The 109,702-nt window shown below is 68.6% G+C and carries 111 protein-coding genes, 4 tRNA genes and 7 pseudogenes (1 of these 122 cut by a window edge); 53 read left to right on the top strand and 69 right to left on the bottom strand.

The features are described from left to right. Positions 1-542 (top strand): annotated as a pseudogene (locus MQH10_RS12405) (substrate-binding domain-containing protein); it begins 537 nt to the left of the window's first position. Positions 543-590: 48 nt separating this feature from the next. Here MQH10_RS12405 and MQH10_RS12400 read toward each other — a convergent pair. Then, positions 591-1,724, bottom strand: a complete 1,134-nt coding sequence (locus tag MQH10_RS12400; protein ID WP_242564358.1) for a CaiB/BaiF CoA transferase family protein — start codon at positions 1,722-1,724, stop codon at positions 591-593. A 59-nt stretch (positions 1,725-1,783) separates the two neighbouring features. After that, complete coding sequence (locus tag MQH10_RS12395) at positions 1,784-2,560, bottom strand: SDR family NAD(P)-dependent oxidoreductase (RefSeq protein ID WP_242564357.1); 777 nt, start codon at positions 2,558-2,560, stop codon at positions 1,784-1,786. Between the two features lie 128 nt (positions 2,561-2,688). Here MQH10_RS12395 and MQH10_RS12390 point away from each other — a divergent pair, with 128 nt between their 5' ends. Both MQH10_RS12390 and MQH10_RS12385 read left to right on the top strand, forming a co-directional pair. Next, positions 2,689-4,020, top strand: a complete 1,332-nt coding sequence (locus tag MQH10_RS12390; RefSeq protein WP_242564356.1) for a diguanylate cyclase domain-containing protein — start codon at positions 2,689-2,691, stop codon at positions 4,018-4,020. A 25-nt stretch (positions 4,021-4,045) separates the two neighbouring features. Next, positions 4,046-4,561, top strand: coding sequence for a CcdC protein domain-containing protein (locus MQH10_RS12385; protein ID WP_242564355.1), 516 nt, complete (start codon positions 4,046-4,048; stop codon positions 4,559-4,561). 10 nt (positions 4,562-4,571) lie between these two features. Here MQH10_RS12385 and MQH10_RS12380 read toward each other — a convergent pair whose 3' ends face one another. The 4 genes from MQH10_RS12380 to MQH10_RS12365 all read right to left on the bottom strand — a co-directional run bounded on the left by MQH10_RS12380 (position 4,572) and on the right by MQH10_RS12365 (position 9,426). Beyond that, complete coding sequence (locus tag MQH10_RS12380) at positions 4,572-4,928, bottom strand: hypothetical protein (RefSeq protein ID WP_242564354.1); 357 nt, start codon at positions 4,926-4,928, stop codon at positions 4,572-4,574. A gap of 71 nt (positions 4,929-4,999) precedes the next feature. Further along, positions 5,000-8,494 (bottom strand): transcription-repair coupling factor, encoded by a 3,495-nt coding sequence (gene mfd, locus MQH10_RS12375; RefSeq protein WP_242564353.1) that lies wholly within the window; start codon positions 8,492-8,494, stop codon positions 5,000-5,002. Then, positions 8,484-8,774: an FAD assembly factor SdhE gene (locus MQH10_RS12370; RefSeq protein ID WP_242564352.1), complete on the bottom strand. Its 291-nt coding sequence runs from the start codon at positions 8,772-8,774 to the stop codon at positions 8,484-8,486. Before MQH10_RS12370 ends, mfd begins: the two co-directional genes overlap by 11 nt. Before the next feature lie 52 nt (positions 8,775-8,826). After that, positions 8,827-9,426 carry a hypothetical protein gene (locus MQH10_RS12365; protein WP_242564351.1) on the bottom strand — a complete coding sequence of 200 codons (600 nt, stop codon included), beginning with the start codon at positions 9,424-9,426 and terminating at the stop codon, positions 8,827-8,829. A gap of 76 nt (positions 9,427-9,502) precedes the next feature. Here MQH10_RS12365 and recG point away from each other — a divergent pair, with 76 nt between their 5' ends. Beyond that, positions 9,503-11,575 carry an ATP-dependent DNA helicase RecG gene (recG, locus tag MQH10_RS12360; RefSeq protein WP_242564350.1) on the top strand — a complete coding sequence of 691 codons (2,073 nt, stop codon included), beginning with the start codon at positions 9,503-9,505 and terminating at the stop codon, positions 11,573-11,575. Here the strand turns inward: recG and MQH10_RS12355 are convergent. The 4 genes from MQH10_RS12355 to kdsA are packed head-to-tail and all read right to left on the bottom strand — an operon-like array spanning position 11,559 to position 16,147. Then, a complete protein-coding gene (locus MQH10_RS12355; protein ID WP_242564349.1) occupies positions 11,559-12,755 on the bottom strand; it encodes a DUF3089 domain-containing protein in 1,197 nt (398 codons plus the stop codon). The genes recG and MQH10_RS12355 overlap by 17 nt on opposite strands. A 43-nt stretch (positions 12,756-12,798) precedes the next feature. Then, positions 12,799-13,800, bottom strand: a complete 1,002-nt coding sequence (gene rfaD, locus MQH10_RS12350) for an ADP-glyceromanno-heptose 6-epimerase (RefSeq protein WP_242564348.1) — start codon at positions 13,798-13,800, stop codon at positions 12,799-12,801. Next, the gene (rfaE2, locus tag MQH10_RS12345) at positions 13,797-15,257 is read right to left on the bottom strand and encodes a D-glycero-beta-D-manno-heptose 1-phosphate adenylyltransferase (RefSeq protein WP_242564347.1); all 1,461 of its coding nucleotides are present in this window, start codon (positions 15,255-15,257) and stop codon (positions 13,797-13,799) included. Before rfaE2 ends, rfaD begins: the two co-directional genes overlap by 4 nt. Before the next feature lie 44 nt (positions 15,258-15,301). Next, positions 15,302-16,147 (bottom strand): 3-deoxy-8-phosphooctulonate synthase, encoded by an 846-nt coding sequence (gene kdsA, locus MQH10_RS12340; protein WP_242564346.1) that lies wholly within the window; start codon positions 16,145-16,147, stop codon positions 15,302-15,304. Between the two features lie 267 nt (positions 16,148-16,414). Here kdsA and MQH10_RS12335 point away from each other — a divergent pair. From MQH10_RS12335 to metC, 5 genes and pseudogenes are all read left to right on the top strand, one after another. After that, a pseudogene (locus MQH10_RS12335) lies at positions 16,415-17,583 on the top strand (class I SAM-dependent methyltransferase). Between the two features lie 59 nt (positions 17,584-17,642). Next, the gene (locus tag MQH10_RS12330; protein ID WP_242564345.1) at positions 17,643-18,644 is read left to right on the top strand and encodes a cysteine synthase A; all 1,002 of its coding nucleotides are present in this window, start codon (positions 17,643-17,645) and stop codon (positions 18,642-18,644) included. After that, positions 18,644-19,486 carry a 3-mercaptopyruvate sulfurtransferase gene (gene sseA, locus MQH10_RS12325; protein ID WP_242564344.1) on the top strand — a complete coding sequence of 281 codons (843 nt, stop codon included), beginning with the start codon at positions 18,644-18,646 and terminating at the stop codon, positions 19,484-19,486. The genes MQH10_RS12330 and sseA overlap by 1 nt, the downstream gene beginning before the upstream one ends. Next, positions 19,444-19,974, top strand: a complete 531-nt coding sequence (locus tag MQH10_RS12320; RefSeq protein ID WP_242564343.1) for a GNAT family N-acetyltransferase — start codon at positions 19,444-19,446, stop codon at positions 19,972-19,974. The genes sseA and MQH10_RS12320 overlap by 43 nt, the downstream gene beginning before the upstream one ends. Positions 19,975-20,038: 64 nt before the next feature. Then, positions 20,039-21,199: a cystathionine beta-lyase gene (gene metC / locus MQH10_RS12315; protein WP_242564342.1), complete on the top strand. Its 1,161-nt coding sequence runs from the start codon at positions 20,039-20,041 to the stop codon at positions 21,197-21,199. Here the strand turns inward: metC and MQH10_RS12310 are convergent. Continuing rightward, on the bottom strand, positions 21,196-22,503 hold the full coding sequence (locus MQH10_RS12310) for a M20/M25/M40 family metallo-hydrolase (protein WP_242564341.1): 1,308 nt from the start codon (positions 22,501-22,503) through the stop codon (positions 21,196-21,198). The genes metC and MQH10_RS12310 overlap by 4 nt on opposite strands. 159 nt (positions 22,504-22,662) lie before the next feature. Here MQH10_RS12310 and MQH10_RS12305 point away from each other — a divergent pair, with 159 nt between their 5' ends. From MQH10_RS12305 to MQH10_RS12285, 5 genes are all read left to right on the top strand, one after another. Further along, positions 22,663-23,076: a host attachment protein gene (locus tag MQH10_RS12305; RefSeq protein ID WP_242564340.1), complete on the top strand. Its 414-nt coding sequence runs from the start codon at positions 22,663-22,665 to the stop codon at positions 23,074-23,076. A 78-nt stretch (positions 23,077-23,154) separates the two neighbouring features. After that, positions 23,155-24,561: an aldehyde dehydrogenase family protein gene (locus MQH10_RS12300; protein ID WP_242564339.1), complete on the top strand. Its 1,407-nt coding sequence runs from the start codon at positions 23,155-23,157 to the stop codon at positions 24,559-24,561. A gap of 122 nt (positions 24,562-24,683) precedes the next feature. Further along, positions 24,684-26,042 (top strand): amidohydrolase, encoded by a 1,359-nt coding sequence (locus MQH10_RS12295; RefSeq protein ID WP_242564338.1) that lies wholly within the window; start codon positions 24,684-24,686, stop codon positions 26,040-26,042. 20 nt (positions 26,043-26,062) lie between these two features. Further along, complete coding sequence (locus tag MQH10_RS12290) at positions 26,063-26,530, top strand: amidohydrolase family protein (RefSeq protein ID WP_419720769.1); 468 nt, start codon at positions 26,063-26,065, stop codon at positions 26,528-26,530. A gap of 190 nt (positions 26,531-26,720) precedes the next feature. Then, positions 26,721-27,266 carry a DUF2087 domain-containing protein gene (locus MQH10_RS12285; RefSeq protein WP_242564336.1) on the top strand — a complete coding sequence of 182 codons (546 nt, stop codon included), beginning with the start codon at positions 26,721-26,723 and terminating at the stop codon, positions 27,264-27,266. A gap of 4 nt (positions 27,267-27,270) precedes the next feature. On the opposite strand, the gene MQH10_RS12280 is transcribed toward MQH10_RS12285, so the two are convergent. From MQH10_RS12280 to MQH10_RS12225, 12 genes are all read right to left on the bottom strand, one after another. Continuing rightward, positions 27,271-27,347, bottom strand: a tRNA-Arg gene (locus tag MQH10_RS12280). A 15-nt stretch (positions 27,348-27,362) separates the two neighbouring features. Beyond that, positions 27,363-27,668, bottom strand: a complete 306-nt coding sequence (locus MQH10_RS12275) for an ETC complex I subunit (RefSeq protein WP_242564335.1) — start codon at positions 27,666-27,668, stop codon at positions 27,363-27,365. A 59-nt stretch (positions 27,669-27,727) separates the two neighbouring features. After that, positions 27,728-27,804 (bottom strand) — tRNA-Pro (locus MQH10_RS12270). Between the two features lie 62 nt (positions 27,805-27,866). After that, a complete protein-coding gene (locus MQH10_RS26835) occupies positions 27,867-28,310 on the bottom strand; it encodes a PaaI family thioesterase (protein ID WP_242564334.1) in 444 nt (147 codons plus the stop codon). A 2-nt stretch (positions 28,311-28,312) separates the two neighbouring features. Beyond that, on the bottom strand, positions 28,313-29,119 hold the full coding sequence (locus tag MQH10_RS12260; RefSeq protein WP_242564333.1) for a glutaminyl-peptide cyclotransferase: 807 nt from the start codon (positions 29,117-29,119) through the stop codon (positions 28,313-28,315). 74 nt (positions 29,120-29,193) lie between these two features. After that, complete coding sequence (locus tag MQH10_RS12255) at positions 29,194-29,838, bottom strand: cold-shock protein (RefSeq protein WP_242564332.1); 645 nt, start codon at positions 29,836-29,838, stop codon at positions 29,194-29,196. Positions 29,839-30,089: 251 nt separating this feature from the next. Continuing rightward, positions 30,090-30,164 (bottom strand) — tRNA-Glu (locus tag MQH10_RS12250). 56 nt (positions 30,165-30,220) lie between these two features. Next, entirely contained in the window at positions 30,221-32,026 is a 1,806-nt protein-coding gene (gene recJ / locus MQH10_RS12245; RefSeq protein ID WP_242564331.1) for a single-stranded-DNA-specific exonuclease RecJ, read from the bottom strand. Positions 32,027-32,030: 4 nt separating this feature from the next. Then, on the bottom strand, positions 32,031-32,984 hold the full coding sequence (gene glpX, locus MQH10_RS12240) for a class II fructose-bisphosphatase (protein WP_242564330.1): 954 nt from the start codon (positions 32,982-32,984) through the stop codon (positions 32,031-32,033). 51 nt (positions 32,985-33,035) lie between these two features. Beyond that, positions 33,036-34,325, bottom strand: a complete 1,290-nt coding sequence (locus MQH10_RS12235) for a homoserine dehydrogenase (RefSeq protein WP_242564329.1) — start codon at positions 34,323-34,325, stop codon at positions 33,036-33,038. Next, positions 34,322-35,542 carry an LL-diaminopimelate aminotransferase gene (locus MQH10_RS12230; RefSeq protein WP_242564328.1) on the bottom strand — a complete coding sequence of 407 codons (1,221 nt, stop codon included), beginning with the start codon at positions 35,540-35,542 and terminating at the stop codon, positions 34,322-34,324. The genes MQH10_RS12235 and MQH10_RS12230 overlap by 4 nt, the downstream gene beginning before the upstream one ends. Positions 35,543-35,656: 114 nt before the next feature. Beyond that, positions 35,657-36,118 (bottom strand): hypothetical protein, encoded by a 462-nt coding sequence (locus MQH10_RS12225; protein ID WP_242564327.1) that lies wholly within the window; start codon positions 36,116-36,118, stop codon positions 35,657-35,659. Between the two features lie 394 nt (positions 36,119-36,512). Here MQH10_RS12225 and phaC point away from each other — a divergent pair, with 394 nt between their 5' ends. Further along, positions 36,513-38,267 (top strand): class I poly(R)-hydroxyalkanoic acid synthase, encoded by a 1,755-nt coding sequence (gene phaC / locus MQH10_RS12220; RefSeq protein WP_419720771.1) that lies wholly within the window; start codon positions 36,513-36,515, stop codon positions 38,265-38,267. Here the strand turns inward: phaC and MQH10_RS12215 are convergent. The 7 genes from MQH10_RS12215 to MQH10_RS12185 all read right to left on the bottom strand — a co-directional run bounded on the left by MQH10_RS12215 (position 38,264) and on the right by MQH10_RS12185 (position 43,386). Beyond that, positions 38,264-39,097: a hypothetical protein gene (locus MQH10_RS12215; RefSeq protein WP_242564325.1), complete on the bottom strand. Its 834-nt coding sequence runs from the start codon at positions 39,095-39,097 to the stop codon at positions 38,264-38,266. The genes phaC and MQH10_RS12215 overlap by 4 nt on opposite strands. Positions 39,098-39,176: 79 nt before the next feature. Further along, a complete protein-coding gene (msrB, locus tag MQH10_RS12210) occupies positions 39,177-39,674 on the bottom strand; it encodes a peptide-methionine (R)-S-oxide reductase MsrB (RefSeq protein ID WP_242564324.1) in 498 nt (165 codons plus the stop codon). Between the two features lie 52 nt (positions 39,675-39,726). Next, positions 39,727-40,164, bottom strand: coding sequence for a GNAT family N-acetyltransferase (locus tag MQH10_RS12205; protein ID WP_242564323.1), 438 nt, complete (start codon positions 40,162-40,164; stop codon positions 39,727-39,729). Further along, entirely contained in the window at positions 40,161-41,141 is a 981-nt protein-coding gene (gene argC / locus MQH10_RS12200) for an N-acetyl-gamma-glutamyl-phosphate reductase (RefSeq protein ID WP_242564322.1), read from the bottom strand. Before argC ends, MQH10_RS12205 begins: the two co-directional genes overlap by 4 nt. Positions 41,142-41,238: 97 nt before the next feature. Then, positions 41,239-41,715, bottom strand: a complete 477-nt coding sequence (gene rpsI / locus MQH10_RS12195; RefSeq protein ID WP_242564321.1) for a 30S ribosomal protein S9 — start codon at positions 41,713-41,715, stop codon at positions 41,239-41,241. A 5-nt stretch (positions 41,716-41,720) separates the two neighbouring features. Further along, the gene (gene rplM / locus MQH10_RS12190; RefSeq protein ID WP_242564320.1) at positions 41,721-42,194 is read right to left on the bottom strand and encodes a 50S ribosomal protein L13; all 474 of its coding nucleotides are present in this window, start codon (positions 42,192-42,194) and stop codon (positions 41,721-41,723) included. Positions 42,195-42,354: 160 nt separating this feature from the next. Continuing rightward, positions 42,355-43,386: a COX15/CtaA family protein gene (locus MQH10_RS12185; protein ID WP_242564319.1), complete on the bottom strand. Its 1,032-nt coding sequence runs from the start codon at positions 43,384-43,386 to the stop codon at positions 42,355-42,357. Between the two features lie 143 nt (positions 43,387-43,529). On the opposite strand from MQH10_RS12185, the gene MQH10_RS12180 reads away from it, so the two are divergent. From MQH10_RS12180 to MQH10_RS12170, 3 genes are all read left to right on the top strand, one after another. After that, positions 43,530-43,778 (top strand): GlsB/YeaQ/YmgE family stress response membrane protein, encoded by a 249-nt coding sequence (locus MQH10_RS12180; protein ID WP_242564318.1) that lies wholly within the window; start codon positions 43,530-43,532, stop codon positions 43,776-43,778. Between the two features lie 32 nt (positions 43,779-43,810). Then, on the top strand, positions 43,811-44,008 hold the full coding sequence (locus tag MQH10_RS12175) for a DUF2842 domain-containing protein (RefSeq protein WP_242564317.1): 198 nt from the start codon (positions 43,811-43,813) through the stop codon (positions 44,006-44,008). 61 nt (positions 44,009-44,069) lie between these two features. Then, positions 44,070-44,146 (top strand) — tRNA-Pro (locus MQH10_RS12170). Positions 44,147-44,223: 77 nt separating this feature from the next. On the opposite strand, the gene MQH10_RS12165 is transcribed toward MQH10_RS12170, so the two are convergent. The 6 genes from MQH10_RS12165 to MQH10_RS12140 all read right to left on the bottom strand — a co-directional run bounded on the left by MQH10_RS12165 (position 44,224) and on the right by MQH10_RS12140 (position 48,259). Beyond that, entirely contained in the window at positions 44,224-44,637 is a 414-nt protein-coding gene (locus MQH10_RS12165) for a MerR family transcriptional regulator (RefSeq protein ID WP_242564316.1), read from the bottom strand. Positions 44,638-44,651: 14 nt separating this feature from the next. Continuing rightward, entirely contained in the window at positions 44,652-44,954 is a 303-nt protein-coding gene (locus MQH10_RS12160) for an integration host factor subunit alpha (protein ID WP_242564315.1), read from the bottom strand. Positions 44,955-45,088: 134 nt separating this feature from the next. Beyond that, positions 45,089-46,069, bottom strand: a complete 981-nt coding sequence (locus tag MQH10_RS12155) for a beta-ketoacyl-ACP synthase III (RefSeq protein ID WP_242564314.1) — start codon at positions 46,067-46,069, stop codon at positions 45,089-45,091. Further along, the gene (plsX, locus tag MQH10_RS12150; RefSeq protein WP_336605089.1) at positions 46,070-47,122 is read right to left on the bottom strand and encodes a phosphate acyltransferase PlsX; all 1,053 of its coding nucleotides are present in this window, start codon (positions 47,120-47,122) and stop codon (positions 46,070-46,072) included. A gap of 76 nt (positions 47,123-47,198) precedes the next feature. Further along, positions 47,199-47,717 carry a YceD family protein gene (locus MQH10_RS12145; RefSeq protein WP_242564313.1) on the bottom strand — a complete coding sequence of 173 codons (519 nt, stop codon included), beginning with the start codon at positions 47,715-47,717 and terminating at the stop codon, positions 47,199-47,201. Further along, a complete protein-coding gene (locus tag MQH10_RS12140) occupies positions 47,714-48,259 on the bottom strand; it encodes a ubiquinol-cytochrome C chaperone family protein (RefSeq protein ID WP_242564312.1) in 546 nt (181 codons plus the stop codon). The genes MQH10_RS12145 and MQH10_RS12140 overlap by 4 nt, the downstream gene beginning before the upstream one ends. A gap of 99 nt (positions 48,260-48,358) precedes the next feature. On the opposite strand from MQH10_RS12140, the gene MQH10_RS12135 reads away from it, so the two are divergent. The 7 genes and pseudogenes from MQH10_RS12135 to MQH10_RS12110 all read left to right on the top strand — a co-directional run bounded on the left by MQH10_RS12135 (position 48,359) and on the right by MQH10_RS12110 (position 56,978). Continuing rightward, complete coding sequence (locus MQH10_RS12135; protein WP_242564311.1) at positions 48,359-48,847, top strand: outer membrane protein assembly factor BamE; 489 nt, start codon at positions 48,359-48,361, stop codon at positions 48,845-48,847. Positions 48,848-49,043: 196 nt separating this feature from the next. Next, on the top strand, positions 49,044-49,130 hold the full coding sequence (locus tag MQH10_RS27090; protein ID WP_419720770.1) for a potassium-transporting ATPase subunit F: 87 nt from the start codon (positions 49,044-49,046) through the stop codon (positions 49,128-49,130). A gap of 13 nt (positions 49,131-49,143) precedes the next feature. Further along, a complete protein-coding gene (kdpA, locus tag MQH10_RS12130) occupies positions 49,144-50,853 on the top strand; it encodes a potassium-transporting ATPase subunit KdpA (RefSeq protein ID WP_242564310.1) in 1,710 nt (569 codons plus the stop codon). An 11-nt stretch (positions 50,854-50,864) separates the two neighbouring features. Then, positions 50,865-52,933 (top strand): annotated as a pseudogene (gene kdpB / locus MQH10_RS12125) (potassium-transporting ATPase subunit KdpB). A 92-nt stretch (positions 52,934-53,025) separates the two neighbouring features. Further along, a pseudogene (kdpC, locus tag MQH10_RS12120) lies at positions 53,026-53,615 on the top strand (potassium-transporting ATPase subunit KdpC). Further along, positions 53,612-56,292: pseudogene (locus MQH10_RS12115) on the top strand (DUF4118 domain-containing protein). Before kdpC ends, MQH10_RS12115 begins: the two co-directional pseudogenes overlap by 4 nt. Further along, positions 56,289-56,978, top strand: coding sequence for a response regulator (locus MQH10_RS12110; protein ID WP_242564309.1), 690 nt, complete (start codon positions 56,289-56,291; stop codon positions 56,976-56,978). The pseudogene MQH10_RS12115 and the gene MQH10_RS12110 overlap by 4 nt, the downstream one beginning before the upstream one ends. Positions 56,979-57,041: 63 nt before the next feature. On the opposite strand, the gene MQH10_RS12105 is transcribed toward MQH10_RS12110, so the two are convergent. From MQH10_RS12105 to glyA, 11 genes are all read right to left on the bottom strand, one after another. Next, positions 57,042-59,201, bottom strand: coding sequence for a sodium-translocating pyrophosphatase (locus MQH10_RS12105; protein WP_242564308.1), 2,160 nt, complete (start codon positions 59,199-59,201; stop codon positions 57,042-57,044). Positions 59,202-59,423: 222 nt separating this feature from the next. Continuing rightward, positions 59,424-59,888 (bottom strand): hypothetical protein, encoded by a 465-nt coding sequence (locus MQH10_RS12100; RefSeq protein ID WP_242564307.1) that lies wholly within the window; start codon positions 59,886-59,888, stop codon positions 59,424-59,426. A gap of 5 nt (positions 59,889-59,893) precedes the next feature. Beyond that, positions 59,894-60,355 carry a chemotaxis protein CheW gene (locus MQH10_RS12095; RefSeq protein WP_242564306.1) on the bottom strand — a complete coding sequence of 154 codons (462 nt, stop codon included), beginning with the start codon at positions 60,353-60,355 and terminating at the stop codon, positions 59,894-59,896. Between the two features lie 134 nt (positions 60,356-60,489). Then, entirely contained in the window at positions 60,490-61,458 is a 969-nt protein-coding gene (gene thiL, locus MQH10_RS12090; RefSeq protein WP_272886888.1) for a thiamine-phosphate kinase, read from the bottom strand. Next, on the bottom strand, positions 61,445-61,900 hold the full coding sequence (nusB, locus tag MQH10_RS12085; RefSeq protein ID WP_242564305.1) for a transcription antitermination factor NusB: 456 nt from the start codon (positions 61,898-61,900) through the stop codon (positions 61,445-61,447). The genes thiL and nusB overlap by 14 nt, the downstream gene beginning before the upstream one ends. After that, positions 61,897-62,361 (bottom strand): 6,7-dimethyl-8-ribityllumazine synthase, encoded by a 465-nt coding sequence (ribH, locus tag MQH10_RS12080; protein WP_242564304.1) that lies wholly within the window; start codon positions 62,359-62,361, stop codon positions 61,897-61,899. Before ribH ends, nusB begins: the two co-directional genes overlap by 4 nt. A 27-nt stretch (positions 62,362-62,388) precedes the next feature. Beyond that, a complete protein-coding gene (locus MQH10_RS12075) occupies positions 62,389-62,979 on the bottom strand; it encodes a riboflavin synthase (RefSeq protein WP_242564303.1) in 591 nt (196 codons plus the stop codon). After that, a complete protein-coding gene (locus tag MQH10_RS12070; RefSeq protein WP_242564302.1) occupies positions 62,980-63,624 on the bottom strand; it encodes a RibD family protein in 645 nt (214 codons plus the stop codon). It lies immediately after the preceding gene. Then, entirely contained in the window at positions 63,624-64,016 is a 393-nt protein-coding gene (locus MQH10_RS12065) for a hypothetical protein (RefSeq protein ID WP_242564301.1), read from the bottom strand. The genes MQH10_RS12070 and MQH10_RS12065 overlap by 1 nt, the downstream gene beginning before the upstream one ends. Continuing rightward, the gene (gene nrdR / locus MQH10_RS12060; protein WP_242564300.1) at positions 64,006-64,479 is read right to left on the bottom strand and encodes a transcriptional regulator NrdR; all 474 of its coding nucleotides are present in this window, start codon (positions 64,477-64,479) and stop codon (positions 64,006-64,008) included. The genes MQH10_RS12065 and nrdR overlap by 11 nt, the downstream gene beginning before the upstream one ends. 42 nt (positions 64,480-64,521) lie before the next feature. Continuing rightward, a complete protein-coding gene (gene glyA / locus MQH10_RS12055) occupies positions 64,522-65,811 on the bottom strand; it encodes a serine hydroxymethyltransferase (protein WP_242564299.1) in 1,290 nt (429 codons plus the stop codon). A gap of 166 nt (positions 65,812-65,977) precedes the next feature. Between glyA and MQH10_RS12050 the strand changes: the two genes are divergently transcribed. Beyond that, on the top strand, positions 65,978-66,409 hold the full coding sequence (locus MQH10_RS12050) for a Ros/MucR family transcriptional regulator (RefSeq protein ID WP_272886887.1): 432 nt from the start codon (positions 65,978-65,980) through the stop codon (positions 66,407-66,409). Between the two features lie 195 nt (positions 66,410-66,604). Here the strand turns inward: MQH10_RS12050 and hemA are convergent. The 5 genes and pseudogenes from hemA to MQH10_RS12025 form a co-directional block, all read right to left on the bottom strand. Then, positions 66,605-67,830 (bottom strand): annotated as a pseudogene (gene hemA, locus MQH10_RS12045) (5-aminolevulinate synthase). A 154-nt stretch (positions 67,831-67,984) separates the two neighbouring features. Further along, complete coding sequence (gene mmsB / locus MQH10_RS12040; protein WP_336605092.1) at positions 67,985-68,941, bottom strand: 3-hydroxyisobutyrate dehydrogenase; 957 nt, start codon at positions 68,939-68,941, stop codon at positions 67,985-67,987. Beyond that, positions 68,901-69,653, bottom strand: a complete 753-nt coding sequence (locus tag MQH10_RS12035; protein ID WP_242564297.1) for a class I SAM-dependent methyltransferase — start codon at positions 69,651-69,653, stop codon at positions 68,901-68,903. The genes mmsB and MQH10_RS12035 overlap by 41 nt, the downstream gene beginning before the upstream one ends. A gap of 56 nt (positions 69,654-69,709) precedes the next feature. Further along, a complete protein-coding gene (locus MQH10_RS12030) occupies positions 69,710-70,762 on the bottom strand; it encodes an enoyl-CoA hydratase/isomerase family protein (protein WP_242564296.1) in 1,053 nt (350 codons plus the stop codon). Next, the gene (locus MQH10_RS12025; RefSeq protein WP_242564295.1) at positions 70,759-71,898 is read right to left on the bottom strand and encodes an isobutyryl-CoA dehydrogenase; all 1,140 of its coding nucleotides are present in this window, start codon (positions 71,896-71,898) and stop codon (positions 70,759-70,761) included. Before MQH10_RS12025 ends, MQH10_RS12030 begins: the two co-directional genes overlap by 4 nt. 96 nt (positions 71,899-71,994) lie before the next feature. Between MQH10_RS12025 and MQH10_RS12020 the strand changes: the two genes are divergently transcribed. The 3 genes from MQH10_RS12020 (at position 71,995) to MQH10_RS12010 (ending at position 73,899) form a co-directional block, all read left to right on the top strand. Next, the gene (locus MQH10_RS12020; protein ID WP_242564294.1) at positions 71,995-72,471 is read left to right on the top strand and encodes a hypothetical protein; all 477 of its coding nucleotides are present in this window, start codon (positions 71,995-71,997) and stop codon (positions 72,469-72,471) included. A gap of 20 nt (positions 72,472-72,491) precedes the next feature. Continuing rightward, positions 72,492-73,508, top strand: a complete 1,017-nt coding sequence (gene hemB, locus MQH10_RS12015) for a porphobilinogen synthase (protein WP_242564293.1) — start codon at positions 72,492-72,494, stop codon at positions 73,506-73,508. Positions 73,509-73,593: 85 nt separating this feature from the next. After that, a complete protein-coding gene (locus MQH10_RS12010; RefSeq protein ID WP_336605091.1) occupies positions 73,594-73,899 on the top strand; it encodes an NUDIX hydrolase in 306 nt (101 codons plus the stop codon). Here MQH10_RS12010 and MQH10_RS12005 read toward each other — a convergent pair. Continuing rightward, entirely contained in the window at positions 73,883-74,398 is a 516-nt protein-coding gene (locus MQH10_RS12005) for a GNAT family N-acetyltransferase (RefSeq protein WP_242564292.1), read from the bottom strand. The two genes, MQH10_RS12010 and MQH10_RS12005, sit on opposite strands and share 17 nt — an antisense overlap. A 104-nt stretch (positions 74,399-74,502) precedes the next feature. Between MQH10_RS12005 and MQH10_RS12000 the strand changes: the two genes are divergently transcribed. The 7 genes from MQH10_RS12000 (at position 74,503) to MQH10_RS11970 (ending at position 82,328) form a co-directional block, all read left to right on the top strand. Beyond that, positions 74,503-74,838, top strand: a complete 336-nt coding sequence (locus tag MQH10_RS12000; RefSeq protein ID WP_242564291.1) for a hypothetical protein — start codon at positions 74,503-74,505, stop codon at positions 74,836-74,838. Positions 74,839-74,909: 71 nt separating this feature from the next. Beyond that, positions 74,910-75,815 carry a flagellar motor protein MotB gene (locus tag MQH10_RS11995; RefSeq protein ID WP_242564290.1) on the top strand — a complete coding sequence of 302 codons (906 nt, stop codon included), beginning with the start codon at positions 74,910-74,912 and terminating at the stop codon, positions 75,813-75,815. A gap of 186 nt (positions 75,816-76,001) precedes the next feature. Further along, a complete protein-coding gene (locus MQH10_RS11990; RefSeq protein ID WP_242564289.1) occupies positions 76,002-76,763 on the top strand; it encodes an arginyltransferase in 762 nt (253 codons plus the stop codon). Positions 76,764-76,892: 129 nt separating this feature from the next. After that, positions 76,893-77,567: a P-loop NTPase family protein gene (locus tag MQH10_RS11985; RefSeq protein ID WP_242564288.1), complete on the top strand. Its 675-nt coding sequence runs from the start codon at positions 76,893-76,895 to the stop codon at positions 77,565-77,567. A gap of 79 nt (positions 77,568-77,646) precedes the next feature. After that, positions 77,647-79,851: an RNA degradosome polyphosphate kinase gene (locus MQH10_RS11980; RefSeq protein ID WP_242564287.1), complete on the top strand. Its 2,205-nt coding sequence runs from the start codon at positions 77,647-77,649 to the stop codon at positions 79,849-79,851. After that, positions 79,829-81,316 (top strand): Ppx/GppA phosphatase family protein, encoded by a 1,488-nt coding sequence (locus tag MQH10_RS11975; RefSeq protein WP_242564286.1) that lies wholly within the window; start codon positions 79,829-79,831, stop codon positions 81,314-81,316. The genes MQH10_RS11980 and MQH10_RS11975 overlap by 23 nt, the downstream gene beginning before the upstream one ends. Positions 81,317-81,341: 25 nt before the next feature. Then, positions 81,342-82,328, top strand: coding sequence for a D-2-hydroxyacid dehydrogenase (locus MQH10_RS11970; RefSeq protein WP_242564285.1), 987 nt, complete (start codon positions 81,342-81,344; stop codon positions 82,326-82,328). 78 nt (positions 82,329-82,406) lie between these two features. Here the strand turns inward: MQH10_RS11970 and MQH10_RS11965 are convergent, their stop codons facing one another. Beyond that, positions 82,407-82,802, bottom strand: coding sequence for a YccF domain-containing protein (locus MQH10_RS11965; RefSeq protein WP_242564284.1), 396 nt, complete (start codon positions 82,800-82,802; stop codon positions 82,407-82,409). A gap of 3 nt (positions 82,803-82,805) precedes the next feature. Then, positions 82,806-83,984, bottom strand: a complete 1,179-nt coding sequence (gene rnd, locus MQH10_RS11960; protein WP_242564283.1) for a ribonuclease D — start codon at positions 83,982-83,984, stop codon at positions 82,806-82,808. A gap of 71 nt (positions 83,985-84,055) precedes the next feature. Between rnd and purM the strand changes: the two genes are divergently transcribed. Next, positions 84,056-85,084 carry a phosphoribosylformylglycinamidine cyclo-ligase gene (gene purM / locus MQH10_RS11955; RefSeq protein WP_242564282.1) on the top strand — a complete coding sequence of 343 codons (1,029 nt, stop codon included), beginning with the start codon at positions 84,056-84,058 and terminating at the stop codon, positions 85,082-85,084. On the opposite strand, the gene MQH10_RS11950 is transcribed toward purM, so the two are convergent. The 4 genes and pseudogenes from MQH10_RS11950 to MQH10_RS11940 form a co-directional block, all read right to left on the bottom strand. Beyond that, on the bottom strand, positions 85,063-85,743 hold the full coding sequence (locus MQH10_RS11950) for a glutathione S-transferase family protein (protein ID WP_242564281.1): 681 nt from the start codon (positions 85,741-85,743) through the stop codon (positions 85,063-85,065). The two genes, purM and MQH10_RS11950, sit on opposite strands and share 22 nt — an antisense overlap. Before the next feature lie 61 nt (positions 85,744-85,804). After that, positions 85,805-86,854 carry a CoA transferase gene (locus MQH10_RS11945; protein ID WP_336605088.1) on the bottom strand — a complete coding sequence of 350 codons (1,050 nt, stop codon included), beginning with the start codon at positions 86,852-86,854 and terminating at the stop codon, positions 85,805-85,807. Positions 86,855-86,859: 5 nt separating this feature from the next. Beyond that, a pseudogene (locus MQH10_RS27085) lies at positions 86,860-87,027 on the bottom strand (CoA transferase); the annotation flags it as partial. 90 nt (positions 87,028-87,117) lie between these two features. Beyond that, positions 87,118-87,348 carry a DUF4287 domain-containing protein gene (locus MQH10_RS11940; RefSeq protein ID WP_242564280.1) on the bottom strand — a complete coding sequence of 77 codons (231 nt, stop codon included), beginning with the start codon at positions 87,346-87,348 and terminating at the stop codon, positions 87,118-87,120. A gap of 146 nt (positions 87,349-87,494) precedes the next feature. Here MQH10_RS11940 and MQH10_RS11935 point away from each other — a divergent pair, with 146 nt between their 5' ends. After that, positions 87,495-88,211, top strand: coding sequence for a dienelactone hydrolase family protein (locus tag MQH10_RS11935; protein ID WP_242564279.1), 717 nt, complete (start codon positions 87,495-87,497; stop codon positions 88,209-88,211). Positions 88,212-88,288: 77 nt separating this feature from the next. Here the strand turns inward: MQH10_RS11935 and ndk are convergent, their stop codons facing one another. Then, on the bottom strand, positions 88,289-88,708 hold the full coding sequence (ndk, locus tag MQH10_RS11930) for a nucleoside-diphosphate kinase (RefSeq protein ID WP_242564278.1): 420 nt from the start codon (positions 88,706-88,708) through the stop codon (positions 88,289-88,291). Between the two features lie 147 nt (positions 88,709-88,855). On the opposite strand from ndk, the gene MQH10_RS11925 reads away from it, so the two are divergent. The 4 genes from MQH10_RS11925 (at position 88,856) to MQH10_RS11910 (ending at position 93,351) form a co-directional block, all read left to right on the top strand. After that, entirely contained in the window at positions 88,856-90,739 is a 1,884-nt protein-coding gene (locus tag MQH10_RS11925; RefSeq protein ID WP_242564277.1) for an ABC-F family ATP-binding cassette domain-containing protein, read from the top strand. A gap of 47 nt (positions 90,740-90,786) precedes the next feature. After that, positions 90,787-92,136 (top strand): M28 family metallopeptidase, encoded by a 1,350-nt coding sequence (locus MQH10_RS11920; RefSeq protein ID WP_242564276.1) that lies wholly within the window; start codon positions 90,787-90,789, stop codon positions 92,134-92,136. A gap of 136 nt (positions 92,137-92,272) precedes the next feature. Continuing rightward, positions 92,273-92,677, top strand: a complete 405-nt coding sequence (locus MQH10_RS11915; protein ID WP_242564275.1) for a hypothetical protein — start codon at positions 92,273-92,275, stop codon at positions 92,675-92,677. Between the two features lie 365 nt (positions 92,678-93,042). Then, entirely contained in the window at positions 93,043-93,351 is a 309-nt protein-coding gene (locus MQH10_RS11910) for a glycine zipper 2TM domain-containing protein (protein ID WP_242564274.1), read from the top strand. Positions 93,352-93,557: 206 nt separating this feature from the next. Here MQH10_RS11910 and MQH10_RS11905 read toward each other — a convergent pair whose 3' ends face one another. Next, on the bottom strand, positions 93,558-93,956 hold the full coding sequence (locus tag MQH10_RS11905) for a hypothetical protein (RefSeq protein ID WP_242564273.1): 399 nt from the start codon (positions 93,954-93,956) through the stop codon (positions 93,558-93,560). A 101-nt stretch (positions 93,957-94,057) separates the two neighbouring features. Here MQH10_RS11905 and MQH10_RS11900 point away from each other — a divergent pair, with 101 nt between their 5' ends. Further along, entirely contained in the window at positions 94,058-94,222 is a 165-nt protein-coding gene (locus MQH10_RS11900) for a hypothetical protein (RefSeq protein ID WP_242564272.1), read from the top strand. Between the two features lie 38 nt (positions 94,223-94,260). Here MQH10_RS11900 and alkB read toward each other — a convergent pair whose 3' ends face one another. Then, the gene (alkB, locus tag MQH10_RS11895) at positions 94,261-94,845 is read right to left on the bottom strand and encodes a DNA oxidative demethylase AlkB (protein ID WP_242564271.1); all 585 of its coding nucleotides are present in this window, start codon (positions 94,843-94,845) and stop codon (positions 94,261-94,263) included. Positions 94,846-95,204: 359 nt separating this feature from the next. Here alkB and MQH10_RS11890 point away from each other — a divergent pair, with 359 nt between their 5' ends. Then, positions 95,205-96,290, top strand: a complete 1,086-nt coding sequence (locus MQH10_RS11890; RefSeq protein ID WP_242564270.1) for a response regulator — start codon at positions 95,205-95,207, stop codon at positions 96,288-96,290. On the opposite strand, the gene MQH10_RS11885 is transcribed toward MQH10_RS11890, so the two are convergent. The 4 genes from MQH10_RS11885 to MQH10_RS11870 are packed head-to-tail and all read right to left on the bottom strand — an operon-like array spanning position 96,287 to position 99,231. Further along, on the bottom strand, positions 96,287-96,628 hold the full coding sequence (locus MQH10_RS11885) for a peptidase inhibitor I78 (protein WP_242564269.1): 342 nt from the start codon (positions 96,626-96,628) through the stop codon (positions 96,287-96,289). The two genes, MQH10_RS11890 and MQH10_RS11885, sit on opposite strands and share 4 nt — an antisense overlap. Beyond that, positions 96,625-97,086 (bottom strand): DNA polymerase III subunit chi, encoded by a 462-nt coding sequence (locus MQH10_RS11880; RefSeq protein ID WP_242564268.1) that lies wholly within the window; start codon positions 97,084-97,086, stop codon positions 96,625-96,627. The genes MQH10_RS11885 and MQH10_RS11880 overlap by 4 nt, the downstream gene beginning before the upstream one ends. Continuing rightward, on the bottom strand, positions 97,083-97,763 hold the full coding sequence (locus MQH10_RS11875; RefSeq protein WP_242564267.1) for a hypothetical protein: 681 nt from the start codon (positions 97,761-97,763) through the stop codon (positions 97,083-97,085). The genes MQH10_RS11880 and MQH10_RS11875 overlap by 4 nt, the downstream gene beginning before the upstream one ends. Positions 97,764-97,770: 7 nt before the next feature. Beyond that, on the bottom strand, positions 97,771-99,231 hold the full coding sequence (locus MQH10_RS11870) for a leucyl aminopeptidase (RefSeq protein WP_242564266.1): 1,461 nt from the start codon (positions 99,229-99,231) through the stop codon (positions 97,771-97,773). Positions 99,232-99,392: 161 nt separating this feature from the next. On the opposite strand from MQH10_RS11870, the gene lptF reads away from it, so the two are divergent. The 8 genes from lptF to rsmA all read left to right on the top strand — a co-directional run bounded on the left by lptF (position 99,393) and on the right by rsmA (position 107,392). Next, entirely contained in the window at positions 99,393-100,367 is a 975-nt protein-coding gene (gene lptF, locus MQH10_RS11865; protein ID WP_336605087.1) for an LPS export ABC transporter permease LptF, read from the top strand. Next, a complete protein-coding gene (locus MQH10_RS26830) occupies positions 100,364-100,534 on the top strand; it encodes a hypothetical protein (protein ID WP_336605086.1) in 171 nt (56 codons plus the stop codon). Before lptF ends, MQH10_RS26830 begins: the two co-directional genes overlap by 4 nt. After that, positions 100,531-101,634, top strand: a complete 1,104-nt coding sequence (gene lptG / locus MQH10_RS11860) for an LPS export ABC transporter permease LptG (protein ID WP_242564265.1) — start codon at positions 100,531-100,533, stop codon at positions 101,632-101,634. The genes MQH10_RS26830 and lptG overlap by 4 nt, the downstream gene beginning before the upstream one ends. A gap of 61 nt (positions 101,635-101,695) precedes the next feature. Further along, the gene (locus tag MQH10_RS11855; RefSeq protein WP_336605085.1) at positions 101,696-103,474 is read left to right on the top strand and encodes an LPS-assembly protein LptD; all 1,779 of its coding nucleotides are present in this window, start codon (positions 101,696-101,698) and stop codon (positions 103,472-103,474) included. 50 nt (positions 103,475-103,524) lie between these two features. Further along, on the top strand, positions 103,525-104,034 hold the full coding sequence (lptD, locus tag MQH10_RS26825; RefSeq protein ID WP_336605084.1) for an LPS assembly protein LptD: 510 nt from the start codon (positions 103,525-103,527) through the stop codon (positions 104,032-104,034). A gap of 64 nt (positions 104,035-104,098) precedes the next feature. After that, complete coding sequence (locus tag MQH10_RS11850; protein ID WP_242564264.1) at positions 104,099-105,454, top strand: peptidylprolyl isomerase; 1,356 nt, start codon at positions 104,099-104,101, stop codon at positions 105,452-105,454. A gap of 97 nt (positions 105,455-105,551) precedes the next feature. Further along, entirely contained in the window at positions 105,552-106,559 is a 1,008-nt protein-coding gene (gene pdxA, locus MQH10_RS11845; protein WP_242564263.1) for a 4-hydroxythreonine-4-phosphate dehydrogenase PdxA, read from the top strand. Beyond that, positions 106,556-107,392 carry a 16S rRNA (adenine(1518)-N(6)/adenine(1519)-N(6))-dimethyltransferase RsmA gene (rsmA, locus tag MQH10_RS11840; protein ID WP_242564262.1) on the top strand — a complete coding sequence of 279 codons (837 nt, stop codon included), beginning with the start codon at positions 106,556-106,558 and terminating at the stop codon, positions 107,390-107,392. The genes pdxA and rsmA overlap by 4 nt, the downstream gene beginning before the upstream one ends. Here the strand turns inward: rsmA and MQH10_RS11835 are convergent. The 3 genes from MQH10_RS11835 to MQH10_RS11825 are packed head-to-tail and all read right to left on the bottom strand — an operon-like array spanning position 107,389 to position 109,300. Next, entirely contained in the window at positions 107,389-108,000 is a 612-nt protein-coding gene (locus tag MQH10_RS11835; RefSeq protein ID WP_242564261.1) for a hypothetical protein, read from the bottom strand. The two genes, rsmA and MQH10_RS11835, sit on opposite strands and share 4 nt — an antisense overlap. A gap of 57 nt (positions 108,001-108,057) precedes the next feature. Then, complete coding sequence (locus MQH10_RS11830) at positions 108,058-108,825, bottom strand: sulfite exporter TauE/SafE family protein (protein WP_242564260.1); 768 nt, start codon at positions 108,823-108,825, stop codon at positions 108,058-108,060. 40 nt (positions 108,826-108,865) lie between these two features. Further along, on the bottom strand, positions 108,866-109,300 hold the full coding sequence (locus tag MQH10_RS11825; protein WP_242564259.1) for an SRPBCC domain-containing protein: 435 nt from the start codon (positions 109,298-109,300) through the stop codon (positions 108,866-108,868). A gap of 220 nt (positions 109,301-109,520) precedes the next feature. Here MQH10_RS11825 and MQH10_RS11820 point away from each other — a divergent pair. Further along, positions 109,521-109,702: hypothetical protein (locus MQH10_RS11820; RefSeq protein ID WP_242564258.1), on the top strand; the 182-nt coding region annotated here is incomplete at its 3' end.

Genomic DNA, 109,702 nt, shown 5'->3' with positions numbered 1-109,702 from the left:
TCTACGGCCCGCCCCCGACCTCGGGCACCCGCGACGCCTTCGTGGAGCTCGCCCTGGAGAAGGGCGCCCGCAAGCTGCCGGTGATGGAGGCGCTGCACGCGGCCAAGGAAGACGAATTCAAGGCCAAGACCCATACGCTGCGCGGCGAAGGGGCCTGGGTCGACGCCGGCGAAAACGATAATGCCATCGTCCAGACACTCGAGAAGACGCCTCACGCCCTGGGCGTGTTCGGTTACTCGTTCCTCGAGAACAACATGGACAAGGTGAAAGCCGCCAAGATCGAAGGCGTGACCCCGACCTTCGCCACCATTTCCAGCGGCGCCTATCCGCTGTCGCGATCGCTCTACATCTACGTGAAGAAGGCGAATATCGGCGTGACGCCGGGCCTGCGGGAGTTCGTCGAGGCGTTCGTGTCCGACGGGGCCACCGGCAAGGGCGGCTATTTGCAGGAACGCGGCCTGATCCCGCTGCCGCCGGAAGATCACGCGGCTCAGAAGGCCATCGCCAAGACCCTGCCGACGATCTCGGCCCCGAAGTCCTGAGGATGAAGGCTCGTCCCGGGCGCGGGCCCGGGACGAGATCCGTTAGGTTCAGCCGTTCAGCGCGCCGGCGCTCTTGAGCGCCTCGATGGCGTCGGCGCTGAAGCCCCAGTCAGACAGGGCCTCCCGGTCATGGGCGCCGATCGCTGGCGGCGGGCCCTGGATCGCGCCGGGGGTCTCGGAGAAGCGCGGCGCGGGCGCCGGCTGGATGACCCCGCCCACCTCGACAAAGGTCTGACGCGCGACGTTGTGCTTGTGCTTGGGCGCCTCGTCGAGATCGAGGACCGGGGCGAAGCAGACATCTGTGGCGTCCATGATCTCGCACCACTCGGCCTGGGTCTTTTTACCGATCACCTCGGCGAGCTTGGCGCGCAGGTTATCCCACTCGCCCCGGTTCATCTGAGCTGCGAAGGCAGGATCAGTAATGCCCGTCTTTTCAAGCAGTAGCGCGTAGAACTGAGGTTCGATCGAACCGATCGAGATCCACTTGCCGTCGGCGCATTGATAGGTGTCGTAGAAGTGCGCGCCGCCGTCGAGCAGGTTGGTGCGACGGTCGTTGCTCCAGCCGCCGCCGGCCTTGAAGCCGTAGAACATGGCCATCAGCGAGGCCGCGCCGTCGCTCATGGCGCAGTCGATGACCTGACCCTTGCCGGTCTCGCGGGCCTGGATCACGCCCGCCAGGATGCCGAACGCCAGATAGAGCGCGCCGCCGCCGAAGTCGCCCACCAGGTTCAGGGGCGGGACCGGCTTGTCCTTGGTGCCGATGGCGTGCAGGGCGCCGGTGATCGCGATGTAGTTCATGTCGTGGCCGGCGGCGTTGGCGTAGGGCCCGAACTGGCCCCAGCCCGTCATGCGGCCATAGACCAGCTTCGGATTGCGCTTCAGGGCGACATCGGGGCCGAGGCCCAGCCGTTCCATCACGCCCGGACGGAAGCCCTCGAACACCACGTCGGCGGTCTCCAGCAGCTTCAGGCAGGTCTCGATGGCGGCCGGGTTCTTCAGGTCCAGGCCGATGGAGCGCCGGCCGCGGGCGGTGATGTCGGCTGGAGAGGCGCGGCCCTGGCCCTTGCGATCGATCCGGATCACATCGGCGCCGAGGTCGGACAGCAGCATGCCGCAGAACGGGCCAGGCCCGATCCCCGCGAACTCCACGATCTTCAGGCCTGTCAGCGGTCCCTGGCGCATGTCTCAACTCCCTTGGTTTGGTGACGATCTAGCCGCCCTGACGCGTGGTCAGCCAAGCCTCAGCCGCCGCCGGGCAGAGACTGGCCGTCGTCGATGGTGAACAGCGCGCCCGAGATCGCCCGGGCGGCGGGGCCGGCCAGCATCAGGAGCGGCGCGTCGAGATCGCTCGCCTCCATCAGGCGCCGGCGCGGGAAGCCCTTCATTTGCTTCTGTCCGCCCTCTTCCTTGAACCAGGCGGAATTGATGTCGGTCTCGATATAGCCGGGGCAGATGCCGTTGACCGCGATGCCCTTGCGCGACCATTCCCGCGCCAGGCTCTTGGTCAGCATGGCGGCCGCCGATTTCGAGGCGTTGTAGGCCGACAGGCCCGGCAGGACCGTGAAGCTGGCGATCGAGGCGATATTGATGATCCGCGCCTGGCCCGCCGCTGCGGTTCCATTGGCGAGCATCAGTCTGGCGGCCGCCTGGGCCGCGAAGAACACGCCCCGGACATTGACGTCGAAGGTGCGGTCCCAGTCCTCGATGCTGAGGTCGAGCGCCAGCCCCTCCCCGCCGACCCCGGCGTTGTTGACTAGGATCGAAATGGGGCCGAGTGCGGTCTCGATCTCGTCGAAGGCCGGAGCGATGGCGTGGGCGTCCGCGACATCCAGCCGCAGGGCCATGGCGCGGCCGCCCTCGGCGGCGATCTCGCCGGCCAGGGCCTCGACCATGTCCAGGCGGCGCGCGGTCACCGCGACCGCAGCGCCCGCGCCGGCCAGCACCCGTGCAAAGTGTGCGCCCAGGCCGCCCGAGGCGCCCGTGATCACCGCCGTCTGGCCGCTCAGAACCTTTTCCATCCCCAACTCCCTGTCTCGAGGGCAAGGCATCCCTCGCGCCCGCGTGCGCCACTGTATATTCTGGCCGGATCGCGATTCCGCCCCCAGGCTCGGGTCGCAGGGTCTAGTCGAGTCAAGGGTTGCAGGGAATGGCCACTGGCGTCCATGCGCGAGTTCTGATTGTGGCGCGTGACGACGCCCTGGCGGGGCCACTCGCCGAGGGGCTGGATCGTCTTGGCTGGCGCACGGTCACGGCGCGCGGACCCTATGCCGCGATCGCGGCCCTGGGCGACCTGGCCGTGGAAGCGGCGATCATCGACCTGAAGAGCAGCGGCCATGAGGCCCTGACCCTGGCGCGGCGCCTGCGCGCGGCCTGTGCGCCCCGCCGCCTGCCGGTCATCGCCATCGGCGATCCGGACCCCGAACTCGACGCCTATGGTTTCGACCTGACCCTCGCCCCGCCGGTTCACCCGGCCCAGCTGGTCCTGCGCCTGGAGACCCTGGTGCGGATGGCGGTCGCCGAGGAGGAGTTCGAACTCCGGCTCGAGACCTTCGCCGAGCGCGGTCGCCGCCTCGACATGCCCGAGCCCGACGGAAGCCCGTTCCACGTCCTGGCGATCGGCGAGCCCGCCCCGCAGTTCCTGGCCCTGTCCAACGCCCTGACCCGGTCGGGCGCGGAGGTCGTCGGCGCCTTCACCGCCTACACGGCCTTCGACTATCTGCACGAGCGGCCGTTCGACGCCGTGGTTCTGTGGGCCGGCGATAACAGCCAGGAGGCCTTGTCGATCGCCGCGGGCATGCGCCGCAATACCCGGCTCTATCACACGCCCGCCCTGCTCTACATGCGCCAGGAGAGCTATGTGACCATGTCGGAGGCCTATCATCGGGGCATCTCCGACGTGGCCTCACCCGAGACGCCCGAGGTCGAGACGGCCAAGCGGGTGATCGAGCTGGCGCGGTGTCATCGCCGCCAGACCTCCATCCGCCGCGCCCTGGAACGGGCCCGAAGCTCGGGCCTGATGGACGCCGCCACGGGCCTGTTCACCCGCGACCTGTTCGCCAGCCATCTGGGCCGCCTGGCCCAGGCGTCGCGCAAGCGGAACCGCCCCCTGTCGGTCTGTGTGCTCAAGGTCGCCGAGCGGCCGGAGGTCACCCTCGCCCGCAAGTCCGGCTGGCTGGATCGCGCCATTCCACAGATCGGCTCCATGATCAGCCGCCTGGTGCGGGTCGAGGACACCGCCGCCCGCCTGGGGCCGGAGGTCTTCGCCCTGGCCCTGCCCGCCACCCCTCAGGCCTCGGCCCGGGCGGCCGGGGAGCGGATCGCAGCGGTCATCGGCTGCACAGCTTTCGAGAACGGCGACGGCAAGCCGCCATTCGTGGTTGAATTCGACATCGGGGTGGCTGAGGTTGGCAGCGCCGAGGGCGTCGGCAAGGCGCTCGAACAGGCCGCCGCCCGCGCGGCCCAGCAGCACGCGAGCTGATCTCGCCTCCGTTCGGGGAGCCTGAATGTCGAATCCCACTGCGCCCGCCGGGCTTGGAGCGCTGCCCTACATCCTGCCGGTCGCGGTCCTGGCCCTGGTGCTGGTGCGGGGCGCTCGGCCGCGCACCCTGGTGATTGAGCGGCTTTGGATATCCCCGGCCCTGATCATGACCATGGCCTCGCTGCTGATCTTCGCCCAGGGCGCCATGTCGTTCTCCGGCATGGTTCTGCAGATCGTCGCCGTCCTGATCGGCGCAGGGCTCGGCTGGTGGCGCGGCAGCCTGACCCAGCTGTCGATCGATCCCCAGACCCACACCTTGACCTCCAAGGTTTCGCCCGTGGGACTGGCGCTGCTCGGTGTGATCTTTCTGGCGCGCTTCGGCCTGAGGTCGTTCGCCATGAGCCACCCCGGCGCCTTCCACGCCTCGGTTCCGGAACTGACCGACGCCATGCTGCTGCTGGCCGTCGGCCTGATCTGCGCCCAGCGGCTGGAGGTCTGGATCCGGGCGCGCCAGATGCTGGCTGACGCCCGGGGCTGCTAGGGCGGCCCGTCTAGTTCTGGCCCATCGCCTTGTCGACGAATTTGGTGGCGTCGGAGAGCGCGTGCATCTGGGGCCCCATCGCCTGAACGCACTGCTCGGCTGCGCGCCCTATCCCCTCTTCGGTGAAGGGCGGCGCCGCGGCCTGAAGGAGCGCGCCAAGGTCCTGGCCGGAGGTCTCGAGCGAGAGGCGGCCGGCGTAGTACATGGCGATGGCGCCGGCCTGGGCTTCCTCGGTCTTGTCCGTGGCCTTATCCGCCAGGGCCGAATAGGCGACCACGCAACGGGCGTCGTCGGACACGGCGGCGATGGCCGGCGCCGCTGCAAAGGCCAGGCGGGCCGCCGCCGTCGCAATGATTGAAAGTCTCATGGTCTCCCCCCGAAGATTTCCAACAGGGTGGAACTAATTAGACAATATGTCCAATGGGCTCGGGTGGAGGGTCAGGCCGCCGCGAGCTTCGACAGTTCGGCCAGCACCCGTTCCGCCGCGCCGAGACGCTGCTCCGGGGTCTCCCATTCGCCCTTCACCACCACCTTGTTGTCGGGGCGGATGCGCCAGGCGACCTGATTCTTCTGGACGAACTGGACCAGGGCGAGCGGGTTCTTGAACTGATCATTGCGGAAGCTGACGACCGCGCCCTTGGGCCCGACGTCGATCTTTGCGACATTGGCCTCGCGGCACAGGCCCTTGATCGCCACGACCTTGAGCAGCTGGCCGGCTTCGGGCGGCAGGGGCCCGAACCGGTCGATGAGCTCGGCGGCCAGGGCTTCGCGCTCCCCCGACTTCTCGGCGTCGGAAAGACGGCGATAGAGGGCCAGGCGGACATTGAGGTCCGGCACATATTCCTCGGGGATCAGCACGGCGGCGCCGGTGTTGATCTGCGGCGACCAGCCGCGATCGCTGGCGGCCGCGTCCTTGCCCGCCGACAGCTTCAGCTCGGCGACGGCGTCCTCCAGCATCTGCTGATAAAGCTCGACCCCGATCTCGCGGATGTGGCCCGACTGCTCGTCGCCCAGCAGATTGCCGCCGCCGCGCTGGTCGAGGTCGTGGCTAGCCAGTTGGAAGCCGGCGCCCAGGCTGTCGAGGGATTGCAGCACCTTCAGCCGCCGCTCGGCCGAGAGCGTGATCGGCTTCTCGGACGGCGTGGTCATATAGGCGTAGGCCCGCGCCTTGGCCCGGCCGACCCGGCCGCGCAGCTGATAGAGCTGGGCCAGGCCGAACATGTCGGCGCGGTGGATGACAAGCGTGTTGGCGGTCGGGATGTCCAGGCCGCTCTCCACGATCGTGGTGGACAGCAGCACGTCGTACTGACCGTCGTAGAAGGCGGTCATCACCTCCTCGATCTGGGTCGGCGCCATCTGGCCATGACCCACCACGAAGCGGACCTCCGGCACCTGCTCGCGCAGGAACCGCTCCAGTTCTGCGAGATCGGAGATGCGTGGCGCGACGTAATAGGCTTGGCCGCCGCGGTACTTCTCGCGCAGCAGGGCCTCGCGGATCACCACGGGATCGAAGGGCGTGATGTAGGTGCGCACCGCCAGGCGATCGACCGGCGGGGTGGCGATGATCGACATCTCGCGGATACCGGACAGCGCCATCTGCAGGGTGCGCGGAATCGGGGTCGCCGTCAGGGTCAGCATGTGCACGTCGGCGCGAAGCTCTTTGAGCTTCTCCTTGTGCTTGACCCCGAAGTGCTGCTCCTCGTCGACGATGACCAGGCCGAGGTCCTTGAACCCGACCTGCTTGGACAGCACCGCATGGGTGCCGACCACCACCTCGATCTCGCCGCGGTTCAGGCCCTCGCGGGTCTCGGCGGCTTCCTTGGCGGGGACGAGGCGCGACAGGCGCCGCACCTTGATCGGCCAGCCCTGGAAGCGTTCCGAGAAGGTCTTGTAGTGCTGCCGGGCGAGCAGGGTCGTGGGCGCGACGATCGCCACCTGCTGGCCGGTCATGGCCACCACGAAGGCGGCGCGCAGGGCGACCTCGGTCTTGCCGAAGCCGACGTCGCCGCAGATCAGGCGGTCCATCGGCCGTCCGGCCGAAAGGTCCTCGAGGATGTCGTGGATGGCGGCCAGCTGGTCGTCCGTCTCCTCATAGGGGAAGCGGGCGCAGAATTCGTCGAAGACGCCATGCGGCGGCTCGACGGGATCGGTGGATTTCAAGGCGCGCTCGGCGGCGATGCGGATCAGGCCCTCGGCCATCTCTCGCAGCCGCTCCTTGGCGCGGGCCTTGCGGGCCTGCCAGGCCGCGCCGCCCAGGCGGTCGAGCATGACCCCCTCGCCTTCCGCGCCGTAGCGGGTCAGGAGGTCGATGTTCTCGACGGGCAGATAGAGCTTGGCCTCACCGCCATATTGCAGCTCGAGGCAGTCGTGCGGCGCGCCCTGAACGTCCAGGGTCTTCAGACCGTCATAGCGACCGATGCCGTGATCGATATGCACGACCAGGTCGCCTGGCGTGAGCGACGAGGCCTCGGCCAGGAAGTTCGAGGCCCGCCGGCGGCGGCGCGGCCGGGCCAGACGGTCGCCGAGGATGTCGGTTTCCGAGATGACCGCCAGGGTCTCGGTCTCGAAGCCGGACTCCAGCGGCAGGACCACGCGCTGAGGCTTCTTGGGATCGGCGGCCTTGGCCGCGTCCCAATAGGGCGCGAAGGCGACATCCTTCAGCCCGTGGTCATTGAGCATGATCCCCAGGCGCTCGGATGAGCCCTCGGTCCAGGAGGCGAACAGCACCCGCTTGCCGGCCGAAGCCAGCCGCCGGGCGTGATCGGCTGTCGCCTCGAACAGATTGACCGAGTCCTGCTGGCGTTCGGCGACGAAGGCGCGGCCCTGCCGGGCGCCCATGTCGATGACCATCTCGCCCTCGGCCTCCTGGAAGGCGGAGAACCGGCGGCTGGCGCGTTCGGCCAGGCGGGCGCGCCATTCCTCAGGCGTGAGATAGAGCTTGTCGGGATCGAGCGGGTGATAGTGGACCTTGCGGTCCGCCTGGGCGCGGGCGTCGTGGGCGTCGGCGATCATCGCCATGCGCTCTTCGCGGGCCTGGTCGGCTAGGTGGTCGACGCCGATCAGGGCGCTGTCCGGCAGGTAGTCGAAGACAGTCGCCATGTTCGGATAGAACAGGGGCAGCCAGTGCTCCATGCCGGCCCGGCGGCCGCCTTCGCTGACGGTCTCATAGAGCGGGTCGCCGCCAGGGGCGCCGAAGGTCTCGACATAGCCGCGGCGGAACCGGGCTATGCCCTCCTTGTCCAGCAGCACCTCGCTGACCGGCAGCAGGGTGACGTCCTTCAGTTGGCGGGTGGAGCGCTGGGTTTCAGGGTCAAAGCCCCGGATCGATTCCAGGGTGTCGCCGAACAGGTCCAACCGGACCGGCTCCTCGGCGCTCGGCGGGAAGACGTCGATCACCCCGCCACGGATCGCGAATTCACCGCGCTCGGACACGGTGGAGGCGCGCTGATAGCCGTTGATCGCGAAATAGCGCTCCAGCACGGCGATCTCGACCACATGGCCGACCTTGGCCGAATAGGTCGCGCCATCGACCGCCTCGCGGGGCGGAACGCGCTGGATCATGGCCGGCATGGTCGTGACCAGCACAGCCGGCTTCTTGGCGTCCAGGCCCTGGGCCAGGCGGGCCAGGGTCGTCATCCGCTGCGCGGCTATGCCGGCCGAGGGACCGATGCGGTCGTAAGGCAGGCAGTCCCAGGACGGAAACTGCAGGATCTCCACGCCTGGCGCGAAGAATCGGAAGGCGTCGATGAAGGCCGAAAGCCGCGAGCCGTCGCGGGCGACGAACACCGTCAGGCCGCCGCGGGACTTGACGATATCGGCCATGACCAGGGCGTCGAACCCTTCGGGCGCGCCGATCAGGTCGAGACGGCCGGGATCCTGGGCGATGCGACGGGTCTCGGCCTGGGTCGGCGCCCGGAACCCGTCAGCCGCCATGATCGGGATCCCTGGCTTCGAAAGCTTCGAAGCGGAACTGCTTGATCATGTTCATGATATGGCCGTCGAATTCAGGCGGCGTGGGCGCCCGCTCGACGATCCACTCATAGATGTCGTGATCGGGCTGTTCCAGCAGGGCTTCGATCTCGTCGAGCTGTGCGGCGGTGAGGGTGTGGGCGTACTTGTCCGCGAACGGCCCCAGAATGAGGTCCGCTTCCCGAAAGCCCCGGTGCCAGGCCCGGAACTTCAGTCGTCGCAGTCGGGTGTCGTCTTGGGTCATGAGGAACCGGGCATATAGAGCGGCCGGGTCCCCGGCGCCAGCGGTTCCGGCGTCAGTCGCCCCCGAACCAGTCGAAGGTCAGGGCCTTGAAGGTCGCCGTCCCGATCTGCAGGGCGGCGCGCAGGATGATGTCGTCATCCTTCGCCGACTCAGTCTGGGCCCGCTTCAGCGCCGCCATGTCGATCTCACCGTCGAGCTGGATGGGCCCCAGGACCGGATCAACGCCGGTGAAGCTGAGGTGGCCCCCACCGACCTTATAGGCCGTCGGCAGGACCCGAATAGTGTGGGCGTAGACGGTCACGCCGTTCTCGTCCTGGCTCTTGGCGCTGGAGAGGTCCGAGAACTCGAGCATGACCGGCGCATAGGTCGCAATGCGCTCGCCGCGCTCCCACTTGTCGAACTCCTCCTCGGAGCCGATGTGAATCTGGTCGAGTTGCATCACCCCGACCTTCACGTCCTTGTCGGGCGAATAGTAGCCGAACAGGTCCTCACCCTTGGCGTGGCTGAAGCCCGAGAGAGCGGGCGTCGGCGCAGGTTTCGGCGCGACGGCCGGCGCAGCGGCTGGCGCCGTTGCGGGCGGCTTGGAAGCGGCTTGCGGATGACATCCGGCGAGCAGGGCGGCCAGGGCCGCGGCGGTCCACAGGTGACGCATGGTTTCCCCCAAAGCTTGACCGCGAAATGATCATGGAGGACGGCGGGCGTCCAGTTGTCGGGTTATGGTGACGGCCATGCGGCCCGAGATTCTATTCCCCCTGTTCGCGCCGGCCACGACCCTGAAGGGTGTCGGGCCGCGGGTTGCGCCGCTGCTTGAGAAGCTGGCCGGGCCGATCGTCCGCGATGTTCTGTTCCTGGCCCCGCACGCGGTGATCCGGCGTCGCCCGGCGACGGTGGCGACCGCCCTGGAGGGTGAGGTCCAGACCTTCGAGGTCGAGATCGAAGCCTATGTGAAGCCCCGCGGCGCCCAGCCCTGGAAGGTGCGGACCTTCGACGGGACGGGGTTCCTCACCCTCACCTTCTTCGGCAGCTTCGGCGCGCAGCTGGAGCCACGCCATCCGGTGGGGTCCAAGCGCATCGTCAGCGGCAAGGTGGAGCGCTACGGCTCCGAACTGCAGCTCGCCCATCCCGATTACATGGTCGCGCCGGACAAGGCCCATGAGATCCCGGAGCTCGAGGCGGTCTATCCGGCCACCGCCGGCCTGCCGCCCCGTACGGTCCGCAAGTTCGCCCATGAAGCCCTGGAGCGCGCGCCGGAGCTGCCGGAGTGGCAGGACCCCGCCTGGCTGGCGCGGGAAGGTTTCCCCGCCTGGAAGGCGTCGCTGATCCGGCTGCACAGCCCCGCCACCGAGGCCGATCTCTTGCCGACCGCGCCCCATGTGCGCCGGCTGGCCTATGACGAACTGCTGGCGCACCAGTTGGCCATGGCCCAGCGCAAGGCCGACCGAAGGCGCGAGCCGGCCGCGAAGATCCTGGCGGGTCCCATCTCTGACCGCATCGAGGCTGACCTGCCCTTTCGCCTGACCGGCGCCCAGATCCGCGCGCTCTCGGAAATCCGCGGCGACCTGATGGCGGGGGAGCGGATGAGCCGGCTGATCCAGGGCGATGTCGGCTCCGGCAAGACCGTGGTCGCCATGCTGGCCATGGCTGATGTCGCGGCCTCGGGCGGTCAGAGCGCCCTGATGGCCCCGACCGAGATCCTCGCGCGCCAGCACTTCGAGACCCTGTCAGGTCCCCTCGCCGCCCACGGGATCACCGCCGTTCTGCTGACCGGCCGCGACAAGGGCGCCGGGCGGGCCGAGAAGCTGCGCGCCCTGGCCAGCGGTGAGGCCCAGGTGGCGGTCGGCACCCACGCCCTGTTCCAGGACGAGGTCGCCTTTCACCGCCTGGAATTCGCGGTGATCGACGAACAGCACCGGTTCGGGGTGGCCGAGCGCCAGCGCCTGCAGGCCAAGGGCGCCGCCACCCACCTGCTGGCCATGTCGGCGACGCCCATCCCCCGGACCCTGGAGCTGACGCTCTATGGCGACCTGGATGTCAGCCGGATTGATGAGAAGCCGCCAGGCCGCACCCCGGTCGCCACCCGCGCCGTGCCCATGGGTCGAGTCGGCGAGGTCGAGGCCCGGCTGCGGGCCGTTGTGGCCGAAGGCGCCCAGGCCTTCTGGATCTGCCCCCTGGTCTCGGAATCCGAGCTGATCGACCTGAAGGCCGCCGAACAGCGGGCGGCGGAGCTGCGCGAACGGATCGGCCCGGGGGTCGGGCTGGTGCATGGCAAGATGACTGGGGCCGAGAAGGACGCCGTCATGGCCGACTTCGCCGACGGCAAGATCAGCGTGCTGGTCGCCACGACCGTGGTCGAGGTCGGGGTCAATGTGCCCAACGCCACCATCATGGTCATCGAGCAGGCGGAGCGCTTCGGCCTGGCCCAGCTGCACCAGCTGCGCGGTCGGGTCGGACGCGGGCGACGGGAGAGCTCCTGTGTCCTGCTCTATGACCCGCCGCTGTCGGAGAACGCCCAGAAGCGGCTCGACATCCTGCGGCGCACCGACGACGGCTTCCAGATCGCCGAGACGGACCTGGAGCTGCGTGGTGGCGGAGATGCGCTCGGGCTGAAGCAGTCCGGCTTCCCGGCCTATGTCTTCGCCGACCCCTTCGCGCACCGAGACCTGATCGCCGTCGCGGGCGATGACGCCCGCCTGATCCTGGCTCGCGACCCTGAGCTCACCAGTCCTAGGGGCCAGGCGCTGCGGGTCCTTCAGGAGCTGTTCGACTGGCGCGCGGCCTCGACGCTCAAGGACGCCGGATGATCCGCCCGTTCAGGGCGTGAACCGGCGACGGTTTCAGCGGAATGCTGGTGGTGATGGCCGGGGCCGGCTGGTGGAAGGTCGGATCGGCCAGCAGGGCGGCGACCCGCGCCTTCGCGTCGGTCTCCAGGTCGGCATAGAACAGGTTGTAGCCGGGCACCTTCTGCCGGTCCGCCCAGTCGCCCTGGGGCTTCAACATGCTGGCCTTGGGGCGCGAGATGCGCAGCACGCCGTTGCGGCACTGGGCGCTGACCTGGCGGGTCAGGAACGGCGGGCGCGCGCCCCACTCCAGCCCCGTCGCATTGGCCGCGCCCATTCCCAGCTTGGCTGGGGCGAAGGCCGTCGTCGTGGCCCCCAGGAGCGGATTGAAGCACAGGGGCAGACGGCCGTGCAGGTTCTCCAGCTGAGCGCCGTCGGCCCAGACCAGGGAGCGGTCGACCACGTCCTTGGCGGTCTGGGGATCATTGTCGAAAGCCGAGACCCAGGCGGCCAGACAACCGGCCTCGGCCCTCTGCCGGCAAGGGGTGATGGGCGGGGAGTCGGCGGGTGTGGCCGCCTCGATCATATAGGCGCCGGCCAGGCGGGCCTTGAGCGCGGGATCGGTCGCCACTTCCTCGGCCAGCAGGCGCTCGGCCAAGGTGCCCCCCTGCTCCACCCCGACAATCAGGAAGGGGCGGCCATTGTTATAGGCCTGGACATAGCGCCGGAAGGCGGCGGCGACGTCTGCATAGGCGAAGCGCCGGGCCTCGCGGGCGTCCTCGCGCAGGGTCATCAGGGTGTAGAGGCTGGCCTGGCGGTAGCGCGGGGCGAACAGGCGTCCGGCGCGCTGGAACGGCCCGGCATAGTTCGGGGCGATCATCCGGCGAAACAGGCGGTCGACCTTCACGTCGTCGATCGGGGCGTTCCAGTGCACCCCGCCATTGAAGGCGGTCGGGCTGATGAAGAAGACGTCGGCCGGCGGATCGGTCGGCGCCCAGATCTCGGGTTTGGCCGGCATCAGGGCCCATGCGGCGCGCTGCGAATAGTCCGGCGCCGGCGGCGGGCTGTAGATCTGGAACGGCTCCTTGGGATCGAGCGTGGTCCGCAGGATGTCGTCGCGCCAGATGAAGGCCGCGGTCGCCAACAGGGTGACGACGGCCGCCAGGGCCCACATGATCCACCGCCTGATGGGACGATCCGCCATGTCCCTTGCCTATATCAGCCCGCTGCGCGCCGCCAGGGTCCGCCTAGCGATAGGGATCTGGCTGGGAGAGGTAGCGCTGGACATAGTCGGTGATGCCGTCCTCCAGCGCGGTCATGGGCTGATTGTAGCCCGCGGCCTGCAGCCGGCCCATCCGGGCCTCGGTAAAGTACTGGTACTTGTCGCGGATGGCCGGCGGCATGGGGATGTAGTCGATGCGGGCGGGCTTGCCGGCCGCCTTGAACACCGCCTCAGCCATATCGGCGAAGCTGCGCGCCTTGCCTGAGCCGAGGTTGTAGACCCCGCTCACCTGGGGCGAGTTGACCAGCCAGGCGACGATGTCGGCCACGTCGCGGACGTAGACGAAGTCGCGCAGCTGGCCGCCGTCCTCATAGCCCTCGCGGTGGGACTTGAAGAGCTGGATCTCGTGACCGTCCCGCACCTTGGGCCAGATCTGCGAGGCCACGGACTTCATGGAGTCCTTGTGCTCCTCGTTGGGTCCATAGACGTTGAAGAACTTCAGACCGACCCATTGCGGCGGGGCGTAGTCGCGGGCCGCCTGGCGGGCGGCGAACAGGTCGAACAGGGCCTTGGACCAGCCATAGGTGTTCAGTGGCCGCAGAGCCCCGAGGGAGGTCAGGTCGTCCTTGTCCTCGAAGCCCAGGGCGCCGTCGCCATAGGTGGCCGCCGAGGAGGCGTAGATCAGCCGGCGCTGATGATCGGCGCACCAGCGGAACAGGTCGCGGCTCAAGGTGAAGTTGGCGTGGATGATCTTGTCGGCGTCCGGTTCGGTCGTCGAGGAGACCGCGCCCATGTGGACGACGCACTCGATGTCGCGCCAGCGCTTCTCCAGCCAGTCGAACATGGCCTCGGGCGCGACGAAGTCGCCGATCGGATGCTTGGCGATGTTGCGCCACTTGCCGAGATCGGCCTCGAACAGCCAGTCGCAGACCACCACGTCGAGGCTGGGGTCCTCGGCCAGCTTGGCGACGATATTGGAGCCGATGAAGCCGGCCCCGCCGGTGACGAAGATGATGCGTCGGGTCATTGGCTGTCCTTTGCCGTCATCCGGGCGATGGCCGCCGTGGTCGAATAGCCGTCGACGATCTCAGCCAGGCGAACCTCCCCGCCCCAGCTGCGGACCTCCTTGGCCCCGACCACCTGGTCTTCCGAATAGTCCGCGCCCTTGATCAGCACGTCGGGCCGCGCCGTCCGGATCAGATCCATCGGGGTGTCCTCGTCGAAGGGCGCCACGAGATCCACGCAGGCCAGGCCGGCCAGCACCAGGGCCCGGCTCTCCAGGTCATTGACCGGTCGGCCCTCCCCCTTCAGCGCCTTGACCGAGCGGTCGGAGTTGAGGCCGACGATCAGCCGGTCGCACCAGTTCCGCGCCTGGTTGAGATAGGCCACGTGGCCGCGATGCAGGATGTCGAAGCAGCCGTTGGTGAAGCCGACCCTCAGGCCCTTGGCCCGCCAGCGGGCGACCTCGTCGGCCATGCGCTGGGGCGTGACGATCTTGGCCTCGGCCGGCGCCAGGTGGGCGGAGATGGAGGCTTCCATCATCTCCTCGGGCGTCACGACCGCCGTGCCGGCCTTGGTCACGGCGACGCCGGAGGCCAGCATGGCGAAGGCGATGGTGTCTTCGATCGCGGCGCCGGCGGCCAGCGCCAGGCCCAGCGCCGCGATGGTGGTGTCCCCGGCGCCCGAGGCGTCGAAGACCTCGCGGGGCGCGGTGGCGAAATGGCGGACCGGCTCGCCGCGCACGCCCAGCGAAATGCCCTTGGACGCCCGGGTGACCAGGATGGCCTTGGCCTCGCAGAGCGACAGGGCGTGGTCGACGGCGGCGGCCACCTCGTCACTCGTCTGGGTCGGCATGCCGGTGGCGTAGGCCAGCTCCGCCGCATTGGGCTTGATGATGTCGACCGCGCCATAGCGGCGGAAGCTGCGGGCCTTGGAATCGACGATCACCGGAATGCCGGCGTCGCGCGCCGCGGCGATCACCGCGTCGGTGACGACGCCCTTGCCGTAGTCGGAGATCAGGATGACGCCGGCCCCCTTGGCCACGTCGCGCACCGTGCGCGCCAGGCGCTCATCCACCTCGCCCTCAGCGGGACGGCTTTCCTCGAGATCGACGCGCAGCAGCTGCTGGCCGCCCGAGACGAAGCGGGTCTTCAGCGTGGTGGGCCGCGACGAATCGCGGATCAGGAAGCCCTCCACGCCCACGTCGGCGCCGACAAGGCGCAGGGCCTCATGGCCCTCGGGATCGCCCCCGACCAGGCCGATCAGCGAGACCTCCCCGCCAAGCGCGGCGACATTGCGCGCCACATTCCCCGCCCCGCCCAGCATGACCAGCTCGCGGGTCCGGGCCAGCACCGGGATCGGCGCCTCCGGCGACACCCGCGTCACGTCCCCATACACAAACCGGTCGATCATCACGTCGCCGACGCAGACGACGCGGGAGCCACCGACGGCGGCGAGCACGGGCTGAAGGGTCGAAAGATCCATGGTTTCAGGCTCTGATCGCGCGCGGGGTCCGCGTCAAGCGCGGGTCAGCGCGCCGCATGGATCGCCTTGAGGGTCCGCAGCAGGCCTTCGGCGCTGTCGAGCGGCAGGCAGCTCGGCCCATCGCAGAGCGCCTTCTCCGGCTCCGGATGGAATTCCAGGAAGACCCCGTCCGCGCCAGCGGCCACGGCGGCCTTGGCCAGGATCGGAACCCCGCTGCGCCGGCCGCCGGTCGAGGCGCCGTTGGACTTGGGGTTCGCGCCGGGCAGCTGGGTGGCGTGGGTCGCGTCGATGGTCACCGGCGCGCCGAGATTCTTCATCTCCTCGATGCCCAGCATGTCCACGATCAGGTTGTTGTAGCCGAAGGACACGCCGCGCTCGCACAGGATCGTCATGTGCTCGCCGACCGCCTCGTAGATCTTGTCGAGGATGTTGCGGCAGTCCCAGGGGGCCAGGAACTGGCCCTTCTTCACATGCAGCAGGCCGCCGGCCTTCTGGGTGGCGAGCGCCGAGGCGGTGACCAGGTCGGTCTGGCGGCAGAGGAAGGCCGGGATCTGGACGATGTCGGCGACGGCGGCGACCGGCTCGGCCTGGTCGATCTCGTGCAGGTCGGTGGCGATCGGCACATTGAATTCGGCCTTGATGGTCCGGAGGATCTCAAGGCCCTTCTCCAGGCCCGGCCCACGGTAGCTATGGATCGAGGAGCGGTTGGCCTTGTCGAAGCTGGCCTTGAACACATAGGGCAGGCCCAGCTCGCTGGTGATCGCCTTCAGATGGCGGGCGGTCTCGCGGGCCAGATCGAGGTCTTCCAGGACGTTCAGGCCGGCGATGACGACGAGCGGATGACCGTCGCCGATCGACAGGTTCCATTTGTTGAGCGTCAGCACGGCCATAGGGGGTGATCCTCAGGTGTCGGGGCGCCGCCTAAGTGGCGTGGGCCGGTCGCCGCCACAAGTCCAAATCCACGACGAACGCATCCTACCGGCAGGCTCATGCGTAACCATGGGGCGGTTCGAAGCGAGTCGCCTCCTCGCACGTTTGAGTGTAGGTTGTTTGAGTAATCGAGGGTTGTGATCATGACTTCGCCCGATGACACGCTGCCGGCCCGCGCCGCAGATTTCCCCGACCCGCACAAGGCTTCGGACCTCGCCGGCGCGCCGATGATCTTCCGCGCGGCCTTCAAGACCATGGCGCGCAACTGGCGAGCCGGCGACCTGACCTTCATCACCCCGGCCGGCGGCCGCCTGCGTCTGAAGGGCGATGCGCCCGGCCCCCAGGCCATTATCCAGATCAAGGACTACCGGTTCATCCGCCGCGCCCTGGCGGCCGGCGACATCGGTTTCGCCGAGGGCTACATGGCCGGGGAATGGGACACCCCGGACCTGACCGCGGTGCTGAGCGTCTTCAGTCTGAACTTCGAGCAGCTCAAGCGGGTGACCGAGGGCAATCCTCTGGTGGGCCTGTTCAACCTGGTCTCTCACGCCTTCAACGCCAACAGCCGCGAGGGCTCGCGCCGGAACATCCATGCCCATTACGACCTGGGCAACGCGTTCTATTCGCGCTGGCTGGACCCGAGCATGACCTATTCGGCCGCCCGCTTCGAGCGACCGGACCAGCCCCTCAACGAGGCCCAGCGCAACAAGTACAAGACGCTGGCCGAACAGATGGAGCTCTCGCCTGACCACCATGTGCTGGAGATCGGCTGCGGCTGGGGCGGCTTCGCCGAGTTCGCGGCGGGCGAGATCGGCGCCAAGGTCACGGGCATCACCATCTCCCAGGAACAGTACGATTTCGCCGCCAAGCGGATGTTCGACCAGGGCCTGAACGAGAAGGTCGACATCCAGCTGATCGATTATCGCGACGTCGCCGGACGCTTTGACCGGGTCGCCTCCATCGAGATGTTCGAGGCGGTGGGCGAGCGCTACTGGCCCGCCTATTTCGGCAAGGTGCGCGAGGTGCTCAATCCCGGCGGCCGGGCCGGCCTACAGATCATCACCATCCAGGACCAGATCTTCGAGGGCTATCGGCGCGCGCCGACTTCATCCAGAAATACATCTTCCCGGGCGGCATGCTGCCCTCCGAGGCCCGGCTCAAGGCCGAGACCGAGCGGGCCGGCCTGGTCTGGACCGGCATCGGCCGCTTCGGCCAGAACTACGCTGACACCCTCGCGGCCTGGCGGCGCGCCTTTGACGGCGCCTGGGAGGAGATCCGCCATCTGGGCTTCGACGAGCGGTTCCGCCGGCTGTGGCGGTTCTATCTCAGCTATTGCGACGCGGGCTTCCGCACCGGCCGGACCGATGTCGTGCAGCTGGGGTTGGTGAAGGCCTGATGTGAAAGCGTGAGCGGCGCCCCTGGCCCGACGCGCTCGCGCCCCTTAAGTAGCGGGGCATGACAGTCGCACCCAGCGTCCTGGACGCCATCGGAAACACGCCGCTCATCCGCCTGCGCCGCGCCAGCGAGGCGACCGGATGCGAGATCCTGGGCAAGGCGGAATTCATGAACCCCGGCGCGTCGGTCAAGGACCGGGCGGCCCTGTTCATTGTCCGCGACGCGGAACGGCGCGGCCTGTTAAGGCCCGGCGGCCGGATCGTCGAGGGCACGGCCGGCAATACCGGCATCGGCCTGGCCATGGTCGGCGCGGCCTCGGGCTACAAGACCACGATCGTCATTCCGCGGACCCAGAGCCAGGAAAAGAAGGACGCGATCCGGCTGCTCGGCGCCGAGCTGGTCGAGGTGGATGCCGTCCCCTACTCCAACCCCGACAACTATGTCCGCTATTCCGGCCGTCTGGCCGAGGAGCTCGCGGCCAAGGAGCCGGCCGGCGCAGTCTGGGCCAACCAGTTCGACAATGTCGCCAACCGCCAGGCCCACGTCGAGACCACGGGCCCCGAGATCTGGGCTCAGACCGGCGGCAAGGTCGACGGCTTCATCTGCGCCGTCGGGTCGGGCGGGACCCTGGCCGGGGTCGCCGAGGCCCTGAGGGCCCGGAACCCCAAGGTTCGCATCGGCCTAGCTGACCCGCATGGGGCGGCGCTCTACAGCTGGTACAAGGACGGCGCGCTGAAGTCCGAGGGGACCTCGATCAGCGAGGGCATCGGCCAGGGCCGGATCACCGCAAATCTCGAAGGTCTGGTCGTTGATGATCCCTACCGGATCGGTGACGAGGAAATGCTGCTGGCCATCTATGACCTCGTCGAGCACGAGGGTCTGGTGATGGGCGGCTCGACGGGCGTCAATGTCGCCGGCGCGATCCGCATGGCGAAGGACCTAGGGCCCGGCCACACCCTCGTGACCATCCTTTGCGATCAGGGCTCGCGCTACCAGAGCAAGATCTTCAATCCCGCCTTCCTGGCCGAGCGCGGCCTTCCGACCCCACCCTGGTTGAGCTGATGACCGATCCCCTCGTCTCTACGGCCTGGCTGGCCGAGCACCTTGGCGACAAGGATCTGCGCCTGCTGGACGCCAGCTGGTTCCTGCCGGCCGAGGGCCGCAGCGGTCATGCGGAGTATCTGCAGCGGCACATCAAGGGCGCGGTGTTCTTCGACATCGACGCCATCTCCGACCATTCGACCGATCTGCCCCATATGCTGCCCACCCCGGAGGCCTTCGCGGAGGCCGCGGGCAAGCTCGGCCTGTCGCGCGAGGGGACGATCGTCATCTATGACAGCTGGGGCGTGCGCGCCGCCGCGCGGGTCTGGTGGACCCTGCGGGTCATGGGGTTCGACAATGTGCGGGTCCTGGACGGCGGTCTGAAAGCCTGGCTGGCCGAGGGTCGTCCGACCGAGGCGGGCGAGGTCACGCCGGCGCCGACGACCGTGACGCCGAAGTTCCGACCGGAGCTGGTGCGCGACGTCGAGGCCGTGAAGGGGCTGATCTCCTCCCGCGCCGCCCAGCTGGTCGACGCCCGCGGCGGCCCGCGGTTCCGCGGCGAGGCGCCGGAGCCACGCCCAGGCCTGCGGTCCGGCCATATGCCGGGGGCCCTGAACGTGCCCTTCGACAGCCTGATCAACAGCCAGGGTCGGATGAGGTCAGCCGCCGAACTGCAAGCGATTTTCGAGGTTTGCGACGTGGATCTCGGCAAGCCGATCGTGACCACCTGCGGGTCGGGGGTCACGGCCTCTGTCCTGGCGCTGGGCCTTGCCAGGCTCGGCCTGGACAAGACCCCTGTCTATGATGGGTCCTGGAGCGAATGGGGCGGCCGGTCCGACACGCCGGTGGAGACCGACCTCTGAACCTGCGGCTCGCGACGCCGGGGGATATCCCGGTTCTTCCGGATATCGAGCGGTCGGCCGGCCAAGCCTTCCGAGGCGGCGAGCAGGACTGGATCGCTGACGATCAGGTGACGCCCGCGGAGGCCTATCCCGCCCTGGTGGCGGCCGAACGGGTCTGGGTGGGCGAGGTCGACGGCGCCGTCCGCGGATTCGTTCAGATCGAGGTCCTCGATCACGACCTCCACATCTGGGAGTTGGCGGTCGCCCTCGACTGGCAAAAGCGCGGACTAGGGCGGACGCTCATGGCCCAGGCCCTTGATATCGGGCGAAGGCGGGGTTGCGCCGCGGCGACGCTGACCACCTTTCGCAATATCGCCTGGAACGCGCCGTTCTATCGGGGGCTCGGCTTTGAGATCCTTGAGGCGCCCTCTGCCCGGCTTGCCGCCATCCTGGCGTCCGAGGCGGGGCGCGGCCTGACCGACCGCTGCGCGATGGCCAGCAAGCTCTGACGGGCGGCTTGATCCGGTCGCGGCCTGGGCCCTAAGTGCCGTGAGCAGTCCAATCGAGTTCCCCATGGCCGAAGACACCCGCCTGATCCACGCCGGCGCCGGCGACCAGCCCCTGGTCAAGACTGTGAGCCCGCCGATCCAGAAGGGCTCCACCGTGCTGCTGCCCAATGCGGCTGCGCTCTATGACGACGACCACTTCATCACCTATGGCCGCCAGGGGCTGGCCGCCCACGACGCCCTGCGGGCCGGTCTGTGCGAGCTGGAGAACGCCAAGGGGGTCTGCCTCTATCCGTCGGGGGTCGCGGCGATCAGCGGGGCCTTGCTCGCGGTCCTGAAGGCCGGTGACGAGATCCTGGTCGTGGACAACACCTACAAGCCGACCCGCCGGTTCTGCGATCATGTGCTGAAGCGGTTCGGGGTGAGCACCCGCTATTATGACCCGCGCCTGTCGCCGGAAGAGCTGGTCGGCGGCGCCTCGGACGCCACCCGCCTGATCCTGCTGGAGAGCCCGGGTTCGCTGAGCTTCGAGATGCAAGATATGGCGGCGATCGCCCGCCTGGCCCGCGCGCGCGGCATCCTAACCATGGCCGACAACACCTGGGGGTCCGGGCTAATCTACAAGCCTCTGGACCACGGGATCGATCTGAGCGTCCAGGCCCTGACCAAATATGTCGGCGGCCATTCCGACGTGTTCATGGGCTCAGCCGCCGCCCGCGATCCCGCCCTGGTGAAAGCGTTGGAGGACGGTGTCCTGCACCTCGGCTGGGCGGTCGCGCCGGAGGACGCCTATCAGATGCTGCGCGGCCTTCGGACGCTGGCCGTCCGCATGGCCCGCCACGGCGAGAGCGGCCTGAAGGTCGCAGCCTGGCTGCGCGACCAGCCCCAGGTGCTGCAGGTGCTGCACCCCGCCCTGCCCGGCTGTCCAGATCATGAGCTCTGGGCCCGGGACTATACCGGCGCCTGCGGTCTGTTCGGCTTCCTGCTCAAGCCGGCCTCCGAGGCGGCGGTGGCAGCCTTCCTCGACGCCCTGGAGATCTTCGGCCTCGGCTTCTCCTGGGGCGGCTTCGAGAGCCTGGCCATCTCCTGCGACGAACAGCTGAAGACCCGCAAGTTCCTGCGGACCTATCCCGGCCCGCTCATGCGGCTGCATGTGGGGCTGGAGGATCCCGCCGACCTGACCGCCGACCTCGCCAAGGGCTTCGCGGCGCTCGACGCCGCGGCCTAGGGGCGCGAGAGCCGCGTCATCAGCAGGGCGGCGCGCTTGGTCTGGCGATCCAGGCTGTCGATCGCCATGGTCTCGCCCGGCGCATGCGCCCCCTCGCCCGCTGCGCCCAGGCCGATCAGTCCGTCGATCTTGTCGGCGACGAAGGCGATGTCGCCCGCGCCGCGCTTCAGGGGATCGAGTTCCGCCATGGGCGCGAGGCCAAGGTCGCGGTTCACCTCATTGAGCTTCCCCAGCAGCACCCGCGAGCCGGCGGTGGGCGCCATGGCGGGATAGCCCTCGGTGAAGGTCATCTCGGCATGGGCGCCGGTCAGGCTCTGGGCGACGATCGCCTTCATCTTGGCGACCATCCGCTGGGTCTGGTCGTTGGAGAGCGTGCGCAGGTCGCCCCGCGCCATGGCGGTTGCGGCGATGATGTTGGACTTGCCCGTCGCCGTCCCGCCGGTCTCGGCGGCGTTGAGGTCGGCCGAGGCGCCGCCCAGGATCAGGCCGACATTGTAGGTGGCGTTCGGCTCGCGCAGCTCGCGGCGGAACTGGTCGAGAATCCGGGCGAGTTCATAGATCGCGCCATAACCCGAGGCGTCGCTGAACACGCCCGAGGAATGGCCGGGCTTGGCCTTTACCGTCACCGTCCAGGTATTGGAGGAGCGCCGGGCGATCGAGCCCATGTCCTTGCCGCCCTCCTGGGCCAGGCCTTCGAACTCCAGCGCCAGGTCGCTCTGGCCGGCGGCGTCGATCAGATCCTTGCGGGCGATGGAGGTCGGCGCGCCCTGGCGCTCCTCGTCGCCGGTCAGCACGATGGTGATGTCGGCGCCCTTCAGGGTCCCGACCGATTGCATGGCCCGCAAGGCGCCGACCATGATCACCAGCCCGCCCTTCATATCGTTGACGCCCGGGCCTTCGACGATGTCGCCCCTGCGGACGAAGGTCTGGAAGGGGCTGTCCTTCTCGAACACGGTGTCGAGGTGGCCGATCAGTAGCATGCGCTTGCCGCGGCCCGTGCCCTTGTGTGTGGCGATGATGTGCCCCGCCCGGCCGGCCGCAGCCATGGGCGCCCAGCGCACGGTGAAGCCCAGAGGTTCCAGCTCCGCGCGCATCATCTGGCCGACCTGCTCGACGCCGGCGAAGTTCATGGTGCCGCTGTTCACATTGACCAGCTTCTCAAGCAGGGCGAGTTCGCGGGCGTCCTCCGCCCCTGCGGCGGCCACCAGCTTCTGCTCCTGAGCGCTCAATCCGGCGGCGGCGGCCGGGCTGGCGGCGGCCAGGGCGAGGACGGCGAAGGCGGCTGCGGCGAGCGGGCGGATCATGGGCGAACCTGAAGTCATGCGGTCGAGGGAGGCGGACTTTCATCGGCTGAACGGCGCAAGACAAGGGCCAGACGCCAGCCCGAGGTCTGGAGACTGATCTCGATCAAGGAACTGGCGCCCGCCCGGCGCGTAGGTGAGGCCTCGATACGGAGGATTCCCATGAACACCCAAGATCACACCTGGATCGTCGTCGCTGATGGCGGCAAGGCCCGCGTCTTCGAGGAGCGCGAACGGCACGGGGACCTGCACGAACTGGCCGACTGGCGCGAAAATCACGGCGGCGAGGATGTCTCGCACGCCCACCGCCACGCCCAGCACGCCACGACCGATTCCCCCAAGGCCGCGGCCGAAGCCGAATTCCTGCAGGACCTGGCCGGACACATCGACATCGCCGCCCGCAAGAAGGCCTTCGACAAGCTGGTGCTGATCGCCCCGGCCAAGGCCATTGGCGTCCTGCGCAGCGCGCTCAAGACGGAGGCCCACGACCGGATCGAACTGACCGATTCCCACGACCGCACCCACGAGGACGCCCGCACCCTGAAGGAGCACCTCCACAAGCTGCGGATGCCCTGATCCCACCGCCGCATCGCCCTTGATTCGCGCTACGTCAGCGTGAGCAGATGGACGCCAAGTTCATAAGGGAGATGCGGCATGGGTCCGTTCAAATTGCTCATCGACGGCCAGCTGGTCGACGGCGACGCCACGATGTCGGTGATCAATCCGGCCAATGAAGAGGTGCTGGCGGAATGCCCCCGCGCCTCCAAGGCCCAGCTGGACAAGGCGGTCGCCGCCGCCAAGGCCGCCTTCCCCGCCTGGGCCGCCCGCCCCATCGCCGAGCGCAAGGCCGCGCTCAACGCCATGGCCGACGCCATTCAGGCCGACCTGCCGAACCTGGCCCGCATCCTGACCCAGGAACAGGGCAAGCCGATCAATGACGCCATGGGCGAGGTGTTCGGCTGCGCCGCCTTCTTCCGCTACTTCGCCGCGCTCGATCTGCCGGTGAAGGTGATCCAGGACAATGAGGCCGGCAAGGTCGAGGCCCGTCGCCGCCCGCTGGGCGTGGTCGGCGCCATCGTGCCGTGGAACTTCCCCCTGATCCTGATGGCTTTCAAGGTCCCCGCCGCTCTGCTGGCCGGCAACACCGTGATCCTGAAGCCCGCGGCCACCACGCCGCTCTCGACCCTGCGCATCGCCGAGCTGGTCAAGGACCTGCTGCCGGCGGGCGTGCTCAACGTGATCTCCGACGCCAACGACCTGGGCGGCGCCATCACCGCCCATCCGGATATCCGCAAGGTCTCCTTCACCGGCTCCACCGAGACCGGCAAGAAGGTCATGGCCGGCGCGGCCGAGGCGCTGAAGCGCGTCACGCTGGAACTGGGCGGCAATGACGCCGCCATCGTGCTGGAGGGCTCCGACCCCAAGGAGACCGCGCCGAAAATCTTCCAGGGCGCCTTCCAGAACTCGGGCCAGGTCTGCATCGCCATCAAGCGCGCCTATGTGCACGAGAGCATCTACGACGCCATGTGCGACGAGCTGGTCAAGCTGGCCAATGCGGCCGTGGTCGGTGACGGCCTGCAGCAGGGCGTGACCCTCGGCCCGTTGCAGAACAAGACCCAGTTCGAAAAGGTCCTGGGCATCATCGAAAGCGCCAAGGCCGACGGCAAGGTGATCGCCGGCGGCGCCCGCGCCACCGAGAAGGGCTACTTCATCCAGCCGACCATCGTGCGCGACATCACCGACGGTACGCGCCTGGTCGATGAGGAGCAGTTCGGTCCGGTGCTGCCGGTTATCAAGTTCAAGGACGCCGTCGACGCCGTGGCCCGCGCCAATTCCAGCGACTACGGCCTGGGCGGCTCAATCTGGTCCAAGGACCTCGACAAGGCCTGGGACCTCGCCTCGACGATGGACACCGGCACGGTGTGGATCAACAAGCACGCCGACCTCGCCCCCAACATTCCCTTCGGCGGCGCCAAGCTGTCGGGCGTGGGCACGGAGCTGGGCGAAGAAGGCCTGAGCGAGTTCACCCAGCTGCATGTGATCAATATGGCGCGGGCCTGAGGCTCGCCCTGCCCTCGCCGGCGACGGCGAGGGCAGACCCGCCCCGCGCGGCGATCGCGGGCTTCCAAGCGCAATCCAATCACGCCATGGGATAGGCTCGTCGCCGCACCCAAGGATTGCGCATGCCAGGGCCAGACCTGCTCCTCGTCAATGGCAAGTTCACGACCCTGGACCGGTCGCGCCCCACGGCGACTGCGGTCCTGATCCGCGACGGACGGTTCGCCGTGGTGGGAGACGAGGCCGAGGCCCGCGCCGCCGCGGGGGCGGAAGTCCAGGTCATCGACCTCGAAGGGCGGCGGGTCATTCCCGGCCTGATCGACAGCCACATGCACGTCATCCGGGGCGGGCTGAACTACAATATGGAGCTGCGCTGGGATGGCGTCCCCAGCCTGTCCGACGCCATGGCCATGTTGAAGGCTCAGGCCCAGGTCACGCCGCCGCCGCAATGGTTGCGGGTGGTCGGCGGCTTCAGCGAGCACCAGTTCGCCGAGAAGCGTCTCCCGACCCTCGATGAGCTCAACGCCGTGGCGCCCGAGACGCCGGTCTTCATCCTGCACCTCTACGACCGCGCCCTTCTGAACCGGGCGGCCCTGCGCGCCGTCGGCTACACCCGCGACACCCCCGACCCGCCGGGCGGCCAGATCCAGCGCGACGCCGCCGGAGAGCCCACCGGCCTGCTGCTCGCCCAGCCCAACGCCACGATACTCTATGCGACCCTGTCTCGGGGCCCGAAGCTGCCGCGGGAGTATCAGCTCAACTCGACCCGCCACTTCATGCGCGAGCTCAACCGGCTGGGCGTGACCGGGGTGATCGACGCCGGCGGCGGGGCGCAGAACTATCCCGACGACTATGCGGTCATCGAGAAGCTCCATGCCGAGGGCGAGATGACCGTGCGGGTCAGCTATAATCTCTTCACCCAGAAGCCCAAGGAAGAGCTGGCCGACTTCGCCGGATGGGCCAGGCAGATCACGCCGGGCCAGGGCGATGATCTCTACCGGCACAACGGGGCCGGCGAGATGCTCGTCTACAGCGCCGCCGACTTCGAGGATTTCCGGGCGCCGCGCCCCGAGGCGCCAGCGGGCATGGAGAGCGAGCTCGAGCCGGTGATCCGCCTGCTGGTCGAGAACCGCTGGCCCTGGCGCCTGCACGCCACCTATGACGAGACGATCGACCGGGCGCTCGATGTGTTCGAACGCGTCAATCGCGACGTGCCCTTCGACGGGCTCCACTGGTTCTTCGATCACGCCGAGACCATCAGCCCGCGCAATATCGACCGCATCGCCGCCCTGGGCGGCGGGATCGCGATCCAGCATCGGATGGCCTATCAGGGCGAGGATTTCGCCGCCCGCTATGGCGAGACGGCCGCCGAGGTCACGCCGCCGATCGGTCGCATGATGGCCGCCGGCCTGCCGGTCGGCGCAGGCACCGATGCGACCCGGTCGCCAGCTACAACCCCTGGGTCTCGCTCAACTGGCTGGTGACGGGAAAGACCGTCGGTGGCATGCGGCTCTATCCGCCGGCCAACCGCCTGGATCGCGAGTCCGCTCTGCGGCTCTGGACCGAGGCCAACACCTGGTTCTCCAACGAGGCGGGCAAGAAGGGGCGCATCGCCGTCGGACAGCTGGCCGATCTCGCGGTGCTGTCGGGCGACTATTTCAGCGTGCCGGAGGACGAGATCCCGCACCTGTCCTCCGTGCTCACCCTGCTGGGCGGCAGGATCGTGCATGGCGAGGGCGGGTTCAGCGGCCTGGCCCCGGCCCTGCCCCCGCCCATGCCCGACTGGGCGCCGGTCCGAACCTTCGGCGGCTATCAGGGACGGCGCGCGCCCGGCAGCTTTATGACCTCAGCCTGCGCCTGCGCGAACGCCTGCCAGGTTCATGGCCACGACCATGCGGCCGGCGCATCCGCGCCGAGCGCGGATCCCCGTGGGTTCTGGGGCGCCCTGGGCTGCGGCTGCTGGGCGGTCTAGCGCCGCCGGCTTGCCCGCGCCCTGGCGAGGCCCTAGATTGTGCTTCAGGTCGGCAGTTCACCTAGGCGTCGCTGCCCCGCAAGGGGAGCTAAACCTGCCGGAGTTTCCATCGACAGACACTTGTCCCGTGCCGCGTCGTAAGCCAGCGACCATCGACAGTTCTCCCTCGGCACGCCCTTGAGGATGAGTGATGTCCAAGACCGCCTTCCCCTTCGTCGCGAAGGATGTATCCGCGCTCGCCCGCGCCCTGGGGCGCGAGCTGGAGGCCAGCGACAGCAAGCCGGGCCACGTTCAGCTGCTGAACATGCTGAGCCGCTCCGCGGGCTATCAGAACTTCCAGCACTTCCGGGCCCAGGCCGAGGCCCAGGCGCGGCTGGAGCGGGAGCCCCCGCCCGCCGACCCGGTCGATCACGTGCTGGTCGAACGGCTGGCGCGCAATTTCGACGGCGCGGGTCGCCTGATCCGCTGGCCCAGCAAGACCAGCCACCAGCATCTCTGCCTGTGGGCGCTGTGGGCCCGCATCCCCGCGGAACAGGTGTTCTCCGAGGCCGCGTTCAACGATCTGATCAAGGCCGCCCATCTGTTCGGGGACCACGCCCTGCTGCGCCGGGAGCTGATCAATTATCAGATGGTGTCACGGACCCAGGACTGCCGGGACTATCGGCGGATCGAGCAGCGCCCGCCGGCCGAGGCGATCGCCCTGATCCGGCATCTGGCGCCGCGCCCGGGTCCCTGAGGGGTGGCGCGCCCTGCAGGACTCGAACCTGCGACCGTCCGCTTAGAAGGCGGATGCTCTATCCAGCTGAGCTAAGGGCGCCCAGTCGGGCCGCGGTCAGTGCGTCCAGGGTTGCTTGCGGCCGTAGGCGAAATTGTCGGCGTAGGCCTTGATGATGCGCTTGGGGGCCTTGGGCTCGGTGATCTGGAAGGCGATGCCGTGCTTCTGGGCGTAGGCCACGGCCTCGTCGCGGGTCTCGAACGCCAGGCGGACCTGACCGTCGGTGTCCGTGGTCTGGGTCCAGCCCATCAACGGATCGGAGGCTCTGGCCGAGGCCGGCGCGAATTCCAGCAGCCAGTCCTTGGTCTTGGCCTTGCCCGATTGCATGGCGTTCTTGGCCGGACGGTAGATGCGCGCGAGCATGTTCGTTCCTTCAAGTCCGTAGGTGGCAAGTCCGTCTTCGGCCATCGCCGTCATCGTCGTGGTCGGGGCGAAAGGATTTGAACCTTCGACCCTCTGCTCCCAAAGCAGATGCGCTACCAGGCTGCGCTACGCCCCGAGGCACGCCGATTGGCCCTGCGATATAAGGCTTTGCATCTTATCGCAATCGCCTGGGCGTCTTCAGCCGGGTTTGTGCATCAGCTTGAAGACGCCCGAGGCGCGGACCACATCGTGGCCGCCGACATAGGCGCGACCTTCGACGAAGGCGATATCGCGGGTCGTCCGCGTCGCCTTGGCTTCGCCCATGACCCACTCCCCGACCCGCGCCATGTGCAGGAAGTCCACCGACAGGTGGATGGTGACCCCGGTCTTGCGCGCCGCGCGCCAGGAGGCGGCCGCCAGCAGCCCGTCCATGAAGGCGGTCAGCATGCCGCCATGTACCAGGCCCAGACCGTTGGCGTGCCGCGGCAGGGCGAAGAAGGCCTGCTCTGTGAACTCGCCCGGGGTCTCCCGGTGGAAGTAGGGCCCGTTGTGGGTCGAGAAGGCGCCGCGCCCGCTGGAGCGGATGAAGCCCGCAGGCGGAGGCGGTATGATCTCGCCCGGGGCGTCGGCGTCCGTGGTCACTGCTAAGGCTCCTGGGGCGATGTCAGCCCGATTTCGTAGAGGTGCGGCCAGTTCTTGCCGGTGACGAACAGCCGGTCGTGCTCGCGGTCATAGGCTATGCCGTTCAGGACCGAGTCGGCGTCGAGGCTCAACTTGGTTTCCGGCAGGCCGGTGAGATCGATCCAGCCCGTCACCTTGCCGCTTTTGGGATCAATCCGGGCGATCCGGTTGGTCAGCCAGATATTGGCCAGGACCTCGCCCTTCACGAACTCCAGTTCGTTGATGCGCATTACGGGCTGGCCGTCCGCCGTGACCTTCAGGCGCCGGATCTCCTTCAGGGTCACTGGATCGAGGAAGCGCAGATAGGGGGTGCCGTCGCTCATGATCAGCGACTTGCCGTCCTGGGTGAGCGCCCACCCCTCCCCCGGATACTGGAACACAGCCTTGCGGGCGAAGGTCTTCAGGTCCCAGCGGAAGCCGAAGCCGTCCTGCCAGGTCAGGCTGATGATGTCGTCGCCCCAGTTGACGATGCCCTCGCCGAACAGCCCCGGCGGGATGGCCTGGGACTGCAGGACCGCGCCGTCCTTAAGCCGGACCTTGCGCAGGAAGGACCTTCCTTCCTGGCCCGTGCTCTCGAACAGGTCGCCGTTCAGATAGAACAGGCCCTCGGTATAGGCCTGGTCGTCATGCGGAAACGTCGCCTTGATGCGGTAGCCATAGACCGGCACGGCCGCCTGGGCGGCGCAAACCGCGACGACCGCCAGGCCCAGGGTGACGGACAGGGCCCATTGCGCCAGGCGGGCGGCGGACGTGCGGAGGGCGTGACTCAACAAGGCGGCGGGCTCCCGCACGAAGACAGGCCTCACCTTTGCGGAAGCTTTCCGGCCGATGCAAGGCCGCGGGGTCAGCCCAGTCCGTCGGACTCGATTTCGGCCACGACCAGGCCCTTGGGGCCTTCGGCGAACCGCACCATCACGTCGTCGCCCGGCTGAAGGTCTTCGATGCCGGCGCGGCGCAGGGTCTCGATATGGACGAAGATGTCGCCGGGTTCGCCGTCACGGACGACAAAGCCATAGCCCTTGGCCCGGTTGAACCACTTGACCTTGGCCCGCTCCAGCGGACCGCGCGCGGCGGGGGGGCGTCGGACCGGGCGGGACTGAAACCCGCCGGTCTGGCGATCGAACGCGCCGGTGCCGCCATGCCGATCATAACTGTCACGATCGCGGCGGAAGCTGTGCGCCTCGTCATGGCGTCGACGCTCGCCGGGAGGCGGCGCGGAGGTCTCGTCGAGATTGACCACTTCCGAAACCTGCCAGCCCTTGGGGCGGCGAACCACGTCGCACACGATCACGGAGCCTTCCAGGGCGCTTTCGCGTCCCGCGTTCCGCAGAGATGTCACGTGCAGCAAGACATCCTTAAGGTCCGTCTGGCCAGGATCGTCGGGCACGATGAAACCATAGCCCTTACCGGCGTCGAACCATTTGATGCGACCGCTGATCCGCACCGCGTCGTCGTGCGAATCCACTCCCTCGTATTCGTAACCAGACATTTGCCCCTCTGGCCCGGTCTCCCCCGATCCTTTCGGACTTGGCCAACTATAACACTGTTCTCGTATTAGGAGAGCCGTCAATGGGGGTTTTTCGCCTGGCGCACGCATAGGGTGCAAAGTTCTAGCCAGAAGCGATTATTCCCGGGGCGGAACCGGGCGTGCGGATTCAGAAACACAGCTGGCGGCCGGCGACACCCGGCCAGGAGGGGCCAAACGACGCTGGGGGGGAAGCGCGTCCGGACCAGTTCGCCTGGCAGTCCCTAGGGGAGTCGAACCCCTCTCTCCAGGTTGAAAACCTGGCGTCCTAACCGATAGACGAAGGGACCGCGTCGGCGAAGGAGGGCGTCTATATCCGCGTTCAGAGGGCTGCGCAAGCGGCCGATCAGGAGATTTGTCTGCGAAGATCGGCGACGTCCTCGATCTCCAGTTCCACGCTCTGCCGACCCTGCCAATCGTCCGGCTTCAGACGGCCGGCGATATGCAGCCCCCCGCCCTCTTGCAGCAGGCGTTTGCCGATCTCGGTGTCCTCGCAGCGCCAGGCGACGGCCTTGAGTTTGCCGCCGGAGGCGTCGGTCAGGGTGACGCGCACATGGCCGCCCTTGAGCGCCATGGCCCGCTCCACCCGGACATCGGCGCAGGCGAACATCGGCTCGGGATTGCCGGGGCCGAAGGGCGCCATGCGCTGGAACCCGGCATAGAGGCCCCGGTCGCAGGCGGCCGTGGTCACCAGGGCGTCGATCTCCAGGGCGTCGGCCTCGGCGGCGATCTCGGCCTCCGCGGCCATGTGCTCGCACAAGAAGGCCCGCAGCTCGGGAATGACGTCGGGTCGCACCGACAGGCCGGCCGCCATGGCGTGGCCGCCCCCGGCCAGCAGCAGGCCCGCCTCATAGGCCGCCTGGACCGCGCGTCCGAGGTCCACACCCGGTTGGGACCGGCCGGAGCCTTTGCCGATATTGGCGGCGCGATCGACGCCCACCACCATCACCGGCTTGCGATAGCGTTCGCGCAGGCGTCCGGCGACGATGCCGATGACGCCCGGATGCCAGCCGTCGGCGGCGACCAGGATCATCGGGGCGTCGGCCATGTTGCTTTCGCGCTCGATCACCCGAACGGCGGCCTCCAGCACCTCGCGCTCGACCTCCTTGCGATTGGCGTTGAGCTCGTCGAGCTCGGCCGCGAGGGCCTGGGCCTCGGCGGGGTCATCGGTGGACAGCAGTCGCGCGCCCAGGTCCGAGCGCCCGATCCGGCCGCCGGCATTGATTCGCGGCCCCAGGATGAAGCCGGCGTGGAACACGGTGGCCGGGCCCTGGGACTTGGCGACCTCCAGCAGGGCCTTGAGGCCGGGATTGCGCCAGTTGGACATCATCTTCAGGCCCTGGGTCGTCAGCGCCCTGTTGAAGCCCACAAGCTCGGTCACGTCGCAGATGGCGCCCATGGCGGCGAGATCCAGCCATTCCCGCAGGTCGGGCTCCTGACGCCCGTCGAACAGCCCCTGGCGGCGCGCCTCGCGATTCAGGGCGGCGAGCAGGACGAAGGTCACGCCCGCGGCGGCCAGCATGCCCTGGCCGGAGGTGTCGTCCGGGCGATTGGGGTTCACCAATGCGGCGGCGGCCGGCAGCTCGTCGCCACGCATCAGGTGGTGGTCGATGACCACGACCTCCAGCCCGACCTCGACCGCCGCGGCGATCGCCTCATAGGCGGCGGCCCCGCAGTCGACGGTGACCACCAGCTCGGCCCCCTCCTCCCGCAGACGCCGGAAGGCGGCGGGGGACGGTCCATAGCCCTCGGTGATCCGGTCCGGGACATAGATCGGCAGGTCCTTGCCCATGGCCCGCATCCAGCGCACCAGCTGGGCGGCGCTGGAGGCGCCGTCGACGTCATAGTCGGCGAACACCACCATCCGGCGGTCGCGCACCACGGCGTCGACCAGGATCGCGGCGGCGCGGTCCATGTCGGTGAAGCTGGAGGGGTCGGGAAACAGGGCCCGCAGGGTCGGGTTCAGATAGGTCTCGCCCATCTCCGCGGCGACGCCCCGGGACGCCAGCGCGCGGGCCAGGGGCTCGGACAGGCCCAGTCCCATCTGGTGGCGGCGCACGAGTTCAGGATCAGCCGGCCGCGCCCGCCAGGGCCGTCCGGTCAGGGACCGGGAGACGCCGAGATAGCCCGCTTGGGTCCCGCCATCGGCCATGGGGTCAGACCGGCCGCTTCATCCGCACTTCGCGCACCGTGCGGGTGGCCGAGTTCATGACCAGGGTGTGGGTGTGGACGAAGCCGCCCTCCAGCCGCACGCCGTCCAGCAGGGCGCCGTTGGTCACCCCTGTGGCGGCGAAGATCGCGTCGGCGCGCACCATCTCGTGCAGATTATACTTCTTGTCGAAGTCGGTGATGCCGACGCGGGCGGCGCGGGCCTTCTCATCGTGGCTGCGGAAGACGAGCCGGCCCTGGAACTGGCCGCCGACGCACTTCAGCGCGGCGCAGGCGAGCACGCCCTCGGGCGCGCCGCCCTGCCCCAGATAGAGATCGACACCGGTCGTCGGGTCGGCGGCGTTCATGACGCCGGCCACATCGCCGTCGGTGATCAGGTGGACGCGGGCGCCGACGGCCCGGACCTGGGCGATGATCTCGGTATGGCGCGGCCGATCGAGCACACAGACGGTGATCTCAGTGGGCTCAACACCCTTGGCGGCGGCGAGCGCCTGGATGTTCTCAGCCGGCGACTTGTCAAGGTCGATCACGCCTTCCGGATAGCCCGGCCCGCAGGCGATCTTGTCCATATAGGTGTCGGGCGCGTTGAGCAGGCTGCCCTTGGGCGCCCAGGCCATGACGGTCAGCGCGTTGGCCATGGCCTTGGCGGTCAGCGTCGTGCCCTCGAGCGGATCGAGCGCGATGTCGATCTTCGGGCCTTTGCCCTTCCCGACCTTCTCGCCGATGTAGAGCATGGGCGCCTCGTCGCGCTCGCCCTCGCCGATCACGATCTGGCCGTCGATGTTCAGGTCGTTGAGCGCGGTGCGCATGGCGTCGACCGCGGCCTGGTCGGCGGCGATTTCGTCCCCGCGTCCGACCAGCTTCCAGGCGGCGATCGCGGCGATCTCCGTGACCCGGACCGCGTCCATCACCAGACCGCGATCCAGAACTTCAGAACTCATCCGTGACTCTCCCGCCGTATCCCGGCTGAGCCGGGAATTATCTGCAGATTCTCAGATGCGCGCGATGCGCAAGAGCCGGGGTCTATCCAGGACCGATGGCAGATTCGCGATGCGGTCGATGGCCGCTGTCAGCACGGATTCCGCCACGGCATGGGTGGTCAGCACGATGGGAACGCCTTCGGCGTTCTCGACGGGCTTTTGCAGGAAGCTTTCGATCGACACCCCGGCCTCGGCCAGGGTCTCGGAGACCGCGGCGATGACACCGGGCTCGTCCTTGACCAGGAACCGCAGATAGGCGCGGCCCATGGACTTGGAGGGATCGACAGGGGTGAAGGGCGCCAGCGTCGCCGCGGGCCGCTGGAACACCGGCCGCACGGCGCCGGTCATGGCGTCGGCGATGTCGGCGGCCACGGCGGCGGCGGTCGGGCCCGATCCGGCCCCGGGTCCCTGGACGAAGATGCGTCCGATCCGCTCGCCCTCGATGAACAGGGCGTTCAACGCTCCGCCAGCCTGGGCCAGCGGATGATTGATCGGGGCCAGAGAGGGGTGCACCCGCACCAGCACGCCGTCCGGCGAACGGTCGGCCGAGGCCACCAGCTTCACCCGGTAGCCCAGGTCACGGGCCAGCTTGATGTCCATGAGATCGACGCCGTCGATCCCCTCGATCTCGGCGGCGGCGAAGTTAGGGGCGCAGCCGAAGGCCAGGGCGGCCAGAATGGTGATCTTGTGGGCCGCATCGAACCCGCCGACGTCCATGGTCGGGTCGGCCTCGGCATAGCCCAGGCGCTGGGCCTCGGCGAGCACATCGGCGAAGGCGCGCCCGGTCGCCTCCATCTCGGTCAGGATATAGTTGCAGGTGCCGTTGAGGATGCCGGCGACGCTCTTGATGTCGTCGCCGACCAGGGCCTCGCGCATCATCTTGACGGCCGGGACGCCGCCCATGACCGCGGCCTCGAACAGCAGGGGCGCGCCATTGGCCTCGGCGAGTTCGGCCAGCGCCGCGCCGTGCTCGGCGATCAGGGCCTTGTTGGCGGTGACGACCGGCTTGCCCAGCTTGAGCGCCGCCTCGACGGCGGCCTTGGCCGGGCCGTCGGAGCCGCCGATCAGCTCGACGAACAGGTCATTGTCCGGCGACGAAGCCAGAGCCACGGGATCGTCGAACCAGGGCAGGTTCGAGATGTCGAACGGCCGAGGCCGCGAGCGCGACCGCGCGGAGACCCCGGTGATCTGCGTCACCCCCCCAGCCGGGGCGAAACCCGGCCGGTCGGAGAGGAAGTTCAGCAGGCCGGTTCCGACCGTGCCCAGACCGGCGACGCCGATACGCCAGGTTTTACCACTCATTGCGCCGCCAGGGTGTTGTGGGCCCGGCCGAGGATCTCGTCGGCGTTGGCCAGGAACTTCTTCACATTGCGCGCGGCCTGGCGGATGCGGTGCTCGTTCTCCACGAGACCGACCCGGACGAAGCCCTCGCCATATTCGCCGAACCCGATGCCGGGGGCCACGGCGACGCCGGCTTCCTCGATCAGGAGCTTGGAGAACAGCATGGCGCCGGCGGCCTTGAACTGCTCGGGCACCGGGGCCCAGGCGAACATGGAGGCCGGCGGCGAGGGAATGTCCCAACCGGCCCGCTTCATCGATTCCACCAGGGTGTCGCGGCGGCTCTTATAGGTGGCGCGGATCTCGTCGACGCAGTCCTGCGGGCCGTTGAGGGCGGTGGCCGCGGCGACCTGGATCGGGGTGTAGGCCCCGTAGTCCAGATAGGACTTCACACGGGCCAGCGCCGAGCAGATGCGCGGATTGCCGACCACCATGCCGACGCGCCAGCCGGCCATGGCGTAGGTCTTGGACAGCGAGTTGACCTCGACGGCGATGTCCTTGGCGCCTTCGACCTGCAGGATCGACGGCGGCGGGTTGTCGTCGAAATAGATCTCGGAATAGGCGATGTCGGAAATGACCAGCAGGTCGTGCTTTTTCGCCAGCGCCACGGCGTCCTTGTAGAAGTCCAGATCCACGCACTGGGCGGTCGGGTTGGACGGATAGGACAGGATCAGCACGCTGGGCGCCGGGCTCGACTGGCGCATGGCGGCGCTGACGCCGGACAGATAGGCCTCGGGCGACGGGGCCGGCAGATGGCGGATCACCCCGCCGGCCATGATGAAGCCGTAGGCGTGGATCGGATAGGCCGGGTTCGGGCAGAGGATGACGTCGCCGGGCGCGGTCAGCGCCTGAGCCAGGTTCGCGAAGCCTTCCTTGGATCCCAGGGTGGCGATCACCTCGGTGTCCGGGTTCAGCCTCACGCCGAAGCGGCGGTCATAATAGCCGGCCATGGCGCGGCGCAGGCCGATGATGCCCTTGGAGGCCGAATAGCGGCCGGCCTTGGGGTCCTTGGCGGTCTCGATCAGCTTGTCGACGATGTGCTGCGGCGTCGGCATGTCGGGATTGCCCATGCCGAAGTCGATGATGTCCACGCCCTTGGCGCGGAGCCCCGCCTTGAGGCGATTGACCTCTTCGAGAACGTAGGGCGGGAGGCGTTTGATACGATGGAATTCGGGGGTCATTTGAAGCTCGTGCCGCAGTGTCGGCGGCGGTGGGGAGCTGAAGTCGCGCATGGATAGCCCCCGGGAAGGGGCGCGCCAAGCAGGTTCGAGGTAAATTGTGCCTCCGCGGGCCCCTTATTTCTTGGGCGGCGGAGGCGGTGTAGCTCGCGCCCGCGCTTGCTTGGCGAAGGCCTCGGTGTCGGCCGTGGTCGATTCGGGTCCGGTGACGCCGGGGCCGGCGTCGGCCTGGGCCTTCTGGGCGAAGCTGGAGGTGCCGTTGAGCGACCAGGTTCCCGGCGCCGTCGCGCGGCTGAGTTCGGCGCTCTGGGCTTCGAGCTCGGCGGCGGCCTTGCCCCAGGCGCGGTCGGCGCGCACGTCGGACGGCGCCGCGGGGATCTGGGCGAAGGTCGGGAACGGCTTGTTGCTGTGGGCCAGGGCGGTGATCTCGGGGGCCGCGGCCGAGGCCTTGTCGAGCGGCGCCGGCGCGAACGGATTGGCGCAGCCGGCCAGCCCGGCGCCGACCGCCAGGCAGCCGATCAGGCCGCCTGTGCGCAGGGCGTGTCGGCCGATCACGAAAAGTCGAAGCGATGCGTTCATTTCCGCCCTGGTCTTATGCCATGATCGCGTTTGACGAAAGAGCGCGTACGCCAAGCAGCGCGCCTCGCGGGAGAAGACGTCGATGAGCGAGCCCATGGTCGGCAAGTCGAAGCGCGGCGCCAAGGCGGAGAAGTCCAAGGCGAAAGCCCAGGGCAAGTCCGCCGCCAAGTCCGGGGCGGCGGCCGAAGCCGTCAAGACCAAGGCGAAAGCCAAGCCGGCCGAGGCTCCGACCGCCAAGCCCGCGAAGGCGCCCGAGCCGCCCAAGCCGCCCAAGGCCGCCAAGTCTGCGCCGCCCCCTGGGCCGTCGCCCCAGCCGCAACCCAAGCCCCAGCCTCAGGTTTCGGCCACGGCGGGCTTTGATCCCAAGACCCTCACCGCCGAGCAGCGCGAGGCGATGGAGAAGCTGTCGGCCAATCTGGCGCGGGCCGCCCTGACCGCCCAAGGCGCCATCGCCGAGGCGGCGCTGCGCCAGGCGGACCGTCCGGCGGCCCTGTCGCCGGACCCCATGCATGTGGCCCCTGCCCTCACCGATGTGATGGGCCGCATCGCCGCCCAGCCCGACCGCCTGGTCCGGGCCCAGGCAGATCTGTTCCAGCGCTATATGGAGCTGTGGCAGTCGGCCGCGCGCCGCGCCTCTGGGGAAACCCCTGAGCCCGTCGTCACCCCCGCCAAGGGCGACAAGCGATTCGCCGACCCCGACTGGTCCGACAATCCGGTCTTCGACGTGATCAAGCAGTCCTATCTGGTCACCTCGAACTGGCTGAATGCGCTCGTCTCGGACACGCCTGGCGTCGATCCGATGAACAAGCGACGGGTCGAGTTCTTCATGAAGATGCTCACCGACGCCTTCTCGCCGTCGAACTTCCTGGTCTCCAATCCGGCGGCGCTGCGCGAGGCCATGGCCACCCACGGCGAGTCGCTGCTGCGCGGCATGGAGAACTTCGCCGAGGACCTGGAGCGCGGCGGCGGTCAGCTGGCGATCAGCCAGACCGACTACGACATGTTCAAGATCGGCGAGAACGTCGCGACGGCGCCGGGCAAGGTGATCTTCCAGAACGACATCCTGCAGCTCCTGCAGTTCACGCCCACGACCGAGCAGGTCTACGAGATCCCGCTGGTGATCTTCCCACCCTGGATCAACAAGTTCTACATCCTGGACCTGCGCCCCGAGAACTCGATGATCCGCTGGCTCACCGACCAGGGGATCACGGTGTTCGTCGCCTCCTGGGTCAATCCGGACCAGACGCTCGCCACCAAGACCTTCGAAGACTACATGCGCGAGGGCATCTATGAGGGCACGGCCGCGGCCATGAAGCAGGCGGGCGTCGATGAGGTGAACACCGTCGGCTACTGCATCGGCGGCACCCTGCTCTCCTCCACCCTGGGCCACATGGCGGCCCGCGGCGACAAGCGGATCAAGTCCGCCACCTTCTTCGCCGCCCAGCAGGACTTCGCCGAGGCCGGCGACCTGCTGCTGTTCACCAACGAGGACTGGCTGAAGGACCTGGAGCAGCGGATGGACGCCGGCGGCGGCGTGCTGTCGGGCCAATCCATGGCCGACACCTTCAACGCCCTGCGCTCCAACGACCTGATCTGGTCGTTCTTCGTGAACAACTATCTGATGGGCAAGGAGCCCAAGCCCTTCGACCTGCTGTTCTGGAATTCCGACCAGACGCGGATGCCGAAGACGCTGCACATGTTCTATCTGCGCAAGTTCTACGGCGAGAACGCCTTGGCCAAGGGCGAGCTGGTCATGGACAATGTCCGCATCGACCTCAGCCAGGTGAAGACGCCCGTCTATGTGCAGTCATCCAAGGAAGACCACATCGCCCCGGCGCGGTCGGTCTATCGCGGGGCCAAGCTGTTCGGCGGACCGGTGACCTTCACCCTCGCCGGGTCCGGCCACATCGCCGGCGTGATCAATGCGCCGGTGGCCCAGAAGTACCAGCACTGGACCAATCCCGAGCTGCCGGCCACCGTCGAGGAATGGATGGCCGACGCCAAGGAGACCCCCGGCTCCTGGTGGCCGCACTGGAAGACCTGGCTGACCGCGCGCTCGGGCAAGATGGTCCCGGCCCGGGATCCGTCGAAGGGCCCGCTGAAGCCGATCGAGGACGCGCCCGGCAGCTATGTGAAGGTGAAATCCTAGGCGGGCGTCTTTGGCAGGGTTTTCAGCCGGATCAATACGGCCAGAGCGCCCACCGGCAGGGAGAACCTCAGGATCCAAGGGGCCAGGGGCGAAAGGCCCTTGGTCGCCCCGAACCCGAGCAGATTGACGGCGACGGGCACGACCCCGATCTGGCCGGTCGTCCAGTTCATCCAGACCGAGCCCAGGCCGACAAAGGCGCCCAACGCCCACCACCACTTGTGCTTCAACACGCGGCTGCGGGCGGCCGAGACCGCGGCCACCACCATCAGCAGCGGCGACAGGGCCACGGCCAGCAGGAAGGCGAGGTGCGCCGGGCCCTTGCCCCGCGCCCAGAAGGCGTTGGCCTTGACCGCATCTGCGCCGATCGGGGTCACGGTCACGTCGTCGGCCTGGTAGAGCTTGACGGTCTTGAACGGATCCTTGCCCGCAAGTTTCAGGCCCCGGTCATAGACGGTCTTCTCGCCGGTGCGCTCGACCGTCAGGTCCACCGCTAGGCTGCGACCGGAGAAGCCGTAGATGTAGTTGAGGGTGGTCTGTTCCCTCGTCGCCTTGGCGCCCGGCCAGAGCGGGCGGGTCCGGCTGGAGCTGATCAGCTTGATGCTCCACGGCGGATCGGCCGGGAACTTGGCGCGCAGCGCCTGGAACCGCGCATTGTGCCGCGGATCATTCGCGATCGCCGGCGACAGCGCCGGGTCGAGCACCGTCCAGTCGTCGCGCTGGATGGCGTCGATGAAACGGCGGCCCATGCGGTCGGCGTCCGGCTCGGCCTGCAGGCGCTCACAGCCCGCCAGGATCAGGGCCAAGCCCGCCAGAATCGCCGCCTTCGCCATTCGCACCGTCACCGCCTCCGCCCGATTTCGGCGCGACCCTAGAGGCGCGGGCCCCGGGCGGCAATCGACCGTGCGCCGATCAGGCGGCGACGAACTTCAAGGCGACGCCGTTGTTGCAATAGCGCAGGCCGGTCGGCGGCGGGCCGTCATTGAACACGTGGCCCTGGTGGCTCAGGCACTGGGCGCAATGATATTCGGTGCGCCGCATGCCCAGGGTGGTGTCGGTCTTGGTGCCCAAGGCGCCGGGGATGGACCGGAAGAAGCTGGGCCAGCCGGTGCCGCTCTCGAACTTCCAGTCGGACTTGAACAGCGGCAGGCTGCAGCCCAGGCAGGCGAAGACGCCCTTGCGGTGCTCGCCGAGCAGCGGGCTCGTGCCGGGGCGCTCGGTCCCCTCCTCCCGCATGACCGCGAAGCTCATCGGCGACAAGCGCTTGCGCCACTCGTCGGGGGCCACCTTGCGCCAGGGGGAGTTGGCATAGGCGTCCGCGGCGAGCGCGAGGCCCGGCGCCGCGGCGGCCAGGGCGAAGGCGGAGGAGATCAGGCGGCGGCGGCTGAGGTCGGGGAATTGAGTGCGCATGATGTGATGTACGGCCCGATCCGCGGAAAGGTTACATCCTGCGCCGAGTTTTTCAGGGCCGCCAGACGTAGAGCACGTCCGGCTCCTTCTCCATGTTGGTGGAGCCGTCGGTCTCGATCTCGATGACGAAGCCCCGCTTCTCGTAGAAGGCCCGGGCGCGCGCGTTCTTCTGGAAGGTCCACAGCCGGCGCTCGGCGCCGTTCTCCATCGCCTTGTCGAGCAGGGCCGGACCGAGCCCTCGCCCCTGGTGGTCCGGGTGGATGAACAGATGCTCGACCCAGCCGGGCTTGAACGCCACATAGCCGCAGATCGCCCCGCCCTCCTCCCAGACCCAGGTCTCGGTGTTGGGCATGAGCTGGTCGCGGAAATAGGCCAGGTCCTGCTCAGGCGTGAAGATGTCGGGCAGGAACGACAGGGAGGTCCGCACAGTATGCCTGTGCAGGCGCGCGATCTCGCCGGCTTCGGCCAGATCGGCGCGCCTCAGGCTCACAGGCCGGTCGCCTCGGGCAGGCCCAGCATGATGTTGAGGTTCTGCACGGCCGCGCCGGAGGCCCCTTTGCCCAGATTGTCCAACTGGGCGACCAGCCGGGCCTCGCCGCGATCGTCGTTGCCGAAGACGAACAGCTTCATCCGGTTGGTGCCGTTCAGGGCCTGGGGATCGAGATCGGCGACATAGCCGGCGGCCCCTGCGCGGGCCTTCTGCAGGGCGACGCATTCCTCCGCGCTGGCCACCGTGACGAAGGCCTCGCCGAGATAGGTGTCGGCCAGGGCCTCGCGCAGGTCGGCGGACTTGGGCTTGCCCGGCAGGGCCCAGAGCGGCAGCGGCACCTCGACGATCATCCCCTGGGCGAAACGTCCCACCGCGGGGGTGAACAGGGGCGGATGATCGAAGCCGCCGAAGGTCTTCATTTCCGGTAGATGCTTGTGCTGCAGGTTCACGCCGTAGGGGCGATAAGCGTCGTCGGTGCCGGCCGGGGCGGCGTGGTCTTCGAATTCAGCGATCAGTCCCTTGCCGCCGCCGGAATAGCCGGACACGCCATGCACGGTGATCGGCCAGTCGGCGGGGACCAGGTTTTCCTGGGTCAGGGGCCGCATCAGGGCCGTGAAGCCGGTCGGCCAGCAGCCGGGATTGCTGACCAGCCGCGCCTTGCGGATGGCGGCGCGCTGATCGCGGTCCATCTCGGGAAAGCCATAGGTCCAGCCTGAGGCGGTCCGATGCGCCGAGGAGGCGTCGATCACCCGAACCGTGTTGGAGGTGATCAGGCCGACGGCTTCCTTGGCCGCGTCATCGGGCAGGCACAGGATCACCGCATCGACGCCATTCAGCAGCTCGGCGCGGGCGTCCGCGTCCTTGCGGCGCGCGGGATCGATCGAGACGATCTCGAGGTCCGCGCGGCCCGCCAGCCGATCGCGGATCTGGAGACCCGTGGTGCCGGCCTCGCCGTCGATGAAGATGCTGTGGGTCATGCTGAAGATCCCGGTACGAAAAGCAGATGCCAGATAGCAGAAGGGGCGCCTCGGTTTCCCGAAGCGCCCCGTCCAAACGCGAGTTGTCGCGCGCGGTTTAGCGCTTCGAGAACTGGAAGCTGCGTCGAGCCTTGGCCTTGCCGTACTTCTTCCGCTCGACCACGCGGCTGTCGCGGGTCAGGAAGCCGTGCGGCTTCAGCACCGGGCGCAGGCCCGGCTCATAATAGGTCAGGGCCTTGGACAGGCCGTGACGGATCGCGCCGGCCTGGCCGGACAGGCCGGAGCCTTCGACCGAGACGATGACGTCGAACTGGCCCAGGCGGTCGGTGACCTCCAGGGGCTGGGCGATCATCATGCGCAGCACGGGACGGGCGAAATAGATTTCCTGATCGCGGCCGTTGATCGTGATCTTGCCCTTGCCGGGCTTGATCCAGACCTTGGCGATCGCGTTCTTGCGCTTGCCGGTCGCATAGGCGCGGCCTTGGGCGTCGATCTTGGGTTCGCGCGAGGCCGCATCGGGTTGCGGGTTCGACGAGAGGCTTTGCAGGGCCTCGAAACCTTGGGGTTCGGACATCTGGCTTACGCGCTCCGCACGTTCTTGGTGTTCAGGGCCGAGAAGGCGATGGTCTCGGGGCTCTGGGCCTCGTGCGGATGCTCGGCGCTGTTGTAGATGCGCAGGTGCGTCAGCTGCTTGCGGGCCAGCGGGCTTTCCTTGGGCAGCATGCGCTCCACGGCCTTTTCCAGGATCCGTTCCGGATACTTGCCGTCGAGGATCTTGCCGGCGGTGCGTTCCTTGACGCCGCCCGGGTGACCGGTGTGCCAGTAATAGATCTTGTCGGTCAGCTTCTTGCCGGTGAACTTCACCTTGTCGGCGTTGACCACGACGACGAAGTCGCCGCAATCGACGTGCGGGGTGTAGTCAGGGCGGTGCTTGCCGCGAAGACGCATGGCGATGAACGAGGCGAGACGGCCGACAACGGCGTTCTCAGCGTCGATCACGATCCACTTCTTCTCGACGTCGGCGGGCTTCAGGGAAGCCGTCGTCTTCTGCATGGGAACGGGTCCGTACGTTGTATTCACGGGAGGCGCCCGTGATCAGAGGGCGGGCGGATACGACACCCGGATCATGCTGTCAATCGGCGTGTCGCCGAAAATCGCACAAACCCTTGCTCGGTAAGGATTTGCGAGATCGGGTATTATAATACCGCGATCCCTAGACCCGTCGCACCCGCCAGGCGAAGGCGGTGGCGAGCGCCAGGACGATGGCCGCCATGATCTGGTGGGCCATGCCGAGCGCGATCGGCACGTGGGTCATCAGGGTGGCGACCCCCAGACAGGCCTGGAGCGTCACGGCGCCGGCCACGACGACGGCCAGGGTCTTGGCCTCCGGGCTCAGCTCGCGAGCGCGCCGGGCGGCCACCGCGGCGAAGATCGCGACGGCCAACACCGTGTAGGCCAGGATCCGGTGATTGAACTGCACCGCCGCCTGGCTGTGGGCGAGCGTCGCCCAGAGGCCGGCGCCCGCATAATCCTTGGGGAACAAGGCGCCGTTCATCATCGGCCAGTCGCTATAGACGAGCCCCGCATCGTTGCCGGCCACCAGCGCGCCGAGCAGGATCTGGGCGAAGATCAGGCCCATGAGGCCGAAGGCGTAACCGATCCAGGGCGTCTGGGCCTTGACTCGCGGCGCCCCGGCCCAGGCGTCCAGGGCGCTCCACACCATGGCGCTCAGCAGGATGAAGGCGAGACCCAGGTGGGTCGCCAATCGTTCCGGCGCGACGGAGACGCGCCCCGCCAGTCCGCTGGCCACCATCCACCAGCCGACCGCGCCCTGCAGCCCGCCCAGGGCGAACAGGCCGGCGCAGCGCCAGATGAGGCGGCGGGGCAACTCCCGGCGGATCAGGAAATAGGCGAAGGGAACGGCAAAGGCGAAGCCGACGATCCGGCCGAGCAGCCGATGGCTCCATTCCCACCAATAGATCGTCTTGAAGGCCGCCAGGCTCATGCCCTTGTTGAGCTGAGCGTACTGGGGGATCTCCTTGTAGCGGGCGAACTCGTCGTTCCAGTCCTGGGCCGACAGGGGCGGCAGGGCGCCGGAAACCGGCTTCCACTGGGTGATCGACAGGCCGGAATCCGTAAGTCGCGTGGCGCCGCCCACGACAACCATGGCCAGGACCAGGGCGGCGACGGCGAACAGCCAGATGGCGACCGGGCGCGACCGGTCGGAACGGAGGAAGGAGGTCATGGGGGTGACGGCAATTCCTTCAGAACGAACTGAGGGCTCCGCTACCTGAGATGCAGCCCCGCGTCCACGCTTGCGAATGGTCCCCGAACCGGGGATGGTCGCCCTTCCCGCCCACGGCAGAGCCAAGAGCCCCGGTCCAGACCATGCACGGCATCGGAATTCTTGGGGTCGTGCTGGTCGGCATGGTGGCCGGCTGGATCGCCACCCGGGTGCTGGGACGCCGCCAGGGCCTGTTTGCGAATCTGCTCGTTGGGCTTGCCGGGGCGCTGCTCGGCGGCTGGATCGCGGACCTGCTGGACGTCCGGTTCGGCGGCGTGCTGGGCGGCCTGGCGGTCTCGACCGTGGGGGCGATCCTACTGCTCTCGGTCCTGACCCTGCTGCGCCGCAGGTGACAAGCCCGGCCGCGGGCCTGTACACGCCGTGCATGACCGCACGCGTACGCAAACTCATCGGAGGCGCAGGCCTCCTGGTGTTCCTGGCCTTCTACATCTGGGCCGCCACCGCCGTGTCCGATCGGCTCCCCGACAATATGGTGGTGAAGCTGATCTATTTCGCCGTGATCGGGACCGCCTGGGGACTTCCGCTCCGGCCGCTGCTGGCGTGGATGAACCGCGGAAAGTAGCCGCTGCGAATTTGCGCTTGCCCGGCCGACGCAAGGCGTTAGAAGACCCCTCCACCGATGTCGGGGCGTAGCGCAGCCTGGTAGCGCACTTGACTGGGGGTCAAGGGGTCGCAGGTTCAAATCCTGTCGCCCCGACCATCGGCGGACGACCAAGGGCTCCTCCCCCAGAGGAGCCACTCTTCTCCAAGATGTTCAAATGCAGGCCCCGGCGGGCCCTAGCTGCGCCCCAGCAGGGCGTCGAGCCGCGCCTTGGCGGCCAGCAGATCGTCGAGGGCGGAAGTGAGCCGCAGGCGGCTGGCGTCATCCAGATCGACATTGGCGAGCGACGGCGTGGGGCCGGATCCGGCGCGGATCGGACGCGGGCCGGCGGCGGCGAGCACCCGCTTCAGGCCCTCATCCTTGTGCAGCTTCTGCACGCCCTTGATGGTGTAGCCGTCCTCGTGCAGCAGGGTCTTGACCCCGCGCAGCACGGCGATGTCCTGGGGCCGGTAGAACCGCCGCCCCCCGGCGCGCTTCATCGGACGGATGAAGGAGAACCGCGTCTCCCAGAATCTCAAGACGTGCTGAGGCACGTCCAACTCATCGGCCGCTTCCGAGATGGTTCGAAAGGCGTCCGGGCCCTTGCTCACGGACTAGAGCGACCTCACCGCGACAGGGCGCGGTCGACCCGCGCCTTCATGACCTGCGACGCCCGGAAGCCTATCACGCGGCGCGGTTCGATGGCAGCGGGTTCGCCGGTCTTGGGGTTGCGGCCCATGCGGGCGCGCTTGGCGCGGACCTGGAATACGCCAAAGCCGGACAGCTTGACCTGTTCGCCGTCTTCGAGAGCGGTCGCCACCAGTTCGAGCGTCCGCTCGACCAGCTCGGAACAATCCTGGCGGGTCAGTCCGACTTCCTCGTGAACGGCCTCACAAAGGTCCGCTCGCGTTACCGTAGCGCCTTTCATACTCGCCCCTGCCCCAAGCTAAACACACACAGGACGGGTTCGATCGGTCGCCCGATCAGTCCGCCCTCGGAAACCTCTCATGACTTGATTGTCGCATCAGGTCAAAGACTTCAAGGGCTAGATTGCAGGAAGTCCTAAAGCCGCAGGACGCAGGCGCCCCAGGTCAGGCCGCCGCCCATGGCTTCCAGCAGCAGGAGCTGCCCCGGCTTGATGCGCCCGTCCGCCACGCCCTGGGCCATGGCCAGCGGGATCGAGGCGGCCGAGGTGTTGGCGTGCTCGGCCACCGTGGAGATCACCTTGCTCTCGTCGATCCCCAGCCGGCGGGCGACGCCTTCCAGGATGCGGCTATTGGCCTGGTGCGGAATGAACCAGTCGACATCGGCCACGGCGACGCCGGCGTCCTTGGCCGCGGCGATCACGGCCTCGGAGATGTTCACCACGGCGTGGCGGAACACCTGGTTGCCCTGCATGCGCAGATGGCCGATCTGGCCGTTGGTCGAGACCCCGCCATCCACATAGAGCAGATCCTGCTTGGTCCCGTCGGCGCGCAGGGCGAAGCCCAGGAGCCCGCGGTCGGAGATGTCACCCTCCCCTTCGCCCGGCTCCAGCACGACGGCGCCGGCCCCATCGCCGAACAGCACGCAGGTGCCACGGTCGGTCCAGTCCATCAGCCGGGTCATGGTCTCGGCCCCGATGACCAGGGCGCACTTGGCGCGTCCCCGGGCCACGAAGCCGTCGGCGGTCGACAGGGCGTAGACGAAGCCCGAGCACACGGCCTGGACGTCGAAGGCGATGCCGACCGGGCAGCCCAGCTTGCGCTGGACGATGGTCGCCACGGCCGGGAAGGTCAGGTCCGCTGTCGTCGTGCCGACGATGATCAGGTCGACATCGGCCGCGGTGCGACCCGCGGCCGCCAGGGCGCGCTGGGCTGCTTCGACGGCGAGGTCCGAGACAGCCTGATCCGGGGCGGCGCGGTGACGCTGGCGGATGCCCGTGCGCTCGCGGATCCACTCGTCGGTCGTGTCGACGATCTTGGCCAGATCGTCATTGGTCACCACCTCGTCGGGCAAGTAACCGCCGACGCCGGTGACGACGCTACGCAAAACCTTGGACACTCAGGACGGCTCCTCGACGGTGGGCTCGTGGCTCGCGGCCAGGGCGGCGCTGAGCCGCGTCATATTGCGTTCGATCTCGGCGGCGAAGTCGCCTTGCGGGAAACCGGCGGCCATTCGGACGGCGTCGCCGAAATCCCGGGCCTTGGCGCCACCATGGGACTTCACCACCACGCCGTTCAGACCGAGCAGCGGCGCGGCGCGGGGCGGATTGAGCTTCTCGCGGAAACCCAGCAGGCCGCTGCGGGCGAGCATGGCGCCCATCATCGACAGGGGCGAGCTGGTCAGGGCGGCCTTGAGCGCCGCCTCGACATAGCGGCCGGTGCCCTCGGCGGTCTTCAGCATCAGATTGCCGCTGAAGCCGTCGGTGACCGCGACATCGACGGTGTTCTTGGACAGGTCGTCGCCCTCGACGAAGCCGCGATAGTCCAGGTCGAACCGGCCGGACTTCAGCATGGCGTGGGCCTGGCGGACCTCCTCGTGGCCCTTTACGTCCTCGGACCCGATATTGATCAGGCCGACGGTCGGGCGCGCCACGCCATGAACCGCCCGGTGATAGGCCTCGCCCATGATCGCGAACTCGACCAGACGCTCGGCGTCGCAGTCGATATTGGCGCCCACGTCCAGCACCGTGGTCAGGCCCTTGGCGCCCGGCCAGTTGGCGACCAGGCAGGGCCGCTCGACGTCTACGCTCATCCGCAGGATCAGCATGGAGATCGCCATAAGGGCGCCGGTGTTGCCGCTGGAGACGGCGGCCAGGGCTTCGCCGGTCTTCACCGCCTCGACGGCGTTCCACATGGACGAGCCCTTGCCGCGGCGTAGCGCCGTGGCCGGCTTCTCGTCGGACCCGACGGCCTTCTCGGTGTGGCGCACCTCGACCCGATCCTTGAGCGCGGCCTGGCGGGCGAGCTCGGGGGCGATCTTCGCCTCGTCGCCATGCAGCAGGAATCGCACGCCCGGCAGGGCCTGGGCGGCCAGGGCGAGGCCGGGCACGGTCTCGCTGGGGCCGTAGTCTCCGCCCATCGCGTCGATTGAAATGACCTGAGTTTGGCTCACTTGGCGGCGTCCGGACCGGTGCTCATGCGCGGCCGGACGATACAGCCGGCGGTCTCGCTTGCAAACAAACGCGCCCTCACCCCTCGCCGCCCTTCAGTTTCAGGAGCGCCGCGAAGGGCGATTCCTCACGGGTCTCGGGCGTGTAGTCGAAGGTCGCTCCCGGCTTGCGGGGAAAGGGATCGAGGTTCAGGGCGAGATGCTCCAGGGCGTAGGCGGCGGCGTCGATCACGTCGCCCTCCAGCACGTCCGGCGGATCGGGCGCTTCAGGGTCGAGTTCGATCTCGCCGCCCTCCGACTCAGCCGGAGCATTGGGGCTGCCGGCCGGCACGACCCGCAGGTCGAAGCGGGTGTCGATCGTCTGGTCGAAGTCGTCGAGGGTCACGCCACAGGTCTGCTCGACCACGGCCAGCAGCCGCCCGTCGATCTCCGCGCCGTCCAGCCAGGGCCGGATGGTCATGTCGCACTGGAAGGACTTGAGGCTGACCAGATCCAGCGACTTGGCGAGCGTCTTGCGCGTCGCCTCGTCGGCCTCGAGCTTCAGCCGGACCGGGCCGCGGGCCAGATCGGCCAGGCGAATCGGATGGGTCCAGGTCATGCGACGGCTCCGGCGGTCGCGGCCCAGGGAACCGTGCCCGCCACCAGGGCGTCGAGCGGCGCGGCCGCAAGCGCCGCCTTCTGGGCCAGGATATAGGCGCTCAGCCGCGGCGCGCCGGCGGCGTCGGCGCCGTCGAACACCGTGCGGACCAGCAGGGCCTGCAAGGCGGTCTCGTCCGGCAGCGCGTCGAACGCGGCCTCATAGGACTTCACCCGGCCATAGAAGGCCTCGCCAAGCTTGCGCATCTTCTTGCCCACCGACAGGTCGCCGACGCCCATTTCGCGCAGGGCGTCGTCCAGGGACCGCACATAGGTGTCGAACAGCACCTGGGAAACCTCGGCGGCGACCGCGCCCTGACGCTTCAGGCGATCCAGCAGCAGCACCACGTGTAGCGAATAGAGTTCGAAGCGGCCCTCGACCGTGTCGGGGGCGCCGCAATCGCTGTACAGCAAGGGCTCGCGTGCCTGGGCGACGACGGCGGCATAGAGCGCGCGCCCCGCGGTTTGGGCGGGCCGGGGACGGAACAGACGATCCAGGAACATCTTGGCCTCGATTTCGCCCTCAGACGGGCTTAAGGGCGGCATTGCAGTAAGGGGCCGCGAGCGATAGGTCAAAGCCCAGGGAAAATGAACGGGTCCGATATGCTTCGACGCGCCGCCTATGCCGCCATAGCCGCCAGCCTGCTGGCCGTGGGCGCGTGTACGCCGATCACCACCTATTCGGGCTTTCAGGCCATCGAGGCCAATCCCAAGGACGTGAAGGTCGGAACCGACACCAAGTCCACCGTGCGCAATCGCCTGGGCTCGCCGTCCCAAACCTCCACCTTCGACCCGAACACCTGGTTCTATATCGACCAGATCAAGGCGACCGTGGCGTTCCGCAAGCCGGTCACCACGCGCCGCGACATCACTGCGATCCAGTTCGACAAGGACTCCGAAGTGGTGACCTCGGTGAACCAGCTCAGCCTCAAGGACGGCAAGGTCATCGCCTTCAACGGTCGTGAAACCCCGACCCGCGGCCGCGAGCTGACCATCATGGAGCAGCTGATCGGTTCGGTCGGCCGCGGCCAGATGCTGCCCAACGCCGAGGATGAGGGCGTTCCCGGCCAGCGTCCGGGCGACCGCCGCTAGTCCAAGACCCGATCTTTATACGGTCCTTATGCGCGCCTGATCGAAGGCGCGTGGAGACCTTACGCGCCTGAAGCGCAGGTTCGCCGCCTGATCCACGCGAGCGAACGCACATGCTTGATCTCCTTTTCCTGGCCCTGGGCGTGGGCTGCTTCATCGGGCTCGGCGCCTACGCCGCCGCCCTGAGGCGCGTCTGACCATGCTGGTGAGCCTGCTCTGGGCCGCCGGCGCCGTCGGCGTTGGCCTCTACATGATCGTCGCCCTGCTGCGACCCGATCGCTTCTGACGGACACATTTCCATGAACTGGCAAGGATGGGCGGAAATCGCCCTGACGCTGGCCCTAATCGTTGGATTGGGCTGGCCTATCGGCATTTATCTGGCGCGCGTCTGGCGCGGCGACCGCACGTGGCTTGATCCGGTGCTGAAGCCGGTGGAGGGCGCGATCTATGCGGCCTGCGGGGTGAAGCCCGACAAGGGGCAGACCTGGCTGGGCTACACAGGCGCGTTCCTGGCCTTCAGCGCGGCCAGCTTCGTGCTGCTCTATCTGATCCTGCGTTTCCAGAACCTGCTGCCGCTCAACCCGCAGGGATTTGCGGGCCTGACGCCGCACCTGGCGTTCAACACCGCCATCAGCTTTGTCACCAACACCAACTGGCAGTCCTATGTGCCGGAGACCACGGTCTCGACCTTCTCCCAGATGGCCGGCCTGACCTCGCACAACTTCCTGTCGGCCGCCGCCGGCATCGCCGTCGCCGCCGCCCTGGCCCGCGCCTTCGCCGCCAATCGGGGTGAGACCCTGGGCGATTTCTGGGTCGATCTGACCCGGATCAGCCTCTACGTCCTCCTGCCCCTCTCCCTGGTCATCGCGGTCGCCTTCGTCGGCCTGGGCATGCCCCAGACGCTCGCCGCCCATGTGGATGCGACGACCCTGGAGGGCGCCAAGCAGACCATCTCGCTCTATCCGACCGCTAGCCAGGAGGCGATCAAGCAGCTCGGCACCAATGGCGGCGGCGTGTTCAACGCCAATTCGTCCCACCCCTTCGAGAACCCTAACGCGATCACCAATCTCATCGAGATCGTGATCATGAACGCCCTGTCGTTCGGCTGCGTCGTCGCCTTCGGCCGGGTCGCCTTCGCGCACGCCGAGGCCCGGGCCCTGGTGGCCGTCATGACCATCCTGCTCAGCCTGGGCGCCGCGGCGATCTACGCCGCCGAAGTCCAGCCCGCGCCGGCCCAGGTCGCCGCCCACGCCGCGCCTGGCCCCAATATGGAAGGCAAGGAGGTCCGCTTCGGCGCACCCTCGACCGCCATCTGGACGGCGGCCACCACGGGCGCCTCGGACGGCGGGGTCAACGCCATGCATGACAGCCTGATGCCGCTTGGCGGCGGCGTGGCCCTGTTCCTCATCCAGCTGGGCGAGATCATTCCCGGCGGCGTGGGTTCCGGCCTCTACGGCATGGTGGTCATGGCCCTGATCGCGGTCTTCGTGGCGGGCCTGATGGTCGGCCGCACACCGGAATATCTGGGCAAGAAGGTCGAGGCTCGCGAGGTGAAGTTCGCCATGCTGGCGGTGCTGATCCTGCCGACCGCCATACTGGGCTTCTCGGCGGTGGCCGCCGTGCTGCCCACGGCGCTGGCCGGCCTCCTGAACCATGGCCCTCATGGTCTGTCCGAGATCGTCTACGCCTACTCGTCGGCCGCGGGGAACAACGGCTCGGCCTTCGCCGGCCTGACCGCCAACGCGCCCTATTGGGACACCACCCTCGGCGTCGCCATGATCCTGGGCCGGTTCGCCTACGCCGTGCCGGTGCTCGCCATCGCCGGGGCCCTGGCCGCCAAGCCCAAGCTCGCCCCCACGGGCGGCTCCTTCCCCACGGACGGCCCGCTGTTCGTCGGCCTCTTGATCGGCGTGGTGCTGATCATGGGCGGCCTGCAGTTCTTCCCCGCCCTCGCGCTGGGCCCGATCGTCGAGCACTTCCAGGTGCTCCAGGCGGTCGCAGGCCACTGAGAGACATCACCATGTCCATGCAAGCTTCCCCTCTCGGCGCCCGTCGCCGCAGCGCCTCGGCGCTGACGAACAGCCTGTCGCCGAAGATCCTCGGCCAGGCGGCCCTGTCCGCCGTCCTCAAGCTCGACCCGCGCAAGCTGGTCGGCAACCCGGTCATCATGGCCACCGAGGTGGTCGCCATCCTGTCGACAATCTCGGACGTGGTGGCCATCGCCACCGGCGTCGCGGCGGGCTTCGCGGTCCAGATCTCGCTCTGGCTCTGGGCGACGGTGCTGTTCGCCAACCTGGCGGAGAGCGTCGCCGAAGGCCGCGGCAAGGCCGCCGCCGATTCCCTGCGGGCCTCGCGGGTGACCACCAAGGCCAAGCTGATCATCGATCCCAAGACCGGCACCATCGTGCCCACCCCCGCCCACAAGCTCGGGATCGGCGAAATCGTGCTGGTCGAGGCCGGCGACGTCGTGCCGGCCGACGGCGAGATCGTCGAGGGAATTGCCTCGGTGAACGAGGCGGCCATTACCGGCGAATCCGCGCCTGTCATCCGGGAATCCGGCGGCGACCGTTCGGCGGTGACCGGCGGCACGACCGTGGTCTCCGACTGGATCAAGGTGCGCATCACCTCGGCGCCCGGCGACACCTTCCTCGACCGGATGATCGCCATGGTCGAGGGCGCGGAACGCCGAAAGACTCCCAATGAAATCGCGCTGGCTGTGCTGCTGGCCGGCCTGACCCTGATCTTCCTGATCGCCACGGTCACCCTGCTGGGCCTGGGCGCATACTCCGGCGTGAAGCTCGATCCCCTGGTGCTGGGCGCCCTGTTCATCTGCCTGATCCCGACAACCATCGGCGGCCTGCTTTCGGCCATCGGCATCGCCGGCATGGACCGGCTGCTGAAGGTCAATGTGCTGGCGACCTCCGGCCGGGCTGTCGAGGCGGCCGGCGACGTCGACACCCTGCTGCTCGACAAGACCGGGACCATCACCTTCGGCAACCGCATGGCGACCGAGGTGATCCCCGCCCCCGGCGTCCGCCCGGAGGCCGCACTGCGCGCCACTCTGATGGCTTCGCTGGGCGACGAGACGCCGGAGGGCCGTTCGATCGTCGATTTGGCGCGCGACCAGGGCCTGACCCTGACCGCGCCGGAGGGCGCGACGGTCATCCCGTTCAGCGCCACCACCCGCCAGTCGGGCCTGGAGCACGCCGGAAACGCCTGGCGCAAGGGCGCGGTCGACGCGGTGCTGAAGTCGCTGTCGCTGGAGCCCAAGCAGGTTCCCGCCGAGCTCATGGCCGCGGTGGACCGCATCGCCCGCTCCGGCGGCACGCCGCTCGCGGTCAGCGAGAACGGCGCCCTGATGGGGGTGATCCACCTGAAGGACGTGGTGAAGCCCGGGGTGAAGGAGCGGTTCGCCGACCTGCGCCGCATGGGTCTGCGCACCGTCATGATCACCGGCGACAACCCGGTGACCGCCGCCGCCATCGCTTCGGAAGCCGGGGTGGACGATTTCCTGGCCGAGGCGACGCCGGAGGACAAGCTGCGGCTGATCCGCGAGGAACAGGCCAAGGGTCGGCTGGTGGCCATGTGCGGTGACGGGGCCAATGACGCCCCGGCCCTCGCCCAGTCCGACGTCGGCGTCGCCATGCAGACCGGGGCCCAGGCCGCCCGCGAGGCTGGCAACATGGTCGACCTGGACTCTGACCCGACCAAGCTCATTGAGATCGTCGAGGTCGGCAAGCAGATGCTGATCACCCGCGGCGCGCTCACCACCTTCTCGGTGGCCAATGACGTGGCCAAGTACTTCGCCATCATCCCGGCGATCTTCGTCACCTCCCTGCCCGCCCTGGGCGCCTTGAACATCATGCGCCTGACCAGCCCCCAGAGCGCGATCCTTTCGGCGGTGATCTTCAACGCGTGATCATCGTCATGCTGATCCCCCTGGCCCTGCGCGGGGTCACCTACCGGGCGATCGGCGCCGGCAAGCTTCTGTCCCGCAACTTGGCGATCTATGGCCTGGGCGGACTGATCGCGCCGTTCGTCGGCATCAAGCTGGTGGACCTGCTGGTCACCGCCCTTGGCCTGGCCTGAGGCGGTCATGCGCGAACTCCTCGTCTCGGCCAGCCTTCTCGCCATCGTCTTCACCTGCGCCATTCTCGGCGCGGTCCTCTAGGAGAGCCCCAATGCTCGCCACCCTTCGTCCCGCGATCGTCTCGACGATCTTCTTCACCCTGCTGCTGGGGGTCGCCTATCCCCTGGCGGTCACCGGCCTGGGCCAGGTCCTGTTCCCCTGGCAGGCCGGCGGCAGCCTGGTCCGCTCCGGCGGCCAGGTGGTGGGGTCGGCCCTGCTGGGCCAGGCCTTCGCCCGTCCGGAATATCTGCATCCGCGGCCGTCCGCGCCGGGACCAATGGCTATGACGCCTCGGCCTCGTCGGGCTCCAATCTCGGCCCGCTGAACCCCGACCTGATCAAGCGCGAGACCGACAGCGCCAAGGCGATCGCCGCCGACCGACCCGGCGTGCCGGTCCCGGCCGACGCCCTGACCACCTCGGCCTCCGGGCTCGATCCCCATGTCACGCCCGAATACGCCGCCTTCCAGGTCGCGCGCCTAGCCCTGGCCCGCGGCGTGACGGCGAGCCAGATCGAGGCGGTGATCGCCGCCAATACCGAGGGGCGCACCCTCGGAATCCTCGGTCAGCCGCACGTCAATGTGCTGAAGGTCAACCTGGCGCTCGACGCCCGCTATCCCGTGCGGCACGCTCCGGCCGCATGAGCCCGGACGAACCGCTCCGCCCCGACCCCGACGCCCTGCTGGCCGCCACGGCGCGTCCCGGTCGGGGGCGATTGAAGGTCTTCCTGGGCATGGCGCCTGGGGTCGGCAAGACCTACGAGATGCTGCGCGCCGCCCGACGCCGAAAGGCCGAGGGCGGCGACGTCGTTGTGGGCGTGGTGGAGACCCATGGCCGGCGCGAGACCCAATCCCTCTTGCGGGGCCTGGAGGTCATGGCCCGCGCGCCGATCGACTATCGCGGCCGCACGCTCCTGGAGTTCGACATCGACGGGGCGATCGCCCGGCGGCCGGAGCTGCTGTTGGTCGACGAATACGCTCACAGCAACGCGCCCGGCTCGCGCCATGAGAAGCGCTGGCAGGACGTCGAGGAGATCCTGAGCGCGGGCATCGACGTCTGGACCACCCTGAACGTCCAGCACCTGGAAAGCCTGAAGGAGGTGGTCTGGCGGATCACCGGGGTGCGCCAGCGCGAGACCGTCCCCGACTCGGCCCTGTCGCGGGCCGACGAGATCGAGCTGATCGACATCACCCCCTCGGAGCTCCGCCAGCGGATGGCCGAGGGCAAGGTCTATATGGCCGACACCGCCCGCATCGCCGCGGAGCGGTTCTTCAAGCCTGAAAACCTGACGGCGTTGCGCGAGCTCGCCCTGCGCCGGGCGGCTCAGACGGTCGACGACCAGCTGCTGGGGGCCATGAAGCGCGCAGGCGTCCAGGGCCCCTGGCGGCCGGGGAACGCATCCTGGTGCTGGTGGGGCCGGACGCCATGGCTGGGGCCCTTGTGCGGGCCGGACGGCGGCTGTCAGACATGATGATGGACGCCCCCTGGGTCGTGGCCCATGTGGAGCGTCCCAATGCGCCTGCCCCCTCCCCCACGGCCTCGGCTCGGCTCAATGACGCCCTGAAGCTCGCTGAGCAGCTGGGCGGCTCCACGGTGGTCTTGACCGGTGACGATCTGGTGACCTCGACCCTGGACTATGCGCGGCTGAACAACGTCACCCAGATCGTGGTCGGCAAGTCGAGCCACCCGCGCCGCAATCCGTTCCGCAAGACCCTGATCACCTCCCTGCTCGAGGCCTCCAAGGGCGCGGCCCTGCATGTGATCACCGAGCAGGCCGAGGCTGAGGCGGTCGCGCCGCGGCCGGCCCGCCGCAGTCTGGCGAGCTGGCCCTGGGCCGGACAGCTCGGCGCTCTGGGCCTAGTCGGCCTCTCGACAGCGGTGGCCTTCCTGACCGATCGGATCAGCGACGACGCCAACCTGGCCATGTTCTTCATGCTGGGGGTGCTGGCCAGCGGCCTGACCTTGGGGCTCTGGCCGGCCCTGACGGCGGCGGCGGTGTCGGCCTTCGTCTACAATTTCTTCTTTCTCGACCCGCGCCTGACCATCTGGATCGGCCATCCCGCCGATGTCCTGACCTTCGCGGTGTTCTTCGTCGCCGCCTTGATCACCGGATGGCTGACAGGACGGGTGCGCGACCAGGGTCGGGCGGTCTCCCGCCGCGCCGCCGCCGTGGCCGCCCTCCTGGCGGCGAGCCGCAGGCTGTCCTCCGCCGTGGGTCACGAGGCCGCCGCCCAGGTCCTGGCCGAACAGCTGGCCGCGGCGACCAACGGCGCCGCCGTGGTCCTTACCCCGTCCGACGACGATATCGTCCTCACCGCCGCTACGCCGGCCCTTGAGGCCCTTCCCTCGGTCGATCTCGCCGCCGCCCGCTGGGCCTGGGAAAAGGGGGAGCCCGCCGGCGCCGGCACCGGCACCCTACCCAATTCCGCCTGGACCTTCCGGCCGCTACAGGGCGGCAGGGCCCGCGCCGGGGTCGCCGGGGTCGAGCCGCATGCGGTCCACGCCGAGGAGGACGAGCGCTTTGTCGGCGCCCTGCTCGACCAGGGGGCCGTGGCCCTGGAGCGCGCCGAGTTCGCCGCCCAGGCGGCCGACGCCCAGGCCCTGCTGCGCTCCGATCGCCTGCGCTCGGCCCTGCTGAATTCGGTCAGCCACGACCTGCGCACCCCGCTCTCCACCGTCCTGGGCTCGGTCACCACCCTGCTCGATTATGGCAAGTCCCTGGACAAGGCGGTCCAGCGCGACCTGATGCTGTCCATCCGCGAGGAGGCCGAGCGCCTGAACCGCTATGTCGGCGACCTGCTCGACATGACCCGGCTGGAGGGCGGCGCCCTGGTCACCCGCCGCGAATGGGTCGACCTGCGCGACGTGCTGGGGGCGGCCGTGGACCGGGTGACCCGCCGGCTGGAATCCCGCCAGGTGGTCCGGGATTTCCCGCCCGAGCTGACCATGGTCAAGGCCGACCCCTCCCTGCTGGAACAGGCCCTGGTCAACATCTTGGAGAACGCCATCGCCTACAGCCAGGACGGCTCGCGGATCGAGGTGGCGGCCTATGAGGACCGGGCCAATGTGGTGATCGCCATCGAGGACGAGGGCCGCGGTATTCCCACCGCCCAGCTGGAGCAGGTGTTCGAGAAGTTCCGCCGGATGGAGGAGTCCACCGATCGCGGCAAGGGCGCGGGCTTGGGCCTGGCCATCTCCAAGGGCTTCGTCGAGGCCATGGGCGGCCGGATCGCCGCCGCCAGCCCGATCCATGACGGACGCGGGACCCGAATCCTGATCAGCCTGCCCAAGGAACGCCAGACCCCGGAGCAGTTGCTGTGAGCGCCCACAAGCCGCGCGTGCTGGTGATCGACGACGAACCCCAGATCCACCGCTTCCTGGGCCCGGCTCTGGAGGCCGCGGGCTATGAGCACGTCCGGGCCGAGACGGCGACTGAGGGCCTGCGCGAAATCGCCCGCAAGGCGCCCGACGCCGTGGTGCTGGACCTCGGCCTGCCCGACATGGACGGCAAGCAGGCGCTGGAGAAGGCGCGGGCCTTCTATGACGGTCCGATCCTGATCCTGTCGGCCCGCGACCGCGAGACCGAGAAGATCGACGCACTCGACCTGGGCGCCGATGACTATGTGGAGAAGCCGTTCGGGGTGGGCGAACTGCTCGCCCGGCTGCGGGTCGCCATGCGCCACCGCCTGCAGAGGGTCGGCGCCGCGCCGATCATCGAGGTCGGCGATCTGAAGATCGACATGATCAAGCGGCTCGTCAGCCGGGCCGGCGCGCCGCTCCACCTTTCGCCCAAGGAATATGACCTCCTGGTCCAGCTCGTCGAAGGCGGCGGCAAGGTGGTCACCCACCGTCAGCTGCTGACAGCCGTCTGGGGCCCGGCCCATACCGAGGACGTCCAGTACCTGCGGGTGTTCATCGCCCAGCTGCGCCAGAAGATCGAACCGGATCCGGCCGTCCCCACCCTGATCGCGACCGAACCCGGGGTCGGCTACCGCTGGCTGGCCTGATACAAAAAGACGCCCCGGAGATCGCTCTCCGGGGCGTCGGTCGTTCTCGTCCAGGGGGATCGGCTAGCCGATCACGCCGTGGGCCAGGATCGCCAGCAGCAGCAGAGCCACGATGTTGGTGATCTTGATCATCGGGTTTACGGCGGGACCCGAGGTGTCCTTGTAGGGGTCGCCGACGGTGTCGCCGGTGACGGCGGCCTTGTGAGCCTCCGAACCCTTGCCATGCAGGACGCCGTTGGAGTCGGTGAAGCCTTCTTCGATCACCTTCTTGGCGTTGTCCCAGGCGCCGCCGCCCGAGGTCATCGAGATGGCGACGAACAGACCGGTGACGATCACGCCCATCAGCATCGCGCCGAGGCAGGCGAAGGCGTCAACCTTGCCGGCGATGGCGTTGATGGCGAAGAACAGCACGATCGGGCTGGCCACCGGCAGCAGGGACGGCACGATCATTTCGCGGATCGCGGCCTTGGTCAGGATGTCCACGGCGCGGCCGTATTCCGGCTTCACCTCACCCGTCATGATGCCGGGGTTTTCACGGAACTGACGACGGACCTCGACCACGACCGACTGGGCGGCGCGACCGACGGCGGTCATCGACATGCCGCCGAACAGGAAGGGCAGAAGCCCCCCGAACAGCAGGCCGACCACGACATAGGGGTTGGAGAGATCGAAGGCCACCGCGCCCAGGCCGTCGAAGAACGAGCCGGGGGTCGCATTGGCCGCGAAGTACTTCAGGTCCTCGGTATAGGCCGCGAACAGCACCAGGGCGCCGAGACCGGCGGAACCGATCGCATAGCCCTTGGTGACCGCCTTGGTGGTGTTGCCGACGGCGTCGAGGGCGTCAGTCGTGACGCGGACTTCCTTGGGGAGACCCGCCATTTCGGCGATGCCGCCGGCATTGTCGGTGACGGGGCCGAAGGCGTCGAGGGCGACCACGAAGCCCGCGAGCGACAGCATGGCGGTCGTCGCGATGGCGATGCCGAACAGGCCCGCCAGGTTGTAGGTCACGATGATGCCGACGATGATCACGATGGCCGGAGCCGCCGTGGCCTCAAGGCTCATGGCCAGGCCCTGGATCACGTTGGTGCCGTGTCCGGAGACGGACGCCTGAGCCACCGACTTCACCGGGCGGAAGTTGGTGCCGGTGTAGTACTCGGTGATCATCACGATCAGAGCCGTGATCACCAGGCCGGCCATGGCGCAGTAGAACAGCGACATGGCGTTGAAGGTCTTCTCCAGCGGGGTGCCGACATTGACCGTCAGGTCGCCGGTGACCAGCGAGGGGATCAGGAACCAGAGCGCGATCGCCGACAGCACGCCGGTGACGATCAGGCCCTGATAGAGCGCGCCCATGATCGAGCCGGACTTGCCGAGCCGCACGGCGAAGGTGCCGAGGATCGAGGTGATGATGCAGACGCCGCAGATGGCGAGCGGCAGCAGCATGACATTGGCCAGCAGGGCCGAACCGCCGAAGAAGATGGCGGCCAGCACCATGGTGGCGACCGTGGTCACCGCATAGGTCTCGAACAGGTCGGCGGCCATGCCGGCGCAGTCGCCGACGTTGTCGCCCACATTGTCGGCGATGGTGGCGGCGTTGCGCGGGTCATCCTCGGGGATGCCGGCCTCGACCTTGCCCACCATGTCGCCGCCGACGTCAGCGCCCTTGGTGAAGATCCCGCCGCCCAGGCGGGCGAAGATCGAGATCAGCGAGGCGCCGAAGCCCAGCGAGACCAGTCCGTCGATCACATGGCGATCGGAGCCGGCCAGGCCCTGAGCCTCGGTGAGGTAGGCGTAATAGCCCGCGACCCCGATCAGGGCGAAGCCCGCGACCAGCAGGCCTGTGATGGCGCCGGAGGTGAAGGCGAGCTTCAGGCCCTTGGCCAGGCTTTCGGACGACGCCTGGGCGGTGCGCACATTGGCCCGCACCGAGATCAGCATGCCCGCGAAGCCCGCGGCGCCCGAAAGCACCGCGCCGATCAGGAAGCCGACGGCCGAATAGGGGCCGATCAGCAGGTAGAGCGCGATCAGCACGACCACGCCGACCATGGCGATGGCGGTGTATTGCCGCTTCAGATAGGCCTGAGCGCCTTCCTGAATGGCGGCGGCGATCTCCTGCATGCGGGCGTTGCCTGGCGAGGCCCGCATCAGTGAAGCGGTCTGTACGATCCCGTACAGCACCGCCAAAGCACCGGCGGCGATCACCAGCGTAAGCGTAAGACTCATGATTAAAGCGCCCCTTTGCGATTGCGCGGAGGGGGGACGATCACGGCTGAAACGCACCGCGGTCGCTTTGTTCCCTGCCCCTGTTTGTTTCCCCAGAACTGGGACGCCTCTTTGTGCGCCCCTAATTGAGACCTGGGAGCCTGCCAAAAGTGATGCGCCGAAGCAACACGCGTCGTCGATCGACGCGAAAAGGCTTTCGACTCACCCCGCAGCTGGGCGGGTTCAGGGCTGGATGCTGACCGGTTTGGCGCCGGCGGGACGCGGCAGGCCGCTGGTCTTCTGCGGCGTCTCGGTGACCACCTCGATGGACTTCACTGCGCCGGGCCCGGAAATGCGGGCCGCCTCCTGGCCGAAGCTGGCCTTCAGGCGGGGCATGTCGAGGGTCGAATAGCTCGTGGGGTTGGTGAAGGGCGTGCGGTGGCCAAGCTTCACCAGGGCGTCGCGGAAATAGGGCTCCTGCGCCCGCAGCTTGCTGACATTGGCCTGGGGCGTCAGCTGGATGCGGATCGAGACGAAGACGTAGTTGATCAGCCGCCCGTCCAGCACGACCGGCAAGCCCACAGGCTGCAGGTCGACATAGAGGCCGGGATCCTTGCCCTTTTCCTTGTCCTTGCCGCCCTCCCCGGCCATGGCGGGGCCCGCCGCGAGGGCGAGGCCGGCGACGGCGGTAAGGATCAGGCGGCGCATGGGGCTCAGGCCGCGGCGGCGGCGGACGCCATGGCGCTTTCCGGCAGCAGGGCCTCGGGCACCAGCATGCTGACCATGCGGCCGCCGAGCGACAGGATCGCGCCCACCAGGCCGATCACCGCCGGGTCGCTGAGGGACGGCGGCTGCTGCAGCTCCGAGCGGGCGATCTTGAAGGTTTCCTGCACGGCCTCGACCAACAGGCCCGCCTGGCGATCACCCAGTTCGAGCACGATGATGACGTGGCGGCTTGAAGGTTCGGTCAGGCCCTGGTCGAGCCGCGCCTTCAAATCCACGACCGGCATAATCACGCCGCGCAGATTGATGACGCCCCGGACTTCCAGCGGCGCTCCCGGCAAGGGGGTGGCCGGCGTCCAGCCGCGGATTTCGCGGATCACCGAGACGTCGAGGCAGAAGGCCTGGTCGTTGACCAGGAACGAGATCATTTCGAGGGGGGCTTCTTCCGACATCTCATCCGATCCTGAGGACTACCGCGCCCCTCGCGCCCCTTGCGGAGCATCGAAAGACTCAGACGCTCACAGCATCGGACGCCGTGGTGATCACTTCGTTAAGAGGCTCGCCGTGCGGCGTCCTGTCCCGGCGCTCAGCCGTGCCGCCAACCGCCGGCGCTGATCTCCAGAATTCGCCCCCCCGCGCGGACCTCGACGCCCTCGCCCGCGCAGACCTCGCCAATGACCGGCAGGCCGAGGCGGGCGGCGCCCTCCGGACTGGCTGTGAGCAAAAGCTCGTAATCATCCCCGCCGGTCGCCAGCCTGACCAGGCCTGCGGCGCGATCCGCCTGGGTGGCCAGCCAGGCCTGCGCCGTAGCCGAAACGGGCATGCGATCGAGGTCGAGGCTCAGGCCGACGCCGCTGGCCTTGGCCACATGGCCGGCGTCGGCGATCAGACCGTCGGAAATGTCGGCGCAGGCGTGGGCGTGGCCCCTCAGAGCCTCACGCAGGTCCAGCCTGGGCGTGGGCAGCCGGAAGGGCTCGGCGAGCCAGCGGCGGTCCAGCTGTCCCTGCCCTGGTCCCCAGTCCAGCCAGCCGTCGCCGATCGGGCCGCTCACCAGGACATGGTCGCCGGGTTGCGCGCCCGCCCGGCGGATCATCCCGCCGGCGGGAACCCAGCCCAGGAGGGTCATGGAGACCGTCAGGGGACCGGGCGTCGAGACCGTGTCGCCGCCCAGCAGGGACACGTCATAGGTGGCCCCGTCCTCGCGCAGGCCCTCGGCGAACGCCTGGCGCCGAGGCCAGTCGAAGTCCGGCGGCCAGGCCGTCATCAGGAAATAGCCGAAGGGCTCGGCGGCCTTGGCGGCGAGATCGGAGAGATTGGCCCGCAAAAGCCGCCGGGCCGTCCGATCCGGGGGCTCGCCCGGTTCGAAATGCACGCCGGCCACCAGGGCGTCCTTGGTGATCACCAGATCGAAGCCCGGCCGCTGGGGAATCACCGCGGCGTCGTCGAGCAGATCCAGGGCCGCAGGCGCGCCCCGCGTCAGCGGACGGAACAGGCGGGCGATCTGCCCGAACTCATCGGGCGTCTCGTCCGGATGGGTGGGCTCAGGCCCGGACATCCTGCGCCACGCCGTCGAGGGCGCCGTTCACGAAGCCCGGCTCCGGGCCCTCGAAGAAGGATTTGGCGAGGTCGACATATTCGTCGATCACCACCTCGACCGGCACGTCGTCACGGTGGGCCAGCTCAAAGGCGCCAGCCCGCAGGATGGCGCGCACTGTGGCGTCCAGCCGCTCCAGCCGCCAGCCGGTGGCCAGCCGCTTGACCACGGCGGAGTCGATCTCGCGCTGGGCCCCGACCACGCCGCGCACCAGATCGGCGAAGAAGGCCTCATCCGCATGGGCCAGCGGCGCGCTCTCGTCGCCTTCCATGCCCCGGTCGAACCGATGCTCGGCGAATTCGCGGATCACCGCCTCGACGCCGGCGCCGGAGACCTCCATCTGATAGAGCGCCTGGACCGCCGCCAGACGGGCGACGGAGCGGGCCTGCTTCGGCTTGCTCATCGCGACTGGCCCGACAGCTGACGCTTCAGGGCGATCATTTCCAGCGCCGCACGCGCCGCGCCGCCGCCCTTGTCGCCCTGACTGGCGCGGGCGCGGGCCCAGGCCTGCTCCTCGTCCTCGACCGTCAGGATGCCGTTGCCGATCGCCAGACGCTTGCCCACAGCCAGGTCCATCAGGCCCCGCGCGCTCTCGTTGGAGACGATCTCGAAATGGTAGGTCTCGCCGCGGATCACCGTGCCCAGCGCGACATAGCCGTCATAGGACTTGCCGCTCGGACCGCGGCCGCCCTCCTCCGCCACAGCGATCGCCGCGGGGATCTCCAGCGCGCCGGGCACGCTGATCACGTCGAACTCCGCCCCATGGGCGGTGATCACGTCGGTGGCCGCGCGCAGCAGTTCGTCGGCGAGGTCGGAATAGAATCGCGCCTCGACCACGAGGATGCGGATCTTGTCTTCAAGCATGCGTCAGTTCCTGTTCGAAGCGACCCTTTAGGCCGTTTCGCGCCAGCGGGCGAGATAGCGCGCCAGCATGTCGATCTCGAGATTGACCCGGGAGCCGACTTTCAGCGTGCCCAGCGTCGTCACGTCCCAGGTGTGGGGGATCAGATTGACCCCGAAGACATCGTCCTCGACCTCGTTGACGGTCAGGGACACGCCCTCGACGGTGATCGAGCCCTTGGGGGCGATATAGCGATGCAGCGGCCGCGGGACGCGCACCTGAACCCGGTGCGAACCGCCTTCGCTCTCGATCAAGACCACCTCGCCCACGCCGTCGACATGGCCTGAGACGATATGTCCGCCGAGTTCATCGCCGACCCGGGCGGCGCGCTCCAGATTGACGGGATGGCCCTCGACCCAATCCGACAGGGTGGTCTTGGACAGGGTCTCGCCGGAAACCTCCACCGCGAACCAGCCGTCCGCCTTTTCGACCACGGTCAGGCAGCAGCCGGCGTGACTGATCGAGGCGCCGATATCGACGGTCGAGAGATCGAACTTCGTCTCGATCTCGAACCTGCGGTCGCGGTTGGTGTCGCGGACGGCGCGGACGCGGCCCACATCGGTGACAATGCCGGTGAACATTCAGATCCTCTCGTAACGTTCCCACAGGTCGGAACCGACCTCGCGGACGTCAACCCGCTTCAGCCGCGGGGCTTGGGAAAGTGCGGCGATTTCCATGGCCCCGATCCCGGGGCGGCCTTCCGACCCGAGCACCAGGGGCGCGCGGAACCACTCCAGGGCGTCGACCAGGCCCGCACGCAGGAAGCTCGCCGCCACCTGTCCGCCGCCTTCGACGAACAGGCGGTGGAGGCCCTCGCCCGAAAGGCGGGCCACGACCGCGGCCAGGTCAGGACGCCCGCCTGCCCCAGGGGCGACCTGCAAGACGCGCACGCCCAAGTCGGTCAAAGCCGCGCTCGGCGGGCTCGCGGACACAACCAAGGTCGGAACAGCGCGGGCGGTCCGGGCCAGCCTGGAGGTCGGGGACAGGCGCTGGCGGCTGTCCAGCACCACCCGGGTCGGCTGGGGGTCGGAATAGTCGGGCAGGCGCACGGTCAGCTCGGGATCGTCGGCCAGGGCGGTCTCTGCGCCCACGAGGACCGCGTCATGGGCGGCGCGCAGGCGGTGCACCTCGGCCCGCGCCTCCGGGCCGGTGATCCACCGGCTCTCGCCGGCGGACGTGGCGATGCGCCCGTCCAGCGACGTCGCCAGCTTCAGGGTGACGAACATCAGTGCAGCACGCCCCGGACAGGCGACATGATGAAGGCCCGATGGCGGCCTTCGGTCCTGGGCCATTCCTCGTCGCCGACGCTGTGGCCTTCGAGGAAATCGATCTTGCCGTTTCGGATGAACAGCACGAAGCCGGCGCCATGGTCGAGACCGTCGATGTCCGCATAGACGTCGTTCAGTTCGAACTTCGCAGGTTCGAACCGCTCGGGCGCTGTGACCCGGAAATTCAGGAAGAAGCCGGCGCCGGTCCAGCGACGCGAGGTGACCGTCGAGCCCGACAGCTGAGCCCGTAACAGCTCGGCCTGGTCGGGATGGGCCTCGATCAGCAGCTGGAGGACATCGGTTTCAAGGCCGTTGAGGTTCAGCTGGGTCGGCGGGGACCTAACGTTCATCCTCTGCGCCTTCGTTCAGCCCTTCCTCGCCCAGGAAGGTGGCGAACTCGCCGGCCTCGCGGAAGTCGCGATAGACCGAGGCGTAGCGGACATAGGCCACGTCATCGAGCGCCTTGAGCTGCTTCATCACCATCTCGCCGACCGCCGAGGACGGCAGTTCGGTCTCGCCCATGCTTTCCAGCTGGCGGGTGATCAGCGAGATCATCCGCTCGATCCGCTCGGGCTCGATCGGCCGCTTGCGGGTGGCGATGGCGATGGAGCGGGCCAGTTTGTCGCGTTCGAACGGCGTGCGCCGTCCCGACCGCTTGACGATGGTCAGCTCGCGCAGCTGCACCCGCTCGAAGGTGGTGAAGCGGCCCCCGCACTCCGGGCAAAGACGACGGCGACGGATCGCGGCCCCGTCTTCAGAGGGGCGCGAGTCCTTCACCTGGCTTTCGGCGTGGCCGCAGAATGGGCAGCGCATGATGTAGCCCTTCCCGGCCTACCGACCCCCTAAATAGAGGTATTACCCATAGATGGGGAAGCGTTTCGTCATCGCCACCACTTCCGAGCGCACCTTAGCCTCCACGGCGGAATTGTCGCCGCCCGCCGCGACCCCGTCGAGAACCTCGCCGATCCACTTGCCGATCTGACGGAACTCGCCGACGCCGAAGCCGCGGGTGGTGCCGGCCGGCGTGCCGACCCGCAGGCCGGACGTCTGCATCGGCGGCAGCGGATCGCCCGGAATGCTGTTCTTGTTGGTGGTGATCCCGGCGCGTTCAAGGGCCGATTCCGCGTCCACGCCGCTGACGCTCTTGGGCGTCAGGTCGACCAGCATCAGGTGGCTGTCTGTGCCGTTGGAGACGATCTTGAAGCCCACGCTCTGCAGGCTGTCGGCCAGGGCGCGGGCGTTGTCGATGACCTGGCGGGCGTAGAGCTTGAACTCCGGCCGTTGGGCCTCGCCGAAGGCCACCGCCTTGGCGGCGATCACATGCATCAGCGGACCGCCTTGCAGGCCGGGGAACACGGCCGAGTCGATCTTCTTGGCCAGCTTCTTGTCGTTGGTCAGGATCAGGCCGCCGCGCGGACCGCGCAGGGTCTTGTGCGTGGTCGTGGTCACGATGTGGGCGTGGGGGAATGGGTTCGGATATTCGCCGGCCACGATCAGGCCCGCATAGTGGGCCACGTCGCACATCAGGATCGCGCCCACCTCGTCGGCGATCTCGCGGAACTTCTTGAAGTCGATGGCCCGCGAATACGCCGAGCCGCCGGCGATGATCACCTTGGGCTGGTTGGCGCGGGCCACCTCGGCGGCCTCGTCATAGTCGATCAGGTGGTCCTGGGCGCGCACGCCATAGGCCACCGGATTGAACCACTTGCCCGACTGATTGACGCTCTTGCCGTGGGTCAGGTGGCCGCCGTGGTCCAGGTTCATGCCCATGAAGGTGTCGCCCGGCTTCATGGTCACCATGAACACCGCCTGGTTCGCCTGGCTGCCGGAGTGGGGTTGGACATTGGCGAATTCGCAGCCGAACAGCTGCTTGGCCCGCTCGATGGCGATCAGCTCGGCCTCGTCGACCACTTCGCAGCCACCGTAGTAGCGCTTGCCCGGATAGCCCTCGGCGTACTTGTTGGTCAGGACCGAGCCCTGCGCGTCCAGCACGGCGCGCGAGACGATGTTCTCGGACGCGATCAGCTCGATCTGGTCCTGCTGACGGCGCAGTTCGCCCTGCAGCACTTTCGAGATCGCGGGGTCGCTGTCGGCGACCGGGCTGGTGAAGAAGGCGTCGACGGAATTGGCGGCGTGGACGGTCATGGCAGGGCCTTTCGGGATTCGGCTGGGCGCTCTTTAAGCGCTATCGGGGCGCGGAACAAACTTCGGAACCAACTTGCGGGCTGAAACGTTCTGCCGGGACCGGCGGCGCGCGTGCCGATGCGCGGCGCGCCGGCGTTTGTGTCGTCGCGCAGAACAGGGGCGTGGAATGAGTATGGAACCCGAAGCCAGTGAGACTTCGGAAAATGAGCTGCTTCGCCTGGGGGTGGACATCGTCACCGCCTATGTCAGCCGCAACAAGATTCCGGCGGAGGCCTTGCCGGATCTCCTGCAGACCGTTCACGGCGCGCTGAAAACCCTGGGGCCGGCGATCGCCGCGCCGCTTGAAGAGCGCCCCAAGCCGGCGGTGCCGATCAGCAAGTCGGTCCAACAGGACCACATCGTGTGCCTGGAGGACGGGAAGAAGCTGAAGATGTTGAAGCGCTATCTGCGCTCGCGTTTCGACCTCAGCCCGGACGACTATCGCAAGCGCTGGGGCCTGCCGCCGGACTATCCGATGGTGGCGCCGGCCTATGCGGCGAGGCGCAGCGCCTTCGCCAAGCAGATCGGTCTTGGGCTGGGTGTGCGGCGGGGCAAATAGCGCGCCGCTAAATTGGGCTCGACGTCCGGGAAATGAAGTGAAGCGCCAAGGTCTCCGGTGATCCTGGCGGCACTTATGCGACTGCCCGCCCTTCGGCGCAAGAACCCCTGACGTCGCAGCCCTGTCGGGAATACGAAAACGGCCGGCGAACCCCAGGTCCGCCGGCCGCTATTCGATTGCCGCGAAGACTGCGGATCAGGCCGCGTAGCCGCCCACGCGCTTGATGTTGCAGCGGGTCCAGAGCTTTTCGAGCGCCCGGACCAGGTCGTCCATCATCTCGTCGGTATGGGCCGGCGAAGGGGTGAAGCGCAGGCGTTCGGTGCCCCGCGGCACGGTCGGATAATTGATCGGCTGGACATAGATGCCGTAGTCGCTGAGCAGGATGTCCGAGATCATCTTGCAGTGGACGGGATCCCCCACCTCGACCGGCACGATGTGGCTCACCGAGGGCATGACCGGCAGGCCGGCCTTGGCCATGCGGGCCTTCAGGGCGGCGGCGCGCTCCTGGTGGGCGACGCGGACCTCGTTGTGTTCCTTCAGATAGCGGATCGACGCCACCGCGCCCGCGGCCAGGGCCGGCGGCAGCGAGGTGGTGAAGATGAAGCCGTCGGCATAGCTGCGGATGGCGTCGACGATGATCGCATCGGCCGCGATATAGCCGCCCATCACGCCGAAGGCCTTGCCCAGGGTGCCCTCGATGATGTCGATCTGCGACATCACCCCGTCACGCTCGGCGACGCCGGCCCCGCGCGGGCCATACATGCCGACCGCGTGGACTTCGTCGATATAGGTGAGCGCGCCGTACTTCTTGGCCAGGGCGATGGTGCCGGCGATGTCGGCGATGTCGCCGTCCATCGAATAGACGCTCTCGAAGGCGATCAGCTTCGGCGCGGCCGGATCGGCGGCGGCCAGAAGCTCCTCGAGATGGGCCAGGTCGTTGTGGCGGAACACGTGACGCTCGCCGCGACCCGAACGGATGCCCGAGATCATCGAGTTATGGTTCAGGGCGTCGGAATAGATGATCAGGCCCGGCAGCACCTTGTAGAGGGTCGAGAGCGACGCCTCATTGGACACATAGCCCGAGGTGAACAGCAGAGCGGCTTCCTTGCCGTGCAGATCGGCCAGCTCGGCCTCCAGCTCGACATGGTAGTGGGTGGTGCCCGAGATGTTGCGGGTGCCGCCGGAGCCGGCGCCGCTTCCTCGATCGCCTTGTGCATGGCGTCGAGCACGACGGGGTTCTGGCCCTGGCCGAGATAGTCGTTCGAGCACCAGACGATCACGTCGCCCTGGCTCCCGTCATCCTGGGTCCAGGTGGCGCGGGGGAATTCACCCCGATGGCGCTTGAGGTCGGCGAAGACCCGGTAGCGGCCCTCCTGGCGAACCTTGTCGACGGCGGTGCGGAAGGCGTCCTGGTAATTCATCGAAGCTGAAACCCGGTCGCGCGTTTGACCATCTCGCGCAACGGCCGGTCCCCTTGTTGTGACGGGCTTTTCGCACCCACGGTTTACGTTGTCTACAAGCGCCGATGTCGCTGGGGCTTGATTTGCATCAAGACGATTGACGCTCCAGCTTGGCCTACGGCGCGACCCCGCGAAACAGTTGCAGGATCGCCGAAAAATCTTTTCCGCCCGCCCCCAGCCGGTCGAACAGGGCGTAGAGCGCCTCGGCCTGTGCGCCCAGGGGCGTCGTGGCCCCGGCCTTGGCGGCGGCTTCCTGGGCCAGCTTCAGGTCCTTCAGCATCATCGCCGTGGCGAATCCGCCCTGATAGTCGCGGTTCGAGGGGGCGGACTCCACCAGGCCCGGCCACGGGGCATAGGTGGTGAGAGACCAGCATTGCCCGGAGGACTTCGAGGCGATCTCGAAGAATCGCTCGGGATCAAGGCCCAGCTTCTCGGCGAGGGCGAAGGCTTCGCACACCCCGATCATCGAGATGCCGAGCACCATGTTGTTGCAGATCTTGGCCGCCTGCCCCGCCCCATGGTCGCCGGCCCGAATCACGGCCTTGGCCATGGGGGCCAGCACGGGCTCGATGGCGGCGAAGTCGGCCTCGGCGCAGCCGACCATGAAGGCGAGCGTGCCCGCCTCCGCCCCGGCCGCTCCGCCGGACACCGGCGCATCGGCGAACCGGAAGCCCAGGGCCGTCACCTCGGCGGCGACCGCGCGAGCGCTTTCCACGTCGATGGTGGAGCAGTCGATGAACAGCGCGCCGGCCTTGGCCCGGGGCGCGATCTCGTCGCGATAGACCGCCCGCACATGCGGGCCGGCCGGCAGCATGGTGATCACCACGTCGGCGCCCTCGACGGCGTCGCCGGCTGAGGGGGCCGGACGGCATCCCGCCGCCGCCGCGCGGTCCAGCGCGGCGGCGGACAGGTCGAAGGCCATGACCTCATGACCCGCCTTGGCCTGATTGGCGGCCATGCCGCCGCCCATGTTGCCGAGCCCGATGAAGGCGATGCGGGTCATGTGGTCTCTTCCCTGATGCGTTCGCGGCTTATTTCGGCCGCTGGAACTTGTAGATGAACTGGTCGGTATGGCCGCGGACGGCCGGATCGAAGACGTTCTTGGTGTAGTCGTCCTTCGGGTTGCGCAGCACCTTGCTCTCGCCGACCAGCTTGAAGCCGGCGGCCTCCAGCTCGGTCTTCACGATGGCCGGGTCAATGCGGTGCAGGGTGTTGGCCGCGTCCACCGGCGTGCCGGCCGGGGCCGCGTGGTCGAGGACGATGTAGTAGCCGCCCGGCTTCAAGGCGTTGAACACCGCCTTGTTCACCGCCGCGACGTCCAGGTTCAGGCGGGTCAGGTGCAGGTCATGATAGTTCTGCGAGGTCCAGATCACGTCCGCCGGCGTCGGCAGGGTGAAGGTCTGGAAGTTGGCCGCCACGATCTTGACGTTGCCGTAGTTGGGATCGGCCGCGATGGCGGCCACCGCCGGCGGCTTGTCCTTGTTGGCGGCCTGGGCCTCGGAGATGATCGCATAGACCGCGCCCTTGGGGCCGACGGCCTTGGCGAAGATGCGGGTGAAGTAGCCGCCGCCGGGCAGGAAGTCGGCGACCGTCTGGCCGGGCTTCACGCCGGCGAAGTCCAGCATCTCGGCCGGCTTGCGGTCGGTGTCGCGCGCGGTGTCCTCGGCGGGGCGGCCCTGGTCGGCCACGGCGGCGGTGACGGCGGCGGTCGGCGCGGCGAGCGCGGCGCCGGCGGAGCTGAGGGCCATGGCCGCGACCGCGGCCAGCAACAGATTAGATTTCATCGCATCCTCCCATGAGCAGGCGGCCCCGATACCATCGTTCGGTCGGCGGCGTCCCGTTACAGACCAGTTAGGGGCGACCAGGCCTCTGCGGAAGGCAGGGGCGCGAAGATGGAGTTGATCATGGCGTCAGTGACACCGGAAAGGGACGCGGGGTTCCATTTCGGAGCATTGTCCTTCTCCACGATCACCGCCCGAACCCCCTCGATGAAGTCGTGGCGCTGCACGACGCGGGCGCCGATGCGGTACTCCAGCTCCATGTTTTCGGCGAAGCTCTTGGCCTGACCGCCCAGCTGGAGCTGGCGGAAGGCGACCTTCAGGGTCTGGGGCGACTTGGTCGCCAGCGCCTTCAGCTGGTCGCGGGCCCAATCGGTGTCGGCCGCCTCCAGGGCCGCAACGATGGCCTCGACGCTGTCATGGGCGAAGATCCGGTCGATCTCGTCCTGGTGCGTCGCCAGCGGCGGGCGCCCGGCGTCGCCCTCATATTCGGTGAGCAGGGTCTCAACCGCGGCCGGATCGGCGATCACAGCGGCCTTGAAGGCCTCGATCTTGGCGGACTCGATGAAGTCGGTGGCCATTCCGATCAGCTCGCAGTCGGCCGCCTTCACCCGCGCGCCCGTCAGCGCCAGCCAAAGGCCGATATGGCCCGGCATGCGCGGCAGGAACCAGCCGCCTCCGACGTCGGGGAACAGGCCGATACCGGTCTCCGGCATGGCGTAGGTGGTCCGTTCCGTCGCGACCCGATAGCGCGACGGCGCGGCCAGGCCGACCCCGCCGCCCATGGTCACCCCGTCCATGATCGTCAGGACGGGCTTCGGATATTCGAACAGCAGGTGGTTCAGGCGGTATTCGGTGAAGAAGAACGCCCGCGCGGCCTTGCCATCGCCCGCGCCGCTCTCGGCCAGCATGCGGATGTCGCCGCCGGCGCAGAAGCCGCGCTCCCCGGAATGGTCCAGCAGGACCAGCTCCACCGCCGGATCGTCCTTCCAGGCCAGCAGCGCCTGGGTCATCGCCACGCACATGGCGGAGTTGAGCGCATGCAGCGCCTGGGGGCGGTTCAGGGTCAGCCGGCCGACGCGGCCCTCGACTCGGATCTGGACGTCAGCGGTCATTGGCGCAGCAGCTCCCGGGCGATGATCACCCGCATGATTTCGTTGGTGCCCTCCAGGATCTGGTGGACGCGCAGGTCGCGGACGATCCGCTCCAGCGGATAGTCGCGCAGATAGCCGTAGCCGCCGTGCAACTGCAGGGCCTGGTTGGCGACCTCGAACCCGGCGTCGGTGGCGAACCGCTTGGCCATGGCGCAGTACTGGGTCGCCTTGGGGTCCTTCTTGTCGAGCGCGTCGGCGGCGCGGCGCACCATCAGGCGCGCGGCGTCGAGCTCGGTGGCCATGTCGGCCAGCCGGAACTGCAGGGCCTGGAACTCCTTGAGCGCCTGACCGAACTGCTTGCGACTGTCGAGATAGGCCTGGGCCGTCTCCAGGGCGAGCTGAGCGCCGCCCAGCGAGCAGGAGGCGATGTTGATCCGCCCGCCGTCCAGTCCGGCCATGGCGAAGCGGAATCCCTCGCCCTCCCCGCCCAGGCGGTTGGCCTCAGGCACGCGCACACCGTCGAGATTGACCTGGGCGGTCGGCTGGGCGTTCCAGCCCATCTTCTTCTCGTTGGCCCCGAAGGACACGCCCGGCCAGTCGCGCTCGACCACGAAGGCCGAGACGCCCTTGGCGCCGGCCCCGCCAGTGCGGGCCATGACCAAATAGACGTCCGAAACTCCCGCGCCGGAAATGAAGGCCTTGGAGCCGGTCAGCACATAGTGGTCGCCGTCCCGGACCGCTGTGGTGGCGAGCGCCGCGGCGTCTGATCCCGAGCCCGGCTCGGTGAGACAATAGCTCGCGATCAGCTCCATGGCCGTCAGCCGGGGCAGATAGCTATGGCGCAGATCGTCGGATCCGAACCGGTCGATCATCCACGAGACCATGTTGTGGATCGACAGGAAGGCCGCGGTCGCCACGTCGCCATGGCTCAGCTGTTCGAACACGATGGAGGCGTCCAGCCGGCTGAGCGCCGAGCCGCCGACATCCTCGGCCACATAGAGGCCGGCGAAGCCCAGGCCGGCGGCCTTGCGCAGCACATCGACCGGGAAATGGCGTTCCTCGTCCCAGCGCGCCGAATGGGGCGCAAGCTCCTCGGCGGCGAACACGCGGGCCGCGTCCTCGATCGCCCGCTGATCCTCGGTGAGACTGAAGTCCATGGTCCTGGGAACCGCCCTCAATATGGTTGGGTTGAGGAACTGGCTCCGCTGGCGCAACCTGTCAACGACGTGACGCTGCGGCTGGAGAGGATTCCCATGGGCGACGACGCCGGCCGTTGGCGGCAGGGAGAGACGGCGCGGAACCTCGCGCTGGTGAATTATGGGCTGCTGTTCGCGGCGATCTTCTTCGCCGGCGTCCCCGCCCTGATCGCGGTGATCATCGCCTATGTGCAGCGCGACGAGGCTCCGGCGCGCATTCGCAGCCACCACACCTTCCAGATCCGCATCTTCTGGGTGGCCTTCGCCCTGACCCTCGCCGCCGGCGTCTGCTTCGTGACGGCCCTGGTGAGCGGCCTGTCCGAACTCATCGCGGCGGGCGGGGTCCATGGCTGGAGCCAGGACCACAGCTACAATATCGAGATGGCCCATATGAGCCTGGACGGTCGGGTCATCGGCCTGGTGGTCGCCGGCGTGATCCTGTCGATTCTCACCGGGCTCTGGCTTGTCGCCGCCCCGGCCATTGGCTTCATCAGGCTTGCGTCCGAGCGGGGGATCGGCGACAGCGCGGCCTAGGTTCCCCCGGAGTCCCGACCATGTCCCCCGCCCCCCTCGCCGCCTATCCCGCCCTGCGTCTGCGCCGCCTGCGCCAGGCCGACTGGGTGCGCCGCCTGGTGCGCGAGACCGTGCTGACGCCCGCCGACCTGATCTGGTCGATGGTGGTGCATGAGGGCGAAGGCGAGATCCCCGTGGCCTCCATGCCCGGCGTGTCGCGCCTGTCGGTGAAGGAATGCGCCAAGGCCGCGGTCGAGGCCCGCCGCCTGGGCATCCCGGCGATCGCAGTCTTCCCCCATATCGACGGCGCCAAGAAGGACGCCGCCGGCACCCTGGCGCTGGATCCCGACGGCGTCGTCGCGCGAGCAGTCAAGGCCATGAAGGACGCCGCGCCGGAAGTCGGAATCATGTGCGACGTTGCGCTCGATCCCTTCACCGACCACGGCCATGACGGGATCATCGAAGGCGGCCGCATCCTCAACGACCCAACGATCGAACGCCTGGTCGCCCAGGGGATCATGCAGGCCGAGGCCGGCGCCGACATTCTCGCCCCCTCCGACATGATGGACGGCCGGGTCGGCGCGCTGCGCCAGGCGCTGGAAGGCGGCGGCCATCAGGATGTGATGATCATGTCCTATGCGGCCAAGTACGCCTCGGCCTTCTACGGCCCCTATCGCGAGGCCATCGGCTCCGGAAAGCTGGGCACGGGGTCAGTGGACAATCCCGGCGACAAGAAGACCTATCAGATGGACTTCGCCAACACCGAGGAAGCCCTGCGCGAGGTGGCCCTCGACATCGCCGAGGGCGCTGACATGGTCATGGTCAAGCCGGGCATGCCCTATCTCGACATCGTCCAGCGGGTGGCCGAGACCTTCAAGATGCCGACCTTCGCCTTCCAGGTCTCCGGCGAGTACGCCATGATCAAGGCCGCCACCGGCAATGGCTGGCTGGACGAGGACCGGGCCATCATGGAGAGCCTGGGCGCCTTCAAGCGCGCCGGCGCGGCCGGGGTCATCACCTATTTCGCGCCGGTGGCGGCGCGCATGCTGGGGGCGTGAGCCGGATCATCCAGGTCGTCGCGGCCCTGATCCGCGAGACGCGGGCCGGCTGCTGACGGTCCGCAAGGCCGGCACGGTGACCTTCATGCTTCCGGGCGGCAAGCCCGAGCCGGGCGAGGCGGAAATCCCTGCCCTGGCCCGGGAGCTGGAGGAGGAACTGGGCTGCCGTCTCGACCAGGCCACGGCCTTTGGTCGCTTCGAGGCGCCCGCGGCCAACGAGCCTGACGCCCTGGTGCGGTCCAGCGTCTACGAGACGACCGTGAGCGGCGAGATCGCCCCCCGAGCCGAGATCGAGGAACTGCTCTGGATCATCCCGGGGTCGCTGCCGGATGTGCGGCTTGCCCCGCTGCTGGAGACCCGGGTCCTGCCGGCGCTCAGGGCGCGCTCGTGAAATAGGTGCTGGGCTCGGTCATGCCCGGCAAGGTGATCATCTTCTCGAACCGCATGCCGATCTTTTCCAGGACGCGCATGGACGCCTGATTTCCCGGCTTGGTGATCGCCAGGATCAGGCCCAGGCCCAGCACCCGGCGCGCATAGTCCAAGGTCGCCGAGGCGGCCTCCACCGCATAGCCCCGCCCCCAGGTCTCCTCCAGGAAGGCGTAGCCGACGTCCGGGGCCTCAAGACCGTCACGCCGGACCAGTCCGCAAATCCCCACGGGCGTATCGTCCTCGCGCCGGGCGACCCGCCACAGGCCATACCCGTTCTGGGCATAGCTGGCCCCAGGGCCCTCAAGAATGTAGCGCCGGGCGCTCTCCAGATCGCGGACTCCGCGATCCCCGATGTTCTCGATGAATCCGCGGGACGAGAGCAGCTCAAGGACAAAGGCCTCGTCCAGACCCACCTGCAGCTCCCGCAGGGCCAGCCGATCCGTCTCGATCAGGTTCCCCATTCTGTGCTCCACGCATCTTTCTAGCTTAGCAATGCCGGATTAGCGTCTCGCGTCGAGTCCCGCCGCAGCCACCGGGCGAGGACCGCCGCCCGGAGGACTCTTTCATGGCCAAGCAAGCCGCCGCGACGACAGGGCCCACCACGGGGCAATTGCCAGAGCGCATTATCTACAATTGCGGGACCATGATCGGCGCCTGCGCCACCTTGATCGGGCTGGTGAAGATCGTCGAGACTCACAAGGGGCCCAGCCATGTCGATGAATATGCGGGCGGGGCCGCCGTCGCCTTCGTGCTCAGCGCCCTCTTCGCCTATCTTTCCCTGAGGTCGGACCAGCGCACCACCTTGCATCATCGCCTGGAGCTGGTCGCGGACACGCTGTTCATCCTGGGGCTGGTCGGCCTGGGGATCATCGGCGCGATGTTCGCGTTCGAAGTGATCTAGCCGGTAACCTAAACCGCATCTTAACGCGCGTCGGCCACCCTTCCCTCAGTCAGTCGGATCGGGGTTGAGTCATGGCGGTCGGCGAAGCGCCGGTGATGATCAAGAAGGTCAAGAAGGTGGTCGGCGGCGGCCACCACGGCGGCGCCTGGAAGGTCGCCTACGCCGACTTCGTGACCGCGATGATGGCCTTCTTCCTGCTCATGTGGCTGATCAACACCACGAGCCCGGAACAGAAGAAGGGCATTGCCAACTATTTCGCGCCCGCCAGCGTGTCGGAGACGACCTCCGGCGCCGGCGGCATCCTGGGCGGCACCGCCCTGGGCGAGGATGGTTCGGCCCACGCCGGATCGTCGTCCGTGATCCAGGAAATGGCGCCGGACTCCCAGAACCCGGACAATGGCCGGGCCAAGGACGCCGCCAAGTCGGCCAACGACGCCCAACCCTCCCAGGACTCCATGCGCGAGGCGATGGAGAAGCGGGAGGAAGCGGCCTTCGCCTCGGCCGCCCAATCTCTGCGCCAGGCCCTGCAGGACATGCCGGAGCTGGCCGAGCTCTCCAAGAACATCATCGTCGACCAGACGCCGGAAGGCCTGCGCATCCAGCTGGTCGACCAGGAAGGTCGCTCGCTGTTCGACCAGGGCCAGACCCAGCCGAACGCCCGGGCCAAGGTGCTGCTGCGCGCGGTCGCCAAGATCATCAACCAGCTGCCGAACCGCATCACCATTTCGGGTCACACCTCCGCCAGCCTGAACGGCGCTCTGGCCGACGGCGACTGGGCGCTGTCCTCCGCCCGCGCCGACGCCTCGCGCAAGGTGCTGCAATCGGCCGGCGTCGCGCCGGACCGGGTCTATCAGGTGTCGGGCAAGGCCAATTCCGAGCCGCTCTATCCCGACGACCCTACCCTGCCCGGCAACCGGCGGATGGCCATCGTGCTGCTTCGCGAGGCGCCGGTGCTGCCGCCAGACCACGCCTTCTGATCCGATGGCGGACCTCCGACGCCAGCTCAGGGTCCGGTTAAGCCAGCACAAGCCCGTGATCGCGGGCGGACATGGACGCTTTGACGCGCCCAGCGGGGGATTGTCCCCAAAGCGCGGACTTGCGCGCATCGCCAGCATGACGCCTAATCCCTTCAGGCGCCCTGTTTTCAAGGTGATCGCAAGTCCGTGACGCAGCATTTCCCGACGCGACAGCTCAGGTTCTTCCTGACCGCGCCCTCGCCGTGTCCCTACCTGCCTGACCGCCATGAGCGGAAGGTTTTCGCGCACCTGCCTCTGTCCGACGGCGCCAGTGTCAATGACAGCCTGACCCTAGTGGGCTTCCGCCGGTCCCAGAACATCGCCTATCGCCCGGCCTGCGAGTCGTGCTCGGCCTGCGTCTCGGCCCGGATTCCGGCGCGCGACTACGTCTTCTCGCGTTCGGAGCGCAAGGTTCTCGCCCGCAATGACGACCTGGAGCGCCACCTCGTCGAGGCCGAGGCGACCATGGAGCAGTTCGATCTGCTCCGCCGCTATCTGCTGACCCGCCATGCCGACGGCGGCATGGCCGAAATGGCCTGGCCCGACTATGTCGCCATGGTCGAGGACACCGCGGTCCGCACCCACATCATCGAATATCGCCTGAAGTCCAAGGATGGCGGCCCCGGTGATCTGGTCGCCTGCGCCCTGGTCGACATGATGAGCGACGGCCTGTCCCTGGTGTACAGCTTCTACGACCCGACCTTGGGGCGTCGCAGCCTGGGCTCCTTCGTGATCCTGGACCACATCGTCCAGGCCCGCCTGACCGACATTCCCTACGTCTATCTGGGCTATTGGGTCAGGGGCTCGGACAAGATGGACTACAAGGTCCGCTTCTCGCCGATCGAGCTGCTCCGTCCCGAGGGCTGGAGCTTGATGTCGGCCCGAGATCGCAAGCCCGCCGAGGGCTGAAGCCCCTCTCGGACGCGCGCCATCAACAGGCGTTCGGCGCTCATCCCCAGACGTCGCCGCCCGCCGCATCGACCCGCGCCCGTCCGCTTGGTAAATTCAGATCGTGACCTGCCGCGCCGGACGTCCCGCATGACCCGCCAGCTGCGCCTGAAACTCAGGCGACCGGTGTCCTATGCGCGCAGCGACTTCGTCACTGGCCCCTCGAACGCCCATGCCCTCGCCGCCCTGGACGCCTGGCCGGGCTGGCACACCGGTTGCCTGGCCCTCGTCGGGCCCGAGGGCTCCGGCAAGACCCATCTGGCGCGCGATTGGGCCGCCCGCGCCGACGCCATCACCCTCGATCGCCTGGCCCCCGCCGTCGCCCACGCGCCGGGCCGTCCCGTCCTGCTGGAGGATGTCGATCTGGGCGTCGATGACGAGGCGCTGTTCCACCTGATCAACATGGCCGGCCACGAGGGCGGCGGGCTGCTGCTGACGGCCAAGACAGCCCCGGTCGCCTGGCCCGCCGCCCTGCCCGACCTGCGCTCCCGGCTCAACGCCATGCCCGTTGCCCTGATCGAGGAGCCGGACGATGTCGTGCTGGAAGGCGTGCTGCGCAAGTTCTTCAAGGCCCGCAGCATTCGTCCGCCCAAGGAGGTCTTTCCCTATCTCCTGCGGCGCATGGAACGGTCGATCCCGGCCGCTCGTGAGATCGTCAAGCGGCTGGACGACGCCGCAGATGACGAACAGCGGCCCATTTCTCGCGCGCTCGCCCGGCAGATTCTCGAGGGAGATACGGAGAATCTTGACCTTTTCCAGGGCTGACTTGCAGCTGTCATCCGTCGGGTTCAAGACCACTTGATCCAACAGATGTCTGAACGGCCGTCTTAGAGTAGAACCGACCATGCCCCTCGCTGCGCCCATCGCCCCTCCGGTCGCCGACGCCGCTAGTCTTGTCCTGGATCCGGACCTGGCGAAGTCGCCGTCGCGGTTCTTCAACCGCGAACTCTCCTGGCTGGCCTTCAACGAGCGCGTCCTCGACGAGAGCAAGAACCCGCGCCATCCCCTGCTTGAGCGCCTGCGCTTCCTGTCGATCTGCGCCAACAATCTCGATGAATTCTACATGGTGCGCGTGGCCGGCCTGAAGGCTCAGGTCCGCGAGGGCGTGCGCGCGCTGAGCCAGGAAGGCCTGACCCCGGCTGAGCAGCTCGAACGGGTCAATGCCGAGGCCGCGGTGCTGATGGCCGACCAGCAGACCCGCTGGCGCAACCTGGCCGCCGAGCTGGCCGACGAAGGCCTCCGCGTCGTCTCCCCCGACCAGGTCACCCTGACCGAGCGCCAGGCGCTGGAAGAGGTGTTCCTGTCGCGGGTGTTCCCGGTCCTGACGCCGCTCGCCATCGACCCGGCCCACCCATTCCCCTTCATCCCGAACCTCGCCTTCTCCCTGGTGCTCAAGCTGCGCCGGGCGGGCGACGGGCGGATGCTCTACGCCCTGGTCCCCATTCCGGCCCAGGTCGCCCGCTTCTGGGAACTGCCGGCCCCGGCCGGCCGTCGCCGCAAGACGGAGCGCAGGTTCATCGCCCTGGAAGGCATGGTCGCCCTGTTTCTCGACCGGCTGTTCCCCGGCTGCGATATCGATTCGCTCGGCGTGTTCCGCCTGATCCGCGACTCGGATGTGGAGATGGAGGAAGAGGCCGAGGACCTGGTCCGCGAGTTCGAGATGCGCCTGAAGCAGCGCCGCCTCGGCTCAGTGGTCCGGATCGAGATCGAATCGGCCATGCCCAAGGAGCTTCGCGTCTTCATCAGCGAGAACCTCCACGCCCAGGACGAGGATGTGGTCCTGATCGACGGCCTCCTGGGCCTGGACGAGCTCAACCAGCTGATCCCCGCCGACCGGCCGGAGCTGAAGTTCAAGGCCTTCGAGCCCCGCTTCCCCGAGCGGATCCGCGACCACGCCGGCGACTGCTTCGCCGCGATCCGCGAAAAGGACATCCTCGTCCACCACCCCTTCGAGAGCTTCGACGTGGTGGTCCAGTTCCTGCGGCAGGCCGCCCGCGACCCCAATGTGCTGGCGATCAAGCAGACCCTCTACCGGACCTCCTCCAACAGCCCGATCGTCGCGGCCCTGATCGAGGCGGCCGAGAACGGCAAGAACGTCACCGCCCTGGTCGAGATCAAGGCCCGGTTCGACGAGGAGGCCAATCTGAAGTGGGCCCGCGATCTGGAGCGCGCCGGCGTCCACGTCGTCTTCGGCTTCGTCGAGTACAAGACCCACGCCAAGCTCTCGATGGTGGTGCGCAAGGAGGGCGATGCGCTGCGCACCTACTGCCACTTCGGCACCGGCAACTATCACCCGGTCACGGCGCGCATCTACACCGACCTGTCCCTGTTCACGACCGACCCGGCGCTGGGTCGGGATTCGGCGCGGCTGTTCAACTACATCACCGGCTATGCGCGGCCCGACCGGCTGGAGAAGCTCTCCTTCTCGCCGGAGACCATGAAGCACGACCTGCTCGACCTGATCGGGCGCGAGGCGGACAATGCCCGGGCCGGCAAGCCGGCGGCCATCTGGGCCAAGCTAAACGCCCTGGTCGATCCGGTGATCATCGACGCCCTGTACGCCGCCAGCCAGGCGGGGGTCTCCATCGACCTGGTCATCCGCGGCATCTGCTGCCTGAGGCCGGGCGTGCCGGGGCTGTCGGACAATATCCGGGTCAAGTCGATCGTCGGGCGGTTCCTGGAGCACGCGCGGATCGTCGCCTTCTCCAACGGCGCGCCCATGCCCTCGGCCGAGGCCCGGGTGTTCATCTCGTCGGCAGACTGGATGCCCAGGAACCTGGACCGGCGCGTCGAGGCCCTGACCCCGGTGGAGAACCCCACCGTGCACCAGCAGGTGCTGCAGCAGATCATGGTCGCCAATCTGAAGGACGAGGCGCAAAGCTGGACGCTGGACGCCCAGGGCCGCTATACCCGCGATCCATCATGGGATCACCCGGGCGCCTTCTCCGCGCACGAGTACTTCATGACCAACCCGAGCCTCTCCGGCCGGGGGCAGAAGGTGAAGGACATGCCGCGCGCGATTGATCATGTGGCCTCGCGCGGACAATAGCCCGGGCCGGCAGGCCGCCGTCATCGACATCGGTTCGAACTCGGTCCGCCTTGTGGTTTACCGGCTGGAAGGCCGTGCGATCTGGACGGTCTTCAACGAGAAGGCCCTGGCCGGACTCGGCCGGGACCTAACCTCGACGGGGCGCCTGTCGCCGGACGGCGTGACCACGGCCCTGATGGCTCTGCGCCGGTTCCGCACCGTGCTGGACGGATGGCCCGCCTCCGAGATCGCCGTCGTCGCCACGGCCGCGGCCCGCGAGGCCCAGGACGGCCCGGCTTTCCTGCAGCGCATCCACGATGAGACTGGCTTTCGGGTCCGGGTCCTGTCCGGCGAGGAAGAGGCCCGCTATGCGGCGCTCGGCGTCCTGGCCGGCCATCCCGACGCCCAAGGGGTGGTCGGGGACCTCGGCGGCTCCAGCCTGGAGCTGATTCGCCTGCCCGACGCCCAGGACGGCACCACCTTGCCGCTCGGCCCCTTCGCGCTCGGCGCGCCGGCCGCCCTCGACAATGACCGCACCCGACGCAAGGTCGACCAGATCCTGCGGCCCGTGGCCGACCGCTTCCAGACCCGCGAGTTCCACGCCGTCGGCGGGGCCTGGCGCAATCTCGGCCTGCTGCACATGGCCATGGCCGACTATCCCCTGCACGTCGCCCACCAGTACGAGATCGGCCGTTCGGACGCCGTCGACCTCGCCCGCTTTGTCGCCCGGCAGTCCAAGGGCTCGCTGGAACGGATCGAGGGGCTGTCCAAGAAGCGCTTCGACACCCTGCCCCATGCCGCCGTCGTGCTGGAGGCGCTGATCGAGCGCCTGGGCGTCGAGCGGGTGGTGATCTCCGCCTTCGGCGTCCGCGAGGGCCTGCTGCTGGAGGGCATGAGCGCCGAGGACCGCGCCAAGGATCCGCTGATCGAGGGCTGCGAGTCCCTGACCGCCCTGCGCGGCCTGATGAGCGACCTCGGACCGGCCCTGGAGGCCTGGCTCACTAGGCCTTTCTCGCGTCTGCCGGCCATGTTCGGCGAACGGGACGGCGTCCTGCTGGCCGCGGCCTGCCGGCTGGCCGATCTTGGCGCCCGTCTGCACCCCGATCACCGGGCGGATCTCGCCTTCGACCAGGTCCTGCGGGCGCCGATCGCCGGCATGAGCCACGCCGAGCGCGCCTTCCTGGCCTCGGTGGCCTTTTCGCGCCATTCCTCGGCGCCCAATCCGCCGGATCCCGCGACCATCGCCCGCGTCCTGACGGTGGAGCGACGCCAGCGCGCCCGGGCCCTGGGCGCGGCCATCCGCCTGGGCTGCGACCTGGCGGGCCGCAATCCGACACTCCTTCCCCATTCGAGCCTGGACATCAGCGGCGAGACCCTCACCTTGTCCACCGATCCGGCCTGGACGGACATGCTGCTCGGCGAGCAGACCACCAAGCGGGCGACCACCCTGGCTCAGGCCCTGAAACTGAAACTCCAGCTGGGCTGAGGCCCGGCGCGTCCCGGAGACGTCCATGCAGCTGTTGATGTCCGCCGCCGCCTTTGAACGGGTCAAGGATCGCATCTCGCCCTTCGCGCCGGGCCTCGACATCATCACCGCCGTCGGGCCGGACAGCTTCCAGCGCAACGGCGCGGACTATCCGGCCGCCTCGGTCGATCCCGACATCGTCTGGACGACGCTCGACGCCTATGCCGGCGGCCAGATGCCGGCCCTGATCGGGGCGATCCTCAAGGGGACCAAGCCCTGCTGGCTGCAGACCTTCAACGCCGGGCTCGACGCGCCGATCTTCAAGTCGATCATGGCCAAGGGCGTGCGCATCTCCAAGAGCAACGCCCAGGCCGTCGCCATCGCCGAATATGTCGTCGGCCACGCGCTCAGCCTGATCCTGCCGATCGACCGCGCTCGCGCCCTCCAGGCGGAGAAGTCCTGGAAGCCCACGCCCTATCGCGAGGTCAGCCAGTCGCGCTGGACCCTGATCGGCTATGGTTCGATCGGCCGCGAGATCGCCCAGCGGGTCAAGTCGTTCGGCGCGCATCTGACGGTGGTCCGCCGCCATGTCGGGTCTGACGATCTGGCCGACCTCGTCACCGACATGTCCGCCCTGCCGGAGGTGCTGCCGCAGTCCGACGTCGTGGTCCTGGCCTGTGCGCTGACCGACGAGACCCGCGGCATGGCCAATGCCGGCTTCTTCGCCGCGATGAAGCCCGGATCGATCCTGATCAATATCGGCCGGGGCGGTCTGGTCGACGAGGACGCCTTGCGCGTCGGGCTCGACACCGACCAGCCGGCCCACGCGGTTCTGGACGTCTTCGCCGTGGAGCCCCTCCCCCAGGACAGCTGGATCTGGGAGCATCCCAAGATCCGGGTCACCGCCCACACCTCCAACTCCGGCCTGGGCACGCCCGGCCGAGGCGACGATCTGTTTGTCGCCAATCTGAAGCGCTACCTGAACGGCGAACCGCTGCTCAACGAAGCGCACCCCAGCGAAGTGGGCCTCTGAGCCTGGGGATAAGTCTGTGGAAGACCTGGGGGCGGCCTGGGAAGAACCTGTGACCGCCCTGGGGACGCGCGAACCGTCCTAGGTCTCGACGATCGCCTTGCCGACGGGCGCCAGGGAGATCAGGGCCAGCTTGAAGTGCTGGATCCCGAACGGAATGCCGATGATGGTCACGCAGAGGCCCGCGCCCAGCACCAGGTGATGCAGGGCCAGGTACCAGCCGCCCAGGACAAACCACACCACGTTCAGCAGGAAGCCGACGGCGCCTGTGCCGAGGTCGCCCCGGTGCGACAGCTCGGCCCGGCTGACCACCTGGCGGCCGAACGGCCAGGCGCTGAACCCGGCGATCCGGAAGGCCGAGAAGGCCCAGGGCAGGCCCACGATGGTGATCGCCAGCAGGACCCCCGACAGCATCCACAGCAGGAATGAGATCCAGCCGCCCAGGATGAGCCAGAGGATGTTGAGCAGCAGGCGCATGGGCTATTCCGCCGCGCTGGCGCGGGGCGCCCGGCGGACTTCGACCACCCGCACCCGCGTGCCGTCCAGCACTAGGGCCAGTTCGCCGCGCTTCAGCTTCAGGGCGTCTTCGCCGAACGCCTCACGCCGCCACCCACTGAGCGCCGGCGTCTTGGCGTTGTCGTCATTGGCGATCAGCTCAAGATCCGAAACCGTGGCGATCAGCTTGGACGCCACGCCGGCGTCCTCGGCGCGCGCCTTCAACAGCACCTTGAGCAGCTCCACGACCGCGCCGGCGGCCGGCGAAGGCGCCACACGGCTGCGCTCGATCACCGGGGCATAGCCCTCAGGATCCTTCAGCGCATCCCGGACGGCGGTCAGCAGGTCGGGTCCAAACCGCGAGCCGGAAAAGCCCTTGGGCACCGAACGGAGGCGGTCGAGCTGGGCGGCGTCGGTCGGCGCTTGGGTGGCGACCTCGTCGATCGCCTCGTCCTTGAGGATCCGGCCGCGAGGCTGGTCGCGCAGCTGGGCGGTGCGCTCCCGCCAGGCGGCGACGGCGCGATAGACGGCCAGATATTTGGCGGTGTGCTTGCGCGGCTTCAGCCTGCGCCAGGCGTTCTCCGGATCGACGTCATAATTGGCCGGATCGCAGAGATTGCTCATCTCGTCGGTCACCCAGGCCAGGCGACCTTCTTTTTCCAGCCGCGCCTTGAGCGTCGGATAGAGCTCGGCCAGGTGGGTCACGTCGGCCAGGGCATAGGTCAGCTGGGCGTCGGTCAGCGGCCGGCGCGCCCAGTCGGTGAACCGGCTGGACTTGTCCAACTCAATCTTGAGCATCTGTCGGACGAGGGCGTCAAAGGCGATCTGCTCGCCATAGCCGGCGGCCATGCCCGCGACCTGGGTGTCGAACAGGGGCGTGGGCATCGCCCGGAGATTGTTGAAGATCTCGACGTCCTGGCGGGCGGCGTGGAACACCTTTTCGATGCTCGGATCGCGCATGACCGCGAGGAAGGGTTCGAGGTCGATCCCCTCCGCGAGGGGGTCGATGACGGCTTCTGCGCTAGGCGCTGCGGCCTGGATCAGGCACAGCTTCGGCCAGTAGGTCGTCTCGCGCATGAACTCGGTGTCCACGGCGACGAACGGCTGGCCCTTAAGCTTGTCACAGAACGCCGCGAGTTCGGCGGTGGTTGTAATCGGCGTCATCAATTAGCTATAGCCCCGCGCGTACCCGAGTCTGCAACCCCGGCGGCGATTTTCTTGAGGTTTTCCATCCCATGAGCGATCTGCCGAACGGGCTCACCTACGCGCAGGCCGGCGTTGATATCGACGCGGGCAACGCCCTGATCGAAAAGATTAAGCCGCTGGCCAAGGCGACCCGCCGTCCGGGCGCGGACGCTTCGCTCGGCGGCTTCGGCGCGCTGTTCGATCTGAAGGCGGCCGGCTATGCCGATCCGCTGCTGGTCTCGACCACGGACGGGGTCGGCACCAAGCTCAAGGTCGCCATCGAAACCAACCAGCACGACACGGTCGGCATCGACCTCGTCGGCATGTGCGTCAACGACCTGCTTGCCCAGGGCGCCGAGCCGCTCCTGTTCCTGGACTATTTCGCCACCGGCAAGCTGAACGTCGATGAGGCCGCCCGCGTGGTGGGCGGCATCGCCCAGGGCTGCACCCTGGCCGGCTGCGCCCTGGTCGGCGGCGAAACGGCGGAAATGCCCGGCATGTACCGCGAAGGCGACTATGACCTCGCCGGCTTCTCGGTGGGCGCGGTCGAGCGCGGCGCGGTCCTGCCGCGGCTGGGCGACCAGGCGGTCGGCGACCTGATCATCGGGCTCAGCTCGTCCGGTCCGCATTCCAACGGCTATTCCCTGATCCGCCGCATCGTCGAGCGTTCCGGCCTCGCCTGGGACGCCCCGGCGCCCTTCTCCGAGGGCCAGACCCTGGCCCAGGCGCTGATGGCGCCCACCCGCATCTACATCAAGAGCGTGCTGCCGCAGATCAAGGCCGGCCGGATCAAGGGCTGCGCCCACATCACCGGCGGCGGCCTGATCGAGAACCCGCCCCGCGCCATCGCCGAGGGGCTTGAGGCCCAGTTCGACTGGAATGCCTGGCCCCTGCCCCCGGTCTTCGCCTGGATGCAGCAGGTCGGCGGCGTATCCGACCACGAACTGCGCCGCACCTTCAACTGCGGCGTCGGCCTGATCCTGATCGTCGCGCCGGAAGATGCGCCGGCGGTGCTGGAAGGACTGCTCGCCGCCGGCGAGGACGCCTTTGTCTGCGGTCAGTTGGCGAAGGCCGGCTGAAGCAGATCCGCCATGAAGGGCGGAACCGAACGGCCGATCGAGACCAGATAGGCGGCCATGGCGCCGGCCACCTGCCGCACGGCCGGCCGGACGCTCATCCGATCGCGCCAGGCCAGCAGGCGGGGGGTTGAACCCGACAGGATCGCGCCCTTCCGCTCCCCGAACAGGGTGGCCATGTAGACGGCGATATCGGCATAGCTGAAGGTTCCGGCCACGAATTCCCGCCCGGCCAGCAGCCGCTCCAGCTCCTCGTGGAACCGCGCCGCGGCCTCGCGCGCCGCCACCGCCGCCGGATCGCCCGGCGTCTCCTCCAGGCCCATCAGCCGGATGATGTGGGGGAAATAGACCTCGTCGGCCTTGTGTTCGATCAGCCTGGCCTCCGCCCGCGCCCGAGGGGTGTCCGGCCAGAGCGCAGGATCGGGCTTCAGGTGCTCGAAATATTCGAAGATCTGGGTGGAATCGAAGATCTCCAGCCCGTCATCGATCAGCACCGGCACCTGGCGCTTGGGATTGATCCTCAAGACATCCGGATGCTTGGGCTCATAGCCGGCGTTCGGGTCGTAGGGCACCATGAAGACCCTGACCGGCAGGCCCTTCTCCAGGGCGGCGATCTCGGCCTTCGCGCCGAACATGCTGAGGGGACCGGAATAGAGGCGCACGGGCGGACTCCTTCGCTGAACTACGAGGGAACATATCAGGAACCGGGAATATTTCCAGCCCTCAGCGCCCGTCGGGGCCGGCCACCACCTTGGCGTCATGCAGCTTGGCGATCTCGCCGCCGGACATCTTCAGCACCTCGGCCAGCACCTCGTCGGTGTGCTGCCCCAACACCGGCGCGGCCACGACGTCGCCGCGCAGGTCCTGCGGGATCGTCGCCATGGCGCCAGGCGCCGGATAGGTCAGGCCGCTCGGGTGGCGGACGTCCTGGAACAGCGGATTGGCCTTGAACAGCCGGGGATCCTCCAGCGCCGCCTCCAGGGTCTGATACGCGCCCCAGGTCACCCCCCCGGCGTCGAAGGCCGGAGTCAGCTCGGCCGCCGTGCGCGCGGCGAAGGCGCGTTCGAACAGGGGATAGAGGCGCGCGCGGTGGGTGAACCTCCGGCCTTCGTCGATCGCGAAGGAGACGCCCAGCTCGGCCTCCAGGGCCGCAACCTCGGCGGCGATGCCCAGGGTCTCCAGCGCCTTGCTCCACTGCTTGGGCGTGATGGCCAGCAGCATCAGCTTCACCCCGTCCTTGGTGGTGAAGTCGCGGCCGAAGGCGCCGAAGATGTCATTACCCATGCGCGGGCGCTGATGGCCGCTCAGCAGGGTCTCGGCCGTGAAGCCGAGATTGGCCATGGTCGCGGCGCCGATATCGGACAGGGGCGCGCGAATCTCGCGGCCGCCCTGCCCCCGCATCCGCGCCAGTAGGGCCGAGACCAGGGTGAAGGCGCAATAGGCGCCGGTCAGCAGGTCCCAGGCCGCCAGCACGTGGTTCACGGGCCGCTCATCCCCCACGGGTCCGGTCATCAGGGGCAGGCCCAGGGCGGAATTGATCGTATAGTCCATGCCCTGTGAGCCATCGGCCCAGCCCATGACCCGGACGCAGATCAGGTCGGGCCGGATCGCGCTGAGCTTCTCGTAGGACAGGAAGCCGTCGACCGGGAAGTTCGTGACGAACAGGCCGCCGTCCTCGCCGGGCGCCGCGGCGAGCCTCTGGGCCAGCTCCCGGCCGGCCGGCTCGACAGGTCGATCGCCACCGACTTCTTGGCCTTGTTGAGCCCCTCCCAATAGAGGCTCTTGCCCTCGTGGCTCAGGGGCCAGCGCTTGAAGTCGGGACCGCCGCCGATGTTGTCGAAACGGATGACCTCGGCGCCCATCTGGGCGAGGTAGAGCCCGCAGGTCGGGCCGGCGACGAAGGCCGCGCCCTCGACCACGCGAAGGCCTTTCAAGAGGTCGTACATGGCGGGGCTCCTGGATGAATGGCCGGTCCTGGCTACCCCAGGCCGCGGCCGTCGGGAAGGATAGCCGTAACGGAACCCTGGTCGGTCGCTTCAGGCGTCTCCAACCTTCTTGTCGCCCTTCAGGAGGGCCACGATCGCCATGCCGTGACCCCGCCCGAGGTCGTAGTCCTCGGCGAGCCAGGCCAGGACCACGCCCGCCTTGAGGTCCTTGCGCAGGACCCCGCCGACGGTGAACCCCTTCTCCGCGGCGATCCGCCGGAAGTCATCTGGAGTGCGGCCGGTCTTGGCCTGGATGTTGTCGAGATAGGCTTGGAAGGACACGGAACCTCACCGTTCAATCTGGGGTCTGGGTCTAGGACGGCTGAATATCGACCGAACCGACAGGATCATCCAGGGCGTGGCGGCCGGCCCGTCGATCAAGCAAGATGTCCGCCACCGAGGGCGCCAGGGCAGAAGGGGGAAACACAATGACCGGCATCGAAGTCCGCTACGCGGCCGAGGATATCGAATTCGTCGGGACCCTGTTCCTGCCCTCCGGCTCGGGCCCAGCGCCGGGCGTGCTGGTCGCCCACGAGTCGCCGGGGATCACCCAACACACCCTGGACGCGGCGCAGCGTCTGGCGGCGTTGGGGTTTGTCGCCCTGGCCACGGACTATCAAGGCGGCGGCCAGGTCGTGACCGATCGCGACGAGACCATGCGGCGCTATGTGCGGTTCATGGCCGACCCCGCCCACATCCAGGCCCGACTAGGCTCGGCCCTGCAGGCGCTCAAGGCCCAGCCCCGGGTGGATGCGACGCGGCTGGCGGCCATAGGGTTCTGCTACGGCGGCACCGGGGTTCTGGAGTTGGCTCGGAAGGGCGCCGAATTGCGCGCCGTGGTGGGCTTCCACTCCGGCCTGGGGACGGCCCGTCCAGAGGACTCGTCCAGGATCAAGGCCAAGGTCCTGGTGCACATCGGCTGTGACGATCCCGTCATCCCCCTGGACCAGCGCAACGCCTTCGAGGCGGACATGACGGCTGGCGGAGTCGACTGGCGCATGACGGTCTATGGCCGCACGGGCCACAGCTTCACCAATCCGGAGGCGGATAGCTGGGGCATGCCGGGCTTCGCCTATCAGGCCGACAGCAACGCGCGAGCCTGGCGTGCGACCGAGGACCTGCTGCGCGAGACGGGCCTGATCTGAAACGAAAAAGCCCCTCCCGGCCGGGGCCGGAAGGGGCTTGAACTGGCTCAGCGGTCGCCCCGATTAGGGCGGCCCGATCAGCCGACGATGTCGGCGTCGGTGAAGAACTGGGCGATTTCGATCTTGGCGTTCTCGAGGCTGTCGGAGCCGTGGACCGAGTTCTCGCCGACGTTCAGGGCGAACAGCTTGCGGATGGTGCCTTCGGCGGCCTGTTCCGGGTTGGTCGCGCCCATGACTTCACGGTACTTGGCCATGGCGTTGTCGCCTTCCAAGACCTGCACCACGACCGGAGCCGAGGTCATGGTCTCGACCAGCTCGCCGTAGAACGGGCGGGCGGCGTGGACTTCGTAGAACTTCTTGGCCTGGTCTTCGGTCATGCGGATGCGACGCTGGGCGACGATGCGCAGGCCCGCGCCTTCGATCACGGCGTTGATCGCGCCGGTCAGGTTGCGCTTGGTGGCGTCCGGCTTGATGATCGAGAAAGTGCGTTCGGTCATGGTCTTGCGAGCTTTTTCTTGAGGAGTTCGGCGGGCGATCCCACCAAAGGGTGCGGGCTTATAGCCGCACCTTGTGACAACGCCAAGCATAGCCCCGGGCATTCCTGCCGCGACGCAGCATGCGGGCTCTGCTAAGGGCGGCGCCGCATGCTGCAGATTCACGATCTCACCTTCGACTCCTGGGGCCGCCGGTTTTTCGACCACGCGAGCGTCAGCCTGCCCGTGGGCGCCAAGGTGGGGCTCGTCGGGCGGAACGGCGTGGGAAAGTCCACCCTGTTCAAGCTGATCCTCGGACAGCTTCACGCGGGCGACGGCGAGGTGGGCTATCCGAAGACCGCCCGGGTCGCTTCCGTGGATCAGGAGCACCCGGCCACGCCGGTGACCCTGCTGGACACCGTGCTCGAGGCCGACCTCGAACGGCACGACCTGATGGGTCAGCTGGACACCGCCGACCCCGAGCATCTGGGCGAAATCTATGCGCGGCTGGCCGAGATCGGCGCGGACCGCGCGCCCAGCCGCGCGGCTGAAATCCTCTCCGGCCTGGGCTTCTCGCACGGCGACCTGGCGCGGCCGATGGCGGAGTTTTCCGGCGGCTGGCGGATGCGGGTGGCGCTGGCCGCCGCCCTGTTCGCCGAGCCCGACCTGCTGCTGCTCGACGAGCCGACCAACTATCTCGACCTGGAAGGCGCGCTGTGGCTTGAGGCCCGGCTTAAGAAGTATCCGAACACCGCGGTCATCATCAGCCACGACCGCGAGATCCTGAACAATTCCTGCGACCACATCCTGCATCTGCACGACGGCAAGCTCGACCTCTATACGGGCGGCTATGACAGCTTCGAGAACCAGCGGGCTGAGCGGGCCCGATTGCAGGAAGCCAACCGCGCCAAGGTCGACGCCCAGCGCGCGCACCTGCAGGCCTTTGTCGACCGCTTCCGCGCCAAGGCGTCCAAGGCGACCCAGGCCCAGTCGCGGCTGAAGATGCTGGCCAAGCTGCCGCCGGTCTCGGCCGTCGCCGCGGAGCACGTCGCCCCCTTCACCCTGCCCTCGCCGGCCCGGCCGCTCGCCCCGCCGCTGATCCGGCTGGAGGGCGTGGCGACGGGCTATGAGAACGCCAAGCCGATCCTGCGCCACATGAACCTGCGGCTCGACCTCGACGACCGCATCGGTCTGCTGGGCGTCAACGGGGCCGGCAAGTCGACCTTCGCCAAGCTGATCGCGGGCGCGCTCGAGGCCCAGGCCGGGGAACTGCACCGGGATCGCCGGATGAAGGTGGGCTGGTTCCACCAGCACCAGATCGAGGCGCTCGATCCCAAGGACACCCCGCTGGAGATCATCCGCCGGGCCATGCCCGAATCCACCGAGGCCTCGCGCCGCTCGCGGCTCGCCCAGTTCGGCCTGGGCGCCCACAAGGTCGAGACCACGGTCGCCAACCTGTCCGGGGGCGAGCGCGCGCGCCTGCTCCTGAACCTGGTGGCCATGGAGGCCCCGCATCTGCTGATCCTCGACGAGCCGACCAACCACCTGGACATCGACTCGCGTCGGGCCCTGCTGGACGCCCTGAACGAGTACGAGGGGGCCGTGATCCTGATCACCCACGACCGGTCGCTGATGGAGCTGGTCGCCGACCGCCTGTGGCTGGCGGCCGACGGGGGGATCGCGCCGTTTGACGGCGACATGGACGACTACTCGAAGTTTGTCATCGAGCGCGCCCGCCAGGCCGCCAAGGGACCGACCCAGGTCCGCGAGGAGGCCCCGCCACCGGCCCCTAAGCCAATGATTCAAAAGACGAAGGTCCCGACCGGCACCGCCCGACGGCGGGCCGAGCAGGCGGAAGCCGCGCTCGCCCGGGCGACAGAGGCGGTGAGCAAACTGGACGAGGCGCTCACCGATCCGGAGGTGTTCGCCAAGAACCCCGGCAAGGCCGCCTATCTGGGCAAGCAGCGCACCGAGGCCCAGGCCAAGCTGGAGGCCGCCGAGGCCGAGTGGCTGGAGGCCGTCGAGGCCTATGAGGCGGTGAAGGGCGAGGGCTAGCGGGCGCAGACGGTCCGGCTATGGTGGCGGCCTGTCCAGGAGCTCCCATGCGTCGCCTTCTTCCGCTGTTCGCCGCCCCCCTGCTGATCGCCGCCGGCCCCGCGCCCAAGCAGCCCGAGGTCGCCGCCGCCGTCGGCGAGGTCAGCCCCGCCCGACTGCAGGCGACCATCACCCGGCTCGTCGCCTTCGGCACCCGCCACACCCTGTCGGATCGGACCTCGCCCACCCGCGGCATCGGCGCCGCCGAGCGCTGGGCGGCCGGCGAATTCGCCGAGATGTCAAAGGCCTGCGGCGGCTGTCTTGAGGTGCAGGTCCCAAAGACCAGCTTCACCGGCCCGCGCATCCCCACCCCCACCGATGTCGGCGCAATCCTCGCGATCCAGAAGGGGACCAGCGATCCCAACCGGGTGATCGTGATCTCCGGCCACATCGACAGCCGGGTCTCCGACCCGATGAACGCGACCTCCGACGCGCCCGGCGCCAATGACGACGGCTCGGGCACCGCCGCGGTGATCGAGGCGGCCCGGGTTCTGTCGAAGCACAAGTTCCCGGCGACGATCGTCTACGCCGTGCTGGAGGGCGAGGAGCAGGGCCTGAACGGCGGCAAGGTGCTGGCCGCCTACGCCCGCGACCACGGCTGGGTCGTCGAGGCCGACCTGAACAACGACATCGTCGGCAACACCCACGGCTCCAGCGGCGCCCATGACGACACCCATGTGCGGGTGTTTTCCGAGGGCACCAAGACCCTGGAAAGCCCGGCCGACGCCAAGACCCGGCGCTATAACGGCGGCGAGGTCGACAGCCCCTCGCGCAACATGGCCCGCTTTATGGACCAGACGGCTGATCGCTATGTGAAGGGCCTGGACGTCGTCATGGTCTATCGCACCGACCGCTTCGGCCGGGGCGGCGACCAGACCGAGATGCTCAATGCCGGCTTCCCGGCGGTGCGCATCACCGAGGCCACGGAGAACTACGACCGCCAGCATCAGGACGTGCGCACCGAGAACGGACGGGCCTATGGCGACGTCGCCTCGGGGGTCGATATCCCCTACCTCGCCCAGGTCACCCGTTTGAACGTCGCCGCCCTCGCCAGCCTCGCCCGCGCCCCGGCGCCGCCGGAGGGGGTGAAGATCGAGGGCGCCGTCTCGCCCGACACCAAGGTCAGCTGGAGCCCCGTCGCCGGGGCGAGCGGCTATCGCATACATTGGCGCTCCACGACCGCGCCCCAGTGGGAGCACAGCCAGGCGGCGGCGACCTCGCCGGTGACGCTGAAGGGCGTGGTGATCGACGACTGGTTCTTCGGGGTCTCGGCGGTCAGCGCGGCGGGCGACGAGAGCCCGGTCGTGTTCCCCGGCCCGGCGGGGGATTTCATCTCGCCGGCGCCAGCGGCGAAATAGGGGCCGGCGGCGCGGCCGCGTCCACTCCCTCACCCAGTGGGGGAGGACCTTGGCCGGCGCACCGAAACGGGGCGTTCGGGCGTTGACGGACTGATGGTCCGCGCTTCTGGTTGACGCTCAAGACCAGGAGCCGCCCATGTCCCTTCGTATCCGCGCCGCCGCCGCGCTCGTCCTGCTAACCGCCGTCCAGGCCGGAAGCGCGGGCGCCGCCCCCAAGCCGGTGATCGATCCGGCCTGCTTCCAGGCCGTGGCCTGGGAGGTGGACCCCTCCGCCGAGCCCATTCAGATCAATGGCTGCCGGCCGGTCTCCCAGATCCCGGCGGCCAACGCCCAGGGCTGGATCGAGTTCGACCGCCCCGACAATGGCGGCTTCATCATGGGTAAGCTGGTCAGCGTGGCCAAGTCCGGCGCCGTGACCTTTGATGTGATCGACAATGGCGGCGGCAGCGGCAATTTCGGCTACCGCGTCACGGGCACGCCCAACGCCAAGGGCGTGCTGGCCAAGAAGGGCCTGAAGATCGCCCTGTCCGGCGGGCACTGATCCCGTCCTTGGGGACGCCGTAGAGAGTTGTCCACGAACCACACGAACCACACGAACCTGGAGCCTCTTGATCAAGGGAGGCGATCCGCAGGGGTCCTGGGAGCCTGTTCGTGCTTTTCGGGTTTTTCGTGGTCCGGTCTTGATGGCCCGTAGGCTTGGCGGGTCCGCCAGGATTTTGACCACGAAAAACACGAAAAGCACGAACGGAGCCAAGCTTAATCACGCGGGCCTCCGTTGAGGCGTCCGTGGGGTTCGTTAGGTTCGTGGGTCTTGATAGGCGCTGACGCTCCGGGCTGGGGTGCGGGCGGAACCTTGGTGAAGCTTGGGGGTTATGTCGGCCTGACATTCCCATTCGGAGCCACACCATGCGCGCCAAGATCATCGCCCCCGCCCTCATGTTCCTCGCCGTCGGCGCGACCCTGCTGCCCGCCACGGCGGCCGAAGCCCGTCATCGCCACGTCACCCATCGCGTCTGGGTCTGCGAGAACCCGCGCCACGCCGGCAACACCGGCACCATCGTCGGCGCGATCGGCGGCGCCCTGGTGGGCAACGCGGTCTCCTCGGGCGGCGGCAAGACGGGCGGCACCCTGATCGGCGCGGGCCTGGGCGGCGTCGCCGGCCACCAGATCGCCAAGCAGCACGCCAAGCGCAACTGCCACTACGAATATCGTTGAGGCTGAAGGGCCGCCTCGCCGCTTCCCCTCGGCCGTCATCCCCGGGCTTGTCCCGGGGACCCCTCTCTCGGCTTTTGCTGAGGCGGGATACGGAGAGGTCAGCACGTCACGTCCATCTCACCGGTGGCGGCGCGAGGGGGCCCCGGGACAAGCCCGGGGATGACGGTGGAGCGAATAGCGCTTGGGAGACCAGACGCCCCCCGCGCTCATGGCGCATAGCTTGACCGGGCCTTCACGCCCCAGTGGCCGTTTTCCAGCGTCACCACATAGATCGAATCAAAGCCGCCGATCACGCTGCCGTCGGCGCGATAGCGGCTGAAGCGGGTGTCGAAATGCACCTTGTCGGGGCCCGCATGGATCACCGCCCGGCGCTCCCAGGCCGAATGGTCCCACTCACTGAACGCGCCGCGCTCAAACATGCCCAGCTGATGATAGCCTGGCTCAATGATCGCCAAGGTCCCTGAGGCCAGGCGCACGCTGGGAAAATTGAAGGTCTTCTCCCAGGCGGCGAGGTCGCGGGCGTTGAAGGCGGTCATGAAGGCGTCGAGGCACGCCATGGCCCCGTCTATGGCGTCCTGGCGCCCGGACCGAACCTGCTCGCTCATGGTGCGTTTCCCTAAATTGGGGCGGAGACGTTTCGTCGCGCCTTCCCTTCGCCGTTTTGGCGGCTATCCTTCATAAAACCGACACGAGCGGAGCGCCGCCCATGAAATTGTCCAAGACGCAGCGGGCCCTGGCTCTGGCTCTCGTCCTCGCCGCCGGCGGCGCCGGCCTGGCGGCGGCCCAGACCAACCCCGTGGAGCCGCTGGTGCTGTCGGACGTGCCCGGCCTGGCCGGCGTGGTGAATGCGGTGACGCCCCCCGCGCAATAGGGCGCGTTTCCGGACTTCCCCACACCCGTTCTCCCCACTCAGCCGGCCCGCCGGAAGGTCAGGTTGTAACGAACGGCCCCGGTGAGCGGGTGCGTCCCCTCACCCAGCGGATGGACGCCGTGAAAGACCAGGCGGTCGGGGCCGCCCCAGACCACAACATCGCCGTGCAGCAGCGGAACCCGCCGGGGTCGGTCGGCGCGGGCCTGTCCGCCCCAGAGGAAGATGGCGGGCAAGCCGATCGAGACCGAGACGATCGGCTGGGTGAAGTCGGCCTCGTCGCGGTCCTGGTGCAGGCTCATGCGGGCGCCCGGGACATAGCGGTTGACCAGGCAGGCGTCCGGCCGGAAGTCCGGGAAGCCGGCCTCGGCGGCGGCGTCCCGCGCCAGGCCCTCGAACAGGGTGGGCATGGGAGGCCAGGATCGGCCCGTTTGCGGGTCGGTCCCCGCATAGCGGTAGCCCCGTGCGTCGGTGATCCAGCCCAGGGCCCCGCAATTGGTCATGGCCGCCGACATCGGCTTGCCGCCCGGCGTGATCTGATGGTGGAAGGGGGCGGCGGCGGCGATCCCGGCGATGTCGGCGACAAGCTCGGAGGCAAGGTCATGGGCCCGGCCGCGCAGCACCATGCCCCGGGGCCAAGGGTCTCCTGGCGGCGGACCGGGGGTTCCGGGGCGAAGAGATCCTGGGCGAAGAGGTCGGAAGCCATGGCCGCATCATGAGCCGCGCCGACGCGGGGCGCACCCCGGTCCTGGCGGTCAAATCGCCCGTTTGGCGGGTTCGTCCGGCCCCTCGCAACTTAACCGGCGCGCGCAGATGTCGCAGCGGCAACCCCAAAGCGTAGACTTATGGTCGACTATCGAGCTGATTCGGCGGACTGAGCGCCGCACAGGCGCTCACCTGCCCGCCGGGGCCGGGGGTGGACGCATGAATTTCTGCAATCGAACGACAATCCCGCAGGACGGCCGGAGCCATGGCGGGGGCCGATATGGATGACCCCGGACTGACGCCTGGCGGCGCGGGGCTTGAGGCCCTGGCGCTCGACCGACTCGCCCGCGCCGTGTGCGACCGGTCGGTCTGCATGCTGGACGAGGCCGGAATTGTGATCGGCTGGAACGCCGGCGGCGCGCGACAGACCCAGTACGAGGCGGCCGAGATCCTGGGGGAGAGCTTCGCGCGCTTCTACACCCCGGAGGACCGCAAGACCGGACTACCGGCCGAGGCCCTGCGCATTGCACGCCGCGACGGGCTCTATGAAGCCGAGGGCTGGCGGATGCGCCGCGACGGGACCAGCTTCTGGGTGCGAGTGGCGATCGAGGCCGTGACCGACGCGGCCGGCCGCAGGATCGGGTTCGCCCAGGTGATGACCGACATCACTGCCCAACGGGAGGCGGAGGCGCGGCGACGGGCCGAGGGCGAGACGGTCCCGGAAGCGACGGGGCTGGAGCGCCGGTCACGGGACCTAGCCCACGACGTCAACAACCTGCTGAGCGTCATCATCGCCGGCGCCGAACTGGGGTTGCGCGGCGCCGGCGAGCCGGAACGCGCGACCCTGCTGTTCGAGCAGATCCTGCGGGCGGCGCGACAGGGCGACGAACTGGTCGAGGCGGTGCGGGCGCTGGGCCAGGGCGCGGCGGCGCACGGGGTGGAGGCGCCCCCTGCCCCGGCCTACACGGCGGGCGGCGAGACGCCGCAGCGGATGGCGCCCCGCCCGGGCGGGCCGCATGTGCTGGTGGTCGACGACGATCCGGCCCTGGCCCTGCTGGCCAGCCAGCTGCTCGGGCATCTGGGGTGCCAGGCCGAGGTGGCGCACAGCGCCCAGGCGGCCCTCGACCGGCTGGCGGCGGCCCCCGATTTCGACCTGCTGTTCTGCGACATCATGATGCCGGGCGGCCTGAGCGGGGTGGCGCTCGGCAAGCGGGTGCGCGAGGCCTATCCGACCATGTCGATCCTGTTGACCACGGGATACAGCGACCGGCTGCAGTACCTGTCGGACTTCCCCATGCTGCGAAAGCCCTATGACCTGGACGCCCTGGAGGCCGCCGTGGCGGCCCTGACGCCCGCCCAGCATTAGCCGCAGCGGACCTCTTTGATGACGCCGGTCTCGGCGTCGTAGAAGAAATTCAGCCGCCGGGGATTGAAGTCCTGGGTCACCGGGCAGGTGGTGCAGGCGACGCGCTGCAGGGCCGGCAGGACCGGGATGGGGATCTCGGTGCGCGGCTGGCCGACCAGCTTCTGGGCTTCATAGGCGCCGCACATGTCGTGCGGCTGCGGGGCCGGGTTCTGGGGCGGCGGCTGCGGCTGGGGCGCGGGCTGCGGCTGGGGCGCCGGCGCGGGCGGGTTGCTGGCGCAGCTGACCAGGGTGAGCGCCAGGGCGGCGAGCGCGGCGGAGCCTGCGATGCGACGGATCATGCCTGTTTCTCCCAGCCGCGGCCCTGCTGTTTCCAGTAACTGACCGGCAGGCCGGACTTGCGGAACACGCTCCACTGGCGGCGCGCCTGGGCGAGCGCGGCCTCGTCGGCGCCGTCGAACATCACCACGCAGCGGGTGAAGGGTGTGACGTCGCCCGGCTCGGCGCCGTCGACCAGGAACAGGGCGTCGGCGGAATTGGGATTGTCCTGGCCCTCGGTCAGCAGGATCGGCTGGCGCGCGGCGCCGGGCTCGTCGGCCGGGGCGTGGGGCAGGAAGCTGTCGTCGCGATAGGCCCAGAGCCAGCCGTCGAGGTGCTCGACCCGGTCCTTGCCGGCGGCGCGGACAATGGCGCGCCAGCCCCGGGCCAGCGTCTTCTCCAGGAGCTCCGGCAGGGCCTGGTCAAGGCTGGTGCGCTCCAGATGGTAGAACCAGACCTCGCAGGGGGCGGCGGCGGTCATCCGCGGACCAGGTTGGAGATGGCGGTCATCACCTCCTCCGGATGGGTGAACATGGCCAGGTGGCTCAGGTCCTCCCGCAGGGTCGGGCGGCCGAGCGAGCGGGCGTGGGCGGCCTCGTTCTCATAGGCGCGGCTGAAGCGCAGATAGCTCCAGGCGACCTCGTCGGGCAGGTCGAGGTCGGGGGCGACCTCCTCCAGGAAGGCGAGCGGCGTCGGGCGCAGCTCGTCGCGGAACACGGCGCGAGCCGTGGGATCGTCGATCATGCCGGCGACGGAGTCGGGCGGGAACCATTCCTCCCAGCGCGGCACGAGCCCGTCCGTGGCGGTGGCGCGCAAGGCGGCGGCGAACTGATCGCCCGTGGTGTCGAGCCAGCTCCGCCCGGGGTGCGGCAATATGGCGTCGGCATAGACCACCTGCTCGATCATGCCGTCGGCCGCCGCGACGACGGAGGGGGCGAGCCCGCCGGCGCTAGAGTGGACCACCAGAGCCGCCGGCCCCTTGCCGTTGATCTGGCGCGCCACGCCCTTGCCGATGACCGGGTAGTAGGGCTGAGGCACCAGGCTCAGGTCGGGAATGGCCGGAAGCTGGATGTCGAACCCGCGCTCATGCGCCTCGGCCGCGACCGCCAGCCAGGCGGACGGGCCGATCAGCGGGCTGTGCAGGAGGATCAGACGCATCTCGCCTCTATTCTTCGTAGTGCTCCGCCACCATCCGGTTGAGCAGCCGGACGCCGAATCCCGTGGCGCCGTCGGGAATCGTCGGCACGGTAGACGGTTTTTTCCAGGCGGCGCCAGCGATGTCGAGATGGGCCCACGGCACGCCGTTGACGAAGCGCTGGATGAACATGGCCGCGGTGATCGACCCGCCGGGCCGGCCGCCGGTGTTCTTCATGTCGGCGATCACGCTGTCGATGTTCTTGTCGTAGTGGGCGGGCATCGGCATGCGCCAGAGCGGCTCGGCCTCGGTCTTGGAGGCGGCGAGGAGGTTCTCCGACAGCTCGTCATTGTTGGAGAACAGGCCGGCCACGTCGTCGCCCAGCGCGATGATGATCGCCCCGGTCAGGGTGGCGAGGTCGACCATGAACTTGGGCTTGAAGCGCTCCTGGCAGTACCAGATGGCGTCGGCCAGGACGAGGCGGCCCTCGGCGTCGGTGTTGATGATCTCGATGGTCTGGCCGGACATGGAGGTGACCACGTCGCCGGGGCGCTGGGCGTTGCCGTCGGGCATGTTCTCGACGATGCCCAGGATGCCGACGGCGTTGACCTTGGCCTTGCGGCCGGCCAGCACGTGCATCAGGCCGGCCACGGCGGCGGCGCCGCCCATGTCGGTCTTCATGTGCTCCATGCCGTCGGCGGGCTTGAGGCTGATGCCGCCGGTGTCGAAGCAGACGCCCTTGCCGACGAAGGCGATGGGCTGGGCGTCCTTGTCCTTGGCGCCGTTCCAGCGGATCACCGCCAGCTGGCTCTCGCGGACAGAGCCCTGCCCCACCCCGAGTAGCGAGCCCATGCCGAGCTTCATCATCTCGGGCTCGCCGAGCACCTCGACCTCGAGGCCCAGGCGTTCGAGCTCCTTTACCCGGCGGGCGAACTCGGCGGGATAGAGGACGTTCGGCGGCTCGGAGACTAGGTCGCGGGAGAAGGTCACGGCGTCGGCCAGGGCGGCGAGCGGGGCGAAGGCGTCGAGCGCCACGTCCGGGGTCTCGGCGGTGATCTGGGCCTTGACCAAGCTGGGCTTCTTCTCGGCCGGCTCCTTGGTGCGGTAGGCGTCGAAGCGGTAGGCGGCCAGGCGCACGCCCAGACCGGCGCGGGCGCTGAGCGCGGCGGAGGCGGCCGGCAGCTTGACCCGCAGGGTGGTGAGGCCGGAAGCCTTCACCGCACCGTAAGCCGCGGCGGCGGCCGTCTCGGCGGCCATTTCGTCAAAGGCGTCGGCCTTGCCCGCGCCGACCAGCAGCAGGCGGGCGGCGAGGCTGGATTCGGGGGCGAGCACGTCCAGGATCTGGCCCTTGGCGCCGGTGAACCGGGCCGCGCCGACCGCGCGGGCATAGGCGCCGCCCTCGAGGCCGGCGGCCTCGCCTTCGAACACCACGATGGCCAGAACCGCCTTTTCAGGAAGCGGCGCGTCCGCCACGACGAACTCGATCTCCATCATAATCTCTCAAAATCCTGGACCTGGCGCGGCCTGCGCCCCACATAGGCCTTACCCCACGCGACCGTTGCGGCGGTTGTGCGGCGCGGCGACGCATGGTTTAGAGCAGGTTCGCCCGCCGGGCGCGCCAAATTCTCGGCGAGATCCCGATTTTCTTCAGCATGCGTCTGATCGACCGTTACCTGCTGCGACAGCTTCTCGGCCCGACCGTGCTCGCCACGATCGCCCTGGCCGCGGTCGCCCTGTTGTCGACGAGCCTGTCGCAGCTGGACATCATCGTCAGCCAGCGCCAGAGCGCCCTGGTGTTCCTGGAAGTGACGCTGCTGGCTATGCCGCAGCTGATCAACATGATCCTGCCCATCGCGCTGCTGGTCGCCGCCCTGGTGGCGCTGAACCGGCTGCATGTGGACCAGGAGATCGTGGTCTGTTTCGCCGGCGGCATGAGCCGCTGGCGGGTGATCGCGCCGGCCATGTGGCTGGCCGCGGGGGTCACGGTGATCGCGCTCGTCCTGAACCTGTGGGTCCAGCCGGCGGCCGCGCGGGCCAGTCGCGAGATCCTGTTCCAGGTGCGCACCGATCTGGCCGCCACCCTGGTGCGCGAGGGCGAGTTCACAGAGCCCGCGCCGAACCTGACCGTCTACGCCCAGACCATCGATTCCGGCGGACTGATCCACAACCTGTTCATCCACCAGGCCAAGAGCGACGGCGGGGCCTCGACCTACATCGCCGACGAGGGCCGGATGGCCAAGCGCGGCGGCAAGCCGGTGCTCTTGATGCACCGCGGCTCGAACCAGGAGTTCAGCAAGACCGGCGTGCTGAACTTCCTGTCCTTCGACGACTATGTGTTCGACCTGTCGCAGTTCCTGACCGGCGACGAGATGGTCCACTACAAGCCGTCGGACCGCTATCTGCATGAGCTGCTGTTCCCCGACCTGACCCAGGACTGGGAGAAGAAGAACTATTGCAAGCTGCTGGCCGAGGGTCATTCGCGCCTGTCGACCCCGCTCTACAACATCACCTTCATGGCCTTTGCCCTGTGGGCCATCATCGGCGGCGGCTTCTCGCGCCTGGGCTACGGCCGGCGCATCGCCTCGATCGGCGGGGCGCCCCGGCCGTCCGAATCCTGGGCTTCGTGATCCAGGCGGGCAGCGAGGACGCGGCCTGGATCAATGTGCTGCAATATGTGGTCCCCGTCGCCGCCTGCGCCTGGGCCCTGGCCGGGATCTTCCGCCAGCAGGTGGCCAAGCCGTCGCTGTTGCGCCGTCACGCCGCGCCGCCGCTCGCGCCCGCGGGGGCCGCATGACCTTCGTCGGCCGCCTGGACCGCTATGTCCTGACCCGTAACTTCGTCGGCATCGCCGCGGCGCTCGCCGTGCTGTCGGCGGTGATCCTGCTGATCCAGTTCGTGGACCTGTCGCGCTCGGTGGGCGTGCGGGCCGACGTCACCGTCGCCCAGCTGTTCGGCCTGACCCTCTTGAAGGCGCCGGCGCTTATCCTGCTGCTGCTGCCCTTCGTCTTCCTGTTCGGGGGGATCAGCGCCTATGTCGGGCTGAACCGCCGCAGCGAGCTGGTGGCCATGCGGGCGGCGGGCGTCTCGGCCTGGCGCTTCATCCTGCCCTCGGCGGTGGCGGCCTTCCTGGTCGGCCTGACCTCGATCACCCTCCTGAACCCCGTGGCCTCGGCGCTCAGCGCCCGCTTCGAGAGCGAGCGCGCCCGGCTGATGGAGAACTACCTGACCGACACGCCCAAGGACGTCTGGCTGCGCCAGGGCGACGACCGCAACCAGATCGTGATCCACGCCAAGGTGCGCGACACGGTGGATGGCACGGTGCGGCTGCGCGGGGTCTCGCTGTTCGTCTATCAGAAGAACAAGGACGGGGCGCCGCAGTTCAAGCGCCGGCTGGAGGCCGCCGAGGCGCGGCTGCTGCCCGGCTTCTGGAAGCTGACCGACGTGCAGGAGGCCACCGCCGGCGAGAGCTCTGTGCGATCCGATTCGCTGTCGATCCGCTCCAGCCTGGATTCCGAGTCGGCGGCCGAGCGATTCTCCTCGGCCGAGGCGATCGCCTTCTGGCGCCTGCCTGCGGCGATCCGCATCACCGAGCAGGCCGGCTTCTCCGCCAACCGCTACAAGCTGCGCTTCCAGCAGCTCATGGCGACCCCCCTGTTGTTTTCGGCCATGTCGATCCTGGCGGCGGCGTTTTCCCTGCGCCTGGTGCGGCTTGGCGGGCTCGGAGGCCTGGTCGGAGCCGGCGTGGCGATCGGTTTCATCTTTTTCTTCTTCAACGAATTCTCCGGCGCCCTGGCCGGCGCCGACATCATTCCGCTGTTCGCCGCGGCCTGGGCCCCGCCGCTTGTCGCCCTGCTGTCGGGACTGACGCTGCTCTGCTACACCGAAGACGGTTGAATCGCTGGCGCACCTCGCTATCCATCCGCAGTATCGGCCTCGAAAAGGATCCGTCACGTCCATGAGTTCAGGCAGGCGCACAGCCTCGGTCAAACGCGGCCTGCTCGCGGGCGTCGCCCTGCTGGTCCTGTCATGGACCGGCGCGGCGCAGGCCCAGACGAGCGCCGTTCAGGCGGGCCATCCGAACCCGGCCAAGACCGGCATGGGCCCCATCCGGCCGAACCGTCCCGTCGTGGCCGCGGCCAGCGACGGGCTGAAGGACGGCGAGCTCTACCTCGAAGCCGACCTGGTCACGCGCAACGACAAGACCAAGATCACGACGGCCGAGGGCTCGGTCGAGGTCCGCTACGAGGGCCGCACCCTGCGCGCCAACCAGCTGGTCTATGACGAGGCCCGCGGGGTGATGACCGCCAAGGGCGAGGTCCAGATCCTCAATCCCGACGGCAGCGTCGAGTTCGCTGACCAGATCGTGCTGGACGACGCCATGAAGGCCGGCGCCGCCGAGGGGTTCTCGGCGCGTATGCCCGGCAACATCAAGATGGCCGGCGCCAGCGCGATCCGCCGCAACGGCGAGGTCAATGAGCTGAACCGGGCGATCTATACGCCCTGCGACATCTGCGCGAAGGACGGTTCGCCCAAGACCCCGACCTGGTCGATCCGGGCGGACAAGGTGGTGCAGGACCACGCCCATCAGCTGGTCTATTACCGCAATGCGGTGATCCAGATCATGGGCGCGCCGGTGCTGTTCCTGCCAGTGTTCTGGCATCCCGATCCGCAGGCGGTGCGCAAGTCCGGGTTCCTGGAGCCGCGCTTCGGCCAGTCGAACCGCCGGGGCCTGTCCTATGAGCAGCCCTATCTGCAGGTTCTGTCAGACTCTTCGGATGTCACCGTAAGTCCCCAGATCAACACGAAAGTTAACCCGTTCATCAATGCGCATTACCGGCAGCGCTTCTATTCCGGCGCGCTGGACGCCCGGGTCGGCTACACCCACGACACCGACTTCGACGGCAAGGGCCACGCCTTTGGCGACGACACCTCGCGCAGCTATGTGCTGGCGTCGGGCTCCTTCGCGCTGAACGACAAGTGGCGGTGGGGCTTCACCGCCGAGCGCGCCTCCGACGACCGGATCTTCGACAAGTACGAGGTGGGCGACGTCTATGTGGCCCGCGGCCCCTATGTGGCCGACGACCGTCGCCTGATCTCGCAGCTCTATGCGACCCGCCAGTCGGAGAAGTCCTGGTTCTCGGCCGGGGCCTTCTCGATCCAGGGCCTGCGCACGAGCGACAATGATCGCACCTTCCCGGTGGTCGGGCCGCTGATCGAAGCCCGGTGGGAGCCCAATGTCGACCTGCTGAACGGCCGCCTGCGCCTGTTGGGGTCTGCCGTCGCGCTCACCCGCGACCAGTCGCCGTCCAACGCCGCCCTGCCCGGTCTCGACAGCCGGCGGATCACCGCCGAGGCGGACTGGCGGTCAAACTACACGCTCTCCAGCGGCATCCGCATCTCGCCCTTCGCCGACGTGCGCGCCGACGGCTTCAGCATCGGCGACATGAGTGGCATGTCGAGCTCGTCCAAGACCCAGGGCCGCGGCCTGGCCGTGGCCGGCGCCGATTTCACTTGGCCCTTCGCCCGGCGGTTCAAGACCTCGACCGTAGTCCTTGAACCTGTTGCACAAATCGCCGTTTCGCCCAAGGCGACCCAGATCGTGGTCAGCCGGTCGAGCACGGGGGTGGCGACCTATCTGGACGAAGACACCCTGGCCTTCGAGTTCGACGAGACCAATCTGTTCCGGGCCAACAAGTTCCCCGGTTACGATCTCTATGAGGATGGCGCGCGCTGAATGTCGCCGGGCGGGCCTCGGTCTTCTGGGACGACGGCCGTCGGGCCAGCGTGCTGATCGGGCGCAGCTTCCGCGACACCAACAACAGTGTGTTCTCCTCCACCAGCGGGCTTGCGACCAAGTCCTCGGACTGGATCGTGGCCACCGACGCCCAGCCCATGAAGGGCGTGTCTTTCTTCGGCCGGGCCCGGCTGGACGCCGACGACCTGACCGTTCAGCGGGCCGAAGCCGGGGTGAACGTCACCCTGAAGCGCGGCAACGGCTACTTCCGCTATCTCAGCAATGTGGCCGACGCCAATGGCTCCAAGGTCGAGAACCTGGATATGGGCGGCGAGGTCTATCTGTCCAAGCACTGGGGCCTGACGGCCTATGGCAACCGCGATCTGGTCCAGGACGCCTGGGTCATCCGCGACATCGGCGTGGTCTATCGCGACGAATGCACCCGCATCGACGTGATCTATCGCCGCGAGGACACCGTGGTCGGCCGGCTGGGTCCGTCCGAATCCATCGCCGTGCGCCTCACCCTCGCCACATTGGGCGGACCGATGTATGCCAACTAAAATCACCGGCCGGGACGGCTGTCCCGACCGCCAGACGTCGATCCAAGGAATGCACCACTCCATGATGCGCGCGCGTAAAGTCACGGGCCTTCCGGCGCGCGGCGCTGTCCTTCTGGCCGCCCTGGCGTTGACCGCCGCGCCCGGCCCCGCCGCCGCACAGGCCACCGCCGCGCCCGCGGGCGCGGAAGCGCCGCCGGCCGACGCGGCCCCCGCCCCGCGTCCCGGCCTGTCGGAATCCGTCGCCGCCATCGTCAATGATGAGATCATCTCGACCTATGACCTGGCGCAGCGCATGCGCCTGGTCATCGCGACCTCGGGCGTCCAGCCCACCGAACAGAACCTGCCCCAGTTCCAGCGCGAGGCCCTGATCGGCCTGGTGGACGAGCATCTTCAGATGCACGAGCTGCGCCGCGTCGAGAAGGAACAGAAGATGAGCCTGATCGCCGACGATCAGGAGGTCGACGAAGAGATCGCGGCCATGGGCAAGGAAAACAATCTCGGCTTTGACCAGTTCAAGGCCCAGCTCGCCGCCCAGGGCATCGGCATCGACACCCTGCGCGCCCAGATCCGCGCCCAGACCAGCTGGTCGCGCTGGATCCGCGGCCGCTACGGTTCGCGCCTGCGCATCGGCGAGGACCAGATCAAGGCCCAGCTGGAGCGCATCTCCGCCGCCGCCAGCAAGCCCCAGTACCAGATTTCGGAAGTGTTCCTGGACGCCAACCGCGTCGGCGGGATGGAAGTCGCAGTGAACGGCGCCAATCAGCTGGTCACCCAGATGCAGCAGGGCGCGCCGTTCCAGGCCGTGGCCCGGCAGTTCTCCGCCTCGGCCACCGCGGCCAGCGGCGGCGATGTGGGCTGGATCTCCAGCGGCGAAATGGCCCCCGAGGTCGAGGCCGCCGTCGCCGAGATGCGCCCGGGTCAGCTGTCCAAGCCGATCCCGGTCCGGGACGGGGTCTACATCATCTATCTGCGCGACAAGCGGTCGGGGTCCGACGCCACGGTCGTCAATCTGAAGCAGGCCGCCGTCGCCCTGGCCGAAGGGGCGCCCGCGGACCAGGTCGAGGCCGCCACGGCCAAGCTGAACGCCCTGCGCGCCCAGGTCACCGGCTGCGGCGACCTGGAGGCCAAGGCCGCCAAGGTCAGCGGCGTGGTCGCCGGCGATCTCGGCGAGGCGGAGATCAAGGACCTGGCGCCGGCGTTCCGCGAGGCCGCCCAGAGCCTGCAGGCCGGTCAGGTGTCGCAGCCGATCCGGACCTCCGCGGGTCTTCACCTGCTGGCCGTCTGCGGCAAAAGGTCTGGTGGCCAGGAAGCCATGAGCCATGATCAGATCGAAAATCGTCTATACGGGCAGCAACTGAGCATGATTGCGCGGCGTTACATGCGTGATCTCAGGAACTCCGCCACGATCGAGACGCGCTGATCCCCTATTCGGGATTAGGTTTCTGGTTCTTGTGAACTTCGATCAGTCACATCTGAACAGCGCCAGCTCGAGGGAGTCGCTCGAGCCTCGAGGTACGGTGAAAAACGGTCCGCTCGCCCTGACCCTTGGGGATCCCGCCGGGATCGGCCCCGAAATCGTGGTCAAGGCCTGGGCCCAGCTCCGCGAGTCCGGGCCCCGCTTCCTGGTGGTCGGCGACTATCAGTCCCTGGCCTCCGCCTCGGCGGCCGGCGGCGGGGTCGTGCAAAGGATCACCGCCCCGGACCAGGCGGCCCGCGTGTTCGCCGACGCCGTGCCGGTGCTCGACATGCCGCTCAAGGCGCCCGTGGTGGCGGGCCAGCCCAGCCCCAGCGCCGCGCCCTCGGTGATCCAGTGGATCGAGACGGCGGTGGGCCTCGCCCTATCCGGCGCGGTCTCCGGCCTGGTGACGGCTCCGATCGCCAAGGCGCCGCTCTATGAGGCGGGCTTCAAATTTCCCGGCCATACCGAATTCCTCGGCGAACTGACCCAGGCGGCCCGCTATGACGGCGCGCGCGGGCCGATCATGATGCTGGCCGCGCCGGGCCTGCGCACCACCCTGGTGACCGTCCACGAGCCCCTGGCCCGCGTGCCGGGCCTGTTGTCGGTGGAGCTGATCGTCAATGCCGGCCTCGTCACCGCCCAGGCCCTGCGCCGGGATTTCGGGATCGCCGCGCCGCGGGTGGCGGTGGCCGGCCTGAACCCCCACGCCGGCGAAGGCGGCGGCCTGGGACGGGAGGACGGCGAGATCATTGAGCCTGCGATCCGCGCCCTGCGCGACCTGGGGGTCAACGCCACCGGCCCGCATCCGGCCGACAGTCTGTTCGCCGCCGAGATGCGCGAGCGCTATGACGCGGTCCTGTGCATGTATCACGATCAGGCGCTTATCCCTGTGAAAATGCTGGATATGTGGGGCGGTGTTAATGTGACGCTTGGCCTGCCGATCGTCCGCACTTCGCCCGATCACGGGACCGCCTTCGACATCGCCGGCCGCGGGCTGGCGCGGGCCGACAGCCTGGTCGCCGCCCTGCGGATGGCCGAGGACATCGTCAGTCGCAGGGCCGCATGAGCGCGCTGGAAGACCTGCCGCCGCTTCGCGAGACCCTGGCGGCGCACGACCTGCTGGCCAAGAAGAGCTTCGGCCAGCACTTCCTGCTGGACCTCAACATCACCCGCAAGATCGCCCGCCTGGCCGAGGTCGGCGAGGGCCAGAGGGTGATCGAGGTTGGGCCGGGCCCCGGCGGCCTGACCCGCGCCCTGCTGGAGACCGGCGCCCGGGTGACGGCGGTGGAGATGGATCCGCGCTTCGAGCCCCTGCTCCATGAGCTGTCGGCGGCGGCGGACGGACGGCTGACCCTGGTGATCGCCGACGCCCTGAAGGTCGACGAGGCGCAGCTGGCGGGGGGCGAGCCGGCGGCGATCGTGTCCAACCTGCCCTACAATGTCGGCACGCCGCTGCTGATCAAGTGGCTGACCGGCCCCTTCACCCCGGTCAGCATGACCCTGATGTTCCAGAAGGAGGTCGCCGAGCGGATCGTCGCTGAACCGGGATCCGAGGCCTATGGACGGCTGGCGGTGATCTCCCAGGCCTGCGCGCGGGCCCGGCTGGTGATGGACGCCCCGGCGCGCGCCTTCACCCCGCCGCCCAAGGTGGATTCGGCCGTGGTGCGGCTGGTCCCCCGCGAGGACCGCCCTGCCCCCGCCCGGCTGGCCGCCCTGCAGGCCGTGACCCAGGCGGCGTTCGGCCAGAGGCGCAAGATGCTGCGGGCCAGCCTGAAGGCGCTGGGCGGCGGCGAGCTGTGCGAGGCGGCGGGCCTGGCCTCGGACATCCGCGCCGAGACCGTGGGGATCGAGGGGTTCCTGGCCCTGGCGGACGCGCTGATCGCGCGGCGGGCCGGCTAGTCGGGCTGATTGTTCACCCGGGCGCGGGCCCGGCATTCGGCGCGGTAGAGGTCCGGACCGGCGTGATCCTCGAAGCCGAGGGGCCCGGTCGGATATTCTGGACAGCGGCTTTCCTGGCGGGTCGACTCGCCCAGGGCCAGGCCGAGGGCGAAGGACGAGTGATCCCCGCCATAGCCGCCGAAGCGGCCAAAGCCCGGGCCGCCATAGCCATAGCCAAAGCCGCCGCGGCGGCCGCCCTTGGCCTCGCTGACCGCGAGCGTCAGGGTTCCCGTCTCGCCGATCGGCATGACCGACACCGCATAGGCGCTGCGATAGCCGCCGGAGCCGACCGTGACGCCGACCTCGCCATGCACCTTGCGCGGGGCCTGGGAGGTGGTGACGCCGTCCGGGGCGCCGTCATCGAGGTCGACGGGCGGGGCCTTCTTGATCCAGCTGTCGATCTGGGCGGCGGTGTCGGCGGAGGTGGTCGTGGAGCTCGTCTGGGCGGGCGCGGCGCTGGCGGCGGCCGTCACCGGGGCCGGCGCGGTCGAGATCGCTTCCTGGGCGCCGGCGGTCGATGCGGCGGCCAGGGCCGCGGCCAGGGCGGCGAACAGGGGGATGCGGGTCATGGCGGGCCTCGTCAGCAGGATCGCAGCTTCGCGGTCGAATGCGGCGAGGCCAAGGCCCTAGTGTAACAGGCTGGCCGCGCCATCCCAGGCGAGTTTGCCGCCGACCAGGATCAGCAGGACATAGATGACCTGGTAGAAGCGCTCGGCGGGCACCCGGCGGACCAGCCAGACCCCGGCCCAGGTCGAGCCGATGGCCACCGGCAGCAGCACCGCCGAGGTGGACAGGCTGGCGCGGGTGAACTGGCCGAGCGCCAGATAGGCCGGCACCTTCATCCAGTTCACCGCGGCGAAGAACAGGGCGCTGGTGCCGATGAACACGTCGCGCGGCAGGCGCTTGGGCAGGACGTACATCTGGAAGGGCGGGCCGCCGGCGTGGCTGATCTGGCTGGTGAAGCCGGCCGCGGCGCCGGCCAGGACCCCGCGCCAGGGCAGCCCCTCGGGACGGGGCTCGGGCAACTGGGCGCCGCCGCGCTCGACCCACAGGCGCTGGACCGCAAAGACGACCGAGATGGCGCCGATCGCCAGTTCCACCGCCCCGGGCTTCACGAAGGCGGCGAGCGCATAGCCGGCGAAGATCCCGACCGCGGCGCTGGGCAGCATCAGGATCAGGATCTTGCGGTCCCAGGTGCGGCGGAAGGCCCAGACGCTGACCACGTCCTGGACGATCAGGATGGGCAGGGTGATCGAGGCGGCGGTGACCGGCGAGACGGCCAGCGCCATCAGCGGCACGGCGATGACGCCGATGCCGGCGAAGCCACCCTTGGCCAGGCCCAGGATGATGACCGCCGGAACAGCCAGCGCATAGAACAACGGATCGGTGATCATGGACGCGTCCCGCGACGGCCAGGCCGTCCCCAGGGCTTCCCTAGAGGGCCGCGACCCGCTCCGCCAGGGCCCGGTTCACCGCCTCATAGGCCGGGACGAAATCGCGCGCGATCTGGGCGGCCGAGAAGGTGGCCGGGATCAGACCGTGCAGATCCTCGCCATGGCGCAGATGGGTCCCTTGCCCGTCCGGCTCCAGCTCGAAGTGGTGGCGGCCGCGGAACAGCAGCGGGACGGATCCCGCCCAGGCCAGGCTGCGGCCGCGCTCGCAGGCCACCAGGGTGACGGTCTGGCGGATGACGCCGGTGGGCCGGGCCAGATTGCGGAACACCATGGGGATGCGGGCGCCTAGCCGGGCCTCGCCGCGAGCCTCCAGATTGAGCGGGTTCCATTCGCCGTAGCGGGCGAAGTCGGCCAGCACGTCCCAGACGGCCTGCGGCGGGGCGGCGATCCTCGCCTCGGTGCGAATCAGCGGCATGGGGGAAGCAATCCTCGGCGGGGCGACTGAGGGGCAATATGGCGGGGTCCGAGGCTGTCGCCTAGCGGGCGGGCGCCCGGCGCCCAAAGGTTCCGCGACGGCTGCTCACGAAAGCTTGATCCGCCCCATGGTCAAGCCTAGGCTTCACCCAGTCCTTCGCGTGATTCCGACTCCGTGGTGGCGTCGGGCTCCTCAGCTGGACATTCGGGAGAGAAACCTCATGAAGAAGTCCGCCATTCTGACGACTGTTGTCGCCCTGGCCGCCGCCGCGTCGCTCGCCGCCTGCAGCAAGCCGAAGGAAGAAGCCGCCGCTCCGGCCGCTGACGCCGCCGCTGCTCCGGCTGCTGCGCCGGCCGCCGACGCCGCCGCTGCTCACCCTGCTCTATGGCTGCGGTCTGCGGA

It is taken from the genome of Phenylobacterium aquaticum (assembly GCF_022695515.1).
Lineage (GTDB): Bacteria > Pseudomonadota > Alphaproteobacteria > Caulobacterales > Caulobacteraceae > Phenylobacterium > Phenylobacterium aquaticum.
Note: the sequence above shows the minus strand (reverse complement) of the source record. Positions and strands in the feature narration are given on the sequence as shown.

Excerpts from the sequence above, each read along its gene's own strand:
- MQH10_RS12400 (WP_242564358.1), bottom strand. The coding sequence starts at position 1,724 with ATGCGCCAGGGACCGCTGACAGGCCTGAAGATCGTGGAGTTCGCGGGG.
- MQH10_RS12395 (WP_242564357.1), bottom strand. The coding sequence starts at position 2,560 with ATGGAAAAGGTTCTGAGCGGCCAGACGGCGGTGATCACGGGCGCCTCG.
- MQH10_RS12390 (WP_242564356.1), top strand. The coding sequence starts at position 2,689 with ATGGCCACTGGCGTCCATGCGCGAGTTCTGATTGTGGCGCGTGACGAC.
- MQH10_RS12385 (WP_242564355.1), top strand. The coding sequence starts at position 4,046 with ATGTCGAATCCCACTGCGCCCGCCGGGCTTGGAGCGCTGCCCTACATC.
- MQH10_RS12380 (WP_242564354.1), bottom strand. The coding sequence starts at position 4,928 with ATGAGACTTTCAATCATTGCGACGGCGGCGGCCCGCCTGGCCTTTGCA.
- mfd (WP_242564353.1), bottom strand. The coding sequence starts at position 8,494 with ATGGCGGCTGACGGGTTCCGGGCGCCGACCCAGGCCGAGACCCGTCGC.
- MQH10_RS12370 (WP_242564352.1), bottom strand. The coding sequence starts at position 8,774 with ATGACCCAAGACGACACCCGACTGCGACGACTGAAGTTCCGGGCCTGG.
- MQH10_RS12365 (WP_242564351.1), bottom strand. The coding sequence starts at position 9,426 with ATGCGTCACCTGTGGACCGCCGCGGCCCTGGCCGCCCTGCTCGCCGGA.
- recG (WP_242564350.1), top strand. The coding sequence starts at position 9,503 with ATGCGGCCCGAGATTCTATTCCCCCTGTTCGCGCCGGCCACGACCCTG.
- MQH10_RS12355 (WP_242564349.1), bottom strand. The coding sequence starts at position 12,755 with ATGGCGGATCGTCCCATCAGGCGGTGGATCATGTGGGCCCTGGCGGCC.
- rfaD (WP_242564348.1), bottom strand. The coding sequence starts at position 13,800 with ATGACCCGACGCATCATCTTCGTCACCGGCGGGGCCGGCTTCATCGGC.
- rfaE2 (WP_242564347.1), bottom strand. The coding sequence starts at position 15,257 with ATGGATCTTTCGACCCTTCAGCCCGTGCTCGCCGCCGTCGGTGGCTCC.
- kdsA (WP_242564346.1), bottom strand. The coding sequence starts at position 16,147 with ATGGCCGTGCTGACGCTCAACAAATGGAACCTGTCGATCGGCGACGGT.
- MQH10_RS12330 (WP_242564345.1), top strand. The coding sequence starts at position 17,643 with ATGACAGTCGCACCCAGCGTCCTGGACGCCATCGGAAACACGCCGCTC.
- sseA (WP_242564344.1), top strand. The coding sequence starts at position 18,644 with ATGACCGATCCCCTCGTCTCTACGGCCTGGCTGGCCGAGCACCTTGGC.
- MQH10_RS12320 (WP_242564343.1), top strand. The coding sequence starts at position 19,444 with ATGGGGCGGCCGGTCCGACACGCCGGTGGAGACCGACCTCTGAACCTG.
- metC (WP_242564342.1), top strand. The coding sequence starts at position 20,039 with ATGGCCGAAGACACCCGCCTGATCCACGCCGGCGCCGGCGACCAGCCC.
- MQH10_RS12310 (WP_242564341.1), bottom strand. The coding sequence starts at position 22,503 with ATGATCCGCCCGCTCGCCGCAGCCGCCTTCGCCGTCCTCGCCCTGGCC.
- MQH10_RS12305 (WP_242564340.1), top strand. The coding sequence starts at position 22,663 with ATGAACACCCAAGATCACACCTGGATCGTCGTCGCTGATGGCGGCAAG.
- MQH10_RS12300 (WP_242564339.1), top strand. The coding sequence starts at position 23,155 with ATGGGTCCGTTCAAATTGCTCATCGACGGCCAGCTGGTCGACGGCGAC.
- MQH10_RS12295 (WP_242564338.1), top strand. The coding sequence starts at position 24,684 with ATGCCAGGGCCAGACCTGCTCCTCGTCAATGGCAAGTTCACGACCCTG.
- MQH10_RS12290 (WP_419720769.1), top strand. The coding sequence starts at position 26,063 with ATGCGGCTCTATCCGCCGGCCAACCGCCTGGATCGCGAGTCCGCTCTG.
- MQH10_RS12285 (WP_242564336.1), top strand. The coding sequence starts at position 26,721 with ATGTCCAAGACCGCCTTCCCCTTCGTCGCGAAGGATGTATCCGCGCTC.
- MQH10_RS12275 (WP_242564335.1), bottom strand. The coding sequence starts at position 27,668 with ATGCTCGCGCGCATCTACCGTCCGGCCAAGAACGCCATGCAATCGGGC.
- MQH10_RS12255 (WP_242564332.1), bottom strand. The coding sequence starts at position 29,838 with ATGTCTGGTTACGAATACGAGGGAGTGGATTCGCACGACGACGCGGTG.
- recJ (WP_242564331.1), bottom strand. The coding sequence starts at position 32,026 with ATGGCCGATGGCGGGACCCAAGCGGGCTATCTCGGCGTCTCCCGGTCC.
- glpX (WP_242564330.1), bottom strand. The coding sequence starts at position 32,984 with ATGAGTTCTGAAGTTCTGGATCGCGGTCTGGTGATGGACGCGGTCCGG.
- MQH10_RS12235 (WP_242564329.1), bottom strand. The coding sequence starts at position 34,325 with ATGAGTGGTAAAACCTGGCGTATCGGCGTCGCCGGTCTGGGCACGGTC.
- MQH10_RS12230 (WP_242564328.1), bottom strand. The coding sequence starts at position 35,542 with ATGACCCCCGAATTCCATCGTATCAAACGCCTCCCGCCCTACGTTCTC.
- MQH10_RS12225 (WP_242564327.1), bottom strand. The coding sequence starts at position 36,118 with ATGAACGCATCGCTTCGACTTTTCGTGATCGGCCGACACGCCCTGCGC.
- phaC (WP_419720771.1), top strand. The coding sequence starts at position 36,513 with ATGGAGAAGCTGTCGGCCAATCTGGCGCGGGCCGCCCTGACCGCCCAA.
- MQH10_RS12215 (WP_242564325.1), bottom strand. The coding sequence starts at position 39,097 with ATGGCGAAGGCGGCGATTCTGGCGGGCTTGGCCCTGATCCTGGCGGGC.
- msrB (WP_242564324.1), bottom strand. The coding sequence starts at position 39,674 with ATGCGCACTCAATTCCCCGACCTCAGCCGCCGCCGCCTGATCTCCTCC.
- argC (WP_242564322.1), bottom strand. The coding sequence starts at position 41,141 with ATGACCCACAGCATCTTCATCGACGGCGAGGCCGGCACCACGGGTCTC.
- rpsI (WP_242564321.1), bottom strand. The coding sequence starts at position 41,715 with ATGTCCGAACCCCAAGGTTTCGAGGCCCTGCAAAGCCTCTCGTCGAAC.
- rplM (WP_242564320.1), bottom strand. The coding sequence starts at position 42,194 with ATGCAGAAGACGACGGCTTCCCTGAAGCCCGCCGACGTCGAGAAGAAG.
- MQH10_RS12185 (WP_242564319.1), bottom strand. The coding sequence starts at position 43,386 with ATGACCTCCTTCCTCCGTTCCGACCGGTCGCGCCCGGTCGCCATCTGG.
- MQH10_RS12180 (WP_242564318.1), top strand. The coding sequence starts at position 43,530 with ATGCACGGCATCGGAATTCTTGGGGTCGTGCTGGTCGGCATGGTGGCC.
- MQH10_RS12175 (WP_242564317.1), top strand. The coding sequence starts at position 43,811 with ATGACCGCACGCGTACGCAAACTCATCGGAGGCGCAGGCCTCCTGGTG.
- MQH10_RS12160 (WP_242564315.1), bottom strand. The coding sequence starts at position 44,954 with ATGAAAGGCGCTACGGTAACGCGAGCGGACCTTTGTGAGGCCGTTCAC.
- MQH10_RS12145 (WP_242564313.1), bottom strand. The coding sequence starts at position 47,717 with ATGACCTGGACCCATCCGATTCGCCTGGCCGATCTGGCCCGCGGCCCG.
- MQH10_RS12140 (WP_242564312.1), bottom strand. The coding sequence starts at position 48,259 with ATGTTCCTGGATCGTCTGTTCCGTCCCCGGCCCGCCCAAACCGCGGGG.
- MQH10_RS12135 (WP_242564311.1), top strand. The coding sequence starts at position 48,359 with ATGCTTCGACGCGCCGCCTATGCCGCCATAGCCGCCAGCCTGCTGGCC.
- MQH10_RS27090 (WP_419720770.1), top strand. The coding sequence starts at position 49,044 with ATGCTGGTGAGCCTGCTCTGGGCCGCCGGCGCCGTCGGCGTTGGCCTC.
- kdpA (WP_242564310.1), top strand. The coding sequence starts at position 49,144 with ATGAACTGGCAAGGATGGGCGGAAATCGCCCTGACGCTGGCCCTAATC.
- MQH10_RS12105 (WP_242564308.1), bottom strand. The coding sequence starts at position 59,201 with ATGAGTCTTACGCTTACGCTGGTGATCGCCGCCGGTGCTTTGGCGGTG.
- MQH10_RS12100 (WP_242564307.1), bottom strand. The coding sequence starts at position 59,888 with ATGCGCCGCCTGATCCTTACCGCCGTCGCCGGCCTCGCCCTCGCGGCG.
- MQH10_RS12095 (WP_242564306.1), bottom strand. The coding sequence starts at position 60,355 with ATGTCGGAAGAAGCCCCCCTCGAAATGATCTCGTTCCTGGTCAACGAC.
- thiL (WP_272886888.1), bottom strand. The coding sequence starts at position 61,458 with ATGTCCGGGCCTGAGCCCACCCATCCGGACGAGACGCCCGATGAGTTC.
- nusB (WP_242564305.1), bottom strand. The coding sequence starts at position 61,900 with ATGAGCAAGCCGAAGCAGGCCCGCTCCGTCGCCCGTCTGGCGGCGGTC.
- ribH (WP_242564304.1), bottom strand. The coding sequence starts at position 62,361 with ATGCTTGAAGACAAGATCCGCATCCTCGTGGTCGAGGCGCGATTCTAT.
- MQH10_RS12075 (WP_242564303.1), bottom strand. The coding sequence starts at position 62,979 with ATGTTCACCGGCATTGTCACCGATGTGGGCCGCGTCCGCGCCGTCCGC.
- MQH10_RS12070 (WP_242564302.1), bottom strand. The coding sequence starts at position 63,624 with ATGTTCGTCACCCTGAAGCTGGCGACGTCGCTGGACGGGCGCATCGCC.
- MQH10_RS12065 (WP_242564301.1), bottom strand. The coding sequence starts at position 64,016 with ATGAACGTTAGGTCCCCGCCGACCCAGCTGAACCTCAACGGCCTTGAA.
- nrdR (WP_242564300.1), bottom strand. The coding sequence starts at position 64,479 with ATGCGCTGCCCATTCTGCGGCCACGCCGAAAGCCAGGTGAAGGACTCG.
- glyA (WP_242564299.1), bottom strand. The coding sequence starts at position 65,811 with ATGACCGTCCACGCCGCCAATTCCGTCGACGCCTTCTTCACCAGCCCG.
- MQH10_RS12050 (WP_272886887.1), top strand. The coding sequence starts at position 65,978 with ATGAGTATGGAACCCGAAGCCAGTGAGACTTCGGAAAATGAGCTGCTT.
- MQH10_RS12035 (WP_242564297.1), bottom strand. The coding sequence starts at position 69,653 with ATGAAATCTAATCTGTTGCTGGCCGCGGTCGCGGCCATGGCCCTCAGC.
- MQH10_RS12030 (WP_242564296.1), bottom strand. The coding sequence starts at position 70,762 with ATGACCGCTGACGTCCAGATCCGAGTCGAGGGCCGCGTCGGCCGGCTG.
- MQH10_RS12025 (WP_242564295.1), bottom strand. The coding sequence starts at position 71,898 with ATGGACTTCAGTCTCACCGAGGATCAGCGGGCGATCGAGGACGCGGCC.
- MQH10_RS12020 (WP_242564294.1), top strand. The coding sequence starts at position 71,995 with ATGGGCGACGACGCCGGCCGTTGGCGGCAGGGAGAGACGGCGCGGAAC.
- hemB (WP_242564293.1), top strand. The coding sequence starts at position 72,492 with ATGTCCCCCGCCCCCCTCGCCGCCTATCCCGCCCTGCGTCTGCGCCGC.
- MQH10_RS12010 (WP_336605091.1), top strand. The coding sequence starts at position 73,594 with ATGCTTCCGGGCGGCAAGCCCGAGCCGGGCGAGGCGGAAATCCCTGCC.
- MQH10_RS12005 (WP_242564292.1), bottom strand. The coding sequence starts at position 74,398 with ATGGGGAACCTGATCGAGACGGATCGGCTGGCCCTGCGGGAGCTGCAG.
- MQH10_RS12000 (WP_242564291.1), top strand. The coding sequence starts at position 74,503 with ATGGCCAAGCAAGCCGCCGCGACGACAGGGCCCACCACGGGGCAATTG.
- MQH10_RS11995 (WP_242564290.1), top strand. The coding sequence starts at position 74,910 with ATGGCGGTCGGCGAAGCGCCGGTGATGATCAAGAAGGTCAAGAAGGTG.
- MQH10_RS11985 (WP_242564288.1), top strand. The coding sequence starts at position 76,893 with ATGACCCGCCAGCTGCGCCTGAAACTCAGGCGACCGGTGTCCTATGCG.
- MQH10_RS11980 (WP_242564287.1), top strand. The coding sequence starts at position 77,647 with ATGCCCCTCGCTGCGCCCATCGCCCCTCCGGTCGCCGACGCCGCTAGT.
- MQH10_RS11975 (WP_242564286.1), top strand. The coding sequence starts at position 79,829 with ATGTGGCCTCGCGCGGACAATAGCCCGGGCCGGCAGGCCGCCGTCATC.
- MQH10_RS11970 (WP_242564285.1), top strand. The coding sequence starts at position 81,342 with ATGCAGCTGTTGATGTCCGCCGCCGCCTTTGAACGGGTCAAGGATCGC.
- MQH10_RS11965 (WP_242564284.1), bottom strand. The coding sequence starts at position 82,802 with ATGCGCCTGCTGCTCAACATCCTCTGGCTCATCCTGGGCGGCTGGATC.
- rnd (WP_242564283.1), bottom strand. The coding sequence starts at position 83,984 with ATGACGCCGATTACAACCACCGCCGAACTCGCGGCGTTCTGTGACAAG.
- purM (WP_242564282.1), top strand. The coding sequence starts at position 84,056 with ATGAGCGATCTGCCGAACGGGCTCACCTACGCGCAGGCCGGCGTTGAT.
- MQH10_RS11935 (WP_242564279.1), top strand. The coding sequence starts at position 87,495 with ATGACCGGCATCGAAGTCCGCTACGCGGCCGAGGATATCGAATTCGTC.
- ndk (WP_242564278.1), bottom strand. The coding sequence starts at position 88,708 with ATGACCGAACGCACTTTCTCGATCATCAAGCCGGACGCCACCAAGCGC.
- MQH10_RS11925 (WP_242564277.1), top strand. The coding sequence starts at position 88,856 with ATGCTGCAGATTCACGATCTCACCTTCGACTCCTGGGGCCGCCGGTTT.
- MQH10_RS11920 (WP_242564276.1), top strand. The coding sequence starts at position 90,787 with ATGCGTCGCCTTCTTCCGCTGTTCGCCGCCCCCCTGCTGATCGCCGCC.
- MQH10_RS11915 (WP_242564275.1), top strand. The coding sequence starts at position 92,273 with ATGTCCCTTCGTATCCGCGCCGCCGCCGCGCTCGTCCTGCTAACCGCC.
- MQH10_RS11910 (WP_242564274.1), top strand. The coding sequence starts at position 93,043 with ATGCGCGCCAAGATCATCGCCCCCGCCCTCATGTTCCTCGCCGTCGGC.
- MQH10_RS11905 (WP_242564273.1), bottom strand. The coding sequence starts at position 93,956 with ATGAGCGAGCAGGTTCGGTCCGGGCGCCAGGACGCCATAGACGGGGCC.
- MQH10_RS11900 (WP_242564272.1), top strand. The coding sequence starts at position 94,058 with ATGAAATTGTCCAAGACGCAGCGGGCCCTGGCTCTGGCTCTCGTCCTC.
- alkB (WP_242564271.1), bottom strand. The coding sequence starts at position 94,845 with ATGGTGCTGCGCGGCCGGGCCCATGACCTTGCCTCCGAGCTTGTCGCC.
- MQH10_RS11890 (WP_242564270.1), top strand. The coding sequence starts at position 95,205 with ATGGATGACCCCGGACTGACGCCTGGCGGCGCGGGGCTTGAGGCCCTG.
- MQH10_RS11885 (WP_242564269.1), bottom strand. The coding sequence starts at position 96,628 with ATGATCCGTCGCATCGCAGGCTCCGCCGCGCTCGCCGCCCTGGCGCTC.
- MQH10_RS11880 (WP_242564268.1), bottom strand. The coding sequence starts at position 97,086 with ATGACCGCCGCCGCCCCCTGCGAGGTCTGGTTCTACCATCTGGAGCGC.
- MQH10_RS11875 (WP_242564267.1), bottom strand. The coding sequence starts at position 97,763 with ATGCGTCTGATCCTCCTGCACAGCCCGCTGATCGGCCCGTCCGCCTGG.
- MQH10_RS11870 (WP_242564266.1), bottom strand. The coding sequence starts at position 99,231 with ATGGAGATCGAGTTCGTCGTGGCGGACGCGCCGCTTCCTGAAAAGGCG.
- lptF (WP_336605087.1), top strand. The coding sequence starts at position 99,393 with ATGCGTCTGATCGACCGTTACCTGCTGCGACAGCTTCTCGGCCCGACC.
- lptG (WP_242564265.1), top strand. The coding sequence starts at position 100,531 with ATGACCTTCGTCGGCCGCCTGGACCGCTATGTCCTGACCCGTAACTTC.
- MQH10_RS11855 (WP_336605085.1), top strand. The coding sequence starts at position 101,696 with ATGAGTTCAGGCAGGCGCACAGCCTCGGTCAAACGCGGCCTGCTCGCG.
- MQH10_RS11850 (WP_242564264.1), top strand. The coding sequence starts at position 104,099 with ATGCGCGCGCGTAAAGTCACGGGCCTTCCGGCGCGCGGCGCTGTCCTT.
- rsmA (WP_242564262.1), top strand. The coding sequence starts at position 106,556 with ATGAGCGCGCTGGAAGACCTGCCGCCGCTTCGCGAGACCCTGGCGGCG.
- MQH10_RS11835 (WP_242564261.1), bottom strand. The coding sequence starts at position 108,000 with ATGACCCGCATCCCCCTGTTCGCCGCCCTGGCCGCGGCCCTGGCCGCC.
- MQH10_RS11830 (WP_242564260.1), bottom strand. The coding sequence starts at position 108,825 with ATGATCACCGATCCGTTGTTCTATGCGCTGGCTGTTCCGGCGGTCATC.
- MQH10_RS11825 (WP_242564259.1), bottom strand. The coding sequence starts at position 109,300 with ATGCCGCTGATTCGCACCGAGGCGAGGATCGCCGCCCCGCCGCAGGCC.